The following is a 115,343-nucleotide window of genomic DNA, read 5'->3' on the forward strand; positions in this document are numbered from 1 at the left end:
ACCTTTCGGCGGGACCGACTTTATCAGAGATTCTGAGTCGGAATTTCCGCCCCGTCCGGGTACTTGATCCCGGGCGCTGAATGCGGCGGGTTCCCCTGAAGCGGAGCCGTAAACGTACTGGAGCGGGGCGCCCCGATGCAAATCGAGGCGCCCCGCTCCTTACGCGCTACAGACGGTCGACTCAGACGTCGACGACGACCGGGAGGATCATCGGGCGTCGGCGGTACGTGTCCGAGACCCACTTGCCCAGCGTGCGGCGGATGAGTTGCTGCAGCTGGTGGGGCTCCACGACGCCGTCCTGGGCCGACTTCTCCAGGACGTCCTGGATCTTCGGGATGACGGCGTGGAACGCCGAGTCCTCGATGCCGGAGCCGCGGGCCTGGATGTTCGGGCCGCTGGTGATCTTGCCGGTGCTGGAGTCCACCACCACGAAGACCGAGATGATGCCCTCGTCGCCGAGGATCTTGCGGTCCTTGAGGGCCGGTTCGCCGATGTCGCCGACGGAGAGGCCGTCCACGTAGACGTAACCGGCCTGGACCTTGCCGGAGATCTTCGCCTTGCCGTTGACGAGGTCGACGACGACGCCGTCCTCGGCGATGACGATGCGGTCGTGCGGGACGCCGGTGAGGGCGCCGAGCTCGGCGTTGGCGCGCAGGTGGCGCCATTCGCCGTGGACCGGCATCAGGTTCTTCGGCTTGCAGATGTTGTAGAAGTACAGGAGCTCGCCGGCCGATGCGTGGCCGGAGACGTGCACCTTCGCGTTGCCCTTGTGGACGACGTTCGCGCCCCAGCGGGTCAGGCCGTTGATCACGCGGTAGACCGCGTTCTCGTTGCCGGGGATCAGCGACGACGCCAGGATCACCGTGTCGCCGGAGACGATGCGGATCTGGTGGTCGCGGTTGGCCATGCGGGAGAGGGCCGCCATCGGCTCGCCCTGGGAGCCCGTGCAGACCAGGACGACCTCGTTGTCGGGGAGGTCGTCGAGGGTCTTGACGTCCACGACGAGGCCGGCGGGAACCTTCAGGTAGCCGAGGTCGCGGGCGATGCCCATGTTGCGGACCATCGAGCGGCCGACGAAGGCGACCCGGCGGCCGTACTCGTGCGCGGCGTCCAGGATCTGCTGGATGCGGTGCACGTGGCTGGCGAAGGACGCGACGATGATGCGCTTCTGCGCGCTGGCGAAGACGCCGCGGATCACGTTCGAGATGTCGCGCTCGGGCGGGACGAAGCCCGGGACCTCGGCGTTCGTCGAGTCGGTGAGGAGGAGGTCGATGCCCTCCTCGCCGAGCTTGGCGAAGGTCGGGAGGTCGGTCAGGCGGCGGTCCAGCGGGAGCTGGTCCATCTTGAAGTCGCCCGTGTGCACCGCCATTCCGGCGGGCGTGCGGATGGCGACCGCCAGCGCGTCCGGGATGGAGTGGTTGACCGCGATGAACTCGCAGTCGAACGGGCCGAGCCGCTCGCGCTCGCCCTCGGAGACCTCGAGGGTGTACGGGCGGATGCGGTGCTCCTGGAGCTTCGCCTCGATGAGGGCGAGGGTCAGCTTGGAGCCGATCAGCGGGATGTCCGGCTTCTCGCGCAGGAGATAGGGGACGGCGCCGATGTGGTCTTCGTGACCATGCGTCAGGACGATGCCCTCGATGTCGTCGAGGCGGTCCCTGATGGACGTGAAGTCCGGCAGGATCAAGTCGATTCCGGGCTGCTCCTCCTCCGGGAAGAGCACTCCGCAGTCGACGATCAGCAGACGGCCTCCGTACTCGAAGACGGTCATGTTGCGCCCGATCTCGCCGAGGCCGCCGAGCGGGGTGACGCGCAGGCCGCCCTTCGGAAGCTTCGGCGGGGCGCCGAGTTCAGGATGCGGATGACTCAAAAGACTCTCCTCAACCACACGCGCCACGTACCTGTAGGCACGTGGCGCGCATGACGTTCGTGCAATAGCAGTTGTGGTGGTTCCCAGGGGCTTGCCCGGGGCGTTCTGTTCAGTTGGTGATTCAGTTGTGAGGCTTTGCGAAGTCTGTGATCAGAGCTGTACCCCGCCGGCGGCAAGATCGATCTTGAGCTGGGCCGTTTCGTCGGGAGTGAGCTCCACCAGCGGCAGGCGCAGCGGTCCCGCGGGCACGCCCTGGAGGCCGAGGGCCGCCTTCGTCGTGATGACGCCCTGGGTGCGGAACATGCCGGTGAAGACGGGGAGCAGCTTCTGGTGGATCTCCGTCGCCTTGTGCACGTCGCCGGTCGAGAAGGCGTCGAGCATGGCGCGCAGCTCGGGCGCGACGACGTGGCCGACGACGGAGACGAAGCCGCACGCGCCGACCGAGAGCAGCGGCAGGTTGAGCATGTCGTCGCCGGAGTACCAGGCGAGGCCCGAGCGGGCGATGGCCCAGCTGGCGCGGCCGAGGTCGCCCTTGGCGTCCTTGTTGGCGACGATGCGCGGGTGCTCGGCGAGGCGGACGATCGTGTCCGTGTTGATCGGTACGCCGCTGCGGCCCGGGATGTCGTAGAGCATCACGGGCAGCTCGGTCGCGTCGGCGATCGCCGTGAAGTGCCGGAACAGGCCCTCTTGCGGGGGCTTGTTGTAGTACGGCGTGACGGTGAGGAGGCCGTGGGCGCCGGCCTGCTGGGCCTGGCGGGCCAGTTCGATGCTGTGGTGCGTGTCGTTGGTGCCGACGCCGGCGACGACGTGGGCGCGGTCGCCGACCGCTTCGGCCACGGCTCGTACGAGATCCGATTTCTCCGCGTCGCTGGTGGTCGGGGACTCGCCGGTGGTGCCGTTGACGACCAGGCCGTCATTGCCTGCGTCCACCAGGTGGGCGGCGAGCCGCTGCGCGCCGTCGAGGTCGAGTGCGCCGTCCGCCGTGAAGGGCGTGACCATGGCGGTGAGGACCCTCCCGAAGGGGGTCTGCGGAGTCGAGGTCGGAGCCATGGGTAACACGCTACTCGCTGCTCAGTACCGGGTCCCCCCTCGGGGGATGTGGCAAGTCGGGACGAATCGCATCAAGCCCGACAAAGGTGGAGCCCGGCACTGCCTGCTCGGGGGTTCAAGCAGTGCCGGGTCCGTTTGATCAGGCTAGATGAACTTTCCGAAATGCCGCAATCCGGACACTTCGGTCGAGCGTCCGTACATCTGTGCCGATCGCTGGACTGACGCCTGGACTACGGCGCCACCCGGCCGTTGGCATTGAACGCCGCGTACGTGAGCGGCATGAGCTCGGCCCACGCCGCCTCCATCTTCTCGCCGACCATCTCGATCTCCCGCTGCGGGAAGGACGGCACCTTGGCCTGCTCGTGCTGCGTGCGCAGGCCGAGGAAGTGCATCAGCGAGCGCGCGTTGCACGTCGCGTACATCGACGAGAACAGGCCGACCGGGAGCACCGCGCGGGCCACCTCGCGGGCGACGCCCGCGGCCAGCATCTCCTGGTACGCCTCGTACGCCTGGCGGTACGAGTCCTCCATGACGCGGCCCGTCAGCTCCTGCTGCGCCTGCGTGCCCTCGACGAAGCGGTACTTGCCCGGGCGGCCCTCCTGGACCAGCTTCCGGTCGGCGTCCGGGACGTAGAACGTCGGCTGCAGCTCCCTGTAGCGACCCGACTCTTCGTTGTACGACCAGCCCACGCGGTGCCGCATGAACTCGCGGAAGACGAAGATCGGGGCGCTGATCAGGAACGTCATCGAGTTGTGCTCGAAGGGGCTGCCGTGCCGGTCCCGCATCAGGTAGTTGATCAGGCCCTTGGAGCGCTCGGGGTCCTTCGACAGCTCGTCGATCGACTGCTCGCCGACCGTGGAGACGCGGGCCGCGAACAGCACGTCCGAGTCGCTCGCGGTGTGCTTCACCAGCTCGACTGTGACGTCGCCGCGGAACGTCGGCTTGAGGTCTTCGGCTGGGGTTTCGGTCATGCTGGCGGGGTCCTTCCGATCACTGTCTCCAGGGCGGCGCCCACTCTACGGGCCGCCACTGACAACAGGGCATTCGCTCGCTCTCGCGACGTTCTGCGGCGAAGAGGAGCGAAGTTTGGTGAATTTGGTGAAACAGGGCACCCTTTGAAGCGATCGCTCGTCTGTGTAGATGAACACACTTTTTTGATCGAGCATCACGAGTCGCTTGAGGAGAAGCAGTCCCATGTTTCGTCGGCGCGAGCCCGTACCGTTCGCCTTCATAGCCGAAGCCGACAAGTTCCGTAGCAACGTCACACCGCCCGAGCGCGAGCGTCCCTCCGCCGGGCAGCGCGCCGGACGCGCGCTCGTCGGCCTCACCGTCGTGGCCGGCCTGGTAGGTGCCCTGCTGATCGGTATGCCGGCCCTTTCCATCGATCAGACCTCGTCGCACATCCAGCAGTCGGAGGCCTCACAAGGTCGCTGACACGGTCGCAGACCCGCCGTCCCCCTCCGGCCCCCCTGGGGTGGAAGGCCGGTGCGACCCCGGATAGCCTCACCGGGCACAGCCCCGATACCGCCTGGACCGAGTGAGGACCCGTCGTGCCCCTGCCCTTCCTGACGGCCGACCGTGCTTTCGGCGGATCCGGCGACGACGCCGCCGACGCCGACATCCCGCTGCCCTTCGACGACCGCGACCAGTGGCGCCGCCCCTACCGCCCCGGCCCGTACCGGGTGGGCGCGGCCGCGGTGCTGCTGCTCCTGGCGTCGTACGTGCTGTTCGCCTCGGTGATCATCGCCGTGGCCGGTGACACGTCCGCGGCGACGGTCACCGGTGTCCTCGCGGTGCTGATCATCGCGTCGGCGCTCAGGCTGCTGCGCATGGGCACCTGGGTGAGCGCGCGGGGGGTGCGGCACGTCGGTTTCCTGGTCACGCGCACGGCGCCGTGGGACCGGGTCGCCACCGCGCGCACGGTGCAGCAGCCCGTGCGCTGGCTCGGGCTGCCGCGCACCGTGCAGGGCCAGGCCCTGGTCCTCGTACAGCGGGATCAGCAGGGGGATCAGACGACGCTGCTCACCAGCCACGGCGCGGACTTCCTCGGTCGGGGCACGGCGTTCGACCGGGCCGCCGACACCGTCGAGGTGTGGGCCGAGGAGTACCGCGTGCGGCGCTGAGGCACGCGCGCGTACCCGCGTACGCGTACGTACGGAGACACACGAAGGGGCCGCACCGGCGCGATGCCGGGGCGGCCCCCTCGTCGTTCGTACGGGGATCAGGCTTGTCAGGCCTCCAGTGAGCGGCCCTCATGGAGGGCGATCGCGCGCTGCATCGCCTTACGCGCGCGTGGGGTGTCCCGTGCGTCCCGGTAGGCCACGGCGAGGCGGAACCAGCAGCGCCAGTCCCCCGGCTCGTCCTCCGTCTCGGCCTTGCGCCTGGCGAAGACCTCGTCGGCGGAGTCGCGGTCGATGCGGCCGTACTGGTCGCGGCGGAGCTCGTCGACGGGCAGGCCGCCCTCCGCCTCCAGGAGCTGCCCGAGGCGGTTGGCCTTGGTGACGAACCTGGTGTTCGCCCACAGGAACCACACGCCGATCAGCGGCAGGATCAGCACCGCGACACCGAAGGTGATCGTCAGCGCCGTGCCCTGCCGAAGCAGCATGACGCCGCGGTCGCCGGCCAGGACGAAGTAGAAGACCAGGACGACGGCCGTGACGGCGTACGTGATTTTCGCGCGCATCGCAGCAGGTCAGCCGTTCAGGTCGAGGAAGTGTTCCAGGCCGAAGGTGAGGCCGGGGTTCGTGGTGACCTTGCGGGCGCCGAGCAGGATGCCGGGCATGAAGCTGCTGTGGTGCAGCGAGTCGTGCCGGATCGTCAGCGTCTCGCCCTCGGCGCCCAGGAGGACCTCCTGGTGCGCCAGGAGGCCGCGCAGGCGGACCGAGTGGACCGGGACGCCGTCGACGTCCGCGCCGCGCGCTCCGTCGAGCGCCTTCGTCGTCGCGTCGGGCATGGCGGCGCTGCCCGACTTCTCCCGGGCCGCGGCGATCAGCTGCGCGGTGCGTCCTGCCGTGCCCGAGGGGGCGTCGACCTTCTTCGGGTGGTGCAGCTCGATGACCTCGACGGACTCGAAGTACGGCGCCGCCGCCTCCGCGAACTTCATGGTCAGGACCGCGCCGATGGAGAAGTTCGGGGCAATCAGGACGCCGGTCTCCGGGGAGTCCGCGAGCCAGCCGTTCAGCCGCGCGAGGCGCTCCTCCGTCCAGCCCGTCGTGCCGACGACGGCGTGGATTCCGTGGCCCACACAGAATTCGAGGTTGTCCATCACCGAGTCGGGCGTGGTCAGTTCGACCGCGACCTGGGCGCCGGACTCGACGAGGGCGTCCAGCTTGTCGCCGCGGCCGAGGGCGGCGACAAGCTCCATGTCCTCGGCCGCCTCGACGGCCCGTACGGCCTCGGAACCGATGCGGCCCTTGGCTCCGAGAACCGCCACGCGCAGCTTGCTCATGATCTCCGTAGTCCTTAGGTGAGGGGCGCTTACGCGACCGCGTCTTGCAGGCGCGCGGCCTGCTTGTCCTTGAGCGGGCCGATGACCGACAGGGACGGCCGCTGTCCCAGGATGTCGCGTGCGACCGCGCGCACCTCGTCCGGGGTCACCGACGAGATGCGCTCCAGCATGGCGTCGACCGACATCTGCTCGCCCCAGCACAGCTCGCTCTTGCCGATGCGGTGCATGAGCGCGCCGGTGTCCTCCAGGCCGAGGACCGTGGAGCCCTTCAGCTGGCCGACCGCGCGGGCGATCTCGTCGTCGCTGATGCCGTGCTCGGCGACGTGGTCGAGCTCGTCGCGGCAGATCTTCAGGACGTCGTGCACCTGGCTGGGCCGGCAGCCCGCGTAGAGGCCGAACAGGCCGCAGTCGGCGAAGCCCGCCGTGTACGAGTACACGCTGTACGCCAGGCCGCGCTTCTCGCGCACCTCCTGGAAGAGGCGGGACGACATGCCGCCGCCGAGCGCCGTGTTGAGCACGCCCATGGCCCAGCGCCGGTCGTCGTTGCGGGACAGGCCCGGCGTTCCGAGGATCACGTGGGCCTGCTCGGTCTTGCGGCCGAGGAGTTCCATCCGCCCGGCGGCGCGCAGCGTCTTGCGGCCGCCGCGCGGGCCGAGGGGCGCCGCGCCCACGTCGTCGAAGCCCGCCTTGTCGAAGGCGGCGCGGACCTGGCGTACGACCTTGTTGTGGTCGACGTTTCCGGCCGCCGCGACGACCAGGTGCGTCGGGTCGTAGTGCTTCTTGTAGAAGCGCGTGATCTGGCCGCGGCTGAGCGCGTTGACCGTGTCGACCGTGCCGAGGACGGGGCGGCCGAGCGGGGTGTCGCCGAGCATGGTCTGCGCGAACAGGTCGTGCACGCAGTCGCCCGCGTCGTCCTCGGTCATCGCGATCTCTTCGAGGATCACGCCGCGCTCGGCGTCGATCTCCTCCTGCTCGATGAGCGAGCCCGTCAGCATGTCGCAGACGACGTCGATGGCGAGCGGCAGGTCGTTGTCGAGCACGCGCGCGTAGTAGCACGTGAACTCCTTCGCCGTGAAGGCGTTCATCTCGCCGCCGACCGCGTCGATCTCGGCCGAGATGTCGAGGGCACTCCTGCGGGAGGTGCCCTTGAAGAGCAGGTGCTCCAGGTAGTGCGTCGCGCCGTTCAGCGTCGGTGTCTCGTCGCGCGAGCCGACGTGCGCCCAGATGCCGAAGGTGGCCGAGCGGACCGAGGGCAGGGTCTCGGTGACGATGCGCAGGCCGTTCGGCAGCGTCGTCTTGCGGACCGTGCCCGCGCCGTTCGCGCCCTTGATGAGGGTTTGAGTACGGGCGACGGCCCGCCCCTCCGAAGAGGTGCGGGCCGTCGTCCTGGTGCTACGGGACGTCACTTGTCGGCGTCGTCCTTCTTGTCGGCAGCGTCGTCGGCGCCGTCCTCGCCCTCGATCACGGGGATGAGGGAGAGCTTGCCGCGGGAGTCGATCTCGGCGATCTCGACCTGGACCTTCTGGCCCACACCGAGGACGTCCTCGACGTTCTCCACGCGCTTGCCACCGGCGAGCTTGCGGATCTGCGAGATGTGCAGCAGGCCGTCCTTGCCCGGGAGCAGGGACACGAACGCGCCGAAGGTCGTCGTCTTCACGACGGTGCCCAGGTAGCGCTCGCCGACCTCCGGCATGGTCGGGTTGGCGATGCCGTTGATCGTGGCGCGGGCGGCCTCGGCGGCCGGGCCGTCGGAGGCACCGATGTAGATGGTGCCGTCGTCCTCGATCGTGATGTCGGCGCCGGTGTCCTCCTGGATCTGGTTGATCATCTTGCCCTTCGGGCCGATGACCTCACCGATCTTGTCGACCGGGATCTTGACCGTGATGATCCGCGGCGCGTTCGGGGACATCTCGTCCGGGACGTCGATCGCTTCCATCATCACGTCGAGGATGTGGAGGCGGGCGTCCTTGGCCTGCTTGAGGGCGGCGGCCAGGACGGAGGCCGGGATGCCGTCGAGCTTCGTGTCCAGCTGGAGGGCCGTCACGAAGTCCTTCGTACCGGCGACCTTGAAGTCCATGTCACCGAAGGCGTCCTCGGCACCGAGGATGTCGGTGAGGGCGACGTAGTGCGTCTCGCCCTTGATCTCCTGGGAGATCAGGCCCATGGCGATACCGGCGACGGGGGCCTTCAGCGGCACACCGGCGTTCAGGAGCGACATCGTGGAGGCGCAGACCGAGCCCATCGACGTCGAGCCGTTGGAGCCCAGCGCCTCGGAGACCTGGCGGATCGCGTAGGGGAACTCCTCGCGCGTCGGCAGGACCGGCACGATGGCGCGCTCGGCGAGCGCGCCGTGGCCGATCTCGCGGCGCTTCGGGGAGCCGACGCGGCCCGTCTCACCGACGGAGTACGGCGGGAAGTTGTAGTTGTGCATGTAGCGCTTGCGGGTCACCGGGGAGAGGGTGTCCAGCTGCTGCTCCATGCGCAGCATGTTCAGCGTGGTGACGCCCAGGATCTGGGTCTCGCCGCGCTCGAACAGGGCGGAGCCGTGCACGCGCGGGATGGCCTCGACCTCGGCGGCGAGCGTACGGATGTCCGTGACGCCGCGGCCGTCGATGCGCTTCTTCTCCTTGATGACGCGCTCACGGACCAGGGACTTGGTCAGCGAGCGGTACGCGGCGGAGATCTCCTTCTCGCGGCCCTCGAACTCCGGGAGGAGCTTCTCGGCGGCCAGACCCTTGACGCGGTCCAGCTCGGCCTCGCGCTCCTGCTTGCCCGCGATGGTGAGGGCGGCGGAGAGCTCGGTCTTGACCGCGGCGGTCAGGGCCTCGAGCACGTCGTCCTGGTAGTCCAGGAAGATCGGGAACTCGGCGGTCGGCTTGGCGGCCTTCGCGGCGAGGTCCGACTGGGCCTTGCAGAGGACCTTGATGAAGGGCTTCGCGGCGTCGAGACCGGCGGCGACGACCTCCTCGGTCGGCGACTCGGCGCCGCCCTTGACCAGCTGGATGGTCTTCTCGGTGGCCTCGGCCTCGACCATCATGATCGCGACGTCGCCGTCCTCCAGGACGCGACCGGCGACCACCATGTCGAAGACGGCGTCCTCGAGCTCGGTGTGCGTCGGGAACGCGACCCACTGGCCGTTGATCAGCGCGACGCGGACGCCGCCGACCGGGCCGGAGAAGGGCAGGCCGGCCAGCTGCGTGGACGCGGACGCGGCGTTGATCGCCACGACGTCGTACAGGTGGTCGGGGTTGAGCGCCATGACCGTGGCGACGACCTGGATCTCGTTGCGCAGGCCCTTCTTGAAGGACGGGCGCAGCGGGCGGTCGATGAGGCGGCAGGTGAGGATCGCGTCCTCGGAGGGGCGGCCCTCGCGGCGGAAGAAGGAGCCGGGGATCTTGCCGGCGGCGTACTGGCGCTCCTCGACGTCCACCGTGAGGGGGAAGAAGTCGAGGTTGTCCTTGGGGTTCTTCGAGGCCGAGGTGGCCGACAGGACCATGGTGTCGTCGTCGAGGTAGGCGACGGCCGAACCGGCGGCCTGGCGGGCGAGGCGGCCCGTCTCGAAGCGGATGGTCCGGGTGCCGAAGGAGCCGTTGTCGATGACGGCCTCGGCGTAGTGGGTCTCGTTCTCCACTAGCGTTTTCTCCGTTTACTTTCGTCGATATGCGTCTTTTGTCCCGCTCTGCCCGTGTGGCAGGGGGACGGAACGGAGAAGCGTGCCTTGGTTGCGGGCCGGTCTTCGATCGAAGCTCCCGGGGATCCTCTTGCGTCTCCGGGGGCCACTACCGAGGACCGGCGGCGGCGAGGTGGCGCTTCTCCTCGTATGCGTAGTCGTACGTCACCAGACTACAAAGCGTCGGTGACAGTGCGCACGTACGGCAAAGGGAGCGGCCCCCACAATCGGGAACCGCCCCCTCTCACAGCGTCTTATCGGGCGCCGGCCGCACCGCGGCGGATGCCGAGGCGCTCGACCAGCGTACGGAAGCGCTGGATGTCCTTCTTGGCCAGGTACTGCAGCAGGCGGCGGCGCTGGCCGACCAGGATGAGCAGGCCACGACGCGAGTGGTGGTCGTGCTTGTGCGTCTTGAGGTGCTCGGTCAGGTCCGAGATGCGGCGGGAGAGCATGGCGACCTGGACCTCGGGGGAGCCGGTGTCGCCCTCCTTGGTGCCGAACTCGGTCATGATCTGCTTCTTCGTAGCGGTGTCGAGAGCCACGCTTACTCCTCGTAGAGTCTTCAGATGCCGCCGAGTGCCCCTGGTCTACATCTCAGGGGAGCTTCCGTAACTCGGGAGGCGGGGGCTCGCTGGGCGCTGCTCCCAGCTGCTGCCGGGGGCGCGTACACAAACGGCCGTGGACCAGAGTAGCAGCCGCCCGGCTGCCTCCCCGACCACGGCCGCTCGGCCGCTCCCGGTCGCCGTCAGCCGACCATGCTGCGCACCTGCGTGTAGAGGTCGAGCACCGCGAGGCACAGCGGTACGAGGGTCAGCAGCACGAAGCCGTCGAACAGGTCGAGCATCCGGCCCCAGAACGGGGAGACGCCCTTGCGGGGCACGGACAGGCCGACGATCACCAGCAGGGCCGCGCCGCCACCGATCGCGGCGGCGAACCAGAGGATGTGGATGTTGAGCGGCGCGCTGTCGCCCTGCACGAAGCTCTGCAGGAGGGAGTGCGGGGTGTTCAGGGTGACGCCGAGGATGAGCAGCCCGAGGATCAGCAGACCGCCCACGACCAGGGCCGCGACCTGCGCCGTGTAGTCGAACAGGCGGGCGCGCAGCATGACGGCGATGCCGGCGGCCAGCGCGAGCAGCTGCGCCCAGACGTTGTCGGAGAAGCCGAGGACGACACCGGCGGAGGCGACGGCGAGGGCGGCGCAGCCGATGACGAGGCCGAGGAGGAGTTCGTGACCGCGGCGGACCTGGGCGCCGATGCGGTCGAAGTCGATGTGCTCCTCTTCGTCACGGCCGTAGTCGCGGCCCTGCGCGATCTGGTCGGGCGAGCGGTAGCCGATGGGCAGCCGCGCGGAGCGGGCGGACATGCCGGGCAGCCAGGCCATCGCGATGATCGCGACGACGGCGGTGACGGCGGCGACCTCGCTCGGCGAGGCCTCCGTGATCAGCGCGCCGAACGTGGCGAGGGCGCCGACGGCGGAGCACAGGGCGGCCGCGACGAACACGGCGTCGCCGTGCGGCAGCAGCACCACGAGGAGCGCGGAGGCGAACAGCACCACGACGCAGCCGGACAGCAGCTGGAGCCGGCCGGGCCCCTCGGTGGCGCCTGTCCCGAAGATCCCGGAGCCCGCGATGAGCAGGTGCGGCAGGGCGGCGAGGCCCAGCGAGGTGGACGCCGCGCGGTCGTCGTAGACCCGCGCGCGCGTTACGGAGAGGGCCACGAGGAGGACGCCGACGACACCGGCGATGATGCCGGGCAGGCTGTGCATGTCACGGTCGAGCGGGTTCGCGAACCACAGCGCGAACGCCATCAACGTAAGCAGCAGGACGCCGGCGCCGAGGCCGACGACGCTCATGAGGCCGTCGCTCCAGCGGCGCCGGTCGCGGCGGACCGCGGAGGCGACCGCGTCGGACACGTCGTCGAACACGGCGGAGGGCAGCGACTCGGAGAACGGGCGAAGCAGCAACACGTCGCCGTCGAGGACTCGTTGGTCGGCGAGCGAGCGACCGGCGTCCAGGACGGTGCCGTCCCGGCGGACGAGGTGGTACCCGGTGGGGTCGCCCTCGGCCTGGCTCTGCCCGGAGAGCTGGAGGATCTCCGGGTAGATGTCGGCGAGCGCGGCGTCCTCGGGCAGGGCCACATCGATCCGTGCGTCCGGTGCGGCAACGGTGACCCGGCAGAAGCCGGTCCCGCCACCGGCAAGAGCTGTGGTGCTCACCTCGCGGTTCCCCCTAATGTCATGACTTGGCGTGGTACTTGATGTGGTATCGGTGCGGCGGCGCGGCGTCCAGCGGCATCACGCGCGAGGCGACAGCGTAGCGTCCACCAGCCACGTGCACCCCGCTGGCCCTGCCTCTTGAGGCGAGTGTCCACAATCCCTCCTCACCCCATGGGCCCCGCGAGTTGGCATGAGTCAGTAGGATCGCCGGGCACGCCGGAGAGCTCTGCCTTCGGCCTGGGGGAACCGCCAGTAACGGGGGCGGTCCGACATGTCCCGATGTGCACGACACCTACGTGCACGCTGAACTGCCGACTGAAGATTTAAGGACTGGTGCCTCGGTGAGCGTGGTCATCGTCAAGCGACCGCCTCGGGTGTTGCCACCCGACGTACCGACGGACGAGGTGCGTCTCGAACCGCCGCCCGAGCTGGCCCGCCCCGAAGACCAGAACCTGATGATGAGCCTGCTGCCCATGCTGGGCATGGGCACGTCCTCGGCGTTCTTCTTCACCTCGGGGCAGTCGATCATGAAGATCATGGGTGGCGTCATGATCGTCTCCACCCTCGCCATGGCGGTGGCCCAACTGATCAAGGCCCGCCAGGGCGGCGGCGCCGAGATGGCCCAGGAGCGCCAGGACTACCTCAAGTACCTGACCCAGATCCGGCGTGACGTGCGCAAGACCGCGCACATGCAGCGCGACGGGCAGTACTTCCTGCACCCCAACCCCGAGCAGCTGTGGGCGCTGGTCGCCGAGGGCCGCCGGGTGTGGGAACGGCGCTCCAGCGACTCGGACTTCACGCAGGTACGGCTCGGGCTCGGGCCGCAGCAGCTGGCAACTCCCCTGATGGCGCCGGAGACCGCGCCGCTCGACGAGCTGGAACCGCTCACCGCGCACGCGATGAAGTCGTTCCTGGAGACCCACGGCACGCTCGACTCGCTGCCGCTGGCCGTCTCGCTGCGCTCCTTCTACCACGTGAGCGTCTCCGGCGATCCGGACACCACGTACGGCGCCGCGCGCGCCATGATCGCCCAGCTGTGCACGCTGCACTCCCCCGAGGACCTGCGGGTCGCCGTGGTGGCCTCGCCCGGTGCGATGGCCGAGTGGGAGTGGACCAAGTGGCTGCCGCACGTGCAGCACAGCACCTCCGACGGCGCGGGCTCGCGGCGCGTGATCGTGAGCGACCTCGGTGAGGTCGAGGAGATGCTCGCCGACGAGCTGGAGGGCCGCGGCCGGTTCAACCCGCAGGGCACCCCGGTCGTCGACCAGCCGCACCTCGTCGTCGTCATGGACGGCGGCGACATCCCCGACGAGTCGCTCATCGCGGGCGCCGAGGGCCTTCAGGGCGTCACCATCATCGAGGTCGTCCCCGGCGTCGTAGAAGAGCTGCGTGGCTCGCTTTCCGTGCAGGTGCAGCCGGGTGAGCTGCTTCTGGAGTCGCAGGGCGGCACCCAGTACACCGGCGTCTGCGACACCCTCTCGCTCACCGAGGCCGAGGCGCTCGCGCGGCAGCTCGCGCCGCTGCGCGCCGGCAGCGCGGACGGCGACGAACCGCTCCTCGCCAACCTGGACTTCACCGAGCTGATGGGCATCGGCGACGCCGGTTCCGTCGATGTCGCGCGCACCTGGCGGCCGCGCACGCTGCACGAGCGGCTGCGCGTGCCGCTGGGCGTGGACCGCGACGGCCAGCCCGTCATGCTCGACATCAAGGAGGCCTCCCAGGAGGGCATGGGCCCGCACGGCCTGTGCGTCGGCGCCACCGGTTCCGGTAAGTCCGAGGTGCTGCGCACGCTCGTGCTCGCGCTCACGGTGACGCACTCCTCGGAGACGCTGAACTTCATCCTCGCCGACTTCAAGGGCGGCGCGACCTTCGCGGGCATGTCCGAACTCCCGCACGTCGCCGCCGTGATCACCAACCTGGCCGACGACCTCACCCTGATCGACCGCATGCGCGACTCGATCACCGGTGAGCTGCAGCGCCGCCAGGAGCTGCTCCGCTCGGCGGGCAACTACGCGAACATCACCGACTACGAGAAGGCGAGGGCGGCCGGAGCACCGCTGGACCCGCTGCCTTCTCTTGTGATGGTCCTCGATGAGTTCTCCGAACTCCTCACCGCGCGCCCCGACTTCATCGAGATGTTCATCCAGATCGGCCGCATCGGCCGTTCCATGGGCGTGCACATGCTGCTCGCCTCGCAGCGCCTTGAGGAGGGCAAGCTGCGCGGTCTGGACACGTTCCTCTCGTACCGCATCGGTCTGCGTACGTTCTCCGCCGCCGAGTCGCGCACCGCGATCGGCGTCCCGGACGCGTACCACCTGCCGAACGTCCCCGGCTCGGGCATCCTCAAGTACGACACCGAGACGATGATCCAGTTCAAGGCGGCGTACGTCGGTGGCGTCTACCGCGCCGGTGGCGGCGGTGGCGGCGGCTCGCGCACCCACCGGCAGCCGGTGCTGTTCACGGCGGCGCCCGTCGCCGAGCAGATCATCCACGAGCCGGAGCCCGAGGTCGTGCCCGACCAGGTCGACGACGCGCTCGCGGACACCGTCCTCGACGTGATCGTCGCCCGCATCGTCGGCCAGGGCCCGCCCGCCCACCAGGTGTGGCTGCCGCCGCTTGAGGAGTCCCCCTCGGTGGACTCGCTGCTGCCGCCGCTGTCGACGACCCCGGAGCGCGGTCTGCACGCCCCGGACTACCCGGCGCTCGGCAAGCTGGTCGTGCCGATGGCGCTCGTGGACAAGCCGTTCGAGCAGCGCCGCGACATCCAGTACCTGGACTACTCCGGCTCGGCCGGTCACGGCCTCGTGGTCGGTGGTCCGCAGTCCGGCAAGTCGACCCTCATCCGGTCGATCATGACCTCGTTCGCGCTCACCCACACCCCGTCCGAAGTGCAGTTCTACTGCCTGGACTTCGGTGGCGGCGGCATGCTCGCGATGGAGAACCTGCCGCACGTCGGCGGCGCCGCCTCGCGCCTCGACGCCGAGAAGGTGCGCCGTACGGTCGCCGAGGTCCGCGGCATCCTCAACGAGCGCGAGGAGTTCTTCCGCGCCAACAACATCGACTCCATCGGTACGTACCGCTCGCGGCGCGCCGCCGGGCAGTACCCGGACCAGCGGTGGGGCGACGTCTTCCTCGTCATCGACGGCTGGGCCGCCTTCAAGACCGACTACGAGCAGCTCGACCCGGTCATCCTCGACCTGGCCTCGCGCGGCCTCGGCTTCGGTGTCCACCTGATCATCGGCTCCGGCCGCTACACCGAGGTCCGGCCCGCACTGCGCGACCAGCTCCTCAACCGGGTGGAGCTCAAGCTCGGTGACCCGATGGAGTCGGAGTTCGACCGCAAGAAGATGGAGGCCGTGCCGCTCGGCATGCCCGGTCGCGGTCTGACCCCCGACAAGCTCAGCTCCCTGTCCGCACTCCCCCGCATCGACGCCTCGTCCGACGTGGAGAGCCTCGGCCAGGCCATCGAGCACATGGTGTCGACGATCTCCGAGCACTGGCAGGGCCCGCCGGCCCCGCCGGTGCGGATGCTGCCCACCAAGCTGCACATCAGCGAGATCCCCAAGGGCGGCGACTTCCCCGAGCGGGGCGTCGCGATCGGTGTCGACGAGACCTCGCTCGCGCCGTCGTTCATCGACTTCGAGAACGACCCGCTGATGGTCGTCTACGGAGAGTCCGAGTCCGGCAAGTCCGCGTTCCTGCGCATGCTCGCGAAGCAGATCTCCGAGCGGTACGCGACCGACAAGGCGCTCATCGTCGCGGGCGACTACCGGCGCGCGCACCTGAGCGAGCTGCCCGAATCGCACCTCTACAAGTACTGCGCCTCGGGACCGCAGCTCCAGGAGGTCATCACGGGCCTCGCGGGTTCCATGGGCCGCCGTATGCCGGGTCCGGACGTCACGCCTGAGCAGCTGCGCAACCGGTCCTGGTACGACCTGCCGGACGCGTTCGTCATCGTCGACGACTACGACCTGGTGGCCACCAGCTCCGGCAACCCGCTCAACCCGCTGCTCGAATACCTGCCGTTCGCGCGCGACCTGGGCCTGCGCATCATCGTGGCGCGCTCGTCCTCGGGTGCGGCGCGGTCCTCCTTCGAGCCGGTCATGCAGCGCATGAAGGAGCTCGGCGCGACGGGCCTCGTCCTCTCCGGCGACCCGGCCGAGGGCCAGATCTTCGGCCCGCTCAAGCCGCAGCGGCTCCCGCAGGGCCGCGGCATGCTGGTCACCCGCAAGGGCGGGGCACAGCTGGTGCAGACGGCGTGGCTGCCGATGCGGAGCGGCTGACGGCCGGGTAGCGCTTGCGTAGATCTTGCGTAGCGCTTGCGTAGCGCTTGCGTGCTGTACGGCGCCGGGGATCGGGAGTTCCGCCCGATCCCCGGCGCCGTACCCTTTGCCCCAACCGACTTGAGGGAGACGAGAGTTGAGCACTCCGCCCAGCACGCCGCCGCAGCCGCAGCAGCCGCCGCGGACCGCCGATGAGGCCCTCGCGATCGCGCACGCCCAGTACCGGCCGCTGTGCGCCGACGGCACGCCGGCGACGCTGAACGTCGAGGAGTTCGACCTCGGCTTCCTGATCTACGCGACGTTCCCGCCGACGGAGCCGCCTTCGTACGGAGGCAGCCACCTGGTCGTCTCGAAGACGGACGGGTCGACGATGTACGTGCCGAACTTTCCGCCGGAATCGGCGATCAGCCTCTATCGACGGCAGGTCGGGCAGGCGTAGGCGGGTGCGTCGGCCAGGCACGGGCGGGTGCGTCGGCCGGTCGGAGCCCGGCGAGGACATCCCCTTGTCAGTGGCCGCCGTTACACTCGCCGGAGAGTGATCAGCACATGGACGACTGGGTGACGTGAGCTACGCACCAACCGGGGGAACAGCCGACATGAGCCAGCCGACGACGGGCCCGACAACAGCGCCACCTGGACACGGCCGCGCGAGCGGTGACGTCGGTGCCGAGCCGCATCCGTTCATCGGTGGCCGCGCCGCCGCTCTGCGGGCGCTCGCCTCCTGGCGGGCCGCGACGCCGGGCGCGCCGCGCGTCACCCTCCTCACCGGGGCGCCCGGATGCGGGAGTTCGCGGCTGCTGCTCGGATTCCTGATGCTCTGCGATCCCGGCCACCGCGCGCGCTTCGACCTCGCGCGCCTCGATCCGTCCACGGTTCCGCCGCCGCTGCCCGCACCCGCCGTCCCGAGCGCCGCCGGCCGCACCCCGGCGCAGGTGTTGTGGCTGCTCGCCGACCACTACGGCTTCGACGTCACGCGCGACGCGGAGGTGTACGAGGCGTTGGGCGCGGCCGAGCGCGTGATCGTCGTGCCTGATGTGCCTCGCCCAGTGCCTCCTCGACCGGGTCCCCGGCCGGAACTGGGCGCGGGCCGAGCCCTATGTGCGGGACGCGATCGCCGGGCACGCGCTCGGGGCGGGGCAGTTGCCGCGGCTGCTCACCGATCCGACGCTGATGGTGTACGCGGACCCGGTGGTGCTGCGCGCGGCGGTCGAGGAGCTCGCCGACGACGAGGCGGCCGCGGCCCAACTGCCGGCCCCGGCACGGACATACCTGCGCACGGCACCGCTCCTCACCCGCACTCGGGCCGACCCGCCGCTGCGCGCGAAACCCCTCGCGACGGCGTTCGACGAGGACGGGCTGCCCGAGTACGCGCGCGTGCTGCGCGACCACCCCGAGCTCGGCGTACCGGACGGTCCACCGCCGGCGTCGGCACCTCCCCCGACCGTCCCCCATCCCCGTCCCATGGAGACCCAGCCGTGACCACGCACGACCAGGACGAACGGCAGACCGGACAGCTGGACGGCGGCGGTTCCCCCGCCGTCACCGGCCCCGGCAACACCGCCGTGTTCACGTACGTGGATCAGCGCACCGGCGAGGAGACGTACCTGACCAGGGTCTCGGGCCCAGGCCTGCCGCCCGCCGAGTACCAGGCGTGGTCGGACCTGCGCGCCGCCGACGTCCCCGCGGGCAACGTGGTGGCGATCCACACCGACCTCCGGCCCTCCTCCCTGCCCGGCGGGTACACCCTCGACGCGCTGACCGCCGGTTTCCCGAACGCCACGCTCTCCTTCAGCCACCCCTACGGCCCGGACCCGGCCGAGCGCGCGGAGGGGGTCGCCGCGCTGACGGCACAGGTGGAGTCGATGGCGCGGCTCTCGGGCCAGGCGCCGCCGCCGCGCCCGCACCGCGTACCGCTGCCAGAGCCGGCCCCCGCGGCGCCGTCCGGCCCGCTCCCCTCCGACCTCGCCGTGCGGCACTACGAGCCCGGGCTCCTCGCCGCGGCCCCGCTCCCCGAGTCCACGCGCGCCGCCCTCGCCGACCCCGGCCTGCCCGCCGACATCCGCTTCTTCTTCACCGCGGACCGGCCCGACGCCCCGCCTGCCGGCGGCCTGTTCGTCGACGCCTCCACCCATCTGCGCGAGCTCGGCGCCGAGTTGTCCGAAGCCGCCGTCGACATCCTCTCCACCCACACCCGCATCGGCACGGACGGCCGGTACGTGATCACGGTGCAGCAGGAGGCCGGCACCGTATGGGCGGCCAACCCGGCCTCGGGCAGCGGCCGTTATGTGAACGGCTCCGTGGAGGCCTTCACGTACTGCCTCGCCGACCTGCACACCACTCGCGCGCGCATGCGCGGCATGGACCCTTACGAGGCGGGCGCGGCGGTCGCCCTCCTCCAGGCCCGCCTGATCGCGCTCGACCCCACGTGTCTCGACGACGCGGGCAACTGGTGGTCGGTGATCGTCGAGCAGTTGTGGCACGGCTTGTTCTGACCCTCCACCCACGACCCGCGACCCGCGACCCGCGACCTGCCACCCGCGATCCGCGACCCGCGATCCGCCCGTGAACACGTGGACACGTAGGGCCGCCCGTTCGAAAGGAATCTCATGGCTGGCGACGGCTTTCGTACCGATACGGACTCCCTGTCCCGCGAGGGCACGAACTTCCAGGATCTGGGCACCGAGTTCGCCAAGGCGGCGACCGCCCTGCAGAACGGGCTCGCCTCCGTGAACGCCTGCGCCCCCACCAGCGGCGAGGCCCCGGCCCCCGAGAAGGGGCAGGTGGAGGGCTTTGTGCAGGGCCTGACCAGCTTTGCCGACAAGGCGGACATGCCGCCGTGGGGAGACGACGAGATCGGCGAGAAGTTCGGGATCGCCTACGAAGGGCTGCAGACCGGCATGTTCGAGTCGATGCGGCACCTGGCGCAGCAGCTGACGAACATCGGCGGCGCGCTCGGCGCGATGGCCAAGAACCACGCCGAGAACGAGTCCTTCAACGAGGAACTCATCAAGCAGGAGAAGAACGACATCAACTTCGCCGCGGGCGGGGGCGGGGACGGGGGCGGCACGGTGTCGCACATGACCAAGATGACGTGAGCCGCGGCTGACTTCCCGCGGCTGACTGCCGGAGCGGCCTGCTACCGCGGCGACGGACCGCGGGGCCCGGACGGGCTCAGGCGGCCTGCCCCACCCCGATGACCAGCAGCGCGCCGACCATCACCCACAGGCCCGTACGCCCCATGCCGCTCGCCCCGCGCAGGGCGAGCCACAGTGCGCCGCAGCCACCGGCGACACCCACGGCGTTGGTCCCCAGTGCGACCGCGCCCGCGCTGCCGACGGCCTGCCCGACGAGCCCCGCGAGGGCCGCCACGAGGAAGACGGCCGCGCACACGACGTCCCGCCGCCGCTCGCGCCGCACCGCGTCGGCGACCCGCGCCTGCTCCTCGGCGAGCGCACGCTCCTCCGGCGGGAGCTCGGTCTCCCACTTCCGCGAGAAGTCCGCCTCCCACTGGAGCCCGGTGCTGTCTCCACCCGTACGTGTCATGCCCGCGACCCTAGCCGACGAGCGGCGCCGTCAGATGACCTCTTGCAGCCCCTCGGTCCACCAGCTGCACACGGCGTGGGGGCTGATGGCTTGCAGTCGATCCTCCAACCCGTCGCACAGGCCGAAGAGTTCACCCTGGGTGTACGCCATCGGGAAGTGCCCGCGCAGGACCGCCCAGGTCGTGACGAGGCGCACAAAGACGTCCAGGTTCTCGGCCATGAGGTGAGGGGCCCCGTAGTCGACGTTCCACTTCCCCGTGTTCCAGTCGGGGTACCAGTCCTCGTCGGGCGGGGTGTCGTCGGGCAGGTCGCTCTCGTTCCAGTCGTCGCGCCGGGGCAGGCGGTAGACCCTGCCGGTGGTCGCGTGTACGGCGATGGGGCCGCCGTTCCAGTCGCCGAGCGCGTACAGCGGCAGGTCGCGCACGCGGGGCAGCGGGGCCTGCGGGGCGATGCCAAGGGTGAGCTCGGCCGCCGCCAGGGTCGGCAGTCCGGTCACGGTCAGGGTGCGCCGGGCGTGGGGGTCGCTCATGTCCGCGGGCAGCCGCGGTTCGGAGAGGCGCGTCATGGATTCCGTACCGAACACCGACTCCGGGGATCGCGCGAAGTCGGTTTGCCCGGGGGCATCGTGGCAAGGGTGGACGTCGATCAGCGCGGCCGCGTCGGGGGACGACGGCATGGCTGGACCGAGGCCGTCGAACTCGCCGGGGTCGTCGAACTCGCCGGGGTCGTCGAACTCGCCGGGGTCGTCGAGGTCGTCGGGGTCGTCGAACTCGCCGGGGTCGTCGAGGTCGTCGAGGTCGTCGAACTCGTCCTCCTCGTCGCCCTCGTCGGTTGTCAGCGGCCCCGGGAACCCGTCCGTGAACCGCTCGGGATCCGTTGCCTCGGTCGCGAAGATGCCGCCGTCCGAGGCAACCAGTACGAGCCCGCCCACCGCCAGCCGGTCCACCACAAGACCCGGTCGGGCAGGGAACGGGTCGAACGCGGCCCAGGCCCGCAGCCGGCCGCTGCCGCGCCACAGCGGTTCCTTCTGACCGTAGGCGGGCACCGCGCCCGTCCACGGGCCGGCGAGCACGTCACCCGTCGCCGCGTCGAACGCCCAGTAGCGCGGCTTCGACGGGGTGTCGTCCCGCGCGACGACCACCGTCCGGCCCTCCGGGTCCCAGCCATCGGGCGCGAGTTCAAGACCGGTCACCGGGCCGGGGAACACCCGCCGCGGGTCGACGACACCCGGCGGCCGCCAGTGCGCCCAGCGCACCGTCCACGGCCGCTCCGGGTGCGCCTCGGTCACGGCGGCCGCGGCCGCCTCGTCACCCTGCGCGCGCGCCGACAGGGCCAGCCAGGACGCCCACTCGTCGAACTCGAAGGCGCGCAGTCCGGCCCGGTCCAGATCGCTCGCGTAGCCGGCCAGTGAGACCGCCGACCATGCCGCGCGGCGGTCACGGTAGGCGGGGTCGATCCGTACGCAGCCCAGGTGGGCGCGGACCAGGCCGTCGGCCTCCACGAGGGTGTGCGGCGACAGCTTCGCCAACAGCCGTACGTCCTCGGCCAGTTGGACGAAGGACTCGCCGTACCGTCCGCCGCGCGCGGCGTGCTTGGCCAGGGCCAGGACGGCATAGCGTCCGGTGCCGTGCGCGGCCTCATCGACCCGCTCCCGCAGCCACTGGGTCATCTCCGCGTGGACCCGACGGGCCTGACCGCGGTCCACCGCGTCCGCCAGGTCGGCCTGGCGCGCTCGGTCGTCGAACCAGACCCGGCCGTCCTCACTGACCGAAATCTCCGCTGCGTCCAGGGGCAGTTCCAGCTCATCCCCGTTCAGGAGACGGGAGAGTTGACGCCAGATCTCGACCGTCGCGGCCGACGACTGCGCGAGGGTGAGTGCCTGCAGGGCCCACTCGCGCAGCTCGGCCGGGGAACGGTTCGCATCGGGCCGCCGCGGCGGAAGCTCCACCTCCAGCCGGGGCCGGGACGCGAACCACTGCTCGTGCCAGCCCACTTCGACCACGACCAGCGCACCGGCCGGCCCCGCCGACCTTGTCGACCTTGTCGACCTTGCCGGCCCGGTCGGCCTTGCCGGCCCGGTCGGCCTTGCCGGCCCGGTCGGCCTTGCCGGCCCGGTCGGCCTTGCCGGCGCGGCCAGTTCACGGGTCAGGAGGTTCAGGGCGGCGTCCGGATAGCCGGGCGTTCGTTCCCCGGCCATCTTGTGGCCCTGGGCGATGAGCACCACGGCAGGTCCGTCGCCCGGGGGCACGCGCTCCAGCCCTTCGCGCGCCTGCGCCAGTAGCTCCCGCGCGTTGAGCGCCGTCGCGTCCAGCCATACGGACCGGGGCAACGCGGCCTGCACCCGCCGGAGGATGTCACTGCGTCCCGAGCCGGCCGATCCCATCAACTCGGCGACACGCAGTGCGCCTTCCCGCAGCACACCTTCCCGCTGCCAGCCGACGATCCGCTCGACCGCCGCGTCCGCGGTAACACACTCATACATGACTGCTGATTCTCCGCCCCACCCTCGCGGTCATCCCGGGTCGCCCGATTGTTTCACCGCAGCTGTCCCGCGATCAAATTCCACAGACCTTCGGTCTTGTCCTTGATGTGCCGATTGAAGTCGCTACTGATCTGCTGCTCTTGACGGGACAGGGGGACATTTTCCATCACTTGTCTGTCAAAGGCTCTGCGTTGCGCCGCATCCATGCTGCCCTCGATATTGTGCTGCTTCTTGAATTCTTCGCGATGGGCATCACGGTATTCCTCACGCTCCTGAGCCCGTGACGGGTGCGCCCGGTAAGCGGTGCTGTAGTACACCGGCACGTCCTTTCCGAGCCTCCTTCCCAGCAGGTCCGCACAGTTCGAGCTGCCGCGCCCACCCCGGTCCTCGCCGCACGGTTCGCGTTCGGTGTACAGCCCGCGGACCTCGTACTCCGGATTGTCCTTGATCCAGTCCAGAAGGTGGTCCTCGGAATGTTTCGGCTTGGGGCTGATGTCTTCGCCTTGTGGGACCGACGAGTCCACCACGTATTCGACCACCCCGTTTCGCTCGACCTCGATGACGGCGTAGTTGACGCCACCCAGGTCCGGGATGTGCGGTGTCTGACCGAGCCCGAGTTCATCGGCCTTTTCCTGCACACCTTGCGGCAGTCGTTCAATTCTCGCTTTCAGTCCGCCGATCGGACTGTTCTTGTCGTGACTCTCCCCAGGGTTGTTCCCCACTCCGTATTCGTGATGCACGGATTGACTCAGCCGAGCCAGGGTGGATACGACATGCATCTGCTCTCCCCGATTCAACTGGCTGAATCCGGGGAGCGCTCGGGCGAGGCCGTCGCGCGTGAAGGTCGTCGGCTTGCGCGGAGCCGCGTTCGGGTGGCTTTCGCCGTCGGCGGTACGGAGCACCTGCGCGAGCGGGCTGATGTTGTCGCGGGCGTCCGGGTGCTCCGGGTCCGCCCACTCGTTCAGCAGGCGGTCGACCTCGTCGTGCTCGATCCGGTACACGGGATGCGACTCCCGAAGGCGGTCCTGCGCGGCATCCGGCGGCAGACCTTCGCGTTCGTCGTCCTGCAGCGGTTCCGGACGACTGGCCTCAATCCGTGCACGTGCGTCCTCGGCCGCTCTCTCGGCCTTCTCCCGGGTCCCCTCCCACTTGTCGGCGCGGGCGTCGTCCCCTCGGGCACGCGCCTTCTCGGCCAGGCCCTGGGCGCGCTCGGCACGTTGGTCCGCCTCCTCCGCAAGCTGCCTGGGGCGCGCCGCGGCTTCGTCATGCGCCTGCGCCCGCTGCGCGTCGACCTCTGCGACTCCCTCCGGTGTCAGCCCCATGAGGCGCTGGCCGGGGCCCTCTCGCACGGGGTGCGGGCGGCTGTTGCCGGGGGACGGTGCCGTTGGGGCGGGCGGGGTGCCTCCCGAGGAACCGTTGCCTCCGGCGGGTTGGGGGGATGGGGCGCCGTAGTCGGCTGGGGCTGGGGTAGTGGCTGCGGCTGGGGTAGGGGTAGGGGTAGGGGCTGTTGCTGTGGATGTGGATGTTGCTGCTGTGGATGTGGATGTGGGGTCGGGTTTGGTGCTGTCGGCGCCATCCTTGGAAGGCGAAGCCGTCTCGTCCTGCTGCTGCTTTTCCCATGGGGCGTCCATGAGTTGACCACCCGGGTCGAACGGGACGTAGCGGACATCGGTGGCGCCGGTGTGGATCGGGTTGGGGCTGATCTCGCCGGTCTGGTGGTCGACCCAGGTGATCCGGCCGTTGTCGTTGTAGACGTTGAAGGCGTGTCCGCCACCTCCGGGCCATTGGACGCCGACGACGGCGGCGGAGCCGGGGCCGGCGTCCTGGAGGTGGTGGGCGATGCGGGCGTAGGGGTTGGGGTGGTCGCTGCCCGCCCAGATCTGGGGGCGGCCCGCCCAGGCGTCGAGGTTGTTGTACGAGTCGCGTTCCGGCGAGTGGCGGTCGGGGGTGCCGTCCGGGTTGAGGTCGGGGCTGCGGGGAGCGGAGACCTGGGGGTTGCCGAACCAGGTGGACAGGCCGGCGCGGGCGTTGTCCAGGCAGTTGTTGGACCGGCCGGGCTGGTTGATGCCGTGGTCGTTGATGAGGCGGGCCCATAGTCCGGAGAGGCTCGGGTGGCGCTTGGGGGTGCCGTCGGGGTTGCGGGGCACGGCGTCGGCGACGGCCTGTTGGTCGGCCTCGGCGGGGGGCCGCAGACCGCCGTGCGGCTCCTGGTACAGGCGGTCGCGTAGGTCCTGGAGGCTCTGGCCCTGGGAGAGGGGGGCGGGCCGGTTCGGGGTGGGTGGTGTCGTGGGCGGGGAGGCGGGGGGCGTTGAACCGGCTTGGGGTGACGTCGAGTTGGTGCCGTTCGGGACCTGGTTCGGGGTGGGGACGGTGTAGATGCCGGTCGGGCCGGGAGCGGGAGTTTGGGGGTGGGTGTGGGTGTGGGTGTGGGGGTTCGGGTTGGTCTGCGAGGCGGGTGTCGGTGTGGGGCGGGTGGGTGTGGGTGTGGGTGCCGGTGTGGGGCGGGTGGAGGTTGGGCGGTCCGGTGCGGGGGTGGTGCGGTGGGGGGTGTCCGTACGGGGCTGGGGTGTGGGGGTTGCCGGGCGTGAGGGGCCCGGTGCCGGGGTGGTGGGTGTGGCCGGGGCGGTGTGGGGCGGGGCTTGGTTGGGTGCTTGCGCCGTGGGGTTGGCGTCGCTGTGGGGGGTGGGGGTTGGTGCGGGGGTCTGGCGGGTGGGGGTGGGGGTTTCGGTGGCGGTGGCGGTGGTGCTCTGGGCGTGGAAGGTGGGGGTGGAGGTACGGGTGGGGGTGTGGGAGTCGTGGCCTGTGTGGGGGCCGGTTGTCTGGTTCGGTGGGAGGCCCGGGGCGGTGGTGGGTGTGGAGGCGCCGGTGGGTGCGGGGGTACCCGTCGGCGTGGTGGGGGTGGTCGGGGTGATGGGCTGCGGGGTCTGGGTGCGGGGGTCCGTGGCGGTGGTCTGGTCGGAGCCGGGGGTGGGGGAAGGTGCCTGGGAGGGCGGGTTGTTGGGGTCGTGGGTGGGGGCGCTCTCGGAGGACGTGTTGATGGTCCGGGTCGGGTCGTGCTGCCCGGCCGGCGTCGGTTCCGGAGTCGGGGTGGACGCCGGGTCGGGTGTGCGCGCGTCGGCCTCGGCGCGGGCGTGCGGGATGGGCTGCTGCTGGTCGGTGGACGCGGCGGCGGGCGCGGCCTGTTCGCTGCCCTGGTGTTGCGGGCTCGGCGACGCGTCCGGCGTGGCGTGTGATCCGCTCGGGGGCCCGGAGGGCGAGGAGCCCGGTGTCGTCGACGAGGCCGGGGAACCTGTCGCCTCGGTGTGAGCGGTGGACTGCGCCGCCGCCTGCTGCTCGTGATAGCCGGCGTCGAACGGAGTCAGCGGGCGGTCGGACGACGGCGCGGGAGAAGGAGCGGGCGTCGAGGCGGCGTCGCTCCCCGAGCCCGCCTGGGTCCCAACTCCCGTGGCGACAGAGCCCGTGTGCGCGCCGCCGGCGCCGCCGGACGGGCTGCCTCCGGTGCCCCCGGCGGCGGAGTCTGCGGGCTCCGCATGACTCTCGCCGACCCGGGCGCCGCCACCCGACCCAGCGTTGGAACCGGACGACGTCGGCCTGCCTCCGTCGCTACTTGCAACAGAACCAGCACCATTCGCCGCGGAGTCGCCCGCACCAGAACCGGAGTCGGAGCTGGGACTGGAGCCGGCATCGGTGTCCGTCCCTGACGGCGAGGAGCCGTCGCCGGCCGCGCTGTCCAGCCCACCGCGCGCGTGGTGCCCCGCCCGGCCCCCGCCCCCGTCACGCAGCGACTCGCCCAGCGTGGAACCGAAGTTGTCGAACCCGTCCTTGACCGCCGACTTCCCCGCGCTCGCCGTACGCCCGAGGTTGTAGCCGTCCTGCGCCCCGAAGTTCTGGTTGACCGTCTGCGCGACCAGGTCCTTTGACATCTCCTCCAGCGCCGAGACGAACGGCTCCTTCACCGCCTCCAACGCCGCCTCGAGGAGCGCCTGCGCCGCCTCCTTCAAAATCTTGCGCACCGCGACCCGGGTCACCTGCGTCAACGCCGCCGACGCCGCCCCCGAAATCCCGAACGTCACCACCGCCGTCGCCGCCGCCACCGCGATCTGGATCGCCAGCACGGTGAGTTGGATGATGACGGCGATCTTCATGCCGATGATCAGGATCGCCGCGACATCGAAGACCTGCGCGATCACCTCGGCCGCCTGCCGCGCGTCGTCCAGATACCCGGACCCGCCCGAGAAGTCCTGCCACTTCTCGACGAACGCGTCGACCGCCTCGCCGTAGTTGTCCGACGTGACGTTCCCCGCCGACTTCACCGCGGCCGTCTGGATGTCGGCGACCTGCGCCCCGAAATCCCGCCACGTCGCCGCGCACTGCATCATGTGGTCCTCGTTGGCCGTCGGCCAGTCGAAGCCCAGCATCTCCAGCAGCCACGCCAACTCGTCAGGCAGCATCATCGCCACGACGGCATCCCCCGAACCCCCCGTATGCCCGCGCCTCCTGACACCCCAACAGGCGCTATTTTGCCGCGAGTTTACCCAGACGATCATCCAACAGCACACCCCCACCGGGCCCGTGCCCACCGGTCGCACACCTCGCTGTCAGTGGTCGGCCTTAAGGTGAGCAGGCACGTAATGGCGGGAACCGGGTCGGGAACCAGGACGGGAACCAAGGAGAGTCGTGAGCTGGCAGAACAGCCCGATGGGGGCGGCGCAGCAGCAGGTTGCGTACGAGCCGCATCCGTTCATCGGCGGCCGTGCCTCCGCCCTGCGGCTGCTCGCGGCCTGGCGGGCCGCGGTTCCCGAGGCGCCGCGCGTCCTGCTGCTCACCGGGTCGCCGGGGTGCGGGAGTTCACGGCTGCTGACCGGGTTCCTGATGCTGTGCGACCCCGGCCACCGCGACCGCATCGACCTCTCACGCCTCGACCCGTGGACCGTCCCGCCGCCCCTGCCCGCGCCCGCCGTGCCGAGCGCCGCCGGGCTCACCCCGGCGCAGCTGCTGTGGGTGCTCGCCGACCACTACGGCATCGACGCCACGCGCGACGCGCAGGTGTACGAGGCGTTGGGCGCGGGTGAGCGCGTGATCGTCGTGCCCGATGTGGACCGGTCCGGTCCCGTGCGGGCGGGGCGCGGTGCCGAGCGGATGGCGCGGGAGCTGCTGGTGCCGCTGGCGGGGCTCGCCTCCGTACGCCTGCTCGCCGAGGTCCCGCGCGCGCAGGCCGCCGAGATCGCCGCCGCGCTGCCCGCCGGGACGGCGCAGGTCCTCGATCTCGACGCGCCCGAGCACGCCGACCTGCACGGCCTGACCCTGCACATGCAGGCCGTGCTCGATCCGGCGTTCGGGGCGCCCCGGCTGCCGTTCACCGAGGATCCGCAGATGCGGGCCTGGCTGGCGCAGGGCCTGGCGGCTCGTATCGGCACGGGCGCTGGTGGCAGCCGCCTCACCGCCCAACTGGCGGTGTCCGCGCACTTGTTGGCGCCGAACCCGCCGCCCAACGCATCCCTCTTCCCTTCCGGCCCCGTCGAGGCCGTCGACATGCACGCCCAGCGGCTCGGCGCCGACCCTGCCCTCCTGCGCGCGATGCTCGCCCCGCTGGCGCTCGCCGAGGGGGACGGGTTGCCGGTGCCGTTGTGGGCGCCGCTGGCCTCGGCACTGGCCGACCGGGACCTGTCGCAGGACATCGCGAACGGGATGCTGCTGGCCGGACCGTTCGTGACGACGGTGAACGACGAGAACACGGCGGAACCCTCCCTCGCCGCCCTCGCCCATCCGGCCCTCGGTGACGCGATCCGCGCCACGCTGCCCGACATCCGCGGCGCCCACCTGTGCCTCGCGATGGAACTGCTGGAGCGGGTCCCCGAAGAGGGCGGCTGGGAGAAGGCCGACGCCTACGTACGCGACGGTGTCGTCGGCCATCTCCTGGGTGCGGGCCACCTGCCGCGCCTGCTCAAGGATCCGTGGCTGATGGTGCACGCGGATCCGGTGGTGCTTCGGGCCGCGGTGGAGGAGGTGGCCGCCGCGGACGCCGGCGCGCGCGAGTCGCTGCCCGCTCCTGGGCGTACGTATCTGCGGATTGCCCCGGTGCTGACGCGTACGCAGGCGGGACCGGCGCAGCGGGCTCAGGTGCTCGCGGCGGCGCTGGAGGAGGACGGGCTCACGCAGTACGCGCGCGTGCTGGGCGCATCCGTGGGCTCCGCCGCCGATACGGACGAGCCGGACCCCGACGCTTCCCGGCCCGCCCCCACGGTGGGCCCGCAGCGCAGGGCTCCGCAGATCGGTGCCGCCCAGCCCACACCCACACCTGCGCCCACGCCCACGCCCACGCCCACGCCCACGGTGGTGGACTACCCGTTGGCCCCACCCGAGCCGTCACCCGGACCGTCCGCGACGCCCCCTCAGCCGCAGCAGCCGACCCCCCTTCCCGCCCCCGCCACGCCGGCGTCCCGCCCCGCCACCGGCCCGGGCAACACCGCGGTCTTCACGTACGTCGACCCGCGCACCGGCCAGGAGGCGTACGTCACGGCCGTCTCGACTCCCGGGAAGCCCCCGGCCGAGTACCAGGGCATGGCGCAATTGGGCGAGTTGAGGGTGCCCGTGGACAACGTCGTAGCGATCCACACCGACCTGTGCCCCGGCTACTTCCCCGGCGGCTATACGGCGAACGTCCTCAACACCACGTTCCCCAGGGCCAAGCAGTCCCACGCGCACCCCTACGGCTGGGATCCCGCCTCCCGCGCCGAGGGGATCACGGCGCTCACCTCGCACGCCCAGCTGATGGCACAACTGGCCGGCCAGCCGGCGCCGCCGCAGCCCTCCCGCGCCCCACTCCCCCACCCCGTACCACCCACGCACGTCCTGCCGGACGCGGAGCTGGGCCCCCTGCTCACGCAGGTCTTCGGCGAGCAACGGGTCCGCCGCTACGCTCCCCAACTCCTGGCCACCGCCGCGCTCCCGGAAGCGACGCGCGCCACGCTCACCACCGCGGGCATCCCCGCCGACGTCCCCCTCTTCTTCCTCGCGGACACGGACGACCCCGGCGTTCCCCCGGTGATGGGCGGCATGTTCGCGGACGTGCGCACCCATCTCATCGGCACGGGCGTGCAGTTGGCCCCCGACGCGGCGAACACCCTGGCCACGTACACGCGTATCGGCACGGACGGGGTGTACGTGATCGCGGTGCAGCGGGACAGCGGCCAGGTCTGGGCGGCGATGCCGCTCGACGGCCGCCTCCAGTACGTGAACTCCTCGGTCGCCGCGTTCGCGTACTCCCTCGCGACCCTCTACGCGACGCGCGGCCACATGGTCGACGCGGACCCGCACCTGGCGGGCAACATCGTCGCCGACCTCCAGTCCCGCCTCCTGGCCATCGACCCGAACGCCCTGGCCGAGCCGAACCACTGGTGGTCGCTGGTCATCGAGCAGATGTGGCACGGCCTGTTCTGACCGCCACCGCCCGCACGGTCGTCGAGCCCGCTGCCGCCGCGTACGCCTGCGTGGTCCCCGGTCGAGCCCGCTGCCGCCCACGTACGCCTGCGTGGTCAGCGGTCGAGCCCGCTGCCGCCCACGTACGCCTGCGTGATCAGCGGCTCGACTCCCATAGCCGGGGCCCCGACCGCCAAGGGCAGTTGACCCGTACGACCGACTGGTCGGTGAACGTCAGGTCGCAGGCGTCGGAACCGGCCTGGGGCTGGTGCGTGACCGAGAGAAGGTCGTGCGCCGGAACGGTCAAGCCGGGTTCCGTCGCGCCCAGTTGGTCGCCGCGTCGTGAACGCTGTACGTAGACCAGCATCGCGTCCCGATCCGTCAGCAACAGGACCGTAGCCGCGTCGGTGGTCGGGACCCGCGGGTACAGCGCCGAAGCGAAGCGGCCGGCGAGGCTGCCGCGCCCGCCCGTGAGGGGTTTTCCGGCGCGGCGGGTGCGGTTGCGATGCAGCCACCAGAACGGGTCGAGGTCCGGGGCGAAGATGTCGTAGAGCCGGAAGCCCCCCCAGACGCCGCGCTTGAACCCGGCCCAGCGGTCGCCGGGCAGCCGTTGGCCGACGAGGACTCGGGGCCTGTGCCGCCGCGCGGGCCTGCGCAGCCGGGGGCCCGGCCGGACCACGGTCGCCGCGTGGACGCGGGTGCCCGGGGGCAGGGCGGCCACGGCGCGCTGCTCGATGTCGGAGTGGGCCGGGCCGCTGAGGAGGTTCCCGGGGCTCATCCGAACACGTCCTGCACCGGGCGCTGCTGCGCGGGGATCTGTTCACCGACACGATCCCGGAAGGATTCCGGTTCGGGGCGGTTCGCGTACTGCTGCTCCTGCGGGGTCTTCGGCTCCTCGCCGTCCGGTGTCTGGTGGGCGACGTCCCAGGTGTGGTCGCCCATGCGGACGTAATCGAGCCCTGTGGTCTCGTGCAGGGTGCGCTCGGCGCCCTCCGCCGCCGCGGAGACCTTCGCGCCGACATCCACACCCGTGGCGTCTTTGAGCATGTCGTTGGCGAGCGGTGCGGCGTCCATGGCGGCTCCACCGAGGTGTGCGCCGAGGGCGGCCTTGACGGGGAACTTCACCGCGTTCTTGACGATCTTGTAGTTCTTGTCCTTGTGCCGCCACGCCCGTTTGGCCGCCACGCGCAGCTTTCGCAGCTTGCGCAGCGCGCGCATCTTCTCGGCGAGGCTCTTGAGCTTCTCGGCGAGCTTGGCAGTGATGCGGGCGGCCTTCATGACCCGGCTCGCCGTTCCGGCCGCTCCGATCAGCGGGCCCACGGCCGCCCCGACTCCCGCCGTCAGGACGGCGACGATGGCGGCCGTGGCCGCCGCGGCCAGCAGCGCTTCGACGATCTCGACGACCAGGTCGAGCATCACCTGCTCTGCCTCCGCGCAGCTCTCTGCCGCCATTTCGAGCAGCTCGGCCACGGTCGTCATGTCCTCGGCCTCACCGCGCAAGGCCTCCTCGAACGCGGCGAGTTTGCCGCTGAAGGCCTCCGAGGCGTCACCTGTCCACGACGCGACGAGCGTCTTGCGCTCAGCCTCCAGGTCGTCGACGACTCCCTGCATGTCACGGGCGGCGGAACGCCATTCCGCCGCGGTCTGCGCCAGGAGTTCGTTGTCCCCGCTGACCTTCTCGATGAGGTCGTCGAGGCCGAGCTGTTTGACGGCGCCGCGGATGGTGGAGTCCAGCGCGTCGGCGAGCGGGTTGCTCCAGTCGACGGAGAACCCGATGCGGTCGAGTACGTCGGGCATCAGGACGCCCCGCCGAACATCTGGGTCTGGGCTTCCTCGCCCTGGTCATAGGCGTCGGCCGAGTCGCGGACCGTTTCAGAGATGACGGTCAGGGCGTCCTGGACATCCTTGAGGTCATTGATCGCTTCCTCGGACTGCTTGTCGTAGTCGGCCTTGAGCTCGTCCGACTCGGGAAGCTTTCCGAAGGTCTGCGCGTGGAGATCGAGCGGAGCCAGTCTCCTTCGAATGCCCTCGGCTTTCCCTGCGGCCTGTTCGGCCGCTTGCGCGTAACGACGAAGCGCAGAGCTCTCTACGTCAAAGCCGGCCCCGGACATGAGCCCCCTCTGGTTGCGGATTTCGCCGCAAAATTACCTTGATCAATCCTGGGTTCCTAGGATCCTAGGAACCACTCCCGCGCGCCACAAGGCTGCGCCCTGTGGTGCGTGTCACGACCAACGGGGCGTGGGTGGCGCCCAGTTGAGGCACGCCTTACGCCATGACCGCCCTCTACGCCATGACCGTCTCCTACGCCATAACCGTCTCCTGCGGCACGGCCTCCCCCGGCGTGAACGTCAGACTCCTCAGCACTGCCGCCACCACCTCGCAGTACTCCTCCCAGTGGTCCGTGCTGGGCGTGCTGAAGGTGAGCACGATCATGTCCTGGGCGCCGGGCACGGCGTCGCGCGGGACCGGGACGTAGGCCTGGATCTCGGCGACCTCCACCGGCAGGTCCTCGCCGTTCGTGGTCAGTTCGGCCGGGATGTGCAAGGAGGCACTCTGCTCGAAGACCAGCACCGCCCGGCCGCACGGCAGGTCCCAGATCCGGACGGCGTCGGAGCCGTGCTCACGCGCCATCACCTCGCCGATACCGATCACCGCGGTCTCCGGGTCACGATGGGCCAGGGGGTGGCGGGCGATCAGCAGGGTGCCGCTCGACAGGTCGTCGTCGATGGTCACCAGGCATGTGGCGGCGTAGAAGACGTTGGCAGCCGAGAGGGTGGCGGAGGCGCGGGCGTATTCCGCGGCCATGGAGTCGAGTTGGGCCTCGGTGAGGACGGTGCCGGCCCGGTCGCCCGCTCGGGCCGCGGCGTGGGTGCGGGCCTGGGCCGGGTCGAGGCCCGGGACGATCTCCTGGAAGAACGGGGGTATCTGGAAGGTGACGTTCACCGGTGGCTCCTTGGGCCGTAAGTGGGGCCGCCGTTCGGGCCGTCGCTCGGGGCGTCGTTCGGGCCGTCGCTCGGGCCGTCGTTCGGGCCGTCGCTCGGGTCGTCGCTCGGGCCGTCGTGGTGTGCTGCTCGGCGGTTGGTCCGCAGGGCGAGCAGGCCGAGTCCTGTCGCCGCGATCAGGAGGACGACACCGATGGCGGCCGGTGCGGCGAAGGGTTCACCATGGCGGGCGGCCGCGACGGCCTTCACCACCGCGCCCACACCGGGCAGACCGAGCACGAGGGTCAGCGCGAGCAGTGCGCCCGGATTGCCGGCCGTTCTCAACTCCTGGGCAGGAGCGTGCAGTTCGGGGGAGCCGGGAGAGGGAGGGAGGAAGCCGCCCGGAGGAGCCGACGAAGGAAGAGGGGTCGAGGGAGGCGGCGCGTACGTCCGCGTGGAGCGCAGCACCAGGTAGCGCGGTTGCGCCCGGAAGCCGTCGACGCGCACGAGCTCGTACCCGTACTGTCGGGCGGTCCACAGCGTCTGCTCCATGGACCAGCCCGTACCGGAGGCCAGAACCCGCACCTCCGGCCTGCCGTCCAGGGACCTGAGCACCTCCTGGCGGCGCTTCTCCCGCGTGGCGGCGGAGCCGATGTGCGTGTGGTGGAAGAAGAAGGGGAGGGCGACGAGGGTGCCGACCCCGAGGGCGAGGGCGGCGAGGATCAGGATGGTGCTCAACATGCCGTTCCCTCAGTTCCCCGCCGCCTGTGCCGCTGCCTCTGCCGCTGCCTCTGGCGCTGTCTCTGGCGCTGTCTCTGGCACCTTCTCTGGCGCCTTCTCTGGCGCCGCCGCTGCCTCTGCTTCTGCTGCTGCTCCTTCTGCTGCTGCATCGCGGTCCTTTTCACTGCCGGTCTTCCACGCGTTCTCGAACGCCACGGCCAACCCGCCGCCGGGGATGGCGTATTCGGCCCCTTGCCGCAGGTCGCGCGGGATGAAGTAGCCGACTGCCGTACTGTCCTCGACCGCTGCCCACACCGAGTCCCCGGTGCCGCCGATCCCCACGAACTTCTCGCCGCCCGCCACGGCCGCGATCGTCCGCTCGGCGAGCCCCGCACCCTTGAGTACCGCGCTGCCCGCGCCCAGCGAGACGACTCCCGCCGCGTCCTCGGCAAAGGTCCGCCAGGACACGTCCGCACCCGCGAGCGAGGCCGTGGTGTGCACGGCCAGCGCACCCGCCGCGAGACCGCCGGACACGGCGCCCAGGACAACGCCGGCCGGGGCACCGATGCCGGTCGCGTCGAGCGCCAGGCCCACGATGCCGATCGCCGTACTGACCGTGGAGAGCACGTCGCCGATCGCCGCGATGGCGTTGGCGTGCTCCTTGACCCAGTCCGCGACCTCGTTGGCGAGCCACGCGTGTGCCTCGACGAGGTGCTCGAAGCCGTCCATCAGGCGGTCGAAGAGGCCGGGCTCGTCGGGGGCCTCGTCGGCGGCCTTGCGCAACAGCCGCGCGATGTCGTCACCCTGCGCGTCGTGCTGCTGCCGCAGCCGCTGCGCGTCCTCGATGATCTGGTCGAGGTCGGCCCGTGCGCGATCGAGTCGCTGCGTGGCGGAGTCCAAACGGCCCTGTGCGTCGGCCAGTTGGGCGTCATCGGTGAAGGTCCGCCCGGCCAGCCGCAGATCCGGGTCGGCCTCGGCGGTACGCACACGCTCACGCGCCTGCTCCGCCCGAGCCTCGTGGTCGCGGGCGGACTGCTGCATCGAGGACAACTGGTGCCGCCAGTCGACCAGTGCGTCCTGGGCCTGCTGGAAGCTGTCGGTCGCGGTGGACAACAGGCCGGGCAAGTCCTGCACTTTCGCGGTGAAGGCGTCGGCCGCGACCCCCGACCAGCCCCCGCTGCCGCGGACGATGCCACTCAACACGTCCTGCGCGGCACGGAGTTTGCCGTACGCGCCGTGGATGTCGTCGGCGAGCGCCTGCACGGATCCCGGTTGTCCGGGCGCCGGGTCGAAGCCGAGTGCGGGATAGGCGTCGCCGGTGCCGGGTGTGGCGGGCATGTCGATTCCCCCGTGGATCGTGGGTTGCGTCGTGGGTTGCGTCGTGGGTTACGGAGCGGTGGCGGCGGAGGTCCGGGTGGGTGCGGCGGCGAGGGCGCCGGGTGCGCGATTGGGCACCGGGGCAGCAGGTCAGCTGGGCAGCAGGTCAGAATGCCCATCTGCCCAACTGCCCAACTGCCCATCTGCCCAACTCAGCCGAATGGTGAGGAGGCGGCTCTGTCGGCACTCCCCGGCGCCGACGCCCCCGCGGCCGCGGGCGTCATCGCCTGCTGGATCGCCTGATCGGTATCGCTGTACGCCTGGGCGGTGACCCGCAGCCCGTCCCGGATCGCCTCGGTCAGCTGGGACAACTGCTTGATCCCGTACTGCCACGACTCCCGGAACCCGCCACACGCACCCTCAACAGCCTCGTGGCCCATGCCCGCCACCGACGCCCGCTCCATCCGCGTACCGGCCGCACGCATCTCGGACGTGCACTCGTCCAGCCGTCCCGCGAACCCGCCCAACTCTTCGGCGTCGACACGGAACGTCCCCGGCAAGGACGACATAGCTCCCCCTGACCTTGATCACCCACCAGAGCCACAAACGTAACCCACGACGCACCTGACAGCCCCGCCACACCTCAACCCTTGTCACAACCTTGTCGCCCTGCCTCCCTGCCCACCCTCCTTCTCAGCCCACAGGCCGCGCCACGCTCGCGGGCATCCTGCCCGGCGGCGTCGTGCCTTCCTGATTCCAGGCGGGACCACGGAAGTTGAGCATCACCCAGCTCCCGTCGGCGAAGCCGATCTCGTGCAGGCTGTGCTTGATGTCGCTCCTGCTGCGCACCCAGTTCAGCTGTGCGCGGTCCCGCTGCCAGACGACCCTCGTCGTCGGCCCGACCGTCCCCGCGTCCAGCCGCCCGAGCACCTCGACCGCGTACAGCATCCGCCGGCCCACGACCAGCGCATGCACAGGCTCGTAGCAGTTACGAGGCAACAAGGCGCACGCCAGGCTGCCGGCATCCGACCTCCAGCCACCCTTGAGCGCCTCCCGCCGGTCGCGCCGCCGCAGCAGCCCGCCCACCGGATCAATCCGCTCCCAGAAGGCGAACCTGTCCCATCTGGCCACCATCCTGTCGAACATCGAGCGCGACGCCCTGATGGACCAGGACCGCGCGGACCAGGGCGGCTCCGGAACCCAACTGTCGGTCTGCACGACGTACGACGCCAGGACGGGCTCGTACGCCGCGACCGCCTCGACGGACAGCGCCATGGCGTCCCTGACACGATCCTGGGTGGATTTCCCAGCCATTACGCTCCTTCTTCATCCCGTCCCACAACCCGTCCCGCAACCCGTCCCACAACCCGTCCCACAACAAGAAGCGGTCCTGCGGACTCACCGCTCTGGGCGATGTCGCCGACATCCGGCCGATTTCCGCGCAACAGGCCCATGGTGATTCTCCTGCGCCCCGTCACCGTTTTCACCACATCCTCCGAACGCGGAAATCGACGGAGATGTACGGAGCTTGGCCGCCTTCCTCATCAACGGCGAGGACTTGGCCGAGTCCTCGGGCTTGGTGACGAGATCGTCGGGCTTGGTGACGAGGGAACCGACGCTCCACTCCGCCCACCGCCGTTCCGCCAGGCGGAATCGGGAACCGGAACCCGAGTTCACCCCGCCCTACTTCGCATTCCCGAGTAAACCGGACGCTACGTGTAACTTCCACCAAGCCGAAAACACGGACCAGTTATAGTCCCTTACGCCGAGTACCAGGCCGCCGTCACTCCGGCACAATCCACGCCCGTCCATATGGAGCCCCATGTCCGTGACCTCATATCCAGGCGGGCCCTCGCCGTCGCCCTCGCCCGCTCTCAAGCCGCGCAGCAAGGGACGTACATTCTTCGGAATCGCGATCATCGTGTGCGCCGTTCTGGGACTCCTCCTGACCCTCGCCTTCGGCTGGTCGATCTTCTTCGACCGTGCGACGACCTACAACCGCGCTTATGAGCCCGTGGCGTGGCGCAACGAGCCCGCCGACAAGATATTCCCGGACGAACTGTCCGCGTACGACGGAACATCCAGCGCTACGGACCGCAAGCAGCAGATGTCGTGGGTTCGGGCGGGGATCGCACAGGACACCTCATGCGCGAGCGGCCTGGACGGCAAGGCGCTGCAGACCGCGAGCGCCCACGACTGCAAGGCCGTGCTCCGCGCGACGTACGTCGACGCCCTCAACTCCCAAGTGGCGACCGTGGCGTTGGTCGTGCTCGGCGACACCGCGCAGGACGAGTACGGCTCCACGCCCAACGGGCCGCTCGCCGACGCCATTTCGGAGTCCGGCGACGGCCGCGACGGGACACTCCATGCGCCGAAGGTCGCCTACTCGGTGCGCGCCTACGGCGTCAAGGGCACGCCCGCGGCCAACTGGACCGACTCCCGGCGCAACGCCTCGGCCGCGAAGGTCTCCGGCGACAACTACGTCATCGCCGTCACGGCAGGCGCCACCGACGGGCGCCTCGCCGCGCGCCTGCCCGCGCCCTGGAACTCGTACGGCGTGCAGGCCCCGAATGTGAAGGACCGCTCGACGTACACCGAAGCCGCCAAGGGCCTGACGGAATCCGAGATCATGGGCTCGATCTACGACAAGGACGACGAATGAACACGCGACGCCGCATCACGGCCGCGCTCGCGACGCTCGGCCTGAGCGCGGTCATCGCCATCACCTCCGTCGCCCCCGCCTCCGCCGCCCCCGGCGCTCCGCACAACTGGGAGCTCAAGACGTTGGGCGCGTCCCAGGCCCAGTCGCTCAGCCAGAAGCAGGGCGAGGGCGTCACGGTCGCCGTCGTGGACACCGGCGTGGACGACACCCACCCGGCACTCAAGGGCAAGGTGACCCAGGGCCGCGACTTCGGCGGCGGCAACGCCAAGCCGGGCGACCCCTACTGGGGCGTGCACGGCACCGCGATGGCCCATGACGTACTGAAGATCGCGCCCAAGGCGCACATCCTGTCCGTCCGGGCCATCCTCGAGACCGAGGACCCGGCCTTCAACACCTGGAAGGGCGAGGTGAAGAACGGCGACGGGACCTCGCCGCTGGCCCAGGCCATCGACTACGCCGTGGCCAAGGGCGCCGACGTGATCTCCATGTCCCTCGGCTCGGAGGGCAGTTGGGAGGGCAACCCCGACAAGGGCGAGGAGATCGCGGTCTCCCACGCGGTCTCGAAGGGCGTCACCGTACTGGCCAGTTCCGGCAACGACGGCCGAACCGCCAGCCGCCTCGAGCGCTCAGAGTCCAACGACTTCTCGACGCCCGCGGGTTACCCGGGGGTGATCGCGGTCGCCGCCTCGCAGCCCGATGGCACCCGCGCCCCGTTCTCCACGGTGCACACCTACAACGACATCGCGTCGCCCGGCACCTTCATCTACAGCGCGCAGCCCGGCGGCGGCTACAAGGCGGTCTCCGGTACCTCGCCGGCCTGTGCGCTCGCTTCCGGTGTCGTGGCGCTGATGAAGTCGCGCAACACCGACCTCACTCCGGGGCAGGCGCGCACCATCCTCACCCAGACGGCCACCGCGCCGCCCGGCGGCTGGAACGCGCTGCTGGGCCGCGGCGAGATCAACGCGGCCAAGGCGGTACGCGCGGCGGCGAATCCCCCCGCGACGCTGGGCAAGGCGGCGCCGTACGAGGGCAAGGAGACCCTGGCCGAACCGGACGGCACCCCGTCCCACCTCACGGCCGAGCTCTACACCTCGGACGTCGTGATCTTCGGCATCGGCATCGCGCTCGGCATCGTCATGCTGGGCGGCGGATACCTGCTGCTACGCCGCCGCAAACTGAAGCCCGGCGAGACGACCGGCCCGCCGTCGCCAACCGGCTGGAACGGCCCACAGCCTCCGGCGTACGCACCCGCTGGCGCGGGCGGGTATCCGCAGGCGGGGCAGGCGGGTGGGTACCCCCAGGCGGGCGGGTATCCGCAGGCTTCTGGTTATCCGCAAGCGGGTGGGTACCCCCAAGCACCTGGTTATCCGCAGGCGGGTGGGTACCCACAGGCACCGGGGCCGTCGGCCGGTTCGGGGAACGTGCCGCAGCCCCCGCCTCCGGGCAACCCGCCCCCGCCGCCGGGGCAACAGCAACAGCAACAGCAATGGAACAGCTCTCCGTACTCGGACCCGAGTTCTTGACCGCACGATCGCACCCCGCGCCCGTCTCGGACGCGGGGTGCGGTCGCTCGGCGAACCGAGCGCCCCGCCGCGCCAGTTCATGGTTCGGCGTGCTGGGGCTCGCGATCCCCGCCCCCGTCCTTCCGCTGTGGCTCTTCTCCACGGCCCCGGATTCGCGCCGCTTCGTCCCCTAGCCGAACTCCGGAAGCGCCAGGTGTCGATCCTCTATCCAGTGCTGCGAAAGATGGCGGGACTCATCGGGTGCAAGGAAGCATCCACCCTTCCGGTCACCCCATCGCTCAAGGCGACGACTCCCCCGAAATGACCCACCGGCCCGCACGACGACCTGCCCCTACCGAGAGACAGCGCCCCCGACCCCCACCTCGGCACGGCCGCCCCCGACTCGCCCTCGCCGCGAACCCCTCAAGTACGACACAACGCCACCCAGCATCCCCAGCACAGCCACGGCCGCCAGCCCCCAACGCCCGCGCCCGGAAACATCGGTCAGCATGCCCGCCGTAGCCATCAGCGCAAGCACGACGAGCAGCACCCCGCTCCATGGCAACCGCAGCGGCAAGGAGACGACCGGCATCCAGAGCCCGACATGACGCCCCGCCTCGACCGGCGCTCCCGGTTCACCCACGACGTACGCATCACCTGCCACCCGCGCGAGTTGAGCAACGTACACCTCACCAGGCAGGCACCACCCTTCGTCGCCGACCAGGGCCGCATGCAGCCGTTTCGCCGCCCCCTCCGCATGCCGCCAACAGACCCACACCTGCTGCCCCTCCACGGACTGGGCAATGGCCGCGCACTCCTGCTCTGCCCAGAAGTGCACCTCACCGCTCTCGGTACGCACCCGCAGCACAGCACCATCGCCCTCACCGGTCGCCGTCCCCTGCACAGAACCGCGAGCCGCCCGATGCCGACCGTCGAGCCGGGAAATCCCGCCCAGCGCCCCGCCCCCAACAGACAGCGCTACGACAATCAACGCGACGCCGGCCCAACACCCCAGGAAAACCCAGGTCTCCCCAGACCCCAGTGCGGTCCCGGCTAGCAACCGATCGAGCGTGTCCGCGTCACCGTGGACGGCGCCCAGATCAAGACGGTCGGGCGCGTAAAGCACAGCGAGGCGCCCACCCGCACGAGGCACGTCATGCGTCCGAGCATCCATGGCGACGCGCCGAACCCCACCGTCCTCATCAGGCAGTTCCACGGTCACATGGGCTTCGAAGTCACTGTCACCCCGACCGGCGAACCGCTCCACGTCAGCGACATCAACGATGCGCACCGTCGCCCGCTCGGCCCCCGCCTCCCTGATGGCGGCCGCCGCGGTCGCATCGGTGTCGTCACTCGCCGAGATCGCGAGAACCCCAGCAAGCGCGGCGAGGAACGCAACAATGCCGACCAGACCTCGCACCTTCACCGCCCGCCCAGACGGAAGCCGGGCAGGAAGCGCACTCCCCTTCGCCATCGACACCGCCCCGGCACCCCGCGGGCGCACGACGCCGTACTCGGCGGCCCGCCCCGCACCGTTCCGACGCCCGCGCCCAGCGACCCCGACGCCCCCGACACAGCCGAGACAGACCAGCAGGATCCCGACACAGAAAGCGACCAGCATGCGCCGATGACTCAATTCATCGAGGAAGAGCCAACCGAGGAATCCAAACACCGCGACAGCCGACGCCGCCCAACTCACCACGGCCAGCAGGGGAGTTCGACCAAAACGCGACCCGGTAACCTGCGAGCTCATCCGAAGACACTCCTGATGCCATTCCCTGCGGAGCCGCCACCCTGCGGCTTTCCGCTCTGAACGCCCTTCTCCGTCTTGGCGGCGGCCACTCCGGCCTCACCGCCTTCCTTCTCTTCTTCTTCCAGGCTGTCCTTCGATTCGTTGGCCACCACACCGCCGACGACAGGCGCCACGGAGTTGGTACCGACGTCGACGCTCAGCTCTTGTCCGGGTGTGATGTGTGGCGTGAAGGCGGTCTGCATCCCCACTGAAACCCCTGCGGCACCTCCGGCAGCGCCGCCCGTCACTGCTGTGATGGCCGCGGCCTTCGGATCGAAGTCCTCCCCCTTCCGTACGGAGTCGAGGTAGTCACCGGTGAACCCTCCAGCCGCGCCTCCGGCCACACCACCGGCGAAATCACCGAGCACGCCCTTCCCCGCCACGGCTCCGACCGCACTACCCGCGACCGTGCCCACAGTGGCGCCTGCGGCTCCACCGACGAGGTTGGTCTGCCACTCGGGCCCCTTGCCACTGAGGAGGCTGGTCGCGACTCCACCTGCGGTTCCGCCAGCGAAGTTGGCGAGCCCATCGAGGGCGACCTTGCCGGCGCCAAATGCCTTCTGGCTTGTGTACAGGGCTCTGAAAACCCCTGCGATGGCCTTCAAGGCCCGCCCAAGGCGTCCAGCCGCGGCGACCGCACGTGCCGCTAGTTGAGCAGCCCTGGCAGCCCCAGCAGCCGCGGAGAACCCCATCGTGATGAAGGAAGACGCGACAGAGACAGCAACCGAGATGCCGATCTCCAGGTAGATCTCGTGGATCTCCTCGTTGACCTTGCGGATGTTGTCAGCGGCCTCGTCGAGCCCCTCTGCCGCGTTCTTGAAGTCAGGGAGGACCTCCTCGACCACCTTGTGGAGCTCTCTCCAGTGGGCGTGGAAGGCGTCGGCCGAATCTCCCCGCCACGTTTCCCCTACGGCACGGGAGACCTCACGATCGAGGTCTCCGAACATCGCCTGCACGTCGTCGTGCATCCTCCGCCACGCCCTGGCAGCGTTCTCGAGCGCTTCGGGGTCACCACCGGGATTGACGATGTCCATCCCGGCTTCGTAGACCTTCTCGGCGACGGACTCGTCATCACTCACTTGGCGCCCTCGCCGAAGAGAGCAGCGACATCGTCGTCGGTTGACTCAGTGGTCTGTGTGACGTGCCGTAGGGCTGCCCCGATGGCATCCAGGTGCCGATACACGTGCTCCATGGATTCCGCCATGTCGTTGGAGAAGCCGATGTAGGCCTCGTTGATTTCGTCAGATTCGGTGAGCAACCCGAATCCGTCGGTAATCGCCTATTCGCCGGTACGTTGCCGAAAAGTCCTCAGGTGACTCTGAAGGTCGTATGCGTGCGTCTCGAAACTCTTTGCCAGCTTCGACATACCCGAGGAATCGACATACGTCGTTCCGTCGTCGGCCATGACTTTGTTCCCCCGTGGGCGTGTAGACGTAGGACGTGAAACGTGACGTCGCCACGTGCACGTCCCGGCGAACGTACACGGTTCCCCACACTTGGCCAACACGGGCCCAGAGGAGGAGGCGTGGTCACCGCTACCCGCCCACCCCATACACGCAACATCACTCGCCTGACCACGCGGACCAAACGAGCGAATGAAGACCAACTCCAGGTCCGCAGCCAACTCGACGTCGTGGCGGACATGCTCGGACGGCAATTCCCGCAGGTCAAGACGATGCTGCTAGAGGCGGCCGGAGACATCACCGCGTTCGCCGACTGCCCGCCGGCGCACTGGAAGAAGATCTGGTCCACCAACCCGCTGGAACGGCTGAACCGGGATATCAAACGACGGGCCGACGTCGTCCAGGTCTTCCCCAACCCCGCCGCTCTGGACCGACTCGCCGCCGCGGTCCTGGCCGAACTCCACGACGAATGGCAGGTCTTCGACCGCCGCTACCTCTCCGAAGGGTCCATGGCCGGTCTCTTCACCGGCCAGTCGACCTCACCACGACAGGTTCCCGCACAAGCGGAACCCCATGAGCTGGACTGACTACACCACTTCGTGGGACACCACCCCGGTTCACCGAGGGAGTGCCTTCGGCGAACCGCAGGCGTGACGGGCCGCGGACTCCTCGGCAAAGCGCTCCAAGTCCTTCCGCTCACTCTCATTGAGCGGGTCCACGGTGAACGAGCCGCCCCGCCCCTCGACCGGCGCCGCGTGGTAGTAGCCGATCCCCAGGGCCCCATGGCACGTGGCCGTGGTCCAGACCGAATCACGGTCGGCTCCCGAAGGCGCGCTGTGGCCGCCGTATCTGCCGCCGGCGACCGCATCGGACGCATCGGACGTATCGCTGAAAGGGTGGTACTCAGCCGTGAGTTGCATGCCGCCGACGAGCAGACACTCCTCCACCGGCGAGACACCTGCGGCAGTCTCCCGCACGGTCCGGGCTGAGGACATCCCCTTACAAGTTCCTGTGGCATCGTCGGCCGACACAGTCTTTGCGGTAGCAGCGGGAGCGGCCAGCTTGCCCGCATCCCCCTTATCCGTCACGCAGCCGGTCCGCTCCGCCGCACGCTCCGCGGTCCCGGTGACAACGCGGGCAAGCTTGAGACGTACCGCCTCGGTTGCCTTGGCCTCAGAGGGCGGCTCGGCCGCCACGAGGATTCCACTGCCCTCTTTCGCCGCCCAGTTCTTGCAGTTGAGGAGTACCGACGCGGTGGCTTGGTCGTTCTTGGTGACCATAAAGCCCTGCCAACTCGCGTTCAGAGGCACAGGAAAGGACTCCTCGTCACTCTGGAAGGTATAGACGCCGTACGGGTTATGGGCTCCGGCCGTGGTCTCGACGGATATCTCCACGCCGTCGACCGTGCACCGCGTCGCCAGACCGGGCGGCTCCGTCACCTCGTCCGAGACATCGAACTGTCCACTGGATACGTGAAAGCCCAGACCGAGAAGGTGCATCCGCGACTTGCCCACAAGGTCCAGCACCGAGTCGACCGGGAGCATCCCACTACACGCTCGACCGACCCTGGCTGCCGGGTACTGCAACTGAAATCCGTAGCACCCGGCCCCCAGCCCGACAAGAACTACCAAGGAGCCGATCAGCCGACGTCTCCCCTTTCCCCGGAACAGAGCCCGAGTGTTCCACTTCATCTGCAGCAATCCCTGTCTACGAAACTATTGAAGGAACCGGTATGCATTGCGTGTGGTTCGCGGACCGCCATCTGGCTTCCCGAGCAGATCAGCCTTGGCCGGTGCCGCTCTTGTCCTGGTTGTATCCGTCCCGGTTGCTGTCTGCCGACTGGAACCCCTGCTCGACCTCATTGGCCAGGATGTTGCCGTAGTCGGCTGCGTGGCTCTTGCCCTGAGCCTCCGCGGATTGCTGGTAGGCATCCCGGAGAACAGCCGAGGTGGAGTTCTTGGCGTTCTCCCAATCCGCACCGCTGGAGTACACCGTGTCCCCAAGGGTGTCCCTCTGGGTTCCCTCGACCATCTGGTTGATGAGATCGCCAGTGACCGTGGTGGCGAGGCCACCGACACCGGCGCCGACGGCCGGCGTCGCTATGAACGAGGTGCCGACACCGATGCCGGTGCCCACGATCCCCGACGCGTAGCTTCCCGCACGGCCCATGGCGTCGTTGTATGCCTTGTCAGCCTCCACGCCGTTGCCTATGTCCGAATCTCGTCTCCCGATCGCGATGCTTCCTTGGACTTCACCGGAAGACCTCGCGATCTCTCTCATGGCAGTCTCTGTAGATCCTTCGAAGGCTCCTGGATGTTGGAGGTGGTAGTCGATGAGGTTGGACGTGTATGCGCTTTCACCGAGGTTGATCGCCGCATAGCCGTCCGGGTCCTGCCCGACGGTCATGAGGAACCGGGAGGTGTCCTGCTCGGTCAGCTCTGCCCGGCTACCGGAGACCGGATAGAACGGATCCTTGTTGCCGGACTGGTCATTCGTCAGGGCTTGGTGGATGTCCGGCATGTACTCACCGGCCATCCTTCCGAGACTGTCCCGCATTCCGTCATGAGCCAGCCCGTCGTCCTTCGATATGGACTGAACGACCTTCTCCATGAGCGCGGCCTGCTTCTCATTGTGCGCTGGGGTGTTCGCGGAGGGGGTACTGTCGTACGAGTGGCCGGTGACGGCGGACTCCAGCGCGTGACCGAGATTGTTGTAGCCGCTGAGGTTCTTGGAGTCGCCTGTGTAGCCCGCGCCCTCCGGCCAGTGCCGATCCTCCATCAAGTAGTCGTAGTGGTCGACCTTTTCGCCATTCACAGTGGTAGCCGACGTGAAGAACTCGGTGGAGGCCTCCGGGTTGTGGCCCAGGGCGTCCATGTATCCCGCCATGGGGTCGAGCGCTCCGATGTTGGTCGTACCGAGAGAACGTGAGGATCCCCAATAGGTATCGGGGTTCTGGCCGACGTTCGCTCCGTTCCTCTCCGCGGTGATGAGACCATCTCCGTAATCCTGAAGGAAGTTGGTGTCCCACTTTCCGTCGCTCATCAGGCTGCTGGTGAGCTGGTAACCATTGAGGCCGTTCGAGGGCTCGACGGAGTTGGCGTTGAACTCGCGGCGGCCCGCCGCCAGCAGTTCGTCCTGGAACTTGGTGATGGCCGGATCGGGTCCCCCCTTACGGTGGTCGTCCGACGTGGTCGCCGTGCCGATCGTGGTACCCAGGTTCGCCTTAAGCTCCTTGAGCTGGGCCAGTTCGACCTTGGAGAGCGTGGTTCCAGCCGGTGGGGCGATGAGCTCATTGTATTTGTCCAGGACATTGCCCGCGCCGACCTTGACCGCGAAGTCCCGAGAGAATTCGGGATCGTTCTTGTTGGCGGACAACAACAGGTTGAGCTTGGTGACTTCGGCGTCGGTGAGACGCCCCTTCTTCTTCATCAGCGCGGACGCCTGGTCGACTTCCACGGCGTCGAGGCTGGTGTAGACGCGGGTGTTGAAGGACGAGCTTTCACCGTTCACGTCCCGCTGTAAAGCGGCACTCGCGGCTTCGTCGGCCGCGGTGGCCCGTTCGAGGACCCGTGTCAGCCGGTTCACCAGTGAATCCAGCTTGTCCTGGCGCTCCTCGGCAAGGCCCGGAGTTCCTGATGCCGTTGGGCTGTCCTGCCTCGGGTCGGAATCCTCGACCCTGCCGTCGTCGTAAACCTTGTATTTGTTGTCGCGTGCCTCGTCGAGCAGGGCATGAAGCTGCTTCTGCACAGCAGCGAACTCGGTGTGCGCGTCCTGCAGCAACTTCCCTATACGTCCCGCCTCAATGGCCGCGTTCTCGTACTCCGTACGGACCTTGGCCATGGTCGCGAAGGCGGCCTCGGCCGCTTCGCCCTCCCAATGGCCCTTGAGTTGATTGAGGACGCGCTTCTCGAACTCGCTCTGCAGCGACTCGTACTTGGCCGGAAGCACCTTCCAGGAAGTGGCGGCATCGGCCAATGGTCCGAGGTCGGCATTTTCGAGGTAAGGAATGGACACCATGTGCAACAGCTCCTTAAAGCCCGACAGACAGGCAGGTGCGGGGGTTGGTCCGGCTTGATGGACAGTCCCGGACGCCGCCAGGGAAGCCCGACCCAGGCCACCCGAAGGAGGCGCCGGTCGAGTCCTGGCGGGCCTAATGGTGTGGGTGTATGGGCCGTCACCCGGGAACCTTTCCTCGGCCCTGTCCCCGGCACTGTTCGTGTTGAGCCCTCTGGAGGTGCACGGACAACTGTCGGCAGCGGTGTTGTCGACAGTTCCTGCTTCTCGACGCGAGTAAATGATCTTGTCGGCGATACCGCGGCATAAACCGCATGTCAACCATTGCCCCCACTGTCCGCACGACAGACGCACCCGCCGGTTCGCTCACTCCGCAGCCGAGCGCGGACATGCCAACTAGAGGCGCAAGATACCGGATCCTCAATGGAACCACCCTCGGTTCGACAAACCGTTCGACGGGAACTTGCCTTACAAGGGCAGAAGACAGGGGGTGCAGCGAAACTCCACTCGCCCGTTACCCAAGCATGGAGAGACATAGAGTCGCGGGACGACGTGAGCGGCTCAGCCAGGAGACTCAGGTAAGCCCTGTCGCTCGCCCCAAACGTGCTACGGAATCACCAACGTCCTTACATTCAAGCCCAGTTGTCGCCGAAGCCCCAAGTCTGGGATCCACAACGAAAGTCCAGACCTACGGCCCGGCGCCCGTCGTGGTGGTGCACAAGGGCGGTGGGCCCCAGGAGGACCTTCCGCGGACGGTGGAGCAGATCGACGGTACGCCTCCCGCCACCGCGCCGGTCTCGGGCATGGTCGCGCTGATGCGCGAGCAGCACCCGAAACTCGCCGCGCACCAGATCACCCACACAGCACGTCGCCGACATCGCAGATTCACCACATCCCCCTCACCAGCCCCTCGAATGGTTGTACGGTACGCACTGTCGAGTTCACGGATCTGAGAGTTGCGGCCCGAGCGCCGCCAACGGGGGCTGATTCCACGTGACTTCATCTTCTGGCGCCGGCACGTCAACGACCAGAACAGGCACAGGCGCAGGCACGAGCAAGGTCGACACCGGCCGCATGAAACAGGCGGCCAACGCCCTCGTCGACCTCCGCGGCGACACCGAGAACATCGACAACACCGCCGACGAGGACACCCAGACCGCCGTCAAAGGCCTCAACAAACACACCGCCGGCGGCCGCCCTGAAGACGGCTCCTGGGCCACCGCCGGCTCCCTGATGACGATGGACATCCGCTGGGGCGAACAGGTCGCCCACCTCAAGGCCATGCTCCAGGACATCAGCGACCGCCTGCACACCACCACCGGCGAGTACACCCACGCCGAGCAGGAAGAACAGGCCCGCATGGCCTCGATCACCTCCCCCTTCGGCTGAGCGCGGCCACTCCCCCACTCCACGCCATGCCGCATCACTCTTAAGGGACCCGCCCCGCATGCCCTCCTTCGCGTACCTCAAGAACGCCGACCTCGCCCCATAGGCCGCGGCCGCCGACTCCTGGAAGGCCTTCCCCGAGGTGCTCTCGAGACCTTTGTCGGACAGCAGGTCGACGACGCAGCGAAAAAACAAGGTGGACAAGGGCGACAGCCTGGAAAGCGCGAAGGAAGCGTACACGGCGACCGGAAAGAGAAACGCTTCCACGCCTATTACCGCTTACAACGTGACACACGGAATATCCGCCAACTCAGACGCCGATATTCACCTCACGACAGAGGCGACAAACGGCTATGGCCGAGGGCACAGTTCGCGTGAACCTTACAAGTAGAAGGACTAGCGATGGCGCCGCGCAAGCCTCATTGTTTCGCCGCAGTGCTCGCGTCCATCACGCTCGTTGTCACGTCGGCTTGCACAGCAGACGGAAACGGCGATAGAGACGCCTGGAATGCCCGAGCGGCCAAGAGATTCTGCGGTACAGGTCTCCCACCCAAGGCTGCGAAAGCTTTCGAGAAGCTCTATTCCAGTGAATATGCCGACACCGCTTGATTCAACCACAAGAGCCTGCGCTCGGCGGCCGAGGAGGTAAGGGAGACGAAAGACTCGTGGGTGTACGCATGCGGGGTGGCAACGAGCAGTTCACTGTCGGACTGCTCGCTTGCGGGCCCAGCCAATACCGTTTTTGGTTTCGGCTGGATGTACAACCTATGGCTCCCTAAAAAAACTCTCCGGATACACCTTCTTCTCCGTAGGCGATGAGGCTCATTCGAACGGGGACCAGACCGAGGTGTATGTCAGATGCAGCGCCCGCACCCCGAACCTGGACCCCGGAAAAGAGCACTACCTCGTAGGTATTCTCGAAGAATCGAACTCTGACCTTCCTCGCGCCGAGCGCAAGAAACTCCTGATCGCTGCCATCTATCCGGTGGTCCGCAAGATGGCCGTCCTCGTGGGCTGCAAGGAGGCCGCCAACCTCCCGGTATCGCCGCCCGTCAAGACCACGACGCCCCCGTCGGATGCACGCACGGAAGACACCCTCCACTGAATGCACGCCCTCCGCGACACGCCATCGGCGACATTCCGGCCGGCCGTCTCTCTCTCTCTCCCCCCCCGGAGGCTGCCCGCGCGTTCGGCACGCGTGACCCCACGATTCGTGTGGGACGCCGCTCGCTTGAGGACGGCCCGATGAAACCGTCGACGCATTGGAGCCGACCACCGGGGAGTTGACTACGAACGCCGTCGGCCACGGCCCTGCCCCCCCCCTACTCGCGGCGGCAGTGAACCCCAGAAGACCTGACGCACCGGAGAGCGGTCAACTAGGTCTGTCTGTACGGCGGTTGCGAGGGAGCCGACTTCGGGGTACGAGCCCGGCGACGCCAAAGGCGCTTGAGGTGCCTGCGGTGGGGACGGGGGGGGCACCTGCTGCTGGTACGGGTTTGGGGGCGGCGCCTGCGTCGGGTACGGGTGCTGCCGGATACGGCTGGCAGCTGCCGCCACCCCAGCCGCCACCGGGAGACGAGGGAGGGCCGCCCTAAAACCGACGTAAACCGCCCGCCTGGTGTGCTGGAACAGGCGGGCGGAACGACCTCAACTACTGCTGCCCGTAGGGGGGTTGCGAAGGGGCCTGCGGGTACGAGCCCGGCGGCGCGGGAGGTACTTGAGGCGCCTGCTGCGGGTACGAGCCCGGGTACGGCTGCTGCGCCGGGTACGGCTGGTGGCCACCGCCACCCCAGCCACCACCGGGAGGCGGGGGCGGGCCGCCACCGTTGTTCTTGCGGCTGCGCACGATCACGATGACGACGACCACCAGGACGACGATGACGCCGGCGGCGATGCCGACGATCAGGCCGGTGCTCATGCCACTGGAGTCCGAGGAGTCGGAAGCTGCCTCCGGCGCAGTGGAAGACGAGGGAGCCGAGGCGCTGCCGCCATCGGCCTTGGCGATGGCGGCGTTCAGCTCGTCGACCTTCAGCGGGCCGTTCTTGGAGCCAGCCGGGATGTTCTTGGTGAGGGCGGCCAAGGGCTGAATGAAGCCGTAGCCGTAGTGCTCGTCGGGGAGCGAGGCGCCCTTCGCGGAGGCAGGGAGACCGGCGGTCTTGACGAGGCGGTTGACCAGTTGGCCCGCAGAGAGGTCGGGGAACTTCTGCTTGAGCAGAGCAAGGGCAGCAGAGGCATAGGCGGCGGAGTCAGAAGTACCGGTTCCCTGCCGGTAACCGTCGGAGTCCAGGCCAGCACTGACAATGTGCACTCCGGGGGCAGCCAATGTGAGCTGAGACCCGAAGTTGGATTTGCCCCAGATGGCACCGCCAGAATCCACTGCTCCCACGGTTACCATGCCGGGGTCGATCGCAGGGTGGTTGATGGGAGACTTAGCGACCTCCACCCCTTCATTACCTGACGCCGTGACAACGGGTACACCATGCTCAAGCGCATACTTGATCGACTCTTGCAACTCTAGAATGTCTGCGCTGCCGTCCCCGAGACTTTCGACACCCTGAGAGATATTGATGACATCTGCACCATTATCGACAGCGTAGCGAATGGCAGGACCGTAGTAACCGGAACCTGAAGCCCCGTCATCCCGAATTGGCAGGATCTTGGCTTCAGGAGCAAGCCCCTTCACACCGCTGTCGTTTCCTGCTCCATGGCCGTGCCCAGCAATGACACTAGCCATAGCCGTGCCGTGATCCGGCTTGCTCTTACCTTGATCCGGCTCTACCGAAGTGTCCCCATCAATGAAGTCCTTGCCCTTGAGGAATTGACCTGCAAGGTCGGGGTGGTCCGTCTTGAAGCCGCTGTCGATGACTGCAACCGTGACGCCCTTCCCGGTCGCCTCGCTCCAGATCTTGTCGGCAGAGAACGCCGACAGCGCCCACTGGTCATCTCTGACCTGGTCCGCCGACGCCGTCGGCGCGGCCGCAAATAGCAGCGCTCCCGCCGCCGCTGCAGCGCCCACCGCGCGCAGCGCTCGCGTGAAGCTCATGCCGTAACACCTTCCCTCGCAGGGCGGGGCCCACAGCCCGAAGGCTGCGGACCCCGTCTTCTTCCTCACCACATACTTAACCAGCAGAGCCAGCTACTCAACGACCTTGGGGTTAACAGTGCGGTCGTTTGCCCACGTCTGCTCGTCTTCGACCAGATAGTCCGGACGCGAGTTGTCTCGCCTCTTCTTGTCCTTGCCGTTTCCGGTCTGAGCGCCGTGCCCGGCAATTCCATTGCGTCCGCTGTTTCCGGCACCGCCCGTCGCGGTCTTCGGCTTCTGACGCAGCGCGGAACCCCCTTGCTGTCCGGCGCCCGGTTTGACGACAGACTTGCCGATCTCGCCGCCCTTCGTGCGGGCGAGCGAGTTGCCCTTCAGCCCCTTCGCCGCCCCATTACCGGCAGCTCCGGAACCGGCACCAGCACCAATCCCGCCGCGCCCCATAGCGCCTGCGCCACCACGGCCTGCGGCACCTGCCCCGAGGCCGGCACCGGCGCCGATCCCGCCGCCGATTCCCGCGCCACCAGCACCACCCGCGCCAGCACCGGCTCCGGATCCAACCATGCCGCCGCCGACGCCCCCAGTACCAGCACCGGCCCCCGTGCCGATACCACCAGTACCGACTCCCGGGCCACCCTTGAAGCTGAGGTTTCCGGCACCGATCTGCGAACCAGCCGTCGGCTTCTGCGTGCCGACACCACCACTGATGCCGTTCGTGGTCGGTGACTTGACGCCCTTGACCGACGACGCCGAGCCGGTGGAACGACTGAGATTCCCGGTGCCTGCGCTGCCAGCAGGGCCACCCACAGAGCCAGCGACGATCGGCACAGGAGCAATGCCGCCGGGCTCACCCGGATAGTCTTCGTCGCGGTCTTTACCACTCGACCGCTTCCACGACCCCATCGACTTGGTCTGCCCGTTGTAGACCGCCCCCAGCTCCTCCATCTTCACGGCCATGGCCATCTGCGCCTGACGCCCCGCCGACATGTCGCCTTCACGGCCGTCAGCGATCTGCTGCGCGGAGACATTCTTGTTGGCGAGGTCCCGGTTGAGGCCGCCCTCGTCGCGGTTGCCGTCCGTCAGCCAGTCACCGGCGCTGTCCATGTCATCCGGCTTCTCCATCGCCATGACAAGAGGCTGGATCTCGCTGAGCTTGTTCGCCGCGCTGGTCATCGCCGTCGAGACATGCGATGCGTACGTCGACGTGTCGTGGATCTTCTTCGAGATCACCTTGGCCCGAGCCTGGAACTGGTCGGCCGACGGGCCCTCCCAGTGCTCCATCACCTCAGCCACGGCATGCTCATAGGCGGCCTTGGCATCGACCAGCTGGTCATGAACTCCCTGCCAGCCCGTGGCAGCACGGTGCACGGCTTCAGGATTGGCATTCGCGATCATGGACTTCATCGCGTTCATGTCGCAGTTCTTGAAGTCGCTCGTGTTGTCACCGACGTAGCACTGCGTCGGTGCCTGGTACGTGTAGTCGACGCCCTGGTCAGTCATTGCGCCCCAGGCCCCCTTCGTCTCTCGCTTCGTGTCCTACGCGCCTGTCGCTGCTCTTGCCGCCGCTGCTACACACCGGACATCGACCCCGGCGCCGAGCCCGACCCAATCCCCGACGTAGAGGACGGGGCCGACGTCGTGTCCGCCCCGTGCATCGCGTTCGTCGTATCCGCCTCGGCGTCCTGATACGACCCGTGCGCCTTCTTCGTCTTCGCGCCGAACTCGTCCATCACCAATTCCAGGTGGTTGACGACGGACTCCAGGTAGTCCTTCATGTCGGAGTGCGCGGCAGCCAGTTGCTCCGCCTCTTCGAACTTGCCGCCCCCGGTGTCCCCGTTCGCCGTGCAGCCCTCCGACACGCTCGCACCCAATGCACCTGGCGGCAGGTACGTCTTGTGCTTCGTGTCGACGTTCGTCTTGCCGAGGTCACCGATGATCCCGTTCAGCTTCTTGATGACGTTGTCAAGCGCACTCAGATCGACCTTGTACCCGTCACCGGCCATGCTGTCGGCCCTCCCCGTTCATCCTGCTAGTCCCGTTCTTCCCCTTGGGGGCGATAAGTCCGGTCCCCTGTCACAAGCCTGCCTATAGCTTATCGAACGGCACCCACACCCCGCTCGGTGCTGCCCGTCACAACTCCGCGACAAGGGCAGCGAATACGCTGCCGCATCGGACATAAGCCGCGCAATCACCTCGCCCACGTGTCCCGTTGCCAGGCCACATCCCACACCACGGATCGCCTGTCCCTCCGACCCCCGAATCACGACCTCAATTGACGAACACGGCGCAGCAGGAAGAGCGCACGCCCCTCCGCGACGTGCCGTCCCGCTGAGGCGTGAGTCACGCGGGCGTATCAGCGGTTGGGTGCCCGAGGGGGCCGCGGCTAGGGTTCGCGAACGCAACCAAGAGGCGATTCCGCTTCAGACGTGCGCCCAGAACGGAGGGGCGATGGCAGAGGACATGTACATCGATGAGGAAGAGGTCTCAAAGCTCGGCAAGAGCTTTGAGACCTTTGCGTACGACCTGGAGTCGTATGCAAAGAAGTTCGCCGAAGCGACGGGAGCCGAGCGGATTCATGACGGTTTCGGCGTGCTGACCGAGTCGGAGGACGTCACTTCTGCCTATATCGAGCTCTCCGAGCACATGGCCGAGTCCCTCGGTCAGCTGCACCGCACACTGGACGCGGTCGGCGGCGGCATTCGTGACAACGCGAGGAACACACGGTCCGCCGACGATGAGATGACGGACATGTTCCGGGACGGTGGGCACGCGTGAGCGACGGGGAGGGCGTGGCCGAGCAGGTCCACGAGCTGGGCGTCGAGATCATGAACCCCGGTGGCGATCCCGACGCCCTACGCGCGGCGGCGCAGGGCTGGCGCACGATGTCGGGCCACCTCGAAGAGGCGTTTTCCGCCCTGGACAAGCAGGTCGAGAAGACCTTGAACGCCCATTGGCGCGGCGATTCGGCCGATGCCTTCAAGGCGTACTGGGACGACCTGAAGGTCGCTGTCGACGACACTCTGCCCACTTTCGAAAAGGCGGCCGCTGGATTGGAGGACGCGGCGAAGTCAATTGAGGAGATCAACGACGAGATCAAGGAGATCTACCTCGAGATCGGCGTATCGATCGCGGCCGGCGCCGCACTGTCCTTCGTGACTCTCGGCTTCGGTACTGCCGCGTCCGCGGCCAATGCCACGCGTCTGGCAGCGGAGGCCGCGAATGCGGCGACCAAGCTGGGCAGGATTCTCAGCGCCGTGGCCAAGGCGTTCCGAGCCATTCGGATGTGGGCGCGGAGCGCGAAGTGGAAGGCGCTCGTGGTCGAGCTGGGTACGCAGTACGCGGGAGGCTACGCCTCGGGAGTCGCGACCAGCGTGGCGACGGGCAACGGAGGCGAGTGGGGCAAGAACGCGGTCAACGCCGGCTACGGAGCCTTGGGCGGCGCGGCCGCCGGGGCCGCACTGGGCGGGCGGCTCGGTGGTGGCCTGGCGGAGGGCGTCGCCTCGGGCGCGGCGGGTGGCGCGGCCGGCAATGTCGCCGGGTCGGCAACCGAGGACTTGGCCGAGGGTGGCGGCGTCGATGGCACCGGCCTGGCTCTCGACGCCGTACTAGGAGGTGTGGGAGGCGCTGCCGGCGGGGCCGCCACCCACCACCTCCTGGGCAGCGGAAACGTGGACAAGCCGACCGAGCTGGCGACCGACGTAGGAGCCAACTTCGCGGCCGGAACCGGGGCCGGCATAGAAGGCGACGAAGTGACCAGCGCCCGCGATGATGCCGTCGAGGAAGACAAGGTCGACGCCAAGAAGGTCCGGGTCCGGGACGAACCGGACACCAGTAAGTTCGGAGCGTTCGGATGAAGCAGCGAGTGATCAGGAGCGGTCGCCTCATCGCGGTCGGTGGGCCGGTGTTCCTCGGCACCCTCACGGGGAGCTGGTTGTGCCTGGGTGCGGGGACCGGCCGAGTGATCCTCACGTGGGGCGCGTTCGCATGCCTCACCGCACTGCTGGGCGTCTGGGCCTTCACCACGGTGGGCCGGCCGGTGGTGTCCCGGGATCGTGCCTACGCCGACGCACTGGCGCAGACGAGAGCGTCGGCCGGGGATACTCCGACGCACGAAAAGGCGGCGCCTCCCGGGGAGTTGGCGGGCTCCGGTTGGGCCGCTGCGCGGCTGGCGGCCGTCGGGATCGCCGTCGTCTCCGGCGTTGTCCTGTTCATTGGCCTGCTCGCGGGCTCGCCCACGCGTGATGCCCGAGCGGAGAGCATCGCCGATCACGACCATGTGATCGCCAAGTTGCGCATCACCTCGGTCGATCACGTCGAGCACAAGGGCAGCGCCCGGAACGCGGACGTATTCGCCGACTACACCGTCGAGGTTCCGGAGGCGGGCGACAGCGGCGCGGACACTCTCGTGGTGCGGGCGCAGACCTACCGGAACGCCTGGGAGCCCGGTGACAGGCTCTACGTCGCCTACGTACCCGGGCAGTTGGACATCGGCGGCATCGCGGAGACGCGTAAGAAGCCGGTCGAGACACGGCTGGCAGGGTGGACCCTGCCCTTCTCGAACGTCCTGGTCCTTGCCGTGGGCTGGCTGGTCGGCGCAGGCGTGTCGGTTGCCATCGGCGTCTCCTCCGGAGACCCGCGGCGTACGCGCAAGGTGACCTCCGAGTGGGTCGCCGTGCGCGCACGGGTGACCGGTTGTTCGGAGTACGTTGAGAAGCGGGCCGGAGAGGAAGCTGAGGGGCGACGCAAGGGGAAGCAGAGCCAGCCCAACCGTTACAAGTGCCTCGGCCTCGCCACAGCACACGACGGGCAGGCCCCGTTGAAGGTGCCGGCCTCCCCTGAGCGTGCAGCGGCTCTGCTGAACGGGGCTCACGGGTGGCTTCTCTGGCTGCCGACTGCCCACACGAAACGCCGCGTTCCCGCCGCCTTCGTGTCCGACGAGGGCTGGCACCTGCCCGGTCGGGTGCCGCAGGCCGAGGCCGAGCGGATCGCGACGGCAGTGCATCGCACCCACGAGCCGCAGTCCGACTCCCAACACGCCTATCCTGTACTGGAGTTCGGTGCACTCTGGCTGCGCACGGTTCCGCGTGCTGTACTTGCGGGCCTCCTGGTCTCCCTGGCCGCAGTCGCAGCACTCCTCCTCCCGTGGGACGGCGGCTGGCTGAGGACGTGCACGGCGGTGGTCGGAGCGCTGGCACCGCTCGTCGGATTCCTTGTGCACGTCGCGGTCAAGGGGCCGGATGCGTCCGAGCGGCCCGAAGACCCCGAACGTCCGGGCAGGGAGGATGCGCAGGGCGTCAGCGAAGTCCCAGCCTCGCCAGGGGACCGCTGACAGCCCCTGCCGCACCAGACCCGAGAAGCAACACGACCACCGCCGCGTACACACAACCGCCTTGCACTCATGGAGTCGACGATGAACCAGCCAGGATCCGGCTTTGACCGGCAGGCGGCCCCCACGATCGGGTCCGACGGGGAGCAGCAACTCGCCAGAGCGAAAAGGCACGCCTTGCGTGTACTGCCCGGCGTCACGCTGGTCTTCGCCGCGTGTTGTGTCGCGGTGAGCTGTGTATCGCTCTACCGGGGTGAGTTCGACGCGCTCGTGACGCTGTCGGCGATTCCTGCCGTCGTTGCTGGCGTTCTCGCCGTGCGCGGTCGGAAGGCGCGCTCTATTCCCTTGTGCGTGGCAGGGCTTGTGGTGCTGATTGGTTGGGGAGCGGTCGCGTCCGCGCTGAACGGCTGACGCACGCCACTTCCGCAATGAGGCGAGACCGCCGCCGACCGGCTCCGGGAATCTCGCCGTCACCTCCTCCCGTACGCCGCCGCCTCCGCCCGCGGCAACGTCACCCACATCCACGTACCGCCTCCGGGCTCCCGCACCGGCCCGTACCCCCAGTCACCACCACAGACTCGCGCCACCCGTGCGAGGAGTCGAAGCGCCGCGCGGCGGCGGGTGTCGCAGGCGGTGGCGAGGCGGGGGTTGGTGTGGGGCTGGTGGCCGTCGTAGACGGTGACGCGGAGGGCGTGGTCGCGGTAGCGCAGGGATACGTAGATGTCGGCGGTTGGGGTGAACTGGCAGGCCGTGGCGGTGAGTTCGCCGACCGACTGGATGGCCGGGTCGAGGATGTCAGCCAGGTGGTGTGCGGAGAGGAAGGCGCGGGTCGCCGTGCGGACGAGGGACGGGGACGTGAGTGCGGCGGGGAGGGTGAGGCTGTAGGTCAGGTTTTCCGGGCGTGGTGGGCGAGCGTCGGGGTGGGGTGGTGGGCAGGCGACGGGGCCGTCGGGGTCGATGGTGCGGCGGACGTCGCGGATTCGGGCATGGCGAACTCCCTTGCGTATGGGGGTGTTGAAGGGGGAATGCCGTGGCAGTCGGTGGCTCGTCTCCCTGGCGCGGGTCCGCCCCTCCCAGGGCAGGAGGTTGCGGGCAGGCTCGCGCGATGCACTGCCAACTGCCGTGTGTAGCGTATGCGTTACTGACTGTAGCGCATGATGGAGTACGCGTACTACTCACACGGGAGGACTCCGGGGTGCGTCATCGGCAGGGCAGACTGTTTCCCGTCGTCGTACTGGAGGGCGCATGCCGCCGAGGAGCACACCGACCGCACGTCAGCGGCGTCTCGGAACAGAGCTGCGCAAGATGCGTACGGCCGCCGGTATCACCACCGAGTCCGCGGCCGGGCTGCTGGGGGTTCCGCGCACCAACGTGCCCAATATGGAGTCTGGACGGTCCGGCATCAGTCCGGAGCGAGTGCGCACCCTTGCCGACCACTACGACTGCGCGAACCCGCAACTCGTCGATGCGTTGGCCGAGATGGCCGCCGAGCGGGTCAAGGGGTGGTGGGAGGTCTATCGCGGGCGGCTTCCCGTGTCCTTCCTCGATATCGCGGAACTTGAGTGGCGTGCGCGGCGCCTGCGGATCGCCGTGACGGTGCACTTGCCCGGCCTACTGCAGACCGAGGAGCACGCACGGGCCGTCTTCGAGCAGGTCATCCCGCGGCTACCGGCGGCCGACGTGGACACGCGGGTCGCCCACCGGATGGAGAGGTGCCGGATCCTCGACCGAGCGGACCCGCCGCGGCTCGACCTGGTGATCCATGAGGCGGCCTTGCGGATGGAGTTCGGTGGGGCACACGTGGCCCGTCGCCAGTTGGAGCACGTACTGAAGGCGGCGGAGCGCCCACAAGTCGGCGTCCGTGTCGTCCCGTTCAAGGCCGGAGGGTTTCCCGGCGCCGGGCAATCGGTCGTGTACGCCGAGGGGCCGGTGGCGGAGCTGGACACGGTCGAACTCGACAGTACGCATGGGCCGGAATTCGTCGACTCGGCCGCACAGTTGGAGAAGTACCGGGCGCAACTCGACGCGACGGAGAGCGCCGCGTTGCAGCCTGCCCCGTCGCTCGACCTCATCCGCTCTCTGGTGTCAGGCCTCTAGGAGAAGGAGACGACCGCATGTCGGCGATCACCTGGGAAGACCCGTTCTGCGGCGAAGGCGCCAATTGCTTCCGACTCGGCACCGACTCCGACGGCAACGCCTACATCACCATCGCCGGGGACGAAAACACTTACATCTCCGACAGCCGCGAGGCGCTGCGGGCGCTGATCGCGGACATCAAGGCGGGGAAGGCGGACCATCTTCTCTGAGCCGTCGCTGTGTAAGTAACCTGCCACAGTGTCAAACCCGCCCCGCACCACGTCCGCTACATCCGGTATGTCCGCCATGTCCGCCGCGCTCAAGACGCCGAAGAATCCCAAGACGCGCAAGGGCGGGACCGGTAAGGCCCTGGGCGCCGTCGTCGTCGGGTACGCCCTCGCGCTTCTCCTCACGGAGGACAGCGTCTTCTGGCTGGGGCTCCTTGGCGTCTTCGTGATGGTGGGCGGGTACATCGCGCTATCGCTGGCGACGTACCCAAAGGCCTCGGGACACGGTGCCTCCGATGTGCACCAGCCGGAGATGGCGATCGCGGTCCGGGCCCATTACACGGCAATTGTGGGGTGGTTCGCTGCCCAAGCGGCTGTTGTCGTGGCCGGCCTTGTGGGGACCGCCGTCGTGGAGACCACGTATCTGTTCCCGCTCATGCCGCTCGCGATTTTCGCGGCGATGATGGGCTTGGGAGGGGCGGGGAGCGGGTTGTACTGGACATGGAGGTGCGCACGCGTTGTACGCGCCTTCCAGTTGCCTGCCGCCCGGACCTTTCGGCCGCTCAATCTCCAAACCAACGGGAAGCGTTCCCTCCGCCTGGGCGACGCGGGAGCCGACGAGTCGCCCATCATGGCCGGCATGGATCCGCTCCACCACGACCGTTGGCCCGCGGGCCGCGAGGACTGGGTCTGGTTCGCGGGCGACGATGCCTTCGGCGGATTGGTGATGCTGCCGCACTCCGGAGTGCTGATCTTCGTCCAGCCCAAGGACTGGGGCGAGGCCGGGAGCGCACGCAGGGCCGCGGGCCCGGAGCGGACCCAACTGGCCGACTGTGCCGGCTTGTTGAAGCCCGCCAGGCTGTGACGACCTGTTCCCCGACTTTGGTCGCCTTGCCGAGGGATATTGTTGCGTCATGCCAGGTAGCCCCTTCAGATCGAGCCCACAGGACCAGGAGAGTCGGCCGCTCCTCTTGCGTACGGCCGGGCTTGTGATGTCGATCGCGTGGAGCGCGGTCGCGTCGGCGTTGAACGGCTGAGCGTCTCCCATGACTACTCATCGACCCCGACCGATCGAGGTACCTGTGGCCTGTGCGATAGACGACGGGAACGGCTCGGCGCCGGATGCCGGTGCGCTGCTGCGCTGGAACTACGCGCGACTGTGGCGGCGGCTGGGGCTCCGGGTCCTGTTGGGGCTGTCGCTGTGCGCGCTTCCCGTCGTGCTCGTACGTGTCGGTGTACCGGATTCCGTGCTGCTGGCGGCGCCCACCGCAGCGGGTGTACTAGTGCTCGTACTGACCGCCTTCCGCATGCCCCAGGCCTTCGTTTGGATGCGCGCATGCCGAAGGATCCTGCGCGTGTATCCCCTTGAGGCGCGCAGCGGAGTTGTGTGCAAGGAGCGAACGAGCGGCAAATGGGGAACCCTCTTCGAACTACGGGTTCCCTACGCTCAAGCAGGGCGGTCACGCCGGATGAAGGCGGTGGACTGCGCAGAGGGAAATTCCTGGCCCGAGGGGAACGACGGGAGCGTTTTCGTCGCGGGTGATCTGGATTTCGGCGGCGTACTCCTCGTGCCTCAGGGCCGTGTTCTGATGCTGCTCCAGCCGATGAAGCCGGAGCTGATCCCACAGGAGGCGGCCACTGCTTCGAGTACGCGCCGGGCCCTGGCCGAACAGGCCCGCTTCCGTACCCGCGCCTTGAAATAGCGAGCCCACACTCGATCGCGACGAAGCCGCGCGTTCGCCGCGCGGCCGAGGGAACGGCATCCCGAGACGCACAGCGGTGCCTCAAGCTCTCGCGGCAACTCGGGGATGCGTAGATGCTGCGGCACAAGGCCAGCCCACTGCTCTCATGCCCCGCAGCCACATCCCATCCGGCGTCGCACTGCGAGCTGGAGAATGCTCCGTAGGGGAGTTGTCGACGTCGCGCCTACCATTCATGAGCGGATCGCGCCCCGGGGGCTCACTCATCCCATTCGTGCAGCACCGCCTGCGCGTACGCCACCCGCAGGTCCAAGTGGGACGTGCGGGCCTTGTACTTGTCGGTCATCCCGAAGAACTTGAGGGGCGCCGGGCCCAGGCCGCCCCGGGGGCGCCAAGCCGTGCGTGAGGGCAGATGCCAGTCGGGGCGGCCGTACCCGCCGACGAGGCTCGCCACGTTGTAGATCAGTAGCAGCGGCGAGAGGAGGACGTACAGGATCCATGCGCTGATGGTTCCGCTGCGGCCGACGAGGCTTGTGCCGTCCGGCAGTTCCACCTCGTACCGGCGGCGTCCGCCGCTGCCTCGGGCAGGCAGCCGCAGCACACCCAGCTCGATTCCGTCGGGACCTGTCACGGCCAGGGCGGTTCCGGCTCCCGTATGCGCCCCGGCCGTGCGCGCGGCGACGGAACATATGGGGCGCTGGCCCGCCACGTCTTCGTAGAGGGTGAAACTCGGTCCGGGCTGCCCCTCCGGAGTGTTCTTGTCGGGGAACGTACCGGCGATATGGACCGCTCCCCCGCCCCGTACCTTGATGAGGCGCTGATAGTGCGCCGCTGCGGCGTCCTGCGCGGTCGGGGTCGGGGTCGGGTAGTGCACGCTGAATACGGTTCTCATGCTGCCTGGTCCAAGTGGAGGTTGAGGGTGGGGAGTTCGAGGACTGCGGGGGCTTCGGGTCGTAGGTGGCCCAGTCGGTGGTGTCGATCAGAAACCACGCGCCGGTGGCTCCTGGAGACAGCACCAAGCCGCCTCCGGCCCAGCATCTGTCGATGACGATGGAGCATCGCGGCGACCTCCCAGGCGCGCGGGACTGTTGAAACGCGTCAGGATGTGATCTAGCCCCGCGGCGTCGATGATGACGGCGGTGTGCGTACCGGCATCCGGTCAAGATGGCTCAGCCTGACCGGGAACGCCTCCGCCATACGCCGCCAGCCGGGGCCCATGAACTGGACCGAGCACCACGAACCGTCGACGAAGCCGATTTCGTGGCGGCCGCCCGCCACGTCGCTGCGGTCACGGATCCAGCTCACGTTGCCGAGCTCTGTCGACCAGCCCCCTTCGACCAGCCCATTCCTGCTGCCCGTGAGGGAGCCGGCACGCGATACGTAGACGAGTTGCAGGTGATGGCTGGTGACCTGCATGACGACGTCCGCGCCGTTTCTGGTCCGGGGCATGATGGCCACTGCCAGCAAGCCCGCCATGGAGTCCCAGTCACCACAGAATGGCTTTCCGGGCTTCTTTTCCCCGCGCCAGAAGACCGCCTCGAAGAACGCTTCGAATGGATTCCAGGTGATGGAGAGCAAGCGCGCTGTCGCGTGCACCGGAAGCATGCACCAACTCCAGGCGGTCCGAGACTCCGGCCGCAGACCACGTGGGCGGCGGAGATACCCCGGCTTGGGCGCCCTGGCAGCCACGGCGACCCGGTGTGCTCCTCGCAACGCCTCGTCAACCGGCGCAACTGCCCGCGCCCGCACGACCGACACCTCATTGCGGTCCGAGCCAGTCACCCGAAAGCGGTCCTCTCTGTCTGGCGGGCGCGCATTCCCCACCTAGGGCCTTGACGCACCAGCCGGGAGGATACCCGGGACCTGGGTGGTGAATTCGTGGTTCGGGATGTTCAGGGTCGCCCAGGACCCGTCGGTGAAGCCGAACTCGAAGAGTGTTTCCTTCTTCTGACGGCGGATCCACGCCAGTTGAGAACGCGGACAGCGCCAGCCGGCCTCGGCGCCTTCTGCGAGGTCGAAGGAGTCACTCGAGGCGCAAGGAGCGTAGAAGACTTGCAACGCGTCGGGGGTCAGAACAAGAAAGGAGCGCACGTACCACCAACGGGAGTTGGGCTGAATCGCAGTTTCCAGTTGTCCGGCCGGGCTGTCCCAGCCTCCCCAGAAACCACGCTTTCGGCGCTTGTACTTCTCACGCTTGCCCGGATCGTCGCAGATGTGCTTCGGCCCGTTGGTCGAGGCGTTCTCATCTCCCCAGAACAACGTCGACGCCACTACTTTGGCTTTGTGCCCCGTACCGACGGTGTTGTCGGCATCCACGAATGCCTTTGGGCGTCGGTCCGCCGGAGCGACGGGCTCCCTTTCCCTCCACCAGTCCAGGCGGTTGATGGTGAAGGGCCCGGTGACGGGAGTCCCCGGCGGAAGAAGGGCGACGACCCGCGGGCGCATTTCCTCAGCGCACGCGGCAGAGGCGATTCTCTTGGCTTCTTCGATGTTCATGGGGTGTGCGTAGCTCCTGTGCTGTCCAAGCGGCAGGTCCGGGGCCCTTCGGCGTGACTAGCCGAAGGGCGTGGGCGTCGAGGCGATGGCTTCGCTGTGGCACTTGGTGCTCACGGCCACAGAGCACGTGCTTTCCTGGAATACGACGTGTATGCGGATGCCGAGCGCGGCGAGCCCCGGCTCCGGCGCAGTGGCTCGCTCCGCGGTCAGCGTCACCGCGTCCCCGGTTTCCTCTTGCGAGAACGCCCAGCCTTGGCCGCTCAGGTAGGTAGCGACCCTGCTCAAGGCGTCGCGCGCGGACGTCTCCTCAAGCCCTTGGACACTCCAGCGGTGACGGGCCGTGCACAAGGACCGCAGGCCGCGAGTGGAGCAGTCGTCGCAGGTGACCGTCGCAAGCTCAGTGCCGCCGTCCTCGAAGGTGCCGGAGCCGACTATCGCGTCAAGGAGCCGACTCGACTGCCGGCGCAGCTGCTCCTGGGTTTCGGGATCGGGCAGCACCGCTTCGTACGCCGGCTGCGGGGGATGCGTCTCCTGGGCGATCTCGGCATCCGTGGCCCAGTCGATGGTTCGCAGGACCTCGGCGAACAACTCGGAATGCACGTCCCAGCCTCCCGGAGTGAAGAGGCTGAGCTCGAAGAGGAGCAGCTCGGCGGTGCCCGGCAGCGGAACGTAGGTCTGGATGATGTTGCGCGGGAGGTTCACCGTGGTGCCGTCGTCGGCGTCCCGCACGGGCAGGGGGGCCATGGCTACGCGGGTGACAGCGGCGCCGCAGGGCAGCGTCACCGGAAAGACATCGTCCTTCGGGAAGGCTTCCTCCACCGTCCGGCGCAGCTGTTCATCGGTGTCGTCCTCTGCCAAGTCGTGCTCGAACTGCGTGACGAGGATGGTGGAGGCCGTGATCGCGCCCTCGATCTCCAAGAAGCAGAGTCCGGCGTACAGCGCACCGTCGTTCTTCAGCTCGACGACCTGCGCCCCGAGAAGTTGGGCGAACGTGAGCCGCGCGTCCTGTCCGCTGTCGGGCAGCACGTCACAGGCCAACTCGTAGAGGTCTTCCGCCGCTTCCTCATCGGACGCGGCGTCCAACGGAAGCTCGTGCATGAACGGCGGCATGATCCAGCCGATCCGCAGCTCGGTCGGCGGCGCAGTGTACGAGGCGGGCACGGTCACGCGGGCACTCCTTCAACCACAGGTCAGGCCGCCAACGTCTGGCGGTACTTACTGCTGTCCGGTGCGGCAGGGGCCTGGGCCGGTGCGTTGTTGTCGCCGGTGAGTTCATGCCAGGCTCCGTTGGCGGCGGAGACACCATTGATGACCATCTGGGTGGGGGCAGGCGGCAGTTCCTTGCCCGCGATCTTTGCCATCGCCCCCGCGGCGCACACCGCCGACCCTGCTCCCAGGATCCCCGAGGCCACCTGTCCCGCGACCGGGACGGCGTTCACGGCGAGGGCGGCCACCGCGAGGCCGGCGGAGATGGTGGACAGCAGGTCCGCGTGGTCGACGAGCCAGTCCTTGAAGCCGCCCCAGGCCTCCTTGAGGCCGTCGGCGATGCGGCTCCAGACGGACAGGTCCGGCGGGTGGTTCTCGGAGGCCTTCAGGATGGCGCGTTCGGCGTCGCCCGCGCGGTCCTTCCAGGTGGCGTGGATGTCCTCCGCCTCGCGGATGAGCTGGTTGAGCTTGTCCGTCGCGTCCTGCGAGGCGTCGGATGCGGCACTCATCATCTGATTGACGCGCTCGGCTTCAGCGGCCTCCATGACGCGCCCCGCGTACCTGTTGTTCAGGTCCAGGAGCCGGTCGCGCTTCGCGTCCGCGTCCCGGCGGGCGGGGACCGCCTCGGCCTCCACGCTCTGCGCCCGCCTCTGCATGCCGGTCAGGTGGTCGTGGTAGGTCCGCAGGCCGTTCGCGCAGGCCTTCATGGACTCGCCGCCCTGTCGCAGGTACTTGGGAAGGTCGGCGAGCTTGGCCCGGAACTTCTCCGCCGCGTCCCCCTGCCACCAGCCGCCGTCCTTGCCGACCGAGGTCAGCAGCTCTTCCAGCTCGTCGAGTTCACGCCCGACCGAGGCGACGTGCTTGGCAAGGAGGTCGACGGCTTCCGCGTCGCCCTTGGCCGGGTTGAACCCCACGCCCGGCCAGCCGCTGTCGTCCTCTATGAAGATGCTCCGCCAGGACATTCCGTGCCGCCTCTCCCCTGTTGCCCTACTTGGTGCCGAAACCGGTGGCGACGGTGTCCTCGGTCTTGCCGTAGCCGTCGATCGTGGCCTTGAGCCTCTCGGCGATGTCGGAGGAGGCACGTTCGATGCGGGTGATTCCGTCCTTCCACTCGCTCTGGAAGGTGTCGCACGCGTCGTCGAGCCCGTCGGTGCCGAGCGTCTTGGGCCCGACCTCCTCAAGGCGCTTGCGCGCGGCCTGCATGCGCTCGGCGGCTTCGCTCAGGCTGTTCCAGGCGCGCTTCGCCCGGTCTTCGTCGAATTGGTAACCAGCGGACATGTGGATTGCCTCCCCCTGGCTGCTGCTGGCAGATGGGGCCTGTGGCCCGTGCTCGCTCGACCGAGCGAGCGAACGGCGCCCGACTCTACCCGAGGTGCCTGTGGAGCCGACTGGGCAGTGCCGAGCGTCCCCGTGGGCGTCGGTACGGGGTCATCGGAGCAGGGCGGACGGCATGGGCGGGGTTCGCGCTGCGTCGGGTCTGCCGCTGAAGCGGATCCAGCGGTTCTTCGCGACGGGCCGTTCGTGCCTGGTCCTGGTTCTGGTCCTGGTCCTGGTTCTGATCGGCTCGTTTGCGTGGCATCGCGTGAGGACGGGCCGGAAGGGAGCCGTCAGTCCGTGCTGCCCGGTCGCGCGTCGCGATAGCCGAGTCGTTGCGGGAAGGTCTTGCCCAGGGCGTGCCAGCCGTCGCTCGTGAACAGGACCGTGGTCCAGGAGCCGTCCGTGAAGCCGAGTTCGTGGGTGTTGTGGCGGATGTCGTTGCGGCCACGGACCCATGCGAGATTCTGGCGCGGCAACTGCCAGGCCACCTCACTGCGCGGCCCGATCTCCCCGCGGGACAGCCGCCCTTCGAGCCGCACCACGACGAACCGATCAGGTGTCGCGCAGAAGACATGTGTCGGGTCCTGCAGTTTCCGAGGCGACAGAGCGCGCGTCAACTGCCCCGCACAGCTGTCCCAGTCCCCTGCCATGGCTTCGCGGTTCCTGCCGCGCTGCACCAGGGAGTTGACCGGGTTGTACCGCTCGGCCAGGTCCTGAAGGTCGCTGCTTCGCTCCAAGAGGTGGTCGGTCATGGGCTGCCCGTCCTGGAAGGGCCGCGGGCGTTTCCGGAGCGGGGGTTCCGCGACCTGTCCGTCGCGCTCAAGAAGATGCATGGAGGAGAGCGGCAACTCAAGCCCCGGGATCGCTGCCGCGGCGGCCGCTTTGGCCCGGGCAACAGCATCCTTGCGATCGACGGGAAGGATCCGCCGCTTGACCTCGCCCCAGATCCGGTCCATCCCCGAACTCATCCGAACACGTCCCTTGCCGCCTTGCCCTTGAAATCGTTCTGGCCTTCTGTTCGCTCTGCTCGCTCTGTCCGCTCCTCGAAAGTGCGCGATTCCGGCCTGTTCTGGTACTCCACACGTTCCTCGACGTATCCAGGAGCGCCTTCGACGGCCGCTCCCGTGACCGCCCCCGAGGGATCGACTCCGAGAGCTCCCTTGAGCACAGTTTTGGCTCCGCGGACCGCCGCGTACTGAGCGAGGTCCGATGTGTTGGGTGCGTTCCCGTGCAGCAGATCTCTGACGACGCGCCCCCTCGCCTTCTTCCAATGCTTGATGGTGTCCTTGTCGACGCTCCGCAGGTACCGGCGCAGCTTGGAGGCCTTGGCCAGGAGCCTGGTCGATTTGACCAGGTCGTCGAGCTTGGTTGCCAGCCTTCCCGCGATACGCGTCGCCTTCGCGGCTCTCGTCGCGACGCCGGCGGCTGCGACCACCGGGCCAATGGCGGCAGCGGCTCCTGCAGTGAGCAGCGAGAGAATCGCCGTGGTGGCCAGGGAGGCGAGGACCAGTTCAACGATCTCCACCAGGAGGTCCTGCATCGCCTCCTCGGCGATCTTGCACGCCTCCGCGGCCTGTTCGAGGAGTTCGGCGACCGTGACGGCGTCTTCGGCCTCACCCTTCAGCGCGTCTTCGTAGTCGCGCATCGACTTACTGAAGCCCTCGCCCGCCTCACCGGCCCAGGATCGCTCGACGATGCTGCGCTCGGCCTCGAGGTCGGAGACCACGTCCTGGATGTCCCGCGCGGCAGAACGCCAACGCTGGGCCGTCGCCAGGAGGGTGTCACTTTCGCCGGTGACCCAGTCGAACCAGTCGTCCGCCCCTATCTGCTGGAGTACCCCCTTGATGACCTCGTCCATGGTGGCGGCGAGGGGATTGCTCCAGTCCAAGGTGTAGCTGACGCGATCGAGGGCGCCCGAAGCGGCCTGTCCTACGCCCATTACAGACCCCGCCCCGGACCGCCGCCCACTGTCTGGGAGTTGGCCTGTTCAGTGGAGTCGTAATTCTCGGCTGATTCGCGCACGGCCTCAGCGACCGATTCGAGCGCGTCACCCGCGCTTCCGAGGTCCTCCTCGGCCTGCTGCTTCTTGCCCATGTAATCGGCACGCAGCTCGTTCGACTCGGGAAGCTGTCCGAACACTCCGTCCGACAACTCAAGGTCGGACAGGCCGTTGCGGATCACTTGTAGCCGGTCGGCCGCCTGCTCCGCGGCATTGGCATAGCGACGCAGTGCATCGCCGTCGATATCGAACCCTGCGCCAGGCACAGCGACTCCCCCATGTTGATCAACCGCGAAAGGTGATGCGGCTGAGACTAGGCGGAGCGGAGAGCTAAGTAAAGCGTAGGCAAAATTCTACGATCCCCCTCGCCCTCAGCCGAACGGATTCGGGCTCGGCAGCCGTAGCGTCGCCCCTTCCGGTAGGTCGAAGACCTGTTGCGCGATCGGGCCGCGGATGCGCATCGCCGTCACCGCGTCCTCGACCTTCAAGTTGTCGAAGTCGTAGCCGCCGCCCGTGACGAAGAACTGGCGGGGGATGAGGCGTTCGGCGGGGTCCAGGGCGCCGTTGGCCTTTTGGTAGGCGTGGGCGAAGCTGGCCGTGCCGTTGACGTCGGGGTCTTCGAGGAGCCAGGCTGCCCAGTCGCCCAGGCTGGTGCCGAGTTCGGTGAGTTCGGCGGATTCCGGGTTGAGGGTGACCACCTTCGCGCCGTCGACGATTCCGAATTGCGTGCCGAAGAGGTCCTGGCCGAAGCAGAAGATGTCGTCGGCGAGATCGTCGTACGTGTCTTTCCAGGTGTCCTCGGCGTTCCAGGAAAGGAGGTCGGGGCCGAGGCCCTCGTCGCCGGCGCGGAATACCTGAACTCCGGCGTTGAAGAGGAAGAAGCCGTTCATCGCGGAGAGGATCGTGCCGAGTTCCGCGAGGGGTCCTGTTTCCCAGCCGAAGTCGAGTTCGATGGCCGGGCCCATGGGGCCGCGGGCGCGGCTGAGGAGTTGTTCCAGTGCGCCGGTGCCGCCGTCGGGCTCCGTGCCTTCGGGCGTACCCTCCGGCGTACCTTCGGGCGTACCTTCGGGCGTTGCGCCGTCGGACATTCCGAATCACTTCGCTTCCGGGCCGATGGGCCGTGTCAGATAGTGCTCGCGCACCCGATCGGTGGTGACCAGGCGGAGGGTGGGCTGGAGTACGGGGGCCGTCGGGATCGCGTCCCACTTCTTGTACGGGTGCCAGCGATCGTGTGCGGCGAGCAGCATGGCTTCGCCGCGCTCGATGTCTCCTTCCACCGCGTACCATCCTGCCATCCACGCGCACACGGCGTATTGGGGTGGGGTGTGCCCGCCCTCAGCGGCGAGTTCGTGTGCGCGCGGGAAGTCGTTGGCGTTCCGCATCGACTGCCATACGACCCGCTTCTCGTCGTCGGTGAGCGTGTCGAAATCGCGCTCCACGAGCGGCGAGCGGTGCTTGGCGCCCGACGCCGGCAGCGGCACGCCCCAGGGCCTGTACCCGGTCAGCAGCTCCGCCAACGGGCGCTGCGTCACCTGCTGGGAGAGCCAGGACAGCCGTTCCTGCAGGACGCGTCCGGCCGGTACGGTCTCCGCCACCGCGGCGAGGCGCTCCGCGAGGTCCGCCGCGGAGCGGTCGGGGGCGGCCAGCAGCGCCTGGTCGAACGGCATGTCCTGGTCGCACAGCTCGCCGCCGCTCGGGGCGTCCGCCCGAATCACCGACTCGGCCAGGTCCGCGGCCTCGCCGGGGCGGTCCGACCACAGCAGGATCTGGATCGACGCGGCAGCCGATTCCCAGACGGGGCCCCGCGCGCCACCGGACCGACGGGCGATCTCGAGCAGTTGCGGCAGTACCTCCTGGAAATGCCCCTCGCGGGCGCGTGAGATCAGCTTCTCGGCAGAGTTCATGAGGTCATTGTCTCCTTTCGCCTCATTGGCGAGGGGTTCGCGGTTTCCAGTGCGTCGCGCGCCTACCGCACCGTTATCTTGACTCTGGTGCCGTCCGGCAGGCCGCGTACCGCACTTCCCATCGCCGAACCGGAGCCCTGATTGTCCTTTGCCGCGATGTATTGGACACTCGCGCCCGCGCCGCCCTCCTTGTACATGGCCGGAGGATATTCGTCGCGGTCCCGTGGGGCGTCGGACGGTATCCCGCGCAGCGAATCGGCTCGATTGTCGTCCGCTCCGCCCCTGTCGATGGTCAGTACGCTGGGCTTCGGCGTTCCCGTATCGCTGTCGTCTCCGCGCCAGATGGTTCCGTTCTGGGCGTCCTCGATGTGGTCGGCGGATTCGGGGTACTTGTTCCTGTCGAGGACCAGTTCCGCATCGTATTCGGAGCTGCCGCCGGTGCGTTGGTTGAAGTCCGCTCGCGCGGCGGCCTGCTCCCGCATGCGGCGGCGCGAGCCCTTGCCGGTCTCGCCGCCGTTCTTGGCCACCTTGTTCGCGAGGCTGATGAGTTCGTGGGCGTGCTGGCCGTCGGCGTCCTGGATGTTCTTGACGACCTTCTTGGTGCCGTCCCCGACCTGGCTGTACATGTCGCCGACGGCCTTCGCGGCGTCCTTGCTGAGTTTGCGGCCCATGCGCTGTGCGGCGTCTTCGAGGGCCTTGGCTATCGGGTGACTCATCCGAAGGTCACTCCCGCCGCCGCGGTGCTGAACTTGGCTGCGTGCGCGGCGACGGCGTCCGAATGCTTCTTGAAGTCGTCGGCGTGCTTGAGGAGTTCGTCCGGGTGGATGGAGAATCCGCTGCCACCGCCCGCGTCGGCGGGTCCCGCGATCGCCTCGCTCGCCGCCTCGACGCCCTTGAGGACGAGGCCCTTCATCGCGCGGCTCACGATGTCCTCCAGCGGTTCGACGGCCTGGGTCGCGAGGTGCGCCACGACCTCCTCCAGCGCCCGTTCGAGGAGTTCGTTCACCACCTTCTTGGTGACCTGGATCAGCGCCGCCTCCGCTGCGGCCGCCGCTCCCAGGGTGACCACTGCCGTCGCCGCAGCGACCGCCAACTGCGCTGCTACGAAGATGAGTTGGGCGATGACCGCGATCTTCGCGGCGACGATGATGACCGCCGCGGCCTCCAGGGCGATCGCCGCCATCTCGCAACCCTGGATCAGTTCACTCATGTGGCCGGTCGCCAGCCGGCTCCAGGTCTCGGCGAGCCGGTCGTACGACGAACCCTCGTAACAGGCCGCCATGGCCTGGATGGTGGCGGACGCCTCCTCCTGCGAGGAACCGATGTCGCTCGCGAAGGTCCGGACATGCCCGGCGAATTCGTGGACCGCGTCCTCGTTCACGTCGGGCCAGGTGAAGCCCAACAGGTCCATGACCCAGACGAGTTCGTCCGGTAACTCGATTGCCATGAGGTCCCCCGTCCCCCTGCGTTCTCCTGGCACAACTGCCGTCTCCGTGACAGTTGTTCGAAGGGTAGTCGACCGGAGGTGGCGATTCCCCACGGCATGTTGGGCGTGTTCGTGAGGGGTGTGTGCGTACGGGGGTAAGTGCGGGGTGCGTGAGCGGTTTCAGTACCAGTCCGGGCTCGGGCGGACGAAGCGCAGGTTCTGCTCGCCCTGGTCCTTCTCGGTCGCGGGGAGGCGGCCTTCGAGGCTGACGTTCCGGTACTCGTTGTTGTGCTGGGTGTACTTGATCTCGCCGTCCGGCATCACGGCGGTGACGATCGCCGCGTGGTGCGTATTGCCCTTCTCCGCGGTGTCGGCCGCGCCCGCCTGCTCGTAATAGATGATGTCGCCGGGTTTCGCCTCGGCGCGCGGGACTTCGCCGGCGCCGTGCTTGAGCATGAAGTTCTGCTGGTTCTCGGCGGCGGCCCAGCTGTCGGAGTAGGAGACGCGCTTGTCGATCGCGTCGATCCCGGTGCGCGGGCCCGCCATCCAGGTGTCGTCGTCCGCCGGCCCCCAAAGGCTGGTCTTCTCCTTCATGCCCGCGTGCAGCAGGGCGTTGGAGACGAAGTTGGCGCAGTTGTTGCCGAAGTCGGTGGGGTCCGGCGTGTTCCAGTTCGCGAGGGCGTACTCGACCATCTTCACGCGGTCGAACTTGCCGTCGGTGCCGCGCAGTTCGTCGCGTACATCGGCGGGGATGCCGTCGAGGTTCGCGACGGCGACCGGCTGGGCCAGCATCATGTCCGTGCGCTGCCGCTCGGTCAGGCCGTTCCACCAGCGGCGGACCGTGGCCTTGTCCTCGCCGACCGGGATGTCGGCGGCGAGCATCCGCATCTGGGTGTGCGAGGCGTGCTCCTGGAGGTCGCCGAGGGCCTTGTCAGGGTCGGTGACATCGGTCTGGGCGGCGAACTTCGCGAATTCGGATGCCGCCAACTTGTCGGCGGTGGTGACCTGTTGGACGGCTTGGCTGATGAGGTCCTGAACTTCCTGGGCCTCCGCTCCGTCCGGCGCCGTGATCGTGCCGTCGGCGGCGATCTCCAGGCCGCGGCGCGCCGCGAGGTCCTGCGCGGCGTGCAGGGTGCTCTGCGCGGTCTCGATGGTGGTCGTCATGCCGTCGGCGACCATGTTTACCGCGAGCAGGATGTCGTACGCCGACTCCAACTGGTCGGCCAGCTTGGCGAATTCGGCTGCCGCCGCCGCGCCGACCTCGTCCGTCCAGTTGTCGGCGAGCGGCTTGGCGCCGTACTCGCGCAGGTCCTTCGCCGCGTCCAGGGCGTGCTTGGCGAGGGCGTGCCATTCGTCGGCGGCGGTGGCCCAGGTGTTGGGGTGGGCGCCGGCCACATCCTCGTACGAGACCATGGTCAGGCCCTCCCGTGGTCGCCGCCGAGGGCGTTCAGGCCGGCGTGCAGGCGGGACTCGGCCTCCGCGTCCGCGCGGTCGTAACTGTCGGCCGAATCCCGCAACTTCTCGCTCAACTCGCCCATCCGCTTGGCGAGCGACACCATGTGTTCCTCCCAGGCGCGGGCGCAGGCCTGAAGTTCGGCGGGGCTGTGCCAGCCGGGGCCGGGGTGCGATGCGCGCACCTCGTCGCTGGTGTCGAGCGAGTGGCTCAGGCGTTTCGCCGTCTGGCGGGCCAGGGACTCGGTGTCGTCGGCCGTGGCGCGTACGCGGGCGGCGTTGATGTCGATGGTGTGTGCCATGTCTGCCATGGGTGTTGGACAGCTCCCCCGATGTGTCCCGAAGTCGATACGGCGACCGTGGCGATCGCGGCGATCATCGTACGGCCCCCGGGGAGGGGGAAGGGGGCTCCTGGGGATCGGCGGGAACGGTCGCGCCGCCCTGACCAGTACGTACGACGGTGGCGTCGGGTGCGGGAGCGTCGCGGGCGTGCGCGTGAGGTGTCGACTTGGGCAGGGAGTGTAGGGAACCTGTCGCCTCGGCCACCAGGGCGATCCGTGGCGTTTAGGCTCCGCGACATGACTCATGGCTCAGGCTCGGGATTCGAAGGAGAGTTGAAGACGCGGGAGGCGCCGCAGCAGGCGCTGACGGCGCGGTTCCGGGGCCAAGGGCGGGAGAGAGTCGTATTGGACCGGCGGCGTGCGGCCCGGCAGGCGCGGCGGGTGTGCGCGGGGATCTGCGGGTTGATCGCCCTCGTCGCGGTCGTCGTCACGGGCATCCGGCTCGGCCAGGGAAGCGGGGCCGGGGCGTGGACGGTGCTGTATCTCGCGGGTGGCGTCGTCAGCGGGTGCGGGGTGGTGTTGGCGCGGTTCGGGCGGACGCGGTGGGCGTTGGCGGCGATGTGTGTGGGGGCGGGGGTTGCGACGTTGGGGGATGGGCCGATGTTCGGGTGAGGTGGGGTGAGATGACGTGGAGTGGAGTGGAGCGGAGTGGCTGCGGGTGGGGAGGGCGACGGTCTGCCGCCCTCCCCACCCGCACCCCTCAGGCTCCTACCTGCCCCACCTGCGCGGCGAACGGCTCGGCGTGCGTCGGCACCGTCGCGACCAGCGCGATCCACGACCCGTCGGCGAACGCCAACTCGAAGCGCCCCCGCTGGACGACACCCTTCGGGTTCGCCCGGATTCCGGCGACGGCTGACCGCGACGCCTCCCATTGGGGTTCGTACGCCCGCTTGAGCTGCCACACCTTCGCGCGATCCGCCATCACGAGCACGCGGCGGTCGGTGACCGCGACGGCCAGCTGAGTAGCGGGGATGTACGCGGAGGAATAGTGCGCGACCAGGAACTTTCCAGCCTGGCTCTCCCAGCCGCCGTGCAATCCCTTGCCGTGCGCGGCCCGCGCCAGCCCGTCGTCGACGGCCTGCCCAGCGCTGTCCGACACCCGCTCGACGCCGTCCGTGAACCGCTCAACGCGGGAGTCGGGATTCGGAGTACGCGGCTGCAGAAAGCGCTGCACCGAGCCGGGAAGCCGGGACTTGATACGGCGCTCAAGATCGGACCCCCGTGGCTCCGGGCGCAACCACAACGGCCGCTCCGGCACCCCCGGCGCCACATCGCACTCGCAGACCGCAATCAGTTGCTCGCCGGGCTGCAGGTGCGGTTCGACCTGGCTGCGGCATTCCTTGTTCATCGGGTATGTACCTCAGTCGGAGCGGCTGGTCAGCCGAACGGATTGTCCCGGAAGCGCGGCTCCACGGTCTGGTGATCCGCGTCGGACGGATTGGCGATGCCCGTGTCCTCGCGGGCGGCCGTGCTGGGGTTGCGGTTGCCGGCCAGCCGGTCGTCGGCCTCGTCGGCGGCGATGCCGGCGGCGCCCGTCGCGCCGTCCTGAGCGGTCTGCCCCACCGGGTCGCCGGTGAGGCCGACGGCCCCGAGCACGGCCTTACCGGTGGTCTTGACGACCTTCTTGGCGGCGAACGCCTCCAGTTGGCCGGGCTCCTTGATGCTCTTCCAGGTCCACGGCTTCGCCGGTTTGAACCGGCTCGTCTTGGCGAGTGCCTTGAGCGCCTTCATCGCATCCGCGATCTTCTGAAGCACTCTGGCCAACCGGGCCACCAGGGTCGCGATCCGGGTGGCGGCGAGCGAGCCCTCCGCAGCGGCCGCGGCGGCCCCGGCGGCGGCCGAGACTCCCGCCGTGAGGGCGGCGAAGGCGGCCGAGGCCGCCAGCGTGACGATCGCCCACTCGATCAGCTCGCGGATGACGTCCTCGACCATGTCCTGGATGACGCGACACTCGTCGGCCGCCTCCTTGAGGAGCTCGGCCGTGCCCTCCATGTCGGCGGCCTCGGCCTCGAACTCCGCTTCCAGGTCGATGAGTTCATTCATGAACGCGTCGGCGGCCTCGCCGGTCCACTCATGGGACAGGTCGCTGCGATCACGCCGCTGATCGGCGATGAGATCGCGCATCTCCTCGGCCTGCTTCTTCCAGAGGTCGGACGCTGCCTGCAGCCCCTCGGGATCGCCGGTGACGAATTCGAGCTGCTCGGCGAGCGGTTCGACGAACGGGCGCATCAGCTCGTCGAGAACCCCGCTCATGGGGCTCATCCAGTCGTTGACCTTGCTGTACGCATCGACCGCCGCGCCTGCGGGCCCGCTCATATCGTCCCCCGGCTCTGCGCCGCGATCGTGCGGATCTGGTCGCCCGTGTGCTCTTCGGTCTCCTGGTACGAGCGGGCGGTCTTCTCGATGAACTCGCCGATCTGCTCCTGCTGTTCAGCGGCGTGGTCCAGATTCTCCAGGGTGGCGTCCACACGCTCCTGGTAGTCCTGGGAAGTCTGCTCGGCCTCCGGAAGCTTCCCGAAGGCATCGGGACTCGGCGAGTGATCGCCCAGCGCCGTACGTATCTTCCTGAGCTTTTCGGCCCGGTCCTGCGCGGTCTTCGAGAACCTGGTCAGCGCGTCTTGCGTGACGGCGTACTCGTTGGCCATACCTCGCCCCCGTTGAGATTTTGCGTCGCAATGGCCACAAAAGCCTAGTGGGTCATCCGGTGTGCCGATAGGGCGGGCTCGCACCAAGCGGAACCGGATTCGCCGCACCCGGATTCGCCGGGTTGCGGTCAGCCCCCGAAGCCCGTACGCGCCGCGAACGGCTCCGCATGCGTCAGCACCGACGCGGTCAGCGCGATCCACGACCCGTCGGCGAACACCAATTCAAAACGCCCCCGCTGGACGATGCCCTTCGGGTTCGCGCGAATTCCGGCGACGGCGGCCCGCGGCATCTCCCATTGGGGCTCGTAGACCCGATTGAGCTGCCACAGCTTCGCGCGATCCCCGAGGACCAGCACACGACGGTCGGTGAACGCCAGTGCCAGCTGGACCACGATCTTGGGTGTCGTGTAGTACGCCGCCAAGAACTTCCCGGCCTGGCTGTCCCAGCCACCGTGCAGTGCCTTGCCGTGCATGGCACGGTAGAGGCCGTTGTCGATCGCCCTCTCGACGCGCTCCATGCGGTCGTCGACAGCGTCCACGACGCGCCCGGTCCGGGAGGGCGGCTTCGGCGGACTCGGCTCCAGGAATCGCTGCACCGGCCCCGGGAGCCTGGCCTTGATGCGCCGCTCGAGATCGGACTCCTGCCGGGGCCGGACCAACCACAGCGGGTGGCCCGGCATCCCTGGCGCCAACCCGCACTCGCAGACGGCGATCAGCTGCTCGCCGGCCTGGAGGTGCGGTTCGACCTGGGCGCGGCATTCCTTGTTCACTGCGTACGTCCCCCGATCCCACACTGGTCGGCATACCCTACGCGGTGGCGTGCAGCCACTGACGTCACCGAGGTCACTCAGCCGAAAGGGTTCTCCCCCGCGGTGGGCCAGGTGCCGATCGGTGCGCTGCCGTAACGCGGAGCGGAGTCGCCGCCCGGCCTGCGCAGCACGGCGGGCAGCTCGCCGGCCACCGCGTGTGCGGTGGCCGAGCCCGTTCCCGTACCGGGGTTCTCGAAGTCCTTGCTGGTGCGTTGGTCGTTCCACTCGTGTCCCTGGGCGGACGAGCGGAGGTTCGCGGCTCCGGCCTTCATGCGTGCGTGGAGGCCGTCCAGGGCCGGCTTCCAGCTGCTGGATACGTCGCTCAGGGCGGCCCCGAACGACCACCCGGCGAGCGAACTCCCCGCCGTGGCCGCCTCCTTGACCGCCTTGCCGGCCGGGCCCGCCAGATCCTCGGCCAGCGCGTCTGCGACCGCGGCGGAGGCGCGGAGCTCGGCGGGGTCTACGTGCGTTTCCTTGGACATGCTCGGCTTCCCGTATCCCTTGTGTTCCTCGTGTCAGAACTGCTGTTGTTTGGCGCCGGGCGGGAGCAGGCAAGGGGTGCGTACGGAGAAGGAGAACCGCTGCGGCTTCGTCTTTCCTGACCCAACCGTCTCGGCCATGACGCGGTAGTGGTTCTTCTCGTTCTCGGCCCACATGAGAGCCGATTCGTATGCGTTCTTGAATTCGCGGTAGTCCGTGACCTTGTAGCCGTGCTTCCGGAGTGAGTCCCTCAGGACTCGCACCATGTCTGTGTGCTGTGTCGTGGGAGCCGACGAGTAGATGTAGTAGAAGAGGCTGTACCGGCCGTCGTCCGCGATCTCGCCATTTGCTCCGATACATTCCTCGAAGTTTGTCCTTGCGGTGCTAGGAACGATTTCCGCACCCGAGACTCCGGCCATGTAGACGGTGAAGTCCTTGGCCCACTTCAGGGCCGCGTCCCGCTCCACGCGCGGCAGCGGGGCGTTCCGGTCGTCGTTCTGGGACATGCACGCTCCAGTCATGAGCAACACGGCACACAGGGCTGAAGCCCTGAGCCAATGGCGGGTACTAACCGATGAATGTGCCTGGGGCCGGATCCTCATTGACTTCCTTCGGTACTTCGCGCGGAGGACTTGCGGCAATGATCGATCCCTGATTGTCGAGAGACTGACTGCCGTCGTCCCAATAGCCACTGTGGCCGCTGGTATCGACTTCGAAGTTGTTACCGCCGAACGGCGCGTTCAAGGGGTCGTCTCCAAGCGTGAGCCCGGCGAAGTTGTTGATGATCGGGTCGTCCTTGGCTCCGCCGGCCCAGACATGTTCCGGGTCCATCTGGAGGTCGGATGCCTCGTGCACGGTCATGCCGGGGCTGCCGACCACCACAACGTCGTCCGCCCCCAGGCCATGGCCTCCGGCCGCGGCGGCACCGACCACAGTGGAGCCATAGCTGTGTCCCATGACGGTGGTGTGGCTGGGTGCCCCGTCGTGGGAGGCGTGCGTGCCTGCGACGAACCGCCGCAGGTCGGGCGCGGCTTCCTCAGCCCGCCCTGTTCCCCCGACGCTGCCGAAGTCGCTCGAAGACGCCTCGGGCGCGTCGTAACCGATCCAGCTGACCATGGCCACGCTCTCGCCGTCGGACCGGTTCAAGGCCGCCTCCTGCAACTTGCCGATCCGCGCAAGCTGCCCCGGCACCCCCTCCACACTCGTATTCGTCCCCGGCACCAAAATCCCCGTGTGCGCGGCCGTGTCCGGGTTGCCCATCGCGATGACGACCCGCCCGTCGTCCTTGGAGTCGTAGTCGATGAGGTACAGCTCTTTGCCCTTGGGCGCGCTGTCCGCGGCGTCGAGCCGGGAATTCAGCAACTCGGCGTTCTTCAGGCGCTGGTTGACGGTCTCGACGCTTTCCCCGGGGAATTCCTCGGCGTAATTGCCTTCGCGGAGGGCGTTGAGTTCCTGGGCGAGGGCGGTGCGATTCGCGTCGTCGCGTACGTCGGTGGGCAGGCCGTCCGCCGCGCCGATCCGCTTCGGGTAGAGGGCGGTGTACTCCTGCTGCTCGTCCGCACTGAGCCCCTTTCCACCACTCGGCGGCGGCCTTGGGGCTCTCGGGGATCTGCGGGTCCTGGACGCCGATGTCCTTCATGGCACGCTTGACGTCGTCGGCCGACTCGGCCGCGGCGTCGTTGCTCAGCGGGTCGGTGAGGATGTCGCCGTTCAGCCGGCCGAGCGCCTTCGCGCCGTCGTCGCTGGCCTTGCGCGCGTCGGCCAGGGCCTCGTCGATGCGGGCGCGGTACTCGCCGAGCAGACCGGCGCGGTCGGCGACGAGCTGTTGCGCGTCGGGATCGTTGTGCGGCAGGTCCGCGGTCGTCGGGTCGCTCACCCAGCCGTCGTCGTCGACCTCGAACCGGTCCGCCTCCGCCCGCCGCACGGCATTGCGCAGCGCGGCCTGAGCCCCCAACATCCAGATCCGCGTGGTGTCCACGACGCTCGCGACGGCCGCCGCCTCGGTCTCGACCACGCCCAGCCGTAATTCGACGTCCTCAAGGAAGAAGAGCGCGCTGTCGGCGTCGTCGCCCTTCCAGGAGTGGCGCAGTGACCCGGTGACCTTCGTACGGTGACGGGACATCAACGAGTCGATGGTGCGGGACAGTTGGCGCCACGCGGCGGTGGACGCCTCCATGTCCGAGAAATCCTGCCTCAGTAATCGCGAGAAGTCAGAGGCCATGACGGACCTCGACCGACCCCGATACCAGTAGTGATACCGATACCGATACCGACACCGGTATCCCCGCGTTTCCCCAATTGGGCATTGCGCGAAGCCCCCCGCTCCGGATGACCATCCTCAGCACTGCGAGCGCCGAGTGTAAGTCAGGGAAAGCGGGTTCATATGCGGAGGACGGGCCTCACCCCACCCCGGTGGCCGAAAATCGCGGCCTCGCCCACCCCCGACATACGACCGGGGCCGGCAGGCGCTGTTCGCGCCTGCCGGCCCCGGCTACGTACCGCTGCGTCGTCGCGTTACGACCAGACGCTGGTGTTGCGGCTCTCGGTCGCCTGGTAGTTCTGGGCGGCCGTGTCGAGCGCGCGGGCGATCGACTCGAGCGTCTGGTGGAGGGAAGCCGCGCGGCGGTCCCACTCCTGCTGCTTCTGCTGGTAGCCCTCCTGGGCCGAACCTTCCCAGCTCGCGGCGATCCGCTTCACGCCGGCCTCGAGGTCGTCGAGCTGCTGGCGGACGTTGCTGGCCGTGGACTTGACGTCCTGCGAAGCCTGGGAAATGGTCTGGAAATTGACCAGAACCTGACCGGACATGATGTCTCCCCCGGGGGATGTTGGACGGAAAGGTGATGAAGGATTACGACGGCGGCGCGCTACCCACTGGGATCATGGGATCAGCGGCCGGGGCGGCTCATCCGAAGGGAGAGGCCTCGGCGCCCGACGAGACGTGCTGGATCGAGGCGGCCTGCTCGTCCTCGGACGTCTGGTAGTTCTGGGCCGTCGAGTCGATGGCTTCCTTGATCTCGTTCAGCACGCGGTTGAGGGCGGTGGCGTCCTCGTTCACCTGGTTCTGCAGGTTGTTGTACGCAGTGGCCGCCTGGCCCTTCCAGCCGGAGGTGATCGAGTCGACCACCGTCTGCAGTCGCTGGATCTCACCCTGGATGGACTCGTTCACCTGCGAGATGCGGCCGCTGAACGCGACCATCTCCTCGTGCGTGACATTAAATTGACCGGCCATGGCCACTTGCCCCCATGAGAATTCGACATCGGTCCCCGCGCCTCTCGACTCCCGGAGGGAACTGGGGCACGGGTGGCACTTCTCGATAGTGCCGCGACCTTACTTTAGCCACAACTGACACGGTCACCCAAGACGGTTCCCAGGTGACCGACCGTGCCGTGACAGGATCCACACATTGTCACCGTTCGATACGTGCGGGGATGCGGGGATTCTTGCCCACGAACATTTCCGCTTACGTCCGTTACGTCACCCGAAGACCGATCTGATGCGGTCGTCCTCCGTGGGGCGGTCGGGGCCGCTGCCGCCGCTCGTCGGTGGCTCGCCTCCGATCGGTGGCTCGCCCCTGAGGCGGGCGATTCCGTTCTGGGTCGTATCGCCGAGCGTGCCCGTCGCGTTCTCCGTGGCATTTTCCGCGGCGCCCTCCACCATGCCCCGCGCCACCTCCTCCGGCGCCGGGACCGCGTTCGGCAAGCCGCTCTCGGCGGTGCTGTTCAGGATGTCCCGCGCCGCCGCTCCCGCGCCCTGCCCCACCCCCTCGCCCGTCGCCGTGACACCGTCGCCGATGCCCTCGCCCACCGCGCCGAGTCCCGCGCTCGCGGCCGCGCCCAGAGCCTGACCGGCGGGGCCGAGGTGTCCCATGGCCTCGCCGATGGTGTCCGCGGCGCCGTTGACGGTCTCCGCGGCGAAGGTGCCCGCGCCGACCACGGCCGCCTCACCCCACTTGATGCCGTCCTGCGCGCCGAAGTGGCTCTGCGTGCCCTGTTGGAGGAGGTTCTGGCCGGCCGCTTTCCCCGCCTCGACGGCCGCGCCCTTCACCGCGTCGAGGGCCAGGCCCTTGAGCGACTGGACCGCTTGTTGTTCGACGGCCTCGGTCACCTGCTGGATGAGTTTCTGCTTCAGTTCGTCCAGGAGGCGGCGCACGATCAGTCGAGTCGCCTGCGTGGCTCCGGCCGCGCCGAGCTCCGAGATCCCGAGCGTGACGGGTGCCGCCGCCTGCGCCGCCGCGATCTCGCAGGCCAGCGCGATGAGTTGGGCGATGACCGCGATCTTGCTCGCGAGTACGACGACGGCGACCGCGTCGAGTGCGAAGGCGAGGATCTCGGCGGCCGTCGCGGCGTCGACGAGGTAACCGCCCCCGCCACCGCCACCGCCACCGCCGCCACCTCCACCTCCACCTCCACCTCCACCTCCACCGCTGAACTTCCGCCACGCCGCCTCGAAACCCGCCGACGCGGCACCGGAGTTGTGGTCGAGTACGGCACCCGCGGCGTCGGCCCCGTCACCCTGGACGTCCCGTACCGCGCTCGCGAACTGCCGCCAGGCCACGGCAGCTTCATGAATTCTGTCCTCGTTGGCGTCCGGCCAGGTGTAGCCGAGCAGGTCGAGGACCCAGGCGACCTCGTCGGGCAGGGTCAGAGCCATGCCCGGCCGCCGCCCAGGTTCGCGTGCTGCCCGGCCATGAGCCGGGTCTGCTCGTCCTCGGCGCACTCGTACCGCGCACCCATCGTCCTCAAGTTCCCGCCGATTTCCGCCAATTGGGCGGCGAGGTGAACCATGGAGGCGCACATGCCCTCGCGTACCGGCTCGTAGATGTCGTTGAACGTCCCGATGAACTCCTCGCCCCAGTCCGCCTCGGCGGCCTCCAGGGCGGACCCGAGTTCCTTGGCGGCGGACTTGAAGGACGTGCCCAACTCGCCGAAGATGGCGCCCTGTTGCTTGAGAACCGCCGGGTCGACATCAAAACCCAGGCCGATCGAGCCGAGAACCGGGCCGAGAGCTGCCATGTGCTTCCCCGTTTCCGATGTACGCGCCCACGGATACCGATGTCCGCGAAGCCGCTGTCCGAGGAGGTGACTTTAGTGATTTCGGCACACGCGCCCGGCTCGGCACAGGGGAATCACCCGAAGGGTGGGCTCTCAGCGGTACAGAAGTGACACGACCCCGGCACCCGCCGCGGCGAGCACCCCAAGTCCCGCAAGGCCGCAGAGGATCAGCCGCACCGGAGCCCAACGCCCGCGCCCCAGACCGCGCCACGCCCCCACCAGGCCGATACGGCCGTACGACGCGTCCGGGCGCCCGCTCGTGTAGCTGGCGCGCGGCGAGTAGCCGGTGAAAACGGCGAACAGGCCACAGGCGACGGCGACCACCCCGGCGCCGGTCAGGACGAGTCCGCGCGCGAGGTCGCTCGGGGCCAGCTCGCCGCTCGGGTACGAGGTGTAGCCGTCCGGCACCTTGAAGGCGGGCAGCCGGTCGCCCGGTCGCGTACGCCCGATGTGTTCCAGCGAAGCGCCCGTCGACGTACGCCCGCCGAGGTTCTCCTCGAAGGTGCCCTTGCAGTTGTTGATGTCGTGGGCGAACTCGCACGACTGGACCCGGAAGGTTCCCGGCTGCGCCGTGACCGTCACGCCCCCGTCGAGGGCGGAGGCCCCGACGAGCGCGAAGACGCCGCCCACCAGGACGACGAACGCTCCGAGGAGCCAGCCGCCCAGATGCCGCATGACGTAGGCACTGCGCGCCTCGACGCGCTCCCGCCACTCGTCGCTCGGTCCCACCGTCATGTCACGCGCCTCCTGCCAGCCGACTTCCGAGAAACAACACCGGACACAGCACCGTCGCGACGGCGAGGACCGGCAGGGCGGCGGGGCCCCGCGCTCATGTCGTACGACCCGCCACGCTGCCCCGAGGGTGATCCTGCCGAAGCGGCGTTCGCGTTCGCGCCACACGCCGATGAGTCATGCCAGGAACACCACGGCGATTCCGGTCACCGCCAGGACGGGCGCGAGCGCGGCGAGGACGGCGAACGACCACAGCGCAGGCTTGCGCGAGCGCAGCGTGCGCCAGGCCTCGGGAAAGGTGACGCGGCCCCACCTGGACCAGCTTCCGCTGAAGCGTCGCGTACGCGGCGTGAAGCCGGTCGCCAGGAAGAAGACCCCGCAGGCCGACATCAGCGCGACGCCTCCGAGGCCCAACGCCGCCCCGCCGAGCTCGGACGCGGTCACCGTGCCCGGGTTGCTGTAGCTGTACGCGCCGTCCTGGCCCCGGTAGAGGTGCTCCTGGAGACCCTTGGGCCACTCGGTGCGGGTCGCGAAGACGGCGTCGTGGTCGGTCCCGCCGTGCGCCCCGCCGTTGCCGGAGCTGGTGCCGGTCGGCTCGAAGGTGCCCGTGCAGCGGTAGCCGCCGCCGCTCGTGGCCGACGCGCACGAGGCGGTGGTGAAGGTGCCGGGCGTGCCGGTCCCGTCGGTGGGGGTGACGTGCCAGCCGACCCAACCGCCCAGCCCCAGCAGCGCCTTGACGGCGGCGAGGAGCAGTACGGCACCGAAGATCCAGCCGGGTCCGCGCCGGTACACGTACGAGCGTCGTTCCCGGTGGCGCTCCCACGCCTCGGTGTTCGTGGCCACTGCTACCGGATCCGGCCGTCGCGCTTCGGGGCGTTCTTCGGGTCCTCGTCCGGGTCGTAGTCCCTGACCTGCTGACGCTCCTGCGGCGACATGTTCCGCCACTGGTCGCGCAGCGGGGCGAGGCCCTCGCCGAGGGCGCGGTGGCCGGCGGGCGAGTCCAGTACGTCCTTCAACTCCATGCGTCCGCCGAGGAGTTCACGGGCGAGGTCCTGCAGGGCGGGCGGGGCGCCCGGCATGTCACGGACCTTGCGCAGGGACGCGGTGAGGTGCTCGTTCTGCTCCTCGGTGAGGTTCTTGTCCTCGATGGGATAGTCGCGCTCGTCCTGCGGACCGAAGCGGTTTCCGGTGCTCATGGTGTGGGGTCCCCCTTTGGGGTGTGTACGTGTACGTGTACGGGGTGCGGGTCAGCCAAAGGTGGCACGGGCGTTGTCGTCCTCGGAACCCGACAGGGCACGCGCGGCCGTCGAACCGCCGTCGCGCGAGGGCGAGGCGGGCTCGCCGCCACCGCTACCGGAGGCCGGTTCACCACCGCCACCACCGGAGGCCGGTTCGCCGCCACCACCGTCGCCACCGGACGTCGGCTCACCACCGCCACCGCCACCGCCACCGTCTCCACCGGTCGTGGGCTCGCCGCCGCCACCGTCGCCTCCAGTCGTGGGCTCGCCGCCCTCCCCCGTACCCGACTGCTCCGTGGTCGCGGTCGGTTGACCGGGCTCGTCGTAGCGGGAGCCAATGCCGTCGCGGGCGCCCTTCACCGCGGTCTGGTAGCCCTCCCAGGCCTTCCCCGCGTCACCCTCCGCGATGCCCTTGCCCGCCTGGACCGCTCCGGTGGCCACCTTGCCGACACCGTCGGCCTCGAGGCCGTCGTCGCCCCACTTCGTGCCGGTGAACGTCTTCAGGGCCGGGTTGACCACGCCCTTGGCCAGTGCGTCCACCTGCATGCCCGCGCCGAGGGACAGCTGCGTGAGCTGGGAGCCGAGGGCCTTCCCGAACTCCTTCGCCGTCTCCTTGGCCAGGTCCTTGGCCATGTCGGCGGCCTTCTTGACGGCGTACTCGCCGATCGCCTTCCGCACCGCTTCGCCGATCTTCTGGATCGCCTCGGTGATGATGCGCTTGACGACCATACGGATCATGACGATGCGGCCGGCGAGCGCCGCTTCGGAGGCGCCGAGGGAGACGACGGCCGAGGCCTGAGCGACGGCGAACTCAATGGCCAGATCGATGAGTTGGACGATGATGGCGATCTTCATCGCGGCGATGATCACCGCACAGATCTCCAGCAGGCCGGCCAGTACGACGGACGCCTCGTGGATCAGGTCCAGGTAGCCGACCCCCAGGCCGCCGTCGCCGAACTTCCCCCACTCCTCGACGAACGCGTCCACCGCGTCACCTGAGTTCACCGCGGTGACAGCGGACGCGGCGGCGTTTCCGGTGTGCGCGAACTCCTGCACCGCCGAACCGAAGTCCGTCCACTCCTGAGCGGCGTCGATCATCGTGTCGATGTCGATGTTGGGCCACTGGAAGCCGAGGATGTCGAGAAGCCAGTCGAGCTCGTTGGGCAGCTTGATGTCCATGGTTACTGCTTGTTCCCCGTGTTTGAAATCCGTGGAATCCGTTGAATCCGTTGAATCCGTGGAAATTCGCCGATTCAGGAGTGGTGCTGCTGAGCGGCCTTCATCAGGTCCCTGTAATGACCCTCATCGGTCGTGTCGTGCTCCTTGGCCATGTATTCGAGCCCCTCGCCGATGGCCTTCAGCCTGTTGGTGAGGCTTTCGAACGAACCACGGATTCCTTCGCTGATGGAGCCGTACCCCAGGAGCAGTTCGCTGACGAGCTGGATCTGGTCGTCGCCCCACGGCTCTTCCAGGCCCTTCAGCGTCTTGTCGAACTTCTTCGCCGTCGAGTCGAAACTGTCGGCGATGCGTGCGAAGGCCTCGCCCTGCGCCTTCAGCACGTTCGTATCGACATCGAAGCCCTTGCCCGCCACGCGGCTTTCCCCCTGTGCCTGGTACCTGTCACGATCACAGCCGAACTGCATCGCGTACCTTAGCCCACCGCCACACCCATTCCGGACGCGTGCACACGGCCCTCACACACGCCATCCACAGTCCCCACCGAGAGCCGTTTCTCCGCCCTTTTCCCTCTCGCGGACGGCCCCACGGCTCGCGGTACCGTATCGGGGCCCATCGGCACGCGAGCCATGAACGTCCCAGGTCACCGACACCCCACGGAGCACCGGTGAAGACACCCGCCCCCTCCCCCCAGCCGTCCACCGGCCAGTCGCCCCCCGAAGAGTCGGGCCCCGTTCCGCCGCCGTCTCCGGTTGGACGGGTTTTCGGCATCGTCCTGGTGGTGCTGACCCTCGGCGGCATGTACTGGACCTTCTTCAACGCCACGATGTCGAGTGGGTACGTCGGCACGCAGGGAAAACTCGTCATCAGCAAGTGCGTTGAGGACCACAAGGAGAGCAGGTCCACGCGAGGCGGGACCGTGGCGTACCAGACGACCTGCCACGGAACCTTCCGCTCGGACGACGGCGATGTCGTGGACCGTTCCGCGCAGATCACCCTGAGCAAGAACGGCGCCGATTCCGAAGCCGCGAAGAAGGTCGCCGACGAGCACGCCGGGGAACTCTCGGTGAACCGTGCCGGCAATGGCACGCTCAGCATCACCAATGTGGAATCCGTGGCCAACTACCTCTGCGGCGGCTTCTTCTTCCTGCTGGTTTTCGCGTACGGATTCAAGTGCGCGCTGACGGGGTCCTTCCCGAAGAAGGGGATCGGCCCCTCCTCGAAGCAGGCGGACCAGCTGATCCCCAAGCCGCTGAAGGCCACGGAGGAATGGCTGTGGGTGATCGGCGGAATCGGGCTCGTCCTCGCGATCCTGTTCCGGCTCGCCGTCGGAATCTTCGGAATGGCCACGCTGCCCTTCCAGTGACCGCCCCGACTACCCTCTCCTGACCCAACTGCCGCTTTTCGACAATGACTTAGTGTTCCCGCAGTGGGTCGGGGCGGGGTGCCTGGACGGTCCAGGCCATGGCGTCGGCGGCCCGGGGAGAGGGTGTTCGTGGCTTTTCGTAAGTTCCTCAGTTCGCTCGGGGTCGGTGCGCCGGACGTCGAGACCACGCTCAGTACGAGTGCCGTACGGCCGGGTGACCAGTTGCACTGCAATGTGCGGTTGCGGGGCGGGTCCGTGGACATCGAGGTCGAGAAGGTCCGGATCCAACTCGTCACCCGTTTCGAGGACTTGGAGGAGACCGAGACGCTGTGGGCCAATCCCGGTGTCGTCAGGTCCCTGGTGCTCGGCGAGCGGTTCGCGCTGAAGGCCGAGGACACGGTCGACGGCCAGGTCACGATCGACGTGCCGTGGGAGACGCCGCTGACGCACATGCTCGGCGGGCGGCCCCTCAAGGGGGCGCGGGTGGCGGTCCGTACCGAGTTGACCGTCGACAACGCCGTGGACCGCGGTGACTTCGACGAGATTCAGGTGCACGCCCTGCCCGCCCAGGACGCGCTGCTCCAGGCGTACGCCAACCTCGGGTTCCGCTTCGACGAGGCCGAGGTGAAGAAGGGGACCCCGAAGGGCGGCCAGAACTCCCAGGAGAACTTCTGGCAGGAGATCGAGATGTGGTTCCCGCCGGAGTACCGGCGCCCCGGCGGGCAGTTGGAGTCGATGTTCTTCGCGCGCCACGACTCGCTCGACCTGGTGACCGGCAGCTACGGTCCCTTCGCCTTCCCCTACGCCAACCTCGACGTGCAGGCCTTGACCGCCTGGCTCGACCAGCATCTGCGGGCGACGTTCCAGCGGTGAGGAAGCGGGAGCGTTAGCGGGTAGGCGCCAGCGAGCGCGTACGAGGAGGGGGCCACGTCCGCGTCGGACGTGGCCCCCTCCTCGTACTGCTACTGCTACTGCTGCCGGTGCCTACTGCGGCGGCGGCTGCTGCGTCGTCCAGCCCTGCGGCAGTCCGCCCGGCTGCTGGGGCGGCTGCTGCTGCGGAGGCTGCTGTTGCGGAGGGGCCTGGGGCGGCTGCTGTTGCGGGTAGCCGTAGCCGGGCTGCTGGCCGGGCTGTTGGGCCGGGGGCTGCTGCTGCGGGTAGCCCTGCGGCGGGAAGCCGGCCGGGGGCATGCCCGGCTGCTGCTGACCCGCGTACATGCCGCCGCCCGCCTGCATCTGGGCCTCGGCGCGCTGCGCGAAGTCCTCGGCGATCAGCGCCGCGATCTCGAAGTACGCCTCGCGCGTCTTCGGGCGCATCATGTCGAGGTCGACCTCGGCGCCCGCCGCCAGGTGCTCGTCGAACGGGACGACGACCACGCCGCGGCAGCGCGTCTCGAAGTGGCTGACGATGTCGTCCACCTTGATCATCTTGCCGGTCTCGCGGACACCGGAGATGACGGTGAGGGAACGCTGGACGAGGTCCGCGTAACCGTGCGCCGACAGCCAGTCGAGGGTGGTGCTGGCGCTGCTCGCGCCGTCGACGGACGGCGTCGAGATGATGACCAACTGGTCGGCCAGGTCCAGGACTCCGCGCATCGCCGAGTAGAGGAGACCCGTGCCCGAGTCCGTCAGGATGATCGGGTACTGCTTGCCGAGCACGTCGAGCGCGGAGCGGTAGTCGGCGTCGTTGAAGGACGTCGAGACGGCCGGGTCCACGTCGTTGGCGATGATCTCCAGGCCGGAGGGGGCCTGCGAGGTGAAGCGCCGGATGTCCATGTACGAGTGCAGGCTCGGGATGTTCTGCACCAGGTCACGGATGGTGGCGCCGGTCTCGCGGCGGACGCGGCGGCCGAGAGTGCCGGCGTCCGGGTTGGCGTCGATCGCGAGGATCTTGTCCGTACGCTCCGAGGCCAGGGTCGCGCCGATCGACATCGTCGTGGTCGTCTTGCCGACGCCGCCCTTGAGGCTGATCACGGCGATGCGGTAGCAGGACATGACCGGCGTACGCATCATCTGGAGCTTGCGCTGCCGCTCGGCCTCGGCCGCCTTGGCGCCCAGCTTGAACTTGCTGGGCCCCTTGTTGTTGTTCTTGCGCTTCGGCTGGTTGCGCAGGAGTCGGTCGGAGCTGAGCTCGACCTGCGCGTTGTAGCCGAGCGGCGCACCGGGCGCCGAACGCTGCTGGCCCGCGCCCGGGTCCCAGCCCGCACGGGGGTCAACGGCGGGCTGCGGATACGGAGTCGGGGCCGGGGCACCGGGAGCGGCCTGCTGACCCGGCTGCGACTGGGGCTGACCCGGCTGCGGCTGGCCGAACTGGGCGGGCGGGGCCGCCTCCTGGCCCGGCTGCGGCTGCGGCTGGGCCGGGGGCTGACCGGGCTGCGGCTGGCCCGGCTGCTGCGGGTAGCCGTAGCCACCGGCGGCCGGCGGCTGTGGTTGGCCCGGCTGACCGTAGGGGCCCGGTTGCTGCGGCGCGGGCGGCTGGCCGTACGGACCCGGCTGCTGCTGCGGCGCGCCGGGCGGCGGACCGTAGGGACCCGGCTGCGGCTGGCCCGGCTGGGGCTGACCCGGCTGAGGCTGACCCGGCTGCTGCGGCGCGGGCTGCTGACCGTACGGACCCGGCTGCTGCGGGGGCATCGGCTGACCGGGCTGACCGGGCGCGGGCTGCGCAGGGGGCTGACCCGGTTGACCCGGCTGACCCTGCTGCTGCGGGTAGCCGTAGCCCGAGGCTTCCGGCTGCGGTTGACCGGGCTGGCCGGGCTGGCCGGGCTGGCCGGGCTGCTGCTGCGGGTAGCCGTACCCGGAGGCCTCCGGCTGCGGTTGGCCAGGCTGACCGGGCTGGCCGGGCTGCTGCTGCGGGTAGCCGTATCCGGAAGCCTGCGGCTGCGGTTGACCGGACTGGCCTGGCTGACCGGGCTGACCGGGCTGCTGTTGCGGGTAGCCGTACCCGGACGCCTGCGGCTGCGGCGCCGCGGGCGGCGGGTAGCCGTAACCCGGGGCGGGCTGCTGCGGCGCGGGCTGGCCGGGGGCCGGCTGGGGCTGAGGCTGGGCCTGCGGGTAGCCGTAGCCACCGGCGGTGGGCGGCTGCGGGGCGGGCGCCGCGTCCGGCGCCGTCGGAGCGGCCGGAGGCGCCGGGGCCGTGGCGTCGGCGGCCGCGGGAGCGGGTGCACCCGAACCGGCCGGTGCCTCGGGCTCGTTCGGCGCCGCCGCGGCCTCGGACGCCGTGGCCTCGGACGTCGCCGTCCCGGACTCCGCCGCGCCCTCGGCGCCCTCGGTGGTGTCCTCGTCATCGTCGTCGTCCCCCCACAGGTCACCCGTGGGGTCGACCGCGCCGGACCGGTGGCTCGACTCGGCGGGCGGAGCGGGAGCGGGAGCGGCCGGCTCGGCGGCGGGCGGGGTGGCCGGAGCCGGCGCCGGCGCCTCGGGCGGCGTCGGCGCGGCCGGGGCCGGGGCCGGGGCGGCGGGCGGGGTCGGCGCGGCGGGAGCCGCAGGCGCGGCGTCCCCCACCCCCGTACCCCCGAACGTCGGGAACCCGGGAGCGGCCGGCGGCGGTGGCGGCGCGGACCCCTCGGACGGGGGACCCGCCGGAGGGGTCGCGAATCCACCGGACGTCCCGGTCGAGGGGTTCGCGGGCGGAGCGGGCGGCGCGGGCGTCCCGGACGGCGGCGTCGTATTCGACTCGCTTGGCTGCGCGTACCAGGACGGCGCATCGAAATCGAGGCGGAACTCGCCGGTCAGTTCCGTCTCGATCGAACCGTCGCCGGGCTCCGGGTTCCGCTGGTCCCGGTCACTGGTCACTCTGTGCCTCCTGGTCTCTGCTGTGCACCTGAACGACCGGTTCCGGCGGGACCTGGTGGGTCGCGCGTCGTCGCCCCCGACCGTCGCGGCGGCCCCGCTTCACTTGCGTCTCAGCCGTTCGTCCCGACAGCGTAAACGGTGCGGGGCGGCCCCCGTAAAGGCGGTACTCGTCACGCAACGCATCACGTAACACGTCATGTACCCGCTCACTACGGCACCACCCACCGGGGCCACCCACCGCACGCCGCCGGCCTCCGCCGGTCTTCTACGAACGTCTACGGACGTCTACGAACGTCTACGGACGTCAGTCCATCCGGCGCGGGCCGCCCAGCAGCCCGGTCTCCGGTTCGGTCGGCTGCACCATCACGTACTGGTGCTTGTCGCCCGCGATCCACAGCATCGTCGCCTCGCTGAGCGTCGGCAGCGTCTGCGTGATCTGCTCGGGCAGCCGCAGCACCCGGCCGATGACCTCCGCCTCCTGCGGGGAGAGGTTCTGCAGGCCGATCACGTCGGCGCGGGCGAGCAGTCGCGGCGCGCGCGGGCCGAGGAACGGCACGACGGTGAGCGTCGACTGCCAGGGCGTCGGCGCGATCTGGGACCGTCCGGGCTGCGCGCCCAGGTCCCGTACGACGAGCACCGGGCTGGCGACCGAGGCGCCCTGCGCGGCGAGTTGGCGCGGCTCGTACACCGAGACGCACTGCAGTCCGCCGCCCGCCGCCTGCGCCATCGGCGCCCACGCGGCGGGGCGCACCGACTCGACGGCGATGCGCGCGCCGATGGCGGCGGTGCGCAGCGCGATGATCTGCGCGGTCCACATCGAGCCGACGACGACGATCTCGCGGGGCTTCGGCCGCAGCACATCGAGCACGGCGGGCGCGCCCTGCGGGTCGACGCCGATGACGACGCCGTCGTCGCCGACGCTCACGCCGAGCGAGCCGAGCGACTTCTTCGACATCACGTGCCGACGGCGGCGCGGTCCGCGCAGCCCGTAGCCGGGGCTGGTGAACTCCTCCTCGAACTCGGCGAAGTCGTCCTCGTCGTGTTCGTCGGGGAGCGCCCGGTGCGTGGGCCGGCCGGAGCCGACCTCGGGCGCGGGGGCGTACGTCATGGTGCCGGTGGCCGCCGTGGGCGCCGGCTGCTGCTGTTGTACGTGGCCGACGCCGCCCGCGATGCCGCCGACGACGCCGCCCTGGGGGTCCTGCGGGTACTGCGACTGCTGCTGGTCGGGCTGCTGGTGCGGCTGCGCGTACTGCTGCTGGGCGGCCGCCGCCTGCTGGGCCGCGAGCTGCTGTTGCTGCGCCATCTGCTGCTGCCGCTGCTGGTCCTGCCACTCGCGGCGCCGCGCCTCGGCCTCTTCTGCGCGCCGCTGCTCCTCCTGGTACCGGGCGCGCAACTGCCGCTGCTCTTCGGCGTGTTGGGCGGCGGCCTGCTGTTGCTGCGCGGCTTGTTGCTGCGCTGCTTGCTGCTGGGCGGCCTGCTGCTGGGCCGCTTGCTGCTGGGCGGCCTGCTCGGCGGCGGCCCGTTCGGCGGCGGCCTGCTGCTGGGCGGCGGCCTGTTGCTGCGCCGCCTGGTCGGGCGCGGCCTGCTGCGGGTAGCCGTAGCCGCCCTGCTCCGGCACGCCCTGCTGCGGCTGCTGCTGGGGATAGCCGTACGCGCCCTGCTGCTCAGGCGTGCCCTGCTGCTGCGGGTAGCCGTAACCCTCCTGCTGCGGCTGCGGCTGCGCGCCCTGCTGCTGGGCGGCGGCCTGCTGGGCCTCCCACTGGCGGCGCCGCTCGGCGGCCTCCGCGGCGCGGCGCTCCTGCTCGGCGTGCTGCTCGGGCGTCATCTGCTGTTGCTGCTGGGCGGGTTGCTGCTGCTGTTGCGGATAGCCGTACGAGCCCTGCTGGTCGGGCGCGCCCTGCTGCCCCTGCTGCCCCTGCTGCTGAGCAGCGGCGGCCTGTTGCGCCTCCCACTGGCGGCGCCGCTCCGCGGCCTCCGCGGCGCGGCGCTCCTGCTCGGCGGCGTACGCGGCCTGCTGCTCCGGGGTCATCTGCCCGTTGGGATCCTGGTTTCCGGGGGTGCTCATCAGCGCGTGCCTCCGAGGGGAAGAGTGGCGAGGAGGCCGGGGAGCTGTTCCCGGTCGAGTCGGACGAGGCCGGCCTTGAGGCCGGAGGCGGCGCGCTCGAGTTCGCGCTTGGCCTGACCGAGTTCGTTCTCGCTGCGCGCCGAGAGGCGCACGTGCCCACTGACCGCGACGTCCTCTCGGCCCGCGCGCGCGAGGGCGACGCTGAACGTCGTCGCGAGCGTACGGGTCGTGGACAGTCCGGAGGCGAGCGCGCCGAGCGGCGTGCCACCGCGGCCGAGCTGCGGCCAGGTGCCGACCCAGTACGAGGCGTGCCAGCGGTCGTCGCACCGCCAGGCACGCACGGTCTCCTCCGTGCGCGGACCCGAACTGCCGCGCTGGGACTGGGCGTTGAGGTTGGCGCGCGGGTTGACGCAGGTGGCGACGGAGAGCGCGGAAAGGACGGCGTTCTCGTCGAGGACTTCGGCGACGAAGCCCCGCCCGTTGAGGCGGCTGATGAGCTGGTCGGCGGCGCGCAGCAGGGCGCGCTGGGCGCCGCGCAGGTCGCCGCCGCGCGCCTCCACGGCCTCCGGGCAGAGCTCGGGGTCGAGCTTGAGCGCGACCCACGTCATGCGGACCGCGGGGGTGCCGGCCTGCGCCTGGAGCGCGGCGTACGCCTGCGCGGCGAGGGCCTGCGGCGGCAGGTGCGGGGCGGGCGCGGGCTGGGTGTACTGCACCAACTGCACCGATTCGAGGTGGATGTCCTCGACGTCCAGGGAGTCGGCGAGCAGCTCGACGGGCAGCGGCCGGGCCTCGCCCTGCGGGCGCAGCGGTCCGGGCGCGGAGTCCACCTGAACGAGTGCCGTCAGGAACGTGCCGTCGCCGACGAAGCCCACCAGGCGCCGGTCGCGCGCCTCGTACTCGTACGTACGCAGACTCGGGTCGGCCTCGAGGAGCGGCGCGAAGCCGCTGTCGATGTCGGCGGGCGGCGGGCCGTTGAAGGCGCGGCGGCGGCGCTTGAGGGCGCGGCCGATCGCCATCCACTCGGGCAGCGGGTGGCGGCGGCGCCGGCCGAGCTGGAGGAAGACGAGCAGCCCGCCGATCACGGCGGCGGGCAGGATCAGCACCGCCTTGATCGCGGCGGCCGCGACGACGAGCGCCAGGGCGATCTCGATGATGATCAAGTGGTGCGTGCTGATCGGCCCGAAGCTGCCGATCTTGCGGGGCAGCTTGGGCCTGGCCGGCCCTACGGGCTGTTCCTGCACGGGCGGCGGCGCGACCTGCGCGCTCCGGCCACCTCTTCCGCCGCGTCCACTCTGCCCGCCGGGTCGGCCGGTGGGGCGGCCGCCGGAACGGCCTCCTCCACGGCGCCCGTTCGGGACCGGTCGACCCTGATTGCCGCGCTGTCGGGTCCTGCTGGCGCTGGACATCCCCCGCCCTGCTCCTTCGCTCGCTGCTGTGATGATTCGTGATGGCCGGCTGGGTGGTTATCGGTCCATTTCGGACCGGCGGTCGGTCCGAAATGGACCGCCCCGGGCCATCAGGACCCAACGTCGGCTGGCGCGTGGAAAAACCGTACCCGTACGCTACGGCCCGATCACCACACGGCATAGTAGAGGCCCGCGCGGCGCATGCGCCGGGGGTGGTCGAGAAGTGGACCCGCAGCAATAGTCCGGCACGGTCCAGCGAGGACGGGGAGAAAACGTAACGATGGCATCACGTCGTGATGAACTGAATGCCTACAATTTCGCACGCAAGCGGACCGTTGCCGCTTTTCTCAAGCCACTCCCCAATGGATCGGTGGACAGCGCCCCGAGGCCGCTCAAGCACGCGGTGCCCGGCATCGTCATGGCCGCGGTGGTGCTCGCGGGCTTCGGCGCCTGCGGCATGATCAGCCCTGTGGCGCCGAAGGGTTGGGACACCCCGGAGGCCGGGATCATCGTCACCGACCCGTCGGCGACCCGGTACGTCGTGCTCAAGTCGGACACGAAAGACAAGAACGGCAAGCCCGTCGGCGTCCTGCACCCGGTACTCAACCTCGCTTCCGCCAAGCTTTTGCTGGATCCGAAAAAGACCGGCGGAGATGCTGTGAAGAAGGTCAAGGAGAAATTCCTCGACGAATCCAACATCACGCAGGGTTCGATGGTCGGAATTCCCTACGCCCCGGACCGGATGCCCACCACGAAGGACGCGGGCACGGCCAAGACGTGGGCCCTGTGCCAGCAGCCGAGCGGCGGTTCGGACGCGGCCTCCGTACGGCAGACCGTCTTCGTCCTCGACAAGAACGACGCGTCGAAGGTCACGTCGAAGAGCAAGGGCCGGCTCGGCGGCTCCGAGGCCCTGTACGTACAGGACAAGCAGGGCAAGCCGTACCTGGTGAGCAGCAGCGGCGTCTCCTACCCCCTCACCACGGGCCCCGGCGGCGACCTCGCCTCGCTGATCACCACGCTCTTCGGCGCGGACGCCAAGCCGCAGACCGTGTCGGACGACTGGCTCGGCACGCTCCGCGAGGCCCCGGTCCCGATCTCCCTCCCCAGCGTCAACGGCCTCGGCAACACCTCCTCCGTCACCGATCTGCCCGCGGGGCACAACAAGATCGGCACGCTGATCGAGGGCGCGCAGAACCAGAAGTACCTGGTCGAGAAGGACCGCCTGATCGCCGTCACGGACTTCGAGGCGAGCCTCCTCAAGGAGACCGTCGGCGCCGCGTACCCGGACGGCGCCCCGACGTACGTCAAGGTGCAGCAGACGGACATCCACCCCACCGAGGGCTCCCTGTACGACAACCTCCCGGCGGTGAAGAAGGCCGGCGGAACGCTTTTCTGGCCGAAGCAGAAGGTCACCCGCGCCAACTCCACCGCGAGCAGCGGCAGGAACGTCTCCTGCTCCACGTACGAGGGTGACGGCGGCGGCCGCAGCGTGTGGGCCGGCGGCAACCTGCCCATCGGGAAGATCTCCGCGAGCGCCTCCTCGTACGTCAGCCCGGGCAGCGGCATGATCTACCAGGAGCAGACGGGCACCTCCTCCACCGGCTTCAACTACCTGGTCACCGACACCGGTCTGCGCTACTACCTGCCGGTCAACAACGACTCCGACAGCTCCTCCGGTGCGGCGGACAAGGACGTCAACCAGTCCAAGGCCCGGCTCGGCTACGGCGACGTGACCCCGGTCAAGGTCCCCGGCATCTGGTCCCAACTCCTCCCCTCCGGCCCCGACTTGACCACCAAGGCCGCCGAGCAGACGCAGAACTCGTGACGGGGAGGGCAGCCACCACCATGAACACCCCGACCATGAACACCCCGACAAGCGCCACGCGTCGCCGCGCCGCCGCCACGTTCGCGGCCACCGCGGCCCTCGCGGCGCTCACCGTCTCGGGCCCTGCCGCCACCCCGGCGGCGGCCGATGGCGCCGACGACGGCACCCAACTCGCCAGCACCGACTGCCAGTTCGGCGGCAAGGTCATCAAGGGCACGCCCTGGTCGCTGCAGCGCGTCATCACCAAGCAGCTGTGGGCGCACGGCACCGGCGAGGACATCAAGGTTGGCGTGGTCGACACCGGTACCGACACGGTGAACCCGCAGCTGCGCGGCGCCGTCGCCAAGGGCAAGTCCTTCGTGGCCAAGTCCAGCCCGACGAAGGACGAGGTCGGTCACGGCACGAAGGTCGCGGGCATCATCGCCGCCCGCAAGACCACCGGCAAGGACAAGGGCTCCGGCTTCCACGGCATGGCCCCCGGCGCCACCGTCGTCCCGTTGCAGACCAGCACGAAGGAGGCGGGCGGCAATCTGGCGTCGATGGTCGGCGCCATCGACTACGCGGTCAAGAGCGGCATCAAGCTGATCAACATCTCCCAGGGCACCACGGCCGACCCGTCCCAACTCGGCCCCCTGGAAACGGCCGTGGCCCGCGCCGAGCAGGCCGACGTCCTCATCGTCGCCTCCGCGGGCAACAGCGGCGAGAGCGGCAAGACCTCCACCAGCTACCCCGCCGCGCTCCCCAACTCCAACGTGCTGTCCGTCGCGGCCTCCGACCGCAACAACGAACGCGCCCCGTTCTCCTCCCCCAACAAGGAGGTCGACATCGCCGCCCCGGGCGTCGACATGGTCTCGACGGTTCCGGCCGGCGGCCAGTGCGTCGACCAGGGCACGAGCTTCTCCGCCCCGTACGCGACCGGGGTCGCGGCCCTCCTCCAGCAGCAGCACCCCGACTGGAAGCCCAAGCACGTCATCTGGCACCTCGAGTCGACGGCGATGCGCACGCACGCGAAGCACGACAAGAACATCGGCTGGGGCGTCCTCGACCCGGTCAAGGCGGTAAAGGACACCACGAAGCCCACCCACCAGCCGACCAACGCCGAACTGCAAGCGGGCACTTCGACCGGCACCGGCGAGAAGGTCACCGCGGCGAAGATGACCCTGGGCGAGACCCCTCAGGAGCGCAACGCCCGTTACGGAACCTTCCTGGTGATCGGGGGCGGCCTTGGGCTCGCGGTGATCACGGCCGGGGCGATGGCGCGGCGGGATTGGTTGCGGAGGCGGGGCGAGGACGTTCTGTAGCGGACGTTGGGACGTTCCGTAGGGGACGTTCTGTGAGGGAACCTGTGCTCGACTTGTGAGTTCAGTGTGCGAAGAGCGATCCTTGGGACGCTGTCTGTGCGCTGAACTGCGCGCGACACAAAGGAATTAGGGAAAAACGGGGAAGGCGACCTGCGATGGCTGACGGTGGGTACGAGGTCGATCTTGACGCCCTGGACCAGGTGGTCAAGGAGCTGAACCAGGTCCTGAAGGACATGGACGGACCTGAGAGCAAGGCGAAGTACGGGACGTACGTGCCGGACGGGGCGTTGGGGGTCGACTTCTCGGAGGCGCGCGAGTTGTACCGCGCGCACGGGAAGATGAAGGACAGGATCGAGAAGGACATGATCGCGAAGATCAAGGACCTGATCGAGAAGTTCGGCCACAAGACGAGCAAGGCCCACGGCCAGTACCAGAACGCCGAGGCGGACAACTCGGTCAAGGAGACCGGCAACACAGGCGGCACAGGCAACACCGAGGTCGCGAACCGCGGCTGAAGGGGGACGGGGAGATGACGAACGCACCGTCGGGCGGCGGACTGGACGGCGGAGGTTCCGGCAAGGGCTGGGACACCCCGTTCAACATGAGCGACCTCGACAAGCTGAAGAAGATGGTCGCGGACGCCAGGCCGCAGACCATCAAAGAAGTCGCACAGAACTGGACCGAGGTCTACGAGCACCTCGTGGGCTCGGACGGCAGCGGCGGCCTCAAGCAGCAGTTCGACAACTCGGTGAAGAAGGTCCTGGAGAAGTGGAAGGGCCCGTCCGCGGACAAGTTCAAGGAAGCGGCTGACAAGATCAGCCACGAAATGGCCATGGGCGGGGCCTTCGCCCAAAAGGCAGGCAAGGCGATGGACGACTCCGCGGACCGCCTGTACGCCGTCCAGGACCAGGTCCAGAGCATCGACGTCGACTGGTGGGACAGGGCGTGGGACGCGGCGAGCGACACCTTCAGCTCGATGAGCGGCGGGGACATCGCCAAGATGGTCGCCGGCGCTGGAGCGGGACCGTTCGGCGGCCTCTACAACGACTACGTCCTCTACAAGAAGTACAAGGAAGCCCGCGAGTCCGGCGGCTTGGAAGCCGACCTCGCCAGCGGCATGCAAACCCCGGACGTGCTCAAAAAGTGGGGCGACAAGATCGGCGCGGACAAGCAGGCCGCGCTCCAGGCTGCGACGCATATGGAACAGCTGGGGGCGGCCTACAAGTCGAACGCCAAGCAGCTTGAAGGCGACGACCCTGTTTTCAAGCCCCCGGGGGTGGACAAGCCCGGCACTGGTGGCCCCGGCGACATGAACGTCCCCGGTGCCGGTGGCACGAACCCGGGCCTTGGTGGAGGCGGCATCGGCGGAGGCGGCGGAGCGGGCAAGGGCATCCCCGGCTTCGACACGAACGGCCTGACCCCGCCGACGGCTGGTGGGGTTCCCCCGTCCCAGATCGGTACGGGACTGGACAGCGCCGGTCCTGGCCTCGGCGGCCCTGGCGCCGGGGCTGGAGGCGGAGCCGGTGGCGGCCTCGGGGCGGGCGGCGGACTCGGCGGCGGCGCCGGTGCAGGCGCGGGCGCGGGCGGCGGCCTCGGTGGTGGCCTGGCCGGCGGCATGGCCGGTGGCGTCGCGGGCGGCGCGGCGGGGCTTGCCCGTGGCGCGGGCGGCGGTGCGGCCGGGCGTTCTGGTGCGGCGGGCCGGGGTGCCGGTGCCGGTGCCAGTCGTGGCATGGGTGGCATGGGCGGCGGCGCGGGTGCCGCAGGCGGTGCGGCAGGCAAGGGCCTCGGCGGCAAGACCGGTGCGGGTGCACGCCTGAAGGGCGGCATGGTCGGCGGAGCGAAGGGCAAGACCGGCGGGGCATTCACCCCTGGCGGTACGGGACTTCGCAACCGTGGCAACGCCTCGGGCGGCACCGGAGCCGCTGGCAGGGGCCAGAACGGCCGCAATGGCTTCGGCCCCGCCGGAGCCGGCGGCCGCGGCGGCGGGAGGCAGCAGGGGGAGGGCGGCAACAACAGCCGTCGGCCCGACTACCTGGTCGAGGACGAGGACACTTGGACGCCGAAGCAACGCAAGGCGAACCCGCCCGTCATCGAGTAACGAGATAGCGTTCGTGGGGCCCACGACCATTCCGGTCGTGGGCCCCACGCACAACAGCACAAAAATCCGCAGAAAGGTGTCAGAGCATGCGCTTCGCGCACAGGACGCTACGCGCGATCGGTGGCGCGGCCATGGTGGGAGCCCTGGTGCTCGGCACCGCGACGGCCGCGACGGCGGACGCGACCAGAGACGGCCAGTGGCAGAACAAGGCCTTCAACCTCGACGACGTGCACAAGACCGCCACGGGCAAGGGCGTCACCGTCGCCGTCCTCGACGACGGCGTCAACGGCAGCCAGGCCGACCTGACCGGCAACGTGCTTCCTGGGAAGCGCTGCAGCGACGATCAACCGGCAAACCAGGAAACCCGCGACATCCACGGCACGGGCATGGCCGCGCTGATCGCCGGTCACGGCCACGGCTCCGGCAACAGCCAAGGCGTACTGGGCATGGCTCCCGACGCGAAGATCCTCCCCGTTGACGTCTTCGACCGTGACGGCGTCCCCCTCGGCACGAAGAAGACGAAAGCCTGCCAGTGGGACGAGGCCATTCGCTACGCCGTCGACAAGGGCGCCGACGTCATCAACATCTCCGTCTCGCAGAGCTACGCGGACGAGATGGACAAGGCGGGCATCGCCTACGCTCTCGCCCACAACGTCGTCGTCGTCCAAGCCTCGGGGAACGACGGCTCGGACGAATCGGATGGCCTCGGTTCGATCCCTGGTGTCGCCCAGGTCGGCGGCTCCCTGCAAAACGGCAACGTCTGGGGGGAAGCGAACCGCTCCAAGCAGCTGATGTTCACGGCTCCCGCCAAGAGCATCACCGTCCCCACCCCCAACGGCACGTACGAGGACGCGGGCGGTAACACCCGTCAAGGCGACTACATCACCACCGACGGCACCTCGATGTCCGCCGCCATCGCCTCCGGCACCTTCGCCCTCCTCAAGCAGAAGTACCCGGACTACACGCCCGGCCAGCTGGTCAACCGGATCATCAAGACCACGTATATCGCCGAGGGCGTCGACAAGTCGAAGCTCCCCGACCCGAGCCACGGCTACGGCGACCTGAGCCCCCGCCAGGCGCTCACCGCGAATGTCCCCAAGGGCGGCGCGAACGGCCCCTGGGACCTGTCCGCCCTCCCGAAGGCGTCCGGCAAGGACAACGCGTCCGGCGGGTCCTCATCCTCCGGCACCGACGCTGCGTCCAACTCCTCCTCGGACAGCGACAGTTCGAACACGATGCTCTACGTCGGCATCGGCATCGCCGCACTCGTCGTCATCGTCGTGGTCGTCGTGATCGTCATCCTGGTCTCCCGCAACAAGAACAACCGCGGCGGCCCGGGCGGCCCCGGAGCCCCCGGCACCATGCCACCCCCGTACCAGCACCAGGGCGGCTACCCGCCCCAGCCCCAACAGCCCAACCCCTATGGCCAGCAGCAGCCCCCGCAGTGGGGACCCCCGCGCCAGTAGCCAGGCATTGACGAGGCCCGTGACCGCTCCCGGTCACGGGCCTCACCGCATCACCACACGCCTACGCGGAGCGTTCGGCAACCAGGGTCAGGGATCAGAGAAGGTGATCCGCCTTCCCCGCCTTGATGTCCGCGATCAGCGCACGCAGCGCCTCCCGACTGTCGGTGATGTGAACATCCTCGGCTCCGGCCACGGCGATATGGGCGTTGCCATCGGCATCCGTGCCTATGCGGAAACAGTTGGCCCCCTCCGCACAGAACGGTTCCTCCCAGGTGATGTCAGACACGACATGGCTCCTCATGCGTCATACGCCTTCTGGCGTCATCGATGTTCGCGAGCGATCTTCTGGATGAAGTCCCTGGATTCCTCGGACCCGAGCGATGCGCGCTCCATCCACTCCAAGTGGGCGTGGTATTTGGCGAGTTGAGATTCGGCGTGGGCGAATTCCGGGCCATGCGCGGAGTCGAGTTCCACCGTGTCCAGTTGAGGCACGACACCCTCGGCGTAGATCACCGCCTGCCCGGCGCCGGGAAACGCTCCAGCCTTGAACGGTACGACCCGTACGTCGACATTGTCCCGCCCCGACAGCTCACAGAGCCTGTCGAGCTGGGCCCGAATAACCTTGACGCCACCGAACTCGACACGCAGCGCCGCTTCATGGATGTACGCGGCGTACTCGACCGGATCCGACTTGTAGAGGATCTGCTGCCGTTGCATCCTCAGGGCGACCCGAAGCTCAATTTCGTCCTCGGACAGGACAGGCAGCGCCGCGGCGAAAAGTGTGCGCGCATAGGCGTCGGTCTGGATCAGGCCCGGCACATGCATGGCGATCCCTACGCGCAACCGGCGGGCGTGCCATTCCAGTTCGGCGATATCCAGCAGGCCGGCGGAGAGCTGGCCGCGATACGACTCCCACCAGCCGCGCGACCTGTCGGCCGCCATGTCGGCGAGGGCATCCACGTACGCCTTGTCATGACACTCGTAGTTGCAGGCGAGCGTCCTCAGCCGCTCCGGCGTGATGGACCGAACTCCCGCCTCGACGTTGGAGATCTTGGCCCGATCGAGCCCCAGCAGACCGGCTGCGTACTCCGTGGACGCGTCGGCCGCGATCCTCATCTTGCGGAGTTCCGCCCCCAGGCGTCTCTGACGCTCGGTGGGCGTCGACCTCGGCGGCATTCGCCAGCTCCTCCCATGAGTACGTACGCCAGTTTGCCAACCGTGAGCCAAGACGGTCCACCACCATCGTGGTAAATCCAGAGACTGGGTGGCAAGTTGCCACCACACCACCCTACAGTCGGTAACGCACACGCTACACACGGCAGTTGGCAGTGCATCGCGCGAGCCTGCCCGCAACCTCCTGCCCTGGGAGGGGTGGACCCGCGCCAGGGAGACGAGCCACCGACTGCCACGGCATCCCCCTTCAACACCCCCATACGCAAGGGAGTCGGCCATGCCCACCGTCCTGCACCCACCCACCCCCACCCCGGCGAACCCCCACCCACTCACGCTCACCGTCACACTCCCCGCCACCCCCTCGTCGGCCGGCATCGCCCGCAGCGCGGCGTCGGCGGCGCTGCACCGGTACGGTCTGGGCCGCTTCACTCCGGTGACGGTCCTCGCGGTCACCGAGCTCGCGGCCTGCGCGGCACGTACGGTCCCCGGCACCAATATGCGTATCGAACTCGCCCAGTACGAGGGCGGGTTGAGGATCACCTCGCTCAACACCCACCCGATGTCGGGCACTGGACGAGGCGGCCTCTGGCTCCTCTCGACCGCCGTCGAGGACTGGGGCGGCAACTGGGGCGTCCTGCACACCCACTCACCCACCACCCGGTCACTGACCTGGATCGACCTCCCGCACTGACGCCACCCACGGCAACGTCCCCACTCGACCAGCACGACAAGGGCCCACGGCCGCCACCCAATTCCCACTAAGCTGCCCGTGGTGAGCGCAGAACGGCGAAAGGGCTGATGCGGCGTGGGAACGAACGGCGAGGCGCCGAAGGAGACGCCCGAGGAGATGCAGGCTCGTAAGGAGCGCGAGAAGAACGAGTTGTACGCGCTCGACATCTCCGGCGTCACGTGGGAGAGCGCACCCGGTACCGAGCAGGACGAGGAACGCGTGGAGATCGCGAAGCTGCCGGACGGCGCGGTGGCCATGCGGTCGTCGCTGGAGCCCGAGACGGTGCTGCGGTACACCGAGGCGGAGTGGACGGCGTTCGTACTCGGCGCGCGCGACGGGGAGTTCGACCTGGAGCCGTCGCCGCGCAACGGCGGGATGGACGCGTAGAGCCAGAATACCCGGAAAACGGAGGCTGGAAGAAGGCCGAGACCGTACGGAGGCCCTGAACCGCCCTCACACCAGGGGGTTTCAGGGCCTCACGTTTGAATCGGCGGCGCCGCGGGCAGCCGCCCTCCGCTCAGTTCGCGACGCACATCTCCCACGCACCTTCCTCGTGAGCTCCGCCGCCCGATGACCGCCGCCAACGCCCGCCGGCGAGAATCCCGCAGGCCCTCTCCTCGCCGCTGCGGCACTATCACCAGCGATCTCAACCGACCACAGCGGCTGCCTGTTGGGGCTACTGGAGCCGTGGGGTTTGCCCCCGTTTGTGGACATCTCTTGAGGATCGGATCGTGGGATCCGAGATGGAGGTGTCGCAATGGCCGCGCAGCGGTATTCGGAGGAGTTCAAGCGGGACGCGATCGGTCTGGTGGCATCCACCGGTCGGTCAGTCAACTCGGTGGCCAAGGACCTCGGGGTCAACACCGAGTCGCTGCGCAAGTGGGTCCGTGCGGCCGAGACCGAGGCCCGGGGTGCGGGCGGTGAGCCGATGACGCCGGCCGAGCGCGAGGAGCTGAAACGCCTGCGTAAGCAGGTCCGTGAGCTGGAGCTGGAGAAGGAGATCCTGAAGAAGGCGGCCCAGTATTTTGCGAAGGAGATGAGTCGATGACCAGCCGCTGGCGGTTCATCTCCGCCCACCACATGCAGTACGGCATACAGCGGCTGTGCAGAATCTTGGGCGTCTCCCGGTCGGGCTTTTACCGGTGGCGACAGGCAGCACCGGCCCGCCAGGCACGAGCCGGGGAGGAAGCTGCGCTCACGGAGAAGATCCGGGGCATCCACACCGCATCGAAGGGTGCGTATGGCGTGCCACGCATTGCACGGGAGCTGCGGGAAGAGGGTCCGGTGGTCAATCACAAGCGGGTGGCCCGCCTCATGCGGGCGGCCGGGATATCCGGGCGCCATCTACGCAAGGGAAAGCGGACCACAGTGCCCGACGCCCGGGCCCCGAAAGCGCCGGACCTCTTGGAGCGGGACTTCACCGCACCGCGCATGAATGTGCGCTGGTGCGGCGACATCACGTATCTGCCCGTCGGCGCGGGCTGGATGTACTTGGCGACCATCATCGACATTCACTCGCGACGGGTCGTGGGCTGGTCGATGGCCGATCACATGCGGGCCGACCTGGTCGTCGACGCCCTGCAGGCCGCAGTGGCCACACGGGGCGGATCGGTCCAGGGAGTAGTTTTCCATTCCGACCGCGGAACGCAATATGCGTCCGCTGCATTCGCCTCAGCTTGCCGGACGCACGGCATTCGCCGCTCGATGGGACGGGTGGGGTCCAGCTACGACAATGCGATGGCCGAATCCTTCTTCGCCAGCATCAAGCGTGAACTCCTGCACGGAGAACGCTGGTTGAACAATTCGGAAGCAAGGATTTCGGTGTTCTCCTGGCTGGCCTGGTACAACAACCGGCGCCGCCGTTCCGCGCTCGGTCAGGCCAGTCCGGTCGAGTTCGAACAGCGCTCGATCAACTCAGGTAGCCTGAACTTGGTTGCATAGTTCGTAGATGTCCACGTAGCGGGGCAAAGCCCACTACCGAAGACCGCCAACGGTGCCAACATGTTCGATGCGGGATACCGGCTCCCTGACGGCGGGATCCTCATCGTTGAGGACAAGGCTCCAGGAAACAGCCTCGACTGGCGGCAGGGCCGTGCTGACCCCGAGGATCCGGAGAATCCGCACCTCGGCGACAATGGTGGCGCGGCCGGCATGCGGGTGAAGCAGGGGACGCGCCACTATCTGCGGACCATCATGGCCGAGATGGCCAAGCGAGGCGGACAGGACGCCGCCCTTGCCAGGGAATTCCGAAACGCCCTGAAGGCAGGGAAGTTGAGGTATGTGTTGGTCCAGACGCAGGAACCGGACGGGTCCCTCTATGCTGGCGCGGTCATAGAAGAAATGCAGATCGAGAAAGAAAGGGGGGCACGTGGTAACCCGAGTTCCCCGTCATGACTTTCCCGTGGACAACGCGGGCGACGCCATGGCACCAGTCATCGAAAGCGCCAAAGACGCTCTCGCCGAGCTTGAGACCTCCGAGTTCGACCGGTTCGACGCGCTGGATCTTTCGCTGACCGTGGCCAAATGGGCCTGTCTCGTAGATCCCGTCGCGGCCGAGTCCCGAACGTGGGAGGCGTGGGTCATCGCCATGCAGGTCGGTTCCGGTCTGTTCCTCTCCGGTACCGCCGCGGAAGGGCCCGTGCCCTGTCGACTCGGAACCAAGGGCGAGATCAAGAATCTTCCCGCGACCGGACCTCAGGAGTACCTGCACGCGGGAAATTGGCTGACCTCGTACTATCTTGCCGCGATCTGCCGCGAGAACGAGCGGCTCGACCAGCTCGCCCGCGTACCCGTCTCGTTCCTGCGCTCCTCCGGGGTGGAGTTCGACGAGTACATCTACGCATGGGTGGAAACGCTGCAGAACGCCTGGTTCGGCCGCCAGGAGACGTGGAACACCCTGGCCACCGCCATCGACGGCACGGACCCCGCAGCACCCCATATCGCCAGCGCCGAACTCATGCTCAAGGTCCTCTACCCGCCGCTCGAAGTATTCCATCGCTACCAGCGCCAGGATCCGGAACCGTTCAACGCGGCGTTGGCCGACGCCGTCACCTGGCATCGCGAGTACTGGTCCGACGACGAGGCGAGGATGCGGAGCAGCGAGGGGCTGGTGGCTCTGGGGCCGTTGGCCGTCGCCTGTATGGCCTTTGACGCGGGCATTCCCGTCGACGTCGAGTCCGAGTATCTGCCGAGACATCTCCTGGAACGGACGTGGGTTGGCCAGTTCCCCACGTGATGGGCCGCGATGCCCCCTCCCCTGTAATGCAGTAGTGAATCAGGAGCACACGTGACCAACCTCAGCGGAAGCGACCGCCCCATACCCTCCAGCGCCGAGGAAGCGCTGGAGATCGGCCGTACGCAGTTCCCATCCGTCTGGCCGGGCGGTACCCCCGTCGTACTCAAGGTTCATGAATTCGACGTCGGCTACCTCATCCACGCCCACATGCCTCCGCCCGCCGATCCAACGGCGCCCCCGGAGCCGGGCGGCAGCAACATCGTGATCTCCAAACTCGACGGCGAGATCACCGATGTCCCCAACTACCCCGTGGAGACGGCCGTTTCCGTCTATCGGCAGTTCCACAGACCGGCCCGCTAAGGTCCGTATCCGTATCCGTACGGCCCGCTCAACGCTCGATGCGCATCTCCCCCCGCACCTTCCCCGTAAGCTCCGCCGCCTCCTCCGTCGACAGGCCGAAAGTTCCGTCGTACGGGGTAACCAGCCCGACCGTCGAGTAGTCGGCCCAGCCGCACACCCTCGTCTCGCGGTCCCCGTCGTCGCTGTCGAAGTTGTCCACATCGAGGGTCGCGCAGGCCAGCACCGCGCCGTCGAGCGAGTCCGTCTCCGTCTCCTCCTCCGAGGACAGCGAGGAGACCACGTTGCCGGGGGCCTTGCGCGTTGATTCGCGGAGGCTGTCCCTCATGAGTCCGAAGTAGTGGCTCAGGGCCAGTTCGGGGTTGTTGAATTCGCCGTAGGCGCCCGAGACCGTGAACCGCTTGCTGTTCTGCGCGCGCCGTAAGGTGTCCTGGGCAGCGTTCGGGTCGGAGGAGTCGGCGCCGTCGAGGAGTTCGTCGGAGTAGGTCGCGGCGATCTCCGTGGGGGTCTTGATGTCGTAGCGCGCCAGTTCCTCGGGGTCCGCCGTCCCGAGGCCGAGGTGCGGGTCCGATTCCTCGCCCGCGCGGTAGTACGGGGCGAACGACAGCGTCGACGGCGCGGACAGCTGGTGCGGGCCGTCGTCCTGAGGGCCCTGCGAGTCGAGGTACCAGAACAGTCCGCCACCGACCATCGCCGCCAGCGCCAGCCCCACACCGGCGACGATTCCGCAGGTCCTCCACCCGCCACTGCGGCGCTGCGGAGGAGTACCCCAACCGCCGTACGGGAGCTGGCCGTTCGGGCCGGGTGGCGGGTAAGGGCCAGGCTGCCCGTATGGCCCCGGCTGCCCATACGGAGCGGGCTGCCCCGGCTGCCCATACGGACCCGGCTGCGCGCCGTACGGACCCGGCTGCGCGCCGTAGGGCCCCGGCCCCGGTTGTTGGGGCGGGCCAGGTACGTACGGGCCTGGGTGGTTGCTGCTCACGGCTGGGGTCCCTTTCCGTTTCCGTAAGGATGCGAGGTCGCGTCGCGCCATCCTTCCGTACCAACCTCCGCCTCCAGCACCGCCGCCGACTGCTGCGCCAGCGCGGCGACCAGCCGGGCCGGGAGCCACCCGGGGGTGAGGAGCGCCGAGGCGTGGTCCGTCGCGCCGAAGCCGGTCGGTTGCGATGGCGTCGCGCGGTTGACGTCGGTCAAGTCCGCGATCAGCTCCGCCAGTTGAGGGCGCCCCACCGGGTCCCCCGACAGGCACCGGCCGATCAACGACCGGAGTCGCGGCGGGATCTCCTCGCGTTCCGGCACCGTGTGGCCCGTCGCCGCGTACGCCAGGGTCGCGCCCAGCGCGTAGACGTCGCCGAGCGGGCGCGGCATGCCGCCCGAGGCCTGTTCGGGGGCGAGGGCCGTGTCGTCGATGCCCGGGAGGCCCCGCCGCACCGCCCCCTGCGGCGCCGCCGCCCGCACCGCGCCGAAGCAGTCGAGGCGTGGGCCGTCGAAGGTGAGGAGGACGGCCGCCGGGGAGACGCCCGCGTGGACGAGGCTCTGGCCGTGGATGACGGAGAGGGTTTCGGCGAGCGCGACGCCGAGGGCGCGTACGGTGCGCTCCGGCAGTGGGCCGCCGTGCAGGGCGAGCGCGGTGGGGAGCGGCAGCACGGGGACGTACGGGCGCGCGTGCCAGGGGGCGTCGCCGGGGCGCGCCAGTTCGACCGTGGGCAGCGTCCACGTACCCAACAGGTAGCGCGCGGCGTCCGCTTCGGCCATGAAGCGGTTCGGGTCGACGCCGGGGGCCGGGGTGCTGAGGAGGACCGTGCGGTCGCCGTCGGGGGTGCGGGCGATGTGGCGGCGGGCCGCCAGGCCGGCCGCCACATCGCCGATGGTGGGGTCGAGCTGGGTGAGCGGGGTGAGCGGGAGGTACGGGCCCACCTGCGGCGCGATGCCCTGGGTGCTGTGCATGGGTGTCGGGTGGTCCCTTCGGGCTCAGAACGCGCTCAGCGCGTGCACGGTGCCGTCCGTCAGCAGGAAGATCCGGTTGCCGTCGGCGGCGAGCCGGGAGTAGTGGGGGCGGGGGTATCTGGCCGTCCAGGGGTTCTCGCCGTCCTTGCGCGGGATGCCGCGCAGTTGGAGTTCGCCGATGCCGTCGCCGTCGTCGCCTACCCAGACGGCGCTGCCCTGGACGCGGACGCGGCTCGGTGTGGAGGGGCCGACCGCGAACCACTCGCGTTGCCCGTCGGCACGGCGGAGGGACTGGGTGATGTTGGCGATGCTGACGTACAGGTGGGAGCCGCTTACTTCCGGCGGGCCCCATTTGCTGTGCGCGGCGTCGGTCAGGGAGAGGGGCATGGTGGACCACGCCAGTTTTCCGTCGGTGAGCGCGCGGGCCTGCATGGTCTTGCCGTTGATGTAGACCGTGCCGCCGACGATGAGCGGGCGGACCTCCGATTCCGACTCGTCGGGCTGGCGCCGCCATGCCGTGCTTCCGTCGCTCGTGCGCACCGCGTGGACGGTTCCGCTGGTCGTCGGCACGACCAGGACGCCGCGGGCCACGGCCGCCGGGCCGTGCAGCTTGCCGCGGAACTTCGCGGGCACGGTCACCGTCCAGCGCACCTTGGCGTCCGACGCACCGACGCAGCGCAGCCGGTCGTCCTTCGTCGTCAGGTAGACCGCGTCGGCGTCGGCGGCGAGGAGCGTGGCCGCCTCGGCCTGCGCGCACGTCCACTTGGCCTTGCCGGTGGCGGGGACGTAGGTGTGCAGCGTGCCCTCGTCGTCGGCGCCGACGACGAGCCTGTCGGCCAGCGATACGTATCCGCTCTTGGGCTGGAGGTGCTCGGCGGCCCAGCGCCGCTTGCCGTCCTTGACGGAGTGCCCGCCGATGCCGCCGGAGCCGAGCGCGAAGACGAGGACGTCGCGCACGGGCAGCAGTTCGGGTGTGGTGACGTCGGCGGTGGCGACGGACCACAGCTTCATCGAGCCGCCGTTCTCGGCGTAGTTGTCGCGGGGCTTGGACTTCAGGGCGTGTACGGGGGTCTTGGCCGCGGCCGGAATGTCGAAGAGGGGGCCGTCGGTGCGGGTGCGGGAGTCCCGGGAGCCGTACCACCACGCGGCCGTCCCGGCGCCGGCCGCCGCGACGGTGCCGCCGACGGCAAGCGTCGTCAGGAGGCGTCTTCGGGACATGGCCGGCCGCTGCTGAGGCTGCTGTACGCCGCCGACGATGGTCGTCGACAGCTGCCGGGCACCGGTCTCCCGTTCGGTGATCGCGGCGGCGATGGAGCCGCGCCGCCAGGCCTTCTCGGCGCCCTTGGGCGGCCGCATCGCCTCGGCGATCTGGGCGGGCGTGGGCCGGTGGGCCGGGTCCTTGGCGAGGCAGGGGGCTATGAGGGAGGTCAACTCCGGGGCTATTCCGTGGAGTTGGGGCTCGCCGTGCACCACCTCGTACTGCACCGCCGCGACGTGTCCGCCGTCGAACGCGCGCCGCCCACTGGCCGCGTACACCAGCACCGCGCCCAGCGAGAAGACGTCGGCGGCCGGTGTCACCCGGTGGCCGAGGACCTGCTCGGGCGCCCCGTACCCGGGGGTGACCGGCACCTCGCCGGTCGTGGTGAGCGTCAGGCCGTGCTCGGGGCGGGCGATGCCGAAGTCGATGACGCGCGGGCCCGTCGACGTGAGGACGATGTTCGGCGGCTTGAGGTCGCGGTGGATGAAGCCCGCGGCGTGGATGTCGGCGAGGGTGTGCGCGAGGGACGCCGCGAGGGCGCGCAGGGCGGGCTCGTCCAGCGGGCCGTGCGCCTCGACGGCCTGGTCGAGGGTGAGCCCGGCGAGGAACTCGGTCGCCATCCACGGCCGTCCGCCCTCGGTCCACGCGCCGAGGACATTGGCAACTCCCTTGCTGCGTACGGCCTGTGCGGCCTGCGCCTCGCGTACGAAACGCTGGGCGAGGTTCGGGTCGTGGGCGAGTTCGGGCTTGAGCACCTTGACCGCGGCGAGCGTCGCGGCGCCGTCCTGACCGACGTACACCTTGCCCATGCCGCCCTCGCCGAGCACGCCGAGGACGCGGTAGGGACCGAGGCGGAGGGGGTCGCCGATGCCGAGGGGTTTCATGTGGGGCCTTCTGCCGGGGCGTTGGAGGGGGTCGCTTGGAGGGGGTCGTGGAGAGACAAGAGAGGGAGACGAGAGAGGGAGACAGGAGAGGGAGGCACGAGAGGGAGGCACGAGGGGCGGAGGCAAGAGGGGCGGAGGCGCGGCGTCACTTCATGGGGTACGCCGCCAGTTCGCTGTTGTCGCTGAGCGAGAGGACGAGGGTGCGTCCCGGGTCGGCGTAGAAGCGGTCGCCGTCCGTCTTGTACGTGGCCACGACCGCCCGGGTCCTGAGGTCGACGGCGCGCAGCTGTGCGCCGTTGCGGTAGTACGCGCAGGTCCTGCCGACGAGGGGGCGCCACGCCGTGGACTGTTCGTCGGCGTCGGCGCCCTTCTCCGACCACAGGCGCTTGCCGGTGTGCGCCTGGTACGCGGTGAGCCCCGTCCCCTGGACCACGGCGTACAGGACGCCGCCGGCCAGCGTCGGAGGCCCGAAGGCGCGCACCTCGGGCGTCTTCTCGGGGGTCTGCCAGCGCGCCTTGCCGTCCTTCAGGGCGACCGCGCGCAGCCGGGTGCCGCCGATGTAGACGTACGTGTCGTCGACGGCCGGCTCGGCCCACAGCGGGGCGATGTCGTCGACGAGGTACGGGACGTCCCACAGCACGCGGCCGTCCTTCAGGTCCCGTACGACGATGTGGGGTTCGTCCTTCTTCATCTGCTGGTACGTGACCAGGCGCCCGCCGGCCACCTTCGCGGCGAGGATGTGCATGGCCGGGTCGACATCGTCCCGCTTGGGCAGCGGCCGCGACCACACGGTTTTTCCGGTGGCGCAGTCGACGGCGCGCAGCGTCCACTTCTGCGCGGGCGTGTAGCCGATGGTGTCGCCCTTGCCCTGGCCGACGACGACGTACGCGATGTCGTCGGTGACGCACAGGAGTTGGTTGCCCTCCAGGTGGTCGGTGGTGTCGTCGAGGCGGGCGAGGGCCTTGAGTCTCTTGCCGGTGCGCGGGGCGATGGTCTCCAGGGTGACGGGCTTGCCCGCCTGGTCGTCGTCGTACACGTCGTACGAGAGGTGGTAGAGCTTTCCGGCCGCGGCGGTCCAGTTCCAGGAGCTGCCGATGTGCTCGTCCCAGCGCTTCTTGCCGTCGGTCGCGCCGAGCCCGCGGGCGTATCCGCGCATGGCGACGGCGGTCCCGTCGACGATGGCCGGGACCGAGGTCTTTCCCTTGACGACGCTGGTGTCGAAGTAGCCGGATTCGGACCAGAGGGGGTCGAGGTTGCGCTGGCCGGGGGCGGGTTCACCGGCGTCGTCGGCGTTTCCCGGCTTGGGGTCGGCCGCCGCTTCCGGCTGCCCGGAGGGCCTTCCGGTCCACCACCAGGCGGCGCCGCCCGCGACGGCGCCCGCGCCGAGGACGCCGCCGACGGCGAGGAAGCGGCGCCGGGACGCGGTTCCGTCCGCGGTGCCGATGGCGGCGGTGGCGGCGGACTGCGGCACGGTGTGCTGTGGCGGGGCGGGCATGCGCTGCGGGGCGATCTGCCATACGTCGACGGCCCTGCGCCCGATGTCACCGAGCAGCGTGGCGGAGAGCTGGTCGACGAACTCGCCGTCCCCGCTGTGCAGTTGGGCCGCGAGCTGCTGGGTGGTGGGCCGCTGCGCGGGATCCTTGTGCAGACACCACGCCAGTACGGGGACGAGCGCCGCCGGTACGCCGGTCAGGTCCGGCTCCCCGTACCGCACCCGGTACAGCAGGTCGGCGGCCTGCCCGTTGCCGAACGGGCCGCTCCCCCGCGCCGCGTACACCAACACCCCGGCGAGCGCGAACACGTCGCCTGCCGGGCCGTGTTCCTGCCCGGTCGCCTGTTCCGGTGACATGAAGGCGGGGGTGCCGACGGCGGATCCGGTGCGGGTCAGGCGGTCGTCGCCGATGGCGCGGGCGATGCCGAAGTCGATGACCTTCGGCCCGTGGGCCGTGACGAGGATGTTGGACGGCTTGAGGTCGCGGTGCACGACGTCGCTGCGGTGCAATTGCCCAAGTGCCGCGCACAGGGCGGCGCCCAGCGCGCGTACGGTCGCCTCCGGCAGTGGGCCGCCGGTCTCGACGGCCTCGTCGAGGGGTGGTCCGAGTACGTACTCGGTGGCCAGCCACGGGGTGTCGGCGAGCGGGTCGGCGTCCACGACCTTCGCGCCGAACTGCCCGCCGATGACACGGGCGGCGTCGATCTCCAGCCGGAACCGGGTGCGTCCCGCCGGGTCGGCGGCGAGCGCGGCGTGCATCGTCTTCACGGCGACGGTCCGCCCACCGGCGGTCCGCGCGACGTACACCGTGCCCATCCCGCCGCTGCCGAGTCGTGCGACGAGGCGGAACGGGCCGAGTTGGGCGGGGTCGTCGTGGGTCAGCGCGGTAGGGCTAGGCATGGGGTGTCAGTTCTCACCGTGATCGGGTGTGCGGTGGGCGGGGCGCAGGTCAATTGGGTTGCCGTACGCGCTCGGGCGGTGAACCGCCCCTGATCCGAATCCGCACGCCACGCCTCCCCCGCCGCCGTCCGAACCGTGACCTCCCCTGTCACGGCGCGGAGAGTCTAGTCGACAGCCTTTGACGTGGGGGGGTGGAAGAGCCTGCCGTGCGGTGGGTTGTGGTGATTAGGCTGTGGCCCGCCGGTCCTCGACCACATCAGGAGGCGTTGTGAACGACGAGCGTGACGAGGACCGTGGTCCGTCCGACGCGGAAGCCGGCACCGCGCCGACGCCCGACTTCACCAGCGAGTACGCCCCTCCACCCTGGTCCACGCGGCTCCCCGACACGCCCCCGGCCGACCTGGAAACCGGCCCCACCCTGCGCCTCTCCGCCCCCTCCCTGAACCGCGACTTCGCCGAACTCTCCGCCCTCGGCGAACCCCAACCACCCGCACCCAACGAGGATCCCACCCCGGAGCAGCGGTCGCGCGCGTGGCTCGACGCGCATCGGGTGCACGTGGAGATCGATACGCGGGGCGGGGGTGGGAGTGGGGCCGGCGCCACCGCACCCGCACCCGCACCCGAAGCTGAGGCCACACCTGCTACCGAGGCCACACCCGGAGCCGGGACCACACCCAGCGCCGAGACCGCGACGCCCGGCGCCAACACCACCCCTACAGGCTGGACTCCCCCGCCCCCTCCGGCGAACGGAGTCCCACCGCTGCCGCCGACGTACCTTCCCGCCGCACCGTCCCCCGCCCCGCAGTGGACCACCCCCGCACCCGACCAGCAGCCTCCGCCACCCCCACTGCCGGCGACCCCACCCGCGCCACCCACCCTGCCCCCCAATTCGCCTGTCCCGCAGCCCAGTTACGGTTTCCCTCAGCCCCAGCCCGGTTTCGGCCCGCCACCCCCGCACACCTACGCACCCCACGCCCCCAACCCCACCGCCTACACCACCCCCACCGCCCCCCTCGGCTACACCGCCGCCGTCGAGCTCTCGGCCGACCGTCTGGTCAACGGAAAGCGCCAGAAGCAGCGGAGCCGTGCTCCGGGCGCCCCCACCGGCGGGCGCTTCAAGTTCGGGGGGAAGAAGGAGGAGTCGGAGCGGCAGCGGAAGCTGGACGTCATCCGCACCCCGGTCAACACCTGCTACCGCATCGCCGTGATCAGCCTCAAGGGCGGCGTCGGCAAGACGACCACGACGACCGCTCTCGGCTCGACCCTCGCCGCCGAACGCCACGACAAGATCCTCGCGATCGACGCCAACCCGGACGCCGGAACCCTCGGCCGCCGCGTCCGCCGCGAGACCGGCGCGACCATCCGCGACCTCGTGCAGGCGATCCCGCGCCTGCACTCGTACGCGGACATCCGGCAGTTCACCTCGCAGACCCCGTCCGGCCTGGAGATCATCGCCAACGACGTGGAACCGGAGGTCTCGTCGACGTTCGACGACGCGGACTACCGCCGCGCCATCGACGTACTCGGCCGCCACTACCCCGTCGTCCTCACCGACTCCGGCACCGGTCTGCTCTACTCCGCGATGCGCGGAGTCCTCGACCTCGCCGACCAGTTGATCATCGTCTCGACCCCGTCCGTCGACGGCGCTTCCAGCGCCAGCACCACCCTCGACTGGCTGACGGCGCACGGCTACGACGAACTCGTCGCACGCTCCCTCACCGTCATCTCCGGCGTCCGCGAAACCGGCAAGATGGTCAAGGTGGACGACATCGTCAGCCACTTCAGGACCCGCTGCCGCGGCGTCGTCGTCATCCCCTTCGACGAGCACCTCGCGGCCGGCGCCGAGGTCGACCTCGACATGGTGCGCCCCAAGGTGCGCGAGGCGTACTTCGACCTGTCCGCGATGGTCGCGGAGGGCTTCAGCCACGGCCGGCCCCCCGAGCACCCTGGACACCCGGCACACCCCACGCACCCCGGCCCCACCTGGCAGGCGCCCCCGCCCCCACCCCCGCCCCCATACCCGCACCCATAACACCCCTCCAGGTGCCACCTCCTGGCCTGCAAAGCGTCATTGGTCTCCACCAATGTGCGTGAAATGCAGGTCAACTCGTTATTTCCGCAGGCCACATGGGGTTCACCCACCGTTGACGTTTCTCAACTGCCGCTGGTAGACCAACACTTCAATCAGCCAAAAACCGAAGACCAGCCCAGCTGTGCGATCGATGCGCGAGGTCACCGCCGATGGACACACCAGTTCAGCAAGACCAGCACGACAGAACGGCACGCCCCGCGCGGCGAGGAGTACGGATACTCCTCGCCTCCGGAGCCGCGGCATTCACCCTGACGGCCGGCCTCGCCACGCCGCTCAACCCGGCGCCGCACCAGGCGGAGGCGAACACCACAGCCAACGCCCAGGCCGCCGCACAGGCACAGGCCCAGGCCGCCGCCAAGGCCAAGGCCGATGACGGCAAGAAGAAGACCCTCACCGTCGCCGTCGCGCAGAGCGTCGACTCGCTGAGCCCCTTCCTGGCGACCCGTCTGGTCAGTACGAGCATCCACCGTCTGATGTACGAGTACCTGACCAATTACGACCCGAAGGACAACCACGTCATTCCGGGGTTCGCCACCAAGTGGAAGCCCTCGGCCGACAAGCTGACGTGGACGTACACCATCCGCTCCGACTCGAAGTGGTCCGACGGCCAGAAGGCCACCGCCCACGACGCCGCCTTCACCTTCAACAAGATGATGACGGACGACGGCGCGGCCACCGCCAACGGTTCGTTCGTCGGCAACTTCAAGAAGGTCACCGCGCCCAGCGACACCAAGCTCGTCGTCGAGCTGAAGAAGCCGCAGGCGACGATGACGTCCCTCGACATCCCGATCGTGCCCGAGCACATCTGGAAGGACGTCAAGGACTACTCGAAGTACAACAACGACGACAAGTTCCCGATCGTCGGCAACGGTCCGTACATCGTCACCGGCTACAAGACCGACCAGTACGTGAAGTTGAAGCGCAACCCGGACTTCTGGCGCAAGACGAAGACGCCGCAGTTCGACAACATCGTCTTCAAGACGTACAAGGACCAGGACGCCGCGGTCGCCGCCCTGCGCAAGGGCGAGGTCTCCTTCGTCGCCGGCTCCCCCGCCCTGACTCCCGCCCAAGCGGCCTCCCTCAAGGGCGAGAAGAACATCAAGGTGAACGAAGGGCCCGGGCGGCGCTTCTACGCGATCGCCGTGAACCCCGGCTGGAAGACCAAGAGCGGCAAGAAGTTCGGCGACGGGAACCCGGCGCTGCTCGACAAGGACTTCCGCCAGGCACTCTTCAAGTCCGTCGACACCAAGAAGATCGTCGACAAGGTCTTCCAGGGCCACGCCGTGGAGGGCCAGGGCTACATCCCGCCGCGCTTCAAGGACTACCAGTGGCAGCCCACGGCCGACCAGAAGCTCGGCTACGACCCCAAGGCCGCGGCCAAGATGATGGACGACGCGGGCTACAAGCTGAAGGACGGCAAGCGCGTCGGCAAGGACGGCAAGCCGATCAACCTGCGGATGCTGTGCCACGCCACCGACCCGAACGACAAGGCGGTCGGCAAGTACCTCAAGGAGTGGTGGGGGAAGGTCGGCGTCGGGCTCAAGCTGAACTGCGTCGACGACGTCTCCGTGCCCTGGTACGCGGGTGAGTACGACCTCGCCTTCGACGGCTGGTCGGTCAACCC

General features: G+C 69.1%; 105 protein-coding genes and 1 pseudogene (1 of these 106 running past the window's edge). 38 read left to right on the forward strand and 68 right to left on the reverse strand.

Annotated elements, in window-relative coordinates:
* Positions 1-181: 181 nt before the first annotated feature.
* From RBJ65_RS23650 to thyX, 3 genes are all read right to left on the reverse strand, one after another.
* Positions 182-1,867 (reverse strand): ribonuclease J, encoded by a 1,686-nt coding sequence (locus tag RBJ65_RS23650; RefSeq protein WP_306323296.1) that lies wholly within the window; start codon positions 1,865-1,867, stop codon positions 182-184.
* A gap of 150 nt (positions 1,868-2,017) precedes the next feature.
* The gene (gene dapA, locus RBJ65_RS23655) at positions 2,018-2,917 is read right to left on the reverse strand and encodes a 4-hydroxy-tetrahydrodipicolinate synthase (RefSeq protein WP_306323297.1); all 900 of its coding nucleotides are present in this window, start codon (positions 2,915-2,917) and stop codon (positions 2,018-2,020) included.
* Positions 2,918-3,147: 230 nt separating this feature from the next.
* A complete protein-coding gene (gene thyX / locus RBJ65_RS23660) occupies positions 3,148-3,888 on the reverse strand; it encodes an FAD-dependent thymidylate synthase (protein WP_306323298.1) in 741 nt (246 codons plus the stop codon).
* A gap of 223 nt (positions 3,889-4,111) precedes the next feature.
* Between thyX and RBJ65_RS23665 the strand changes: the two genes are divergently transcribed.
* Positions 4,112-4,351 (forward strand): hypothetical protein, encoded by a 240-nt coding sequence (locus RBJ65_RS23665; RefSeq protein ID WP_306323299.1) that lies wholly within the window; start codon positions 4,112-4,114, stop codon positions 4,349-4,351.
* 116 nt (positions 4,352-4,467) lie between these two features.
* Positions 4,468-5,040 carry a hypothetical protein gene (locus RBJ65_RS23670; RefSeq protein WP_306323300.1) on the forward strand — a complete coding sequence of 191 codons (573 nt, stop codon included), beginning with the start codon at positions 4,468-4,470 and terminating at the stop codon, positions 5,038-5,040.
* 107 nt (positions 5,041-5,147) lie between these two features.
* Here RBJ65_RS23670 and RBJ65_RS23675 read toward each other — a convergent pair whose 3' ends face one another.
* From RBJ65_RS23675 to eccD, 6 genes are all read right to left on the reverse strand, one after another.
* Positions 5,148-5,600, reverse strand: a complete 453-nt coding sequence (locus RBJ65_RS23675) for a hypothetical protein (RefSeq protein ID WP_306323301.1) — start codon at positions 5,598-5,600, stop codon at positions 5,148-5,150.
* A gap of 9 nt (positions 5,601-5,609) precedes the next feature.
* A complete protein-coding gene (dapB, locus tag RBJ65_RS23680; protein WP_306323302.1) occupies positions 5,610-6,365 on the reverse strand; it encodes a 4-hydroxy-tetrahydrodipicolinate reductase in 756 nt (251 codons plus the stop codon).
* Between the two features lie 29 nt (positions 6,366-6,394).
* Entirely contained in the window at positions 6,395-7,771 is a 1,377-nt protein-coding gene (locus RBJ65_RS23685) for a pitrilysin family protein (protein ID WP_306323303.1), read from the reverse strand.
* Entirely contained in the window at positions 7,768-9,996 is a 2,229-nt protein-coding gene (locus RBJ65_RS23690; RefSeq protein ID WP_306323304.1) for a polyribonucleotide nucleotidyltransferase, read from the reverse strand. The genes RBJ65_RS23685 and RBJ65_RS23690 overlap by 4 nt, the downstream gene beginning before the upstream one ends.
* A gap of 293 nt (positions 9,997-10,289) precedes the next feature.
* Positions 10,290-10,577 carry a 30S ribosomal protein S15 gene (gene rpsO / locus RBJ65_RS23695; RefSeq protein ID WP_306323305.1) on the reverse strand — a complete coding sequence of 96 codons (288 nt, stop codon included), beginning with the start codon at positions 10,575-10,577 and terminating at the stop codon, positions 10,290-10,292.
* 203 nt (positions 10,578-10,780) lie between these two features.
* Positions 10,781-12,250: a type VII secretion integral membrane protein EccD gene (gene eccD, locus RBJ65_RS23700; RefSeq protein ID WP_306323306.1), complete on the reverse strand. Its 1,470-nt coding sequence runs from the start codon at positions 12,248-12,250 to the stop codon at positions 10,781-10,783.
* A 341-nt stretch (positions 12,251-12,591) separates the two neighbouring features.
* On the opposite strand from eccD, the gene eccCa reads away from it, so the two are divergent.
* From eccCa to RBJ65_RS23725, 5 genes are all read left to right on the forward strand, one after another.
* On the forward strand, positions 12,592-16,533 hold the full coding sequence (eccCa, locus tag RBJ65_RS23705; protein WP_306323307.1) for a type VII secretion protein EccCa: 3,942 nt from the start codon (positions 12,592-12,594) through the stop codon (positions 16,531-16,533).
* Positions 16,534-16,669: 136 nt separating this feature from the next.
* Positions 16,670-16,972 (forward strand): hypothetical protein, encoded by a 303-nt coding sequence (locus RBJ65_RS23710; RefSeq protein WP_306323308.1) that lies wholly within the window; start codon positions 16,670-16,672, stop codon positions 16,970-16,972.
* Between the two features lie 593 nt (positions 16,973-17,565).
* Positions 17,566-18,012 (forward strand): hypothetical protein, encoded by a 447-nt coding sequence (locus tag RBJ65_RS23715; protein WP_306323309.1) that lies wholly within the window; start codon positions 17,566-17,568, stop codon positions 18,010-18,012.
* Positions 18,009-19,025 carry an SUKH-4 family immunity protein gene (locus RBJ65_RS23720; protein ID WP_306323310.1) on the forward strand — a complete coding sequence of 339 codons (1,017 nt, stop codon included), beginning with the start codon at positions 18,009-18,011 and terminating at the stop codon, positions 19,023-19,025. Before RBJ65_RS23715 ends, RBJ65_RS23720 begins: the two co-directional genes overlap by 4 nt.
* Positions 19,026-19,139: 114 nt before the next feature.
* Positions 19,140-19,628, forward strand: a complete 489-nt coding sequence (locus RBJ65_RS23725; RefSeq protein ID WP_306323311.1) for a hypothetical protein — start codon at positions 19,140-19,142, stop codon at positions 19,626-19,628.
* Positions 19,629-19,704: 76 nt separating this feature from the next.
* Here the strand turns inward: RBJ65_RS23725 and RBJ65_RS23730 are convergent, their stop codons facing one another.
* Genes RBJ65_RS23730 through RBJ65_RS23740 form a run of 3 tightly spaced genes read right to left on the reverse strand, consistent with a single transcriptional unit; the run spans position 19,705 to position 27,011 of the window.
* Entirely contained in the window at positions 19,705-20,076 is a 372-nt protein-coding gene (locus RBJ65_RS23730; protein WP_306323312.1) for a hypothetical protein, read from the reverse strand.
* Positions 20,077-20,106: 30 nt separating this feature from the next.
* Positions 20,107-22,557, reverse strand: coding sequence for an SUKH-4 family immunity protein (locus tag RBJ65_RS23735; protein ID WP_306323313.1), 2,451 nt, complete (start codon positions 22,555-22,557; stop codon positions 20,107-20,109).
* A gap of 53 nt (positions 22,558-22,610) precedes the next feature.
* Complete coding sequence (locus RBJ65_RS23740; protein ID WP_306332167.1) at positions 22,611-27,011, reverse strand: toxin glutamine deamidase domain-containing protein; 4,401 nt, start codon at positions 27,009-27,011, stop codon at positions 22,611-22,613.
* A gap of 223 nt (positions 27,012-27,234) precedes the next feature.
* On the opposite strand from RBJ65_RS23740, the gene RBJ65_RS23745 reads away from it, so the two are divergent.
* On the forward strand, positions 27,235-29,997 hold the full coding sequence (locus RBJ65_RS23745; RefSeq protein WP_306323315.1) for an SUKH-4 family immunity protein: 2,763 nt from the start codon (positions 27,235-27,237) through the stop codon (positions 29,995-29,997).
* Between the two features lie 136 nt (positions 29,998-30,133).
* On the opposite strand, the gene RBJ65_RS23750 is transcribed toward RBJ65_RS23745, so the two are convergent.
* The 8 genes from RBJ65_RS23750 to RBJ65_RS23785 form a co-directional block, all read right to left on the reverse strand.
* Positions 30,134-30,754 (reverse strand): hypothetical protein, encoded by a 621-nt coding sequence (locus tag RBJ65_RS23750; RefSeq protein WP_306323316.1) that lies wholly within the window; start codon positions 30,752-30,754, stop codon positions 30,134-30,136.
* Entirely contained in the window at positions 30,751-31,773 is a 1,023-nt protein-coding gene (locus tag RBJ65_RS23755; protein WP_306323317.1) for a WXG100 family type VII secretion target, read from the reverse strand. Before RBJ65_RS23755 ends, RBJ65_RS23750 begins: the two co-directional genes overlap by 4 nt.
* The gene (locus RBJ65_RS23760) at positions 31,773-32,087 is read right to left on the reverse strand and encodes a hypothetical protein (RefSeq protein ID WP_306323318.1); all 315 of its coding nucleotides are present in this window, start codon (positions 32,085-32,087) and stop codon (positions 31,773-31,775) included. Before RBJ65_RS23760 ends, RBJ65_RS23755 begins: the two co-directional genes overlap by 1 nt.
* 190 nt (positions 32,088-32,277) lie before the next feature.
* Entirely contained in the window at positions 32,278-32,919 is a 642-nt protein-coding gene (locus RBJ65_RS23765) for a hypothetical protein (RefSeq protein ID WP_306323319.1), read from the reverse strand.
* Complete coding sequence (locus RBJ65_RS23770) at positions 32,916-33,638, reverse strand: hypothetical protein (RefSeq protein ID WP_306323320.1); 723 nt, start codon at positions 33,636-33,638, stop codon at positions 32,916-32,918. The genes RBJ65_RS23765 and RBJ65_RS23770 overlap by 4 nt, the downstream gene beginning before the upstream one ends.
* 9 nt (positions 33,639-33,647) lie before the next feature.
* Positions 33,648-34,955: a putative T7SS-secreted protein gene (locus tag RBJ65_RS23775; RefSeq protein ID WP_306323321.1), complete on the reverse strand. Its 1,308-nt coding sequence runs from the start codon at positions 34,953-34,955 to the stop codon at positions 33,648-33,650.
* 191 nt (positions 34,956-35,146) lie between these two features.
* On the reverse strand, positions 35,147-35,503 hold the full coding sequence (locus RBJ65_RS23780) for a WXG100 family type VII secretion target (protein ID WP_306323322.1): 357 nt from the start codon (positions 35,501-35,503) through the stop codon (positions 35,147-35,149).
* A gap of 124 nt (positions 35,504-35,627) precedes the next feature.
* The gene (locus RBJ65_RS23785) at positions 35,628-36,248 is read right to left on the reverse strand and encodes a hypothetical protein (protein ID WP_306323323.1); all 621 of its coding nucleotides are present in this window, start codon (positions 36,246-36,248) and stop codon (positions 35,628-35,630) included.
* A 607-nt stretch (positions 36,249-36,855) separates the two neighbouring features.
* Between RBJ65_RS23785 and RBJ65_RS23790 the strand changes: the two genes are divergently transcribed.
* Complete coding sequence (locus RBJ65_RS23790) at positions 36,856-37,596, forward strand: hypothetical protein (RefSeq protein ID WP_306323324.1); 741 nt, start codon at positions 36,856-36,858, stop codon at positions 37,594-37,596.
* A complete protein-coding gene (locus tag RBJ65_RS23795; RefSeq protein ID WP_306323325.1) occupies positions 37,593-39,119 on the forward strand; it encodes a S8 family serine peptidase in 1,527 nt (508 codons plus the stop codon). Before RBJ65_RS23790 ends, RBJ65_RS23795 begins: the two co-directional genes overlap by 4 nt.
* A gap of 331 nt (positions 39,120-39,450) precedes the next feature.
* Here the strand turns inward: RBJ65_RS23795 and RBJ65_RS23800 are convergent, their stop codons facing one another.
* The 3 genes from RBJ65_RS23800 to RBJ65_RS23810 are packed head-to-tail and all read right to left on the reverse strand — an operon-like array spanning position 39,451 to position 42,148.
* The gene (locus RBJ65_RS23800) at positions 39,451-40,851 is read right to left on the reverse strand and encodes a hypothetical protein (RefSeq protein ID WP_306323326.1); all 1,401 of its coding nucleotides are present in this window, start codon (positions 40,849-40,851) and stop codon (positions 39,451-39,453) included.
* Positions 40,848-41,969, reverse strand: coding sequence for a WXG100 family type VII secretion target (locus RBJ65_RS23805; RefSeq protein WP_306323327.1), 1,122 nt, complete (start codon positions 41,967-41,969; stop codon positions 40,848-40,850). Before RBJ65_RS23805 ends, RBJ65_RS23800 begins: the two co-directional genes overlap by 4 nt.
* A complete protein-coding gene (locus RBJ65_RS23810; protein WP_306323328.1) occupies positions 41,966-42,148 on the reverse strand; it encodes a hypothetical protein in 183 nt (60 codons plus the stop codon). Before RBJ65_RS23810 ends, RBJ65_RS23805 begins: the two co-directional genes overlap by 4 nt.
* A 315-nt stretch (positions 42,149-42,463) precedes the next feature.
* Between RBJ65_RS23810 and RBJ65_RS23815 the strand changes: the two are divergent.
* Positions 42,464-42,880: pseudogene (locus RBJ65_RS23815) on the forward strand (transposase); the annotation flags it as partial.
* A 30-nt stretch (positions 42,881-42,910) separates the two neighbouring features.
* Here RBJ65_RS23815 and RBJ65_RS23820 read toward each other — a convergent pair.
* Both RBJ65_RS23820 and RBJ65_RS23825 read right to left on the reverse strand, forming a co-directional pair.
* Positions 42,911-43,837: a hypothetical protein gene (locus tag RBJ65_RS23820; RefSeq protein ID WP_306323330.1), complete on the reverse strand. Its 927-nt coding sequence runs from the start codon at positions 43,835-43,837 to the stop codon at positions 42,911-42,913.
* A gap of 235 nt (positions 43,838-44,072) precedes the next feature.
* A complete protein-coding gene (locus RBJ65_RS23825) occupies positions 44,073-46,310 on the reverse strand; it encodes a hypothetical protein (protein ID WP_306323331.1) in 2,238 nt (745 codons plus the stop codon).
* A gap of 1,071 nt (positions 46,311-47,381) precedes the next feature.
* Here RBJ65_RS23825 and RBJ65_RS23830 point away from each other — a divergent pair.
* Positions 47,382-47,696, forward strand: coding sequence for a hypothetical protein (locus RBJ65_RS23830; RefSeq protein WP_306323332.1), 315 nt, complete (start codon positions 47,382-47,384; stop codon positions 47,694-47,696).
* A gap of 715 nt (positions 47,697-48,411) precedes the next feature.
* A complete protein-coding gene (locus RBJ65_RS23835) occupies positions 48,412-48,798 on the forward strand; it encodes a hypothetical protein (protein WP_306323333.1) in 387 nt (128 codons plus the stop codon).
* Positions 48,799-49,344: 546 nt separating this feature from the next.
* On the opposite strand, the gene RBJ65_RS23840 is transcribed toward RBJ65_RS23835, so the two are convergent.
* The 3 genes from RBJ65_RS23840 to RBJ65_RS23850 all read right to left on the reverse strand — a co-directional run bounded on the left by RBJ65_RS23840 (position 49,345) and on the right by RBJ65_RS23850 (position 52,736).
* A complete protein-coding gene (locus RBJ65_RS23840) occupies positions 49,345-50,736 on the reverse strand; it encodes a S8 family serine peptidase (RefSeq protein ID WP_306323334.1) in 1,392 nt (463 codons plus the stop codon).
* A gap of 93 nt (positions 50,737-50,829) precedes the next feature.
* On the reverse strand, positions 50,830-52,233 hold the full coding sequence (locus tag RBJ65_RS23845; protein ID WP_306323335.1) for a WXG100 family type VII secretion target: 1,404 nt from the start codon (positions 52,231-52,233) through the stop codon (positions 50,830-50,832).
* 68 nt (positions 52,234-52,301) lie between these two features.
* Complete coding sequence (locus RBJ65_RS23850) at positions 52,302-52,736, reverse strand: hypothetical protein (RefSeq protein ID WP_306323336.1); 435 nt, start codon at positions 52,734-52,736, stop codon at positions 52,302-52,304.
* Between the two features lie 445 nt (positions 52,737-53,181).
* On the opposite strand from RBJ65_RS23850, the gene RBJ65_RS23855 reads away from it, so the two are divergent.
* The 8 genes from RBJ65_RS23855 (at position 53,182) to RBJ65_RS23890 (ending at position 60,065) form a co-directional block, all read left to right on the forward strand.
* Positions 53,182-53,508, forward strand: coding sequence for a hypothetical protein (locus RBJ65_RS23855; protein ID WP_306323337.1), 327 nt, complete (start codon positions 53,182-53,184; stop codon positions 53,506-53,508).
* The gene (locus RBJ65_RS23860) at positions 53,505-54,587 is read left to right on the forward strand and encodes a WXG100 family type VII secretion target (RefSeq protein ID WP_306323338.1); all 1,083 of its coding nucleotides are present in this window, start codon (positions 53,505-53,507) and stop codon (positions 54,585-54,587) included. Before RBJ65_RS23855 ends, RBJ65_RS23860 begins: the two co-directional genes overlap by 4 nt.
* The gene (locus RBJ65_RS23865) at positions 54,584-56,062 is read left to right on the forward strand and encodes a hypothetical protein (RefSeq protein ID WP_306323339.1); all 1,479 of its coding nucleotides are present in this window, start codon (positions 54,584-54,586) and stop codon (positions 56,060-56,062) included. Before RBJ65_RS23860 ends, RBJ65_RS23865 begins: the two co-directional genes overlap by 4 nt.
* A gap of 81 nt (positions 56,063-56,143) precedes the next feature.
* A complete protein-coding gene (locus RBJ65_RS23870) occupies positions 56,144-56,470 on the forward strand; it encodes a hypothetical protein (RefSeq protein WP_306323340.1) in 327 nt (108 codons plus the stop codon).
* Positions 56,471-57,304: 834 nt separating this feature from the next.
* Positions 57,305-58,156, forward strand: a complete 852-nt coding sequence (locus tag RBJ65_RS23875; protein ID WP_306323341.1) for a helix-turn-helix transcriptional regulator — start codon at positions 57,305-57,307, stop codon at positions 58,154-58,156.
* A gap of 17 nt (positions 58,157-58,173) precedes the next feature.
* Positions 58,174-58,365, forward strand: coding sequence for a hypothetical protein (locus RBJ65_RS23880; RefSeq protein WP_306323342.1), 192 nt, complete (start codon positions 58,174-58,176; stop codon positions 58,363-58,365).
* Positions 58,366-58,441: 76 nt separating this feature from the next.
* Positions 58,442-59,227, forward strand: coding sequence for a hypothetical protein (locus tag RBJ65_RS23885; RefSeq protein WP_306323343.1), 786 nt, complete (start codon positions 58,442-58,444; stop codon positions 59,225-59,227).
* Between the two features lie 217 nt (positions 59,228-59,444).
* Positions 59,445-60,065, forward strand: a complete 621-nt coding sequence (locus RBJ65_RS23890; protein ID WP_306323344.1) for a hypothetical protein — start codon at positions 59,445-59,447, stop codon at positions 60,063-60,065.
* Between the two features lie 256 nt (positions 60,066-60,321).
* On the opposite strand, the gene RBJ65_RS23895 is transcribed toward RBJ65_RS23890, so the two are convergent.
* The 15 genes from RBJ65_RS23895 to RBJ65_RS23965 form a co-directional block, all read right to left on the reverse strand.
* Entirely contained in the window at positions 60,322-60,954 is a 633-nt protein-coding gene (locus RBJ65_RS23895) for a hypothetical protein (RefSeq protein WP_306323345.1), read from the reverse strand.
* 218 nt (positions 60,955-61,172) lie between these two features.
* A complete protein-coding gene (locus tag RBJ65_RS23900; protein ID WP_306323346.1) occupies positions 61,173-61,667 on the reverse strand; it encodes a hypothetical protein in 495 nt (164 codons plus the stop codon).
* Between the two features lie 219 nt (positions 61,668-61,886).
* Positions 61,887-62,558, reverse strand: a complete 672-nt coding sequence (locus RBJ65_RS23905) for a hypothetical protein (RefSeq protein WP_306323347.1) — start codon at positions 62,556-62,558, stop codon at positions 61,887-61,889.
* 57 nt (positions 62,559-62,615) lie between these two features.
* Positions 62,616-63,725 carry a hypothetical protein gene (locus RBJ65_RS23910; protein WP_306323348.1) on the reverse strand — a complete coding sequence of 370 codons (1,110 nt, stop codon included), beginning with the start codon at positions 63,723-63,725 and terminating at the stop codon, positions 62,616-62,618.
* Positions 63,726-63,748: 23 nt separating this feature from the next.
* Positions 63,749-64,726, reverse strand: coding sequence for a putative T7SS-secreted protein (locus RBJ65_RS23915; protein WP_306323349.1), 978 nt, complete (start codon positions 64,724-64,726; stop codon positions 63,749-63,751).
* Positions 64,727-64,751: 25 nt separating this feature from the next.
* On the reverse strand, positions 64,752-65,042 hold the full coding sequence (locus RBJ65_RS23920; protein WP_306323350.1) for a hypothetical protein: 291 nt from the start codon (positions 65,040-65,042) through the stop codon (positions 64,752-64,754).
* A gap of 329 nt (positions 65,043-65,371) precedes the next feature.
* Positions 65,372-66,037, reverse strand: coding sequence for a hypothetical protein (locus tag RBJ65_RS23925; protein ID WP_306323351.1), 666 nt, complete (start codon positions 66,035-66,037; stop codon positions 65,372-65,374).
* A gap of 8 nt (positions 66,038-66,045) precedes the next feature.
* On the reverse strand, positions 66,046-66,939 hold the full coding sequence (locus RBJ65_RS23930; protein WP_306323352.1) for a WXG100 family type VII secretion target: 894 nt from the start codon (positions 66,937-66,939) through the stop codon (positions 66,046-66,048).
* 80 nt (positions 66,940-67,019) lie between these two features.
* Positions 67,020-67,346 carry a hypothetical protein gene (locus RBJ65_RS23935; protein ID WP_306323353.1) on the reverse strand — a complete coding sequence of 109 codons (327 nt, stop codon included), beginning with the start codon at positions 67,344-67,346 and terminating at the stop codon, positions 67,020-67,022.
* Between the two features lie 105 nt (positions 67,347-67,451).
* On the reverse strand, positions 67,452-68,168 hold the full coding sequence (locus RBJ65_RS23940) for an SMI1/KNR4 family protein (protein WP_306323354.1): 717 nt from the start codon (positions 68,166-68,168) through the stop codon (positions 67,452-67,454).
* Between the two features lie 6 nt (positions 68,169-68,174).
* Entirely contained in the window at positions 68,175-68,984 is an 810-nt protein-coding gene (locus RBJ65_RS23945) for a hypothetical protein (protein WP_306323355.1), read from the reverse strand.
* A 62-nt stretch (positions 68,985-69,046) separates the two neighbouring features.
* On the reverse strand, positions 69,047-69,700 hold the full coding sequence (locus RBJ65_RS23950) for a NucA/NucB deoxyribonuclease domain-containing protein (protein WP_306323356.1): 654 nt from the start codon (positions 69,698-69,700) through the stop codon (positions 69,047-69,049).
* Positions 69,697-70,431 carry a hypothetical protein gene (locus RBJ65_RS23955; RefSeq protein ID WP_306323357.1) on the reverse strand — a complete coding sequence of 245 codons (735 nt, stop codon included), beginning with the start codon at positions 70,429-70,431 and terminating at the stop codon, positions 69,697-69,699. The genes RBJ65_RS23950 and RBJ65_RS23955 overlap by 4 nt, the downstream gene beginning before the upstream one ends.
* A gap of 159 nt (positions 70,432-70,590) precedes the next feature.
* Entirely contained in the window at positions 70,591-71,823 is a 1,233-nt protein-coding gene (locus tag RBJ65_RS23960; protein ID WP_306323358.1) for an amidase domain-containing protein, read from the reverse strand.
* A gap of 2 nt (positions 71,824-71,825) precedes the next feature.
* Positions 71,826-72,173, reverse strand: a complete 348-nt coding sequence (locus RBJ65_RS23965; protein WP_306323359.1) for a type VII secretion target — start codon at positions 72,171-72,173, stop codon at positions 71,826-71,828.
* Positions 72,174-72,440: 267 nt separating this feature from the next.
* On the opposite strand from RBJ65_RS23965, the gene RBJ65_RS23970 reads away from it, so the two are divergent.
* A complete protein-coding gene (locus RBJ65_RS23970; RefSeq protein ID WP_306323360.1) occupies positions 72,441-72,815 on the forward strand; it encodes a hypothetical protein in 375 nt (124 codons plus the stop codon).
* A gap of 88 nt (positions 72,816-72,903) precedes the next feature.
* Here the strand turns inward: RBJ65_RS23970 and RBJ65_RS23975 are convergent, their stop codons facing one another.
* The 7 genes from RBJ65_RS23975 to RBJ65_RS24005 form a co-directional block, all read right to left on the reverse strand.
* Positions 72,904-73,551: a hypothetical protein gene (locus RBJ65_RS23975; RefSeq protein WP_306323361.1), complete on the reverse strand. Its 648-nt coding sequence runs from the start codon at positions 73,549-73,551 to the stop codon at positions 72,904-72,906.
* A 29-nt stretch (positions 73,552-73,580) separates the two neighbouring features.
* Entirely contained in the window at positions 73,581-74,519 is a 939-nt protein-coding gene (locus RBJ65_RS23980) for a WXG100 family type VII secretion target (protein ID WP_306323362.1), read from the reverse strand.
* Positions 74,516-74,848, reverse strand: a complete 333-nt coding sequence (locus tag RBJ65_RS23985; RefSeq protein WP_306323363.1) for a hypothetical protein — start codon at positions 74,846-74,848, stop codon at positions 74,516-74,518. The genes RBJ65_RS23980 and RBJ65_RS23985 overlap by 4 nt, the downstream gene beginning before the upstream one ends.
* Before the next feature lie 128 nt (positions 74,849-74,976).
* Positions 74,977-75,618: a hypothetical protein gene (locus RBJ65_RS23990; protein ID WP_306323364.1), complete on the reverse strand. Its 642-nt coding sequence runs from the start codon at positions 75,616-75,618 to the stop codon at positions 74,977-74,979.
* 77 nt (positions 75,619-75,695) lie between these two features.
* Positions 75,696-76,139: a type VII secretion target gene (locus RBJ65_RS23995; protein WP_306323365.1), complete on the reverse strand. Its 444-nt coding sequence runs from the start codon at positions 76,137-76,139 to the stop codon at positions 75,696-75,698.
* A gap of 33 nt (positions 76,140-76,172) precedes the next feature.
* Positions 76,173-76,643, reverse strand: coding sequence for a hypothetical protein (locus RBJ65_RS24000; RefSeq protein WP_306323366.1), 471 nt, complete (start codon positions 76,641-76,643; stop codon positions 76,173-76,175).
* Between the two features lie 61 nt (positions 76,644-76,704).
* A complete protein-coding gene (locus tag RBJ65_RS24005; protein ID WP_306323367.1) occupies positions 76,705-77,499 on the reverse strand; it encodes an alpha/beta hydrolase in 795 nt (264 codons plus the stop codon).
* Positions 77,500-77,674: 175 nt separating this feature from the next.
* Here RBJ65_RS24005 and RBJ65_RS24010 point away from each other — a divergent pair, with 175 nt between their 5' ends.
* Positions 77,675-78,163 (forward strand): hypothetical protein, encoded by a 489-nt coding sequence (locus RBJ65_RS24010; protein ID WP_306323368.1) that lies wholly within the window; start codon positions 77,675-77,677, stop codon positions 78,161-78,163.
* A gap of 488 nt (positions 78,164-78,651) precedes the next feature.
* Here RBJ65_RS24010 and RBJ65_RS24015 read toward each other — a convergent pair whose 3' ends face one another.
* The 9 genes from RBJ65_RS24015 to RBJ65_RS24055 form a co-directional block, all read right to left on the reverse strand.
* Entirely contained in the window at positions 78,652-78,942 is a 291-nt protein-coding gene (locus RBJ65_RS24015) for a WXG100 family type VII secretion target (protein WP_306323369.1), read from the reverse strand.
* Positions 78,943-79,039: 97 nt separating this feature from the next.
* The gene (locus tag RBJ65_RS24020; protein ID WP_306323370.1) at positions 79,040-79,366 is read right to left on the reverse strand and encodes a WXG100 family type VII secretion target; all 327 of its coding nucleotides are present in this window, start codon (positions 79,364-79,366) and stop codon (positions 79,040-79,042) included.
* A 246-nt stretch (positions 79,367-79,612) separates the two neighbouring features.
* Positions 79,613-80,788: a PE-PGRS family protein gene (locus tag RBJ65_RS24025; RefSeq protein ID WP_306323371.1), complete on the reverse strand. Its 1,176-nt coding sequence runs from the start codon at positions 80,786-80,788 to the stop codon at positions 79,613-79,615.
* Positions 80,779-81,150: a hypothetical protein gene (locus RBJ65_RS24030; RefSeq protein ID WP_306323372.1), complete on the reverse strand. Its 372-nt coding sequence runs from the start codon at positions 81,148-81,150 to the stop codon at positions 80,779-80,781. The genes RBJ65_RS24025 and RBJ65_RS24030 overlap by 10 nt, the downstream gene beginning before the upstream one ends.
* Positions 81,151-81,282: 132 nt before the next feature.
* On the reverse strand, positions 81,283-81,924 hold the full coding sequence (locus tag RBJ65_RS24035; RefSeq protein WP_306323373.1) for a hypothetical protein: 642 nt from the start codon (positions 81,922-81,924) through the stop codon (positions 81,283-81,285).
* 174 nt (positions 81,925-82,098) lie between these two features.
* On the reverse strand, positions 82,099-82,764 hold the full coding sequence (locus RBJ65_RS24040) for a hypothetical protein (protein WP_306323374.1): 666 nt from the start codon (positions 82,762-82,764) through the stop codon (positions 82,099-82,101).
* A 2-nt stretch (positions 82,765-82,766) separates the two neighbouring features.
* Positions 82,767-83,117 (reverse strand): hypothetical protein, encoded by a 351-nt coding sequence (locus RBJ65_RS24045; RefSeq protein WP_306323375.1) that lies wholly within the window; start codon positions 83,115-83,117, stop codon positions 82,767-82,769.
* A 51-nt stretch (positions 83,118-83,168) separates the two neighbouring features.
* The gene (locus RBJ65_RS24050) at positions 83,169-84,338 is read right to left on the reverse strand and encodes a hypothetical protein (protein ID WP_306323376.1); all 1,170 of its coding nucleotides are present in this window, start codon (positions 84,336-84,338) and stop codon (positions 83,169-83,171) included.
* 74 nt (positions 84,339-84,412) lie between these two features.
* Positions 84,413-84,751, reverse strand: a complete 339-nt coding sequence (locus tag RBJ65_RS24055; RefSeq protein WP_306323377.1) for a hypothetical protein — start codon at positions 84,749-84,751, stop codon at positions 84,413-84,415.
* A 251-nt stretch (positions 84,752-85,002) separates the two neighbouring features.
* Between RBJ65_RS24055 and RBJ65_RS24060 the strand changes: the two genes are divergently transcribed.
* Both RBJ65_RS24060 and RBJ65_RS24065 read left to right on the forward strand, forming a co-directional pair.
* Positions 85,003-85,701, forward strand: a complete 699-nt coding sequence (locus RBJ65_RS24060) for a hypothetical protein (RefSeq protein WP_306323378.1) — start codon at positions 85,003-85,005, stop codon at positions 85,699-85,701.
* Positions 85,702-85,830: 129 nt separating this feature from the next.
* A complete protein-coding gene (locus tag RBJ65_RS24065) occupies positions 85,831-86,574 on the forward strand; it encodes a sporulation protein (RefSeq protein WP_306323379.1) in 744 nt (247 codons plus the stop codon).
* A gap of 111 nt (positions 86,575-86,685) precedes the next feature.
* On the opposite strand, the gene RBJ65_RS24070 is transcribed toward RBJ65_RS24065, so the two are convergent.
* The 3 genes from RBJ65_RS24070 to eccE form a co-directional block, all read right to left on the reverse strand.
* Complete coding sequence (locus RBJ65_RS24070) at positions 86,686-89,490, reverse strand: MinD/ParA family protein (protein ID WP_306332168.1); 2,805 nt, start codon at positions 89,488-89,490, stop codon at positions 86,686-86,688.
* 304 nt (positions 89,491-89,794) lie between these two features.
* The gene (locus RBJ65_RS24075; protein WP_306324338.1) at positions 89,795-91,555 is read right to left on the reverse strand and encodes a hypothetical protein; all 1,761 of its coding nucleotides are present in this window, start codon (positions 91,553-91,555) and stop codon (positions 89,795-89,797) included.
* Positions 91,555-92,796, reverse strand: a complete 1,242-nt coding sequence (eccE, locus tag RBJ65_RS24080) for a type VII secretion protein EccE (RefSeq protein ID WP_306324339.1) — start codon at positions 92,794-92,796, stop codon at positions 91,555-91,557. The genes RBJ65_RS24075 and eccE overlap by 1 nt, the downstream gene beginning before the upstream one ends.
* A 445-nt stretch (positions 92,797-93,241) precedes the next feature.
* Here eccE and RBJ65_RS24085 point away from each other — a divergent pair, with 445 nt between their 5' ends.
* From RBJ65_RS24085 to RBJ65_RS24105, 5 genes are all read left to right on the forward strand, one after another.
* The gene (locus tag RBJ65_RS24085) at positions 93,242-94,786 is read left to right on the forward strand and encodes a type VII secretion protein EccB (protein ID WP_306324340.1); all 1,545 of its coding nucleotides are present in this window, start codon (positions 93,242-93,244) and stop codon (positions 94,784-94,786) included.
* A gap of 20 nt (positions 94,787-94,806) precedes the next feature.
* Entirely contained in the window at positions 94,807-96,087 is a 1,281-nt protein-coding gene (locus tag RBJ65_RS24090) for a S8 family serine peptidase (RefSeq protein WP_306324341.1), read from the forward strand.
* A gap of 155 nt (positions 96,088-96,242) precedes the next feature.
* On the forward strand, positions 96,243-96,602 hold the full coding sequence (locus RBJ65_RS24095) for a hypothetical protein (RefSeq protein WP_306324342.1): 360 nt from the start codon (positions 96,243-96,245) through the stop codon (positions 96,600-96,602).
* A gap of 14 nt (positions 96,603-96,616) precedes the next feature.
* Complete coding sequence (locus tag RBJ65_RS24100) at positions 96,617-98,185, forward strand: hypothetical protein (RefSeq protein ID WP_306332169.1); 1,569 nt, start codon at positions 96,617-96,619, stop codon at positions 98,183-98,185.
* Positions 98,186-98,271: 86 nt separating this feature from the next.
* The gene (locus RBJ65_RS24105; protein WP_306324207.1) at positions 98,272-99,651 is read left to right on the forward strand and encodes a S8 family serine peptidase; all 1,380 of its coding nucleotides are present in this window, start codon (positions 98,272-98,274) and stop codon (positions 99,649-99,651) included.
* A 94-nt stretch (positions 99,652-99,745) separates the two neighbouring features.
* On the opposite strand, the gene RBJ65_RS24110 is transcribed toward RBJ65_RS24105, so the two are convergent.
* Positions 99,746-99,937 (reverse strand): hypothetical protein, encoded by a 192-nt coding sequence (locus tag RBJ65_RS24110; RefSeq protein ID WP_306324208.1) that lies wholly within the window; start codon positions 99,935-99,937, stop codon positions 99,746-99,748.
* A 35-nt stretch (positions 99,938-99,972) separates the two neighbouring features.
* On the reverse strand, positions 99,973-100,827 hold the full coding sequence (locus RBJ65_RS24115; protein ID WP_306324209.1) for a helix-turn-helix transcriptional regulator: 855 nt from the start codon (positions 100,825-100,827) through the stop codon (positions 99,973-99,975).
* A 274-nt stretch (positions 100,828-101,101) separates the two neighbouring features.
* On the opposite strand from RBJ65_RS24115, the gene RBJ65_RS24120 reads away from it, so the two are divergent.
* The 6 genes from RBJ65_RS24120 (at position 101,102) to RBJ65_RS24145 (ending at position 105,149) form a co-directional block, all read left to right on the forward strand.
* Positions 101,102-101,515 (forward strand): hypothetical protein, encoded by a 414-nt coding sequence (locus RBJ65_RS24120; RefSeq protein ID WP_306324210.1) that lies wholly within the window; start codon positions 101,102-101,104, stop codon positions 101,513-101,515.
* A gap of 156 nt (positions 101,516-101,671) precedes the next feature.
* Positions 101,672-101,941 carry a DUF397 domain-containing protein gene (locus RBJ65_RS24125; protein ID WP_306324232.1) on the forward strand — a complete coding sequence of 90 codons (270 nt, stop codon included), beginning with the start codon at positions 101,672-101,674 and terminating at the stop codon, positions 101,939-101,941.
* Positions 101,942-102,311: 370 nt separating this feature from the next.
* A protein-coding gene (locus RBJ65_RS24130; protein WP_306324211.1) for an IS3 family transposase occupies positions 102,312-103,495 on the forward strand; the annotation gives its coding sequence in 2 pieces (ribosomal slippage) (positions 102,312-102,581 and positions 102,584-103,495; 1,182 coding nt in all).
* A gap of 60 nt (positions 103,496-103,555) precedes the next feature.
* Entirely contained in the window at positions 103,556-103,948 is a 393-nt protein-coding gene (locus RBJ65_RS24135) for a hypothetical protein (RefSeq protein WP_306324212.1), read from the forward strand.
* Positions 103,949-103,955: 7 nt separating this feature from the next.
* Complete coding sequence (locus RBJ65_RS24140) at positions 103,956-104,789, forward strand: immunity 49 family protein (RefSeq protein WP_306324213.1); 834 nt, start codon at positions 103,956-103,958, stop codon at positions 104,787-104,789.
* A 51-nt stretch (positions 104,790-104,840) separates the two neighbouring features.
* Positions 104,841-105,149: a hypothetical protein gene (locus RBJ65_RS24145; protein ID WP_306324214.1), complete on the forward strand. Its 309-nt coding sequence runs from the start codon at positions 104,841-104,843 to the stop codon at positions 105,147-105,149.
* Positions 105,150-105,177: 28 nt separating this feature from the next.
* On the opposite strand, the gene RBJ65_RS24150 is transcribed toward RBJ65_RS24145, so the two are convergent.
* The 4 genes from RBJ65_RS24150 to RBJ65_RS24165 all read right to left on the reverse strand — a co-directional run bounded on the left by RBJ65_RS24150 (position 105,178) and on the right by RBJ65_RS24165 (position 111,627).
* Positions 105,178-105,858 carry a hypothetical protein gene (locus RBJ65_RS24150; RefSeq protein WP_306324215.1) on the reverse strand — a complete coding sequence of 227 codons (681 nt, stop codon included), beginning with the start codon at positions 105,856-105,858 and terminating at the stop codon, positions 105,178-105,180.
* 266 nt (positions 105,859-106,124) lie between these two features.
* A complete protein-coding gene (locus RBJ65_RS24155; RefSeq protein WP_306324216.1) occupies positions 106,125-107,093 on the reverse strand; it encodes a serine/threonine protein kinase in 969 nt (322 codons plus the stop codon).
* Positions 107,094-107,117: 24 nt separating this feature from the next.
* Positions 107,118-109,235 carry a serine/threonine-protein kinase gene (locus RBJ65_RS24160; protein WP_306324217.1) on the reverse strand — a complete coding sequence of 706 codons (2,118 nt, stop codon included), beginning with the start codon at positions 109,233-109,235 and terminating at the stop codon, positions 107,118-107,120.
* A 145-nt stretch (positions 109,236-109,380) separates the two neighbouring features.
* Positions 109,381-111,627, reverse strand: coding sequence for a protein kinase (locus RBJ65_RS24165; protein ID WP_306324218.1), 2,247 nt, complete (start codon positions 111,625-111,627; stop codon positions 109,381-109,383).
* Between the two features lie 268 nt (positions 111,628-111,895).
* Here RBJ65_RS24165 and RBJ65_RS24170 point away from each other — a divergent pair, with 268 nt between their 5' ends.
* Positions 111,896-113,659 carry a MinD/ParA family protein gene (locus tag RBJ65_RS24170; protein WP_306324219.1) on the forward strand — a complete coding sequence of 588 codons (1,764 nt, stop codon included), beginning with the start codon at positions 111,896-111,898 and terminating at the stop codon, positions 113,657-113,659.
* A gap of 209 nt (positions 113,660-113,868) precedes the next feature.
* Positions 113,869-115,343: the 5' portion of an ABC transporter substrate-binding protein gene (locus RBJ65_RS24175; protein ID WP_306324220.1), read on the forward strand. The gene runs 475 nt beyond the window's last position; only the first 1,475 of its 1,950 coding nucleotides appear in the window; it begins with the start codon at positions 113,869-113,871; its stop codon lies beyond the right edge, outside the window.

The sequence above is a fragment of the Streptomyces sp. KL109B genome (assembly GCF_030766935.1).
Lineage (GTDB): Bacteria > Actinomycetota > Actinomycetes > Streptomycetales > Streptomycetaceae > Streptomyces.

Coding starts and splice junctions, on each gene's coding strand:
- RBJ65_RS23795 (WP_306323325.1), top strand. CDS start 37,593: ATGAACACGCGACGCCGCATCACGGCCGCGCTCGCGACGCTCGGCCTG.
- RBJ65_RS23820 (WP_306323330.1), bottom strand. CDS start 43,837: ATGCTCCCGGTCGACTCGGTGCTGGACCTTGTGGGCAAGTCGCGGATG.
- RBJ65_RS24100 (WP_306332169.1), top strand. CDS start 96,617: ATGACGAACGCACCGTCGGGCGGCGGACTGGACGGCGGAGGTTCCGGC.
- RBJ65_RS23760 (WP_306323318.1), bottom strand. CDS start 32,087: ATGTCCGGGGCCGGCTTTGACGTAGAGAGCTCTGCGCTTCGTCGTTAC.
- RBJ65_RS23945 (WP_306323355.1), bottom strand. CDS start 68,984: ATGAACTCTGCCGAGAAGCTGATCTCACGCGCCCGCGAGGGGCATTTC.
- RBJ65_RS23750 (WP_306323316.1), bottom strand. CDS start 30,754: ATGAGCCCCGGGAACCTCCTCAGCGGCCCGGCCCACTCCGACATCGAG.
- dapB (WP_306323302.1), bottom strand. CDS start 6,365: ATGAGCAAGCTGCGCGTGGCGGTTCTCGGAGCCAAGGGCCGCATCGGT.
- RBJ65_RS23980 (WP_306323362.1), bottom strand. CDS start 74,519: ATGAGCGGGCCCGCAGGCGCGGCGGTCGATGCGTACAGCAAGGTCAAC.
- RBJ65_RS24050 (WP_306323376.1), bottom strand. CDS start 84,338: ATGGACATCAAGCTGCCCAACGAGCTCGACTGGCTTCTCGACATCCTC.
- RBJ65_RS23970 (WP_306323360.1), top strand. CDS start 72,441: ATGACTCATGGCTCAGGCTCGGGATTCGAAGGAGAGTTGAAGACGCGG.
- RBJ65_RS23735 (WP_306323313.1), bottom strand. CDS start 22,557: ATGTATGAGTGTGTTACCGCGGACGCGGCGGTCGAGCGGATCGTCGGC.
- RBJ65_RS24085 (WP_306324340.1), top strand. CDS start 93,242: ATGGCATCACGTCGTGATGAACTGAATGCCTACAATTTCGCACGCAAG.
- RBJ65_RS23995 (WP_306323365.1), bottom strand. CDS start 76,139: ATGTCCAAGGAAACGCACGTAGACCCCGCCGAGCTCCGCGCCTCCGCC.
- RBJ65_RS24025 (WP_306323371.1), bottom strand. CDS start 80,788: ATGGCTCTGACCCTGCCCGACGAGGTCGCCTGGGTCCTCGACCTGCTC.
- RBJ65_RS24000 (WP_306323366.1), bottom strand. CDS start 76,643: ATGTCCCAGAACGACGACCGGAACGCCCCGCTGCCGCGCGTGGAGCGG.
- RBJ65_RS23865 (WP_306323339.1), top strand. CDS start 54,584: ATGAAGCAGCGAGTGATCAGGAGCGGTCGCCTCATCGCGGTCGGTGGG.
- RBJ65_RS23950 (WP_306323356.1), bottom strand. CDS start 69,700: ATGAGTCACCCGATAGCCAAGGCCCTCGAAGACGCCGCACAGCGCATG.
- RBJ65_RS23775 (WP_306323321.1), bottom strand. CDS start 34,955: ATGCCCGCCACACCCGGCACCGGCGACGCCTATCCCGCACTCGGCTTC.
- RBJ65_RS24090 (WP_306324341.1), top strand. CDS start 94,807: ATGAACACCCCGACCATGAACACCCCGACAAGCGCCACGCGTCGCCGC.
- RBJ65_RS23755 (WP_306323317.1), bottom strand. CDS start 31,773: ATGCCCGACGTACTCGACCGCATCGGGTTCTCCGTCGACTGGAGCAAC.
- RBJ65_RS23830 (WP_306323332.1), top strand. CDS start 47,382: ATGAAACAGGCGGCCAACGCCCTCGTCGACCTCCGCGGCGACACCGAG.
- RBJ65_RS23850 (WP_306323336.1), bottom strand. CDS start 52,736: ATGGCCGGTGACGGGTACAAGGTCGATCTGAGTGCGCTTGACAACGTC.
- RBJ65_RS23855 (WP_306323337.1), top strand. CDS start 53,182: ATGGCAGAGGACATGTACATCGATGAGGAAGAGGTCTCAAAGCTCGGC.
- dapA (WP_306323297.1), bottom strand. CDS start 2,917: ATGGCTCCGACCTCGACTCCGCAGACCCCCTTCGGGAGGGTCCTCACC.
- RBJ65_RS23880 (WP_306323342.1), top strand. CDS start 58,174: ATGTCGGCGATCACCTGGGAAGACCCGTTCTGCGGCGAAGGCGCCAAT.
- RBJ65_RS24035 (WP_306323373.1), bottom strand. CDS start 81,924: ATGACGGTGGGACCGAGCGACGAGTGGCGGGAGCGCGTCGAGGCGCGC.
- RBJ65_RS23740 (WP_306332167.1), bottom strand. CDS start 27,011: ATGATGCTGCCTGACGAGTTGGCGTGGCTGCTGGAGATGCTGGGCTTC.
- RBJ65_RS23975 (WP_306323361.1), bottom strand. CDS start 73,551: ATGAACAAGGAATGCCGCAGCCAGGTCGAACCGCACCTGCAGCCCGGC.
- RBJ65_RS24045 (WP_306323375.1), bottom strand. CDS start 83,117: ATGAGCACCGGAAACCGCTTCGGTCCGCAGGACGAGCGCGACTATCCC.
- RBJ65_RS24095 (WP_306324342.1), top strand. CDS start 96,243: ATGGCTGACGGTGGGTACGAGGTCGATCTTGACGCCCTGGACCAGGTG.
- RBJ65_RS23665 (WP_306323299.1), top strand. CDS start 4,112: ATGTTTCGTCGGCGCGAGCCCGTACCGTTCGCCTTCATAGCCGAAGCC.
- RBJ65_RS23870 (WP_306323340.1), top strand. CDS start 56,144: ATGAACCAGCCAGGATCCGGCTTTGACCGGCAGGCGGCCCCCACGATC.
- RBJ65_RS23780 (WP_306323322.1), bottom strand. CDS start 35,503: ATGTCGTCCTTGCCGGGGACGTTCCGTGTCGACGCCGAAGAGTTGGGC.
- RBJ65_RS23905 (WP_306323347.1), bottom strand. CDS start 62,558: ATGAACATCGAAGAAGCCAAGAGAATCGCCTCTGCCGCGTGCGCTGAG.
- RBJ65_RS23785 (WP_306323323.1), bottom strand. CDS start 36,248: ATGGCTGGGAAATCCACCCAGGATCGTGTCAGGGACGCCATGGCGCTG.
- RBJ65_RS24120 (WP_306324210.1), top strand. CDS start 101,102: ATGCCCACCGTCCTGCACCCACCCACCCCCACCCCGGCGAACCCCCAC.
- RBJ65_RS24165 (WP_306324218.1), bottom strand. CDS start 111,627: ATGCCTAGCCCTACCGCGCTGACCCACGACGACCCCGCCCAACTCGGC.
- RBJ65_RS24155 (WP_306324216.1), bottom strand. CDS start 107,093: ATGCACAGCACCCAGGGCATCGCGCCGCAGGTGGGCCCGTACCTCCCG.
- RBJ65_RS23875 (WP_306323341.1), top strand. CDS start 57,305: ATGCCGCCGAGGAGCACACCGACCGCACGTCAGCGGCGTCTCGGAACA.
- RBJ65_RS23840 (WP_306323334.1), bottom strand. CDS start 50,736: ATGAGCTTCACGCGAGCGCTGCGCGCGGTGGGCGCTGCAGCGGCGGCG.
- RBJ65_RS23675 (WP_306323301.1), bottom strand. CDS start 5,600: ATGCGCGCGAAAATCACGTACGCCGTCACGGCCGTCGTCCTGGTCTTC.
- RBJ65_RS23825 (WP_306323331.1), bottom strand. CDS start 46,310: ATGGTGTCCATTCCTTACCTCGAAAATGCCGACCTCGGACCATTGGCC.
- RBJ65_RS23800 (WP_306323326.1), bottom strand. CDS start 40,851: ATGAGCTCGCAGGTTACCGGGTCGCGTTTTGGTCGAACTCCCCTGCTG.
- RBJ65_RS23885 (WP_306323343.1), top strand. CDS start 58,442: ATGTCCGCCGCGCTCAAGACGCCGAAGAATCCCAAGACGCGCAAGGGC.
- RBJ65_RS23985 (WP_306323363.1), bottom strand. CDS start 74,848: ATGGCCAACGAGTACGCCGTCACGCAAGACGCGCTGACCAGGTTCTCG.
- RBJ65_RS23940 (WP_306323354.1), bottom strand. CDS start 68,168: ATGTCCGACGGCGCAACGCCCGAAGGTACGCCCGAAGGTACGCCGGAG.
- RBJ65_RS24125 (WP_306324232.1), top strand. CDS start 101,672: ATGCAGGCTCGTAAGGAGCGCGAGAAGAACGAGTTGTACGCGCTCGAC.
- RBJ65_RS24105 (WP_306324207.1), top strand. CDS start 98,272: ATGCGCTTCGCGCACAGGACGCTACGCGCGATCGGTGGCGCGGCCATG.
- RBJ65_RS23920 (WP_306323350.1), bottom strand. CDS start 65,042: ATGTCCGCTGGTTACCAATTCGACGAAGACCGGGCGAAGCGCGCCTGG.
- RBJ65_RS24135 (WP_306324212.1), top strand. CDS start 103,556: ATGTTCGATGCGGGATACCGGCTCCCTGACGGCGGGATCCTCATCGTT.
- RBJ65_RS23725 (WP_306323311.1), top strand. CDS start 19,140: ATGGCTGGCGACGGCTTTCGTACCGATACGGACTCCCTGTCCCGCGAG.
- RBJ65_RS24015 (WP_306323369.1), bottom strand. CDS start 78,942: ATGTCCGGTCAGGTTCTGGTCAATTTCCAGACCATTTCCCAGGCTTCG.
- RBJ65_RS24115 (WP_306324209.1), bottom strand. CDS start 100,827: ATGCCGCCGAGGTCGACGCCCACCGAGCGTCAGAGACGCCTGGGGGCG.
- RBJ65_RS23965 (WP_306323359.1), bottom strand. CDS start 72,173: ATGGCAGACATGGCACACACCATCGACATCAACGCCGCCCGCGTACGC.
- RBJ65_RS23955 (WP_306323357.1), bottom strand. CDS start 70,431: ATGGCAATCGAGTTACCGGACGAACTCGTCTGGGTCATGGACCTGTTG.
- RBJ65_RS24030 (WP_306323372.1), bottom strand. CDS start 81,150: ATGGCAGCTCTCGGCCCGGTTCTCGGCTCGATCGGCCTGGGTTTTGAT.
- RBJ65_RS24020 (WP_306323370.1), bottom strand. CDS start 79,366: ATGGCCGGTCAATTTAATGTCACGCACGAGGAGATGGTCGCGTTCAGC.
- thyX (WP_306323298.1), bottom strand. CDS start 3,888: ATGACCGAAACCCCAGCCGAAGACCTCAAGCCGACGTTCCGCGGCGAC.
- RBJ65_RS24160 (WP_306324217.1), bottom strand. CDS start 109,235: ATGAAACCCCTCGGCATCGGCGACCCCCTCCGCCTCGGTCCCTACCGC.
- RBJ65_RS23730 (WP_306323312.1), bottom strand. CDS start 20,076: ATGACACGTACGGGTGGAGACAGCACCGGGCTCCAGTGGGAGGCGGAC.
- RBJ65_RS23925 (WP_306323351.1), bottom strand. CDS start 66,037: ATGGACCGGATCTGGGGCGAGGTCAAGCGGCGGATCCTTCCCGTCGAT.
- RBJ65_RS23900 (WP_306323346.1), bottom strand. CDS start 61,667: ATGCTTCCGGTGCACGCGACAGCGCGCTTGCTCTCCATCACCTGGAAT.
- RBJ65_RS23715 (WP_306323309.1), top strand. CDS start 17,566: ATGTGCCTCGCCCAGTGCCTCCTCGACCGGGTCCCCGGCCGGAACTGG.
- RBJ65_RS24075 (WP_306324338.1), bottom strand. CDS start 91,555: ATGAGCACCCCCGGAAACCAGGATCCCAACGGGCAGATGACCCCGGAG.
- RBJ65_RS23930 (WP_306323352.1), bottom strand. CDS start 66,939: ATGGACGAGGTCATCAAGGGGGTACTCCAGCAGATAGGGGCGGACGAC.
- RBJ65_RS23895 (WP_306323345.1), bottom strand. CDS start 60,954: ATGAGAACCGTATTCAGCGTGCACTACCCGACCCCGACCCCGACCGCG.
- RBJ65_RS23845 (WP_306323335.1), bottom strand. CDS start 52,233: ATGACTGACCAGGGCGTCGACTACACGTACCAGGCACCGACGCAGTGC.
- RBJ65_RS23915 (WP_306323349.1), bottom strand. CDS start 64,726: ATGTCCTGGCGGAGCATCTTCATAGAGGACGACAGCGGCTGGCCGGGC.
- RBJ65_RS23770 (WP_306323320.1), bottom strand. CDS start 33,638: ATGTTGAGCACCATCCTGATCCTCGCCGCCCTCGCCCTCGGGGTCGGC.
- RBJ65_RS23960 (WP_306323358.1), bottom strand. CDS start 71,823: ATGGTCTCGTACGAGGATGTGGCCGGCGCCCACCCCAACACCTGGGCC.